Here is a 115343-nt window from a genome sequence, read left to right as displayed (position 1 = left end):
TCGCGGGTATACAAGCCCTGAATGTCAAAGTCCATACCGTTACCATTGCTTCCCACGCCTAGTTGCTTGCGTTTGATTTCTCCAGAGAAATACCGAAGACCAGAAGCTACCGTATTCTTCCATGACCCTAGCTTGTAATCTACTAAATAACGTAATTCTAGCCCATTGGTTTGGTAAAAGTCACGGTCTACTTGCCTGTTTCCCATGGGATCTACTTCTGTAATCGCCTTGGTGAAACCGATGGAATTACGCTCTGCTGTAGTCCCAAAATACTTTAAACTCAGTTTCGAATCCGCAGAAATGACATAGTCCGCGGTCAACGCGTAAATGAACCAAGGGTTGCTAAACCAATTTCTGGCGCGCTTGCTTTGCTGGGCATTTTGGGCAAATTCTGTATCGGTTAACCCCCCTGCTTGTTGACTTTGCGTATACATATAAGTTAGTTGAGCACCTACTTTAAGTTTGTTAGAAAGCGCATAAGACACTTCCCCATGAGAATGGTCCGTGTTAAAATAGGAGTTTTGTCGCCATCCATTTCCTAGACGCTTTTGATAGTAAGTCGTGTAGCTTAAGCGACCTGCGGTTCCCCCCACGTAATTAAAGGAGCTGAAGAGGCCATTGTTTCCGGTGGTGTTTTGGCTTTCCACAACCAGCTTTGTAGATAGATCAGGCTTGCGAAGCACAAAGTTCATTAACCCTCCAAACTGTGGGCCATACTGTAGTGAACTCGCCCCTCGAATAATTTCAATGCGATCGACTACCTCCATGGGCGGCGTATAATAAGCTTCTGGATAACCCATCGGGTCTGGAGTGATATCGTATCCATCCATCCGTACATTGAATTCCCAAGAACGATTAGGGGAAAGTCCGCGCGAGGCCACGCCTAATTGAATTCCGGAACCATCACTTTCCCAGACCGAAATTCCGGGTGTTCTAGAGAAGATTTGGCGGGAATTATTCATGGCTAAATTCGCTTGTAGGTTATCTAGCAAGATCATCTCATTTTTTTTACCTGCTGTAATCGTGTATTCGTTGACTTGAGGTAAAAAGGAATTGCCTTTTACTCCCGATTGAGCCGTGACAGAAACGCCTTGTAGCTCTGTTACATCGCTTAGGGTAAAGTTTACTTCCTGTTGCTTTCCTTCTTTGATGTTGACTTCTCGTTTGCTGGTTCTATAGCCCACAAAACTCACTTGAATGGTGTATTGCCCAGGTTTTAAGCCTTTGAGGATATAAGTACCCTTCGCATTCGTTTGTACCCCACGAACAGTTCCGGCAAGGGTAATTGATGCACCTGGAAGAGGCTCGTTTAATTCAGTCGTAATTAGGCCTGAGATTGAGCCTAATTGCGCAAGTGATGAGAAATTAACTAGTAATACGAAGGCGAATAGTACTTTTTTCATTTAAACTTTATTTAGACTAATTTTAAATAGAGTACAAATGTAGGAAGCGATCGCGACTCACGCAACACTATTTAGAATTATTTTAAATAAGATTTTTAAGGGGCTGATTCGATTGTATTATCTTGAAAGAGGTAATTTTGGGATTCTTATAAAAAAGCCGGATGAAACGAATACTATTTCTATTGTTTGCCTACATGCCGTTTGTTAACGCTCAACAGGTGTTATTAAAAGAGCTATCTGAAAACACCTTTGTTCATACCTCCTATTTGCAAACGGACGATTATGGACATGTTCCTTGCAATGGTTTAGTGGTTCGAAATGGTCAGCAGGCACTTATTTTTGATACGCCTACGGATGATCAAAGTGCAAAAGAATTGATTCGTTTGGTTCAAGATTCTTTACACTGTAAAATCATGACCGTAGTTCCCACTCACTTTCACAGTGATTGTTTAGGCGGTCTAAGGGCTTTTCATGAGGCAGGGATACCTTCCATTGCGAACGAATTAACCCTGGGTTTAGCGAAAAATAGTGGTGTAGAAATACCTAAAAACGGCTTTCGCGATTCTTTAACACAAGAAATAGGACGCGAAAAAGTAGTAATTAAATTTCTAGGCCAAGGCCATACGCGGGATAATGTGGTGGGCTATTTTCCAAGTGAAGATGTACTGTTTGGGGGCTGTTTAATAAAAGAATTAGACGCGTCTAAAGGTTATCTAGGAGATGCAAATGTGGACGAATGGTCCGCCACCGTGAAAAAAGTTAAAAAGGAATTTCCGCGTGTGAAACGAGTGGTTCCCGGTCATGGGGAAGCGGGAGACTCCAGTTTGCTTGATTACACTCAGAAATTATTCACGAAACAAAACTAAGTTTATCTGGTTTATAGCTTGATAAATAGCTACTTAGATGAACATGAATCGCGAAGAGTTCTTACACAAATTATCGGGAGGTTTAGCCGCAACTTGTGTTGCTTGTATGGCCGCCGCCTGTTCTAAAGAGGAGTCGGTGACTCCCGCAACGGGTTCTAATCCCACGGGAAATACAGCGGGAACCACGGTTAATTTAGATTCAGAGTTAAAAAATATCAATGATTTTGTTGCCAAAAGCTCTACCATCGTCATCCGCACCGCGTCCGGAAACGCTATAACTAGTTTTTTAGCATTCTCTTCAGTATGTCCTCATGCTGGGGCAACGGTGGAATATAATAATTCTACCTCCTCCTTTTTCTGCGCCGCTCACGGTTCTTCCTTCAGTGGAAATGGGGCATTAGTGCAAGGTCCGGCTACGAAAGGATTGACGAAATTAACCATTGAAATTACTGGATCTACTTTGACTGTCAAGGCGTAATTATTTTTATCTTTGGTCTAGATAAAAAAGAATAGCCTTATGAAAAAGTCCCTATTTAAATCGTTTGTTGCTCTAGCTCTTTTAGCATCCATGAGTTCTTGTGCTACTGTACTTGGAGGAAGAGTGACAGAATACCAACGAACTAAACCTGCTCCCGGGAAACCTGCCAGAGAAATTAGAGGTGCGGCCTTGATTGCGGATGTTATCTTGTTTTGGCCAGGTGCGATTATTGACTTTGCTACCGGAGCGATTTACAGACCTCGATAATTTCGTAGACAAAATGGGTGGATTGTATCGACAAAAATGGATGGAGGTTAATGATTCTGTGCGGAACTTTGGCACATGAAAAAATACCTACCTATTTTATGCGCAGTGCTACTTTTTACCTCTTGTAAAAAAGACGAATTAGAGCCTACAGATGATAATGAATTAGTTACTCGCGTTCAGCTAACCTTTACGGATGTCACTTCAAAAGCATCCCTCACCTATACTTTTCAGGACAAAGATGGCGATCCCAATACAGCGCCAGAAAAGTTCGATAAAATCGTGTTGAAAAAAGGGGCGACTTATACGTTGTCAGTGGGGGTTTATGACGATACGAAGTCCCCTGCGGAGGATATTTCAGAGGAGATCGAAGAGGAATCAGATGTGCATCTTTTTGTATTTAAAACAACGCCAGCCTCTTTGTTTACAACGACCATTTTGGACAAGGATAACAATGGGCTTCCGGTGGGATTATCCTCTTCTGTTGTAACTTCTGCGAGTGCCGGAACGGGTAAATTAAATCTATTATTAAAGCACCAGCCAGAATTAAACGGGGTAAAGGTGAAGACGGGTCAAGAAGCGGGGGGAAGTACCGATATCGATCTGTTATTTGATGTGGAAATTAACTAAGTAAAGCCCTCTATTGAGGGCTTTTTTTATAGGTAGCCTACAAGGTGTTCGTAGATTAAAAAATTATTTCATTAATTTGGACCAAATTCAAATAACGAATGAAAAAAGCACTTCTACTCAGCTGCGGCCTTTTAGCCGCTACTTTTTTAAGCCTTGGGCAAACTACTAAATCACCAGCAGCCGTACAGCCCAAGCCGGCTGATTCCTCTGCTTCGAAAAAGCCTGTTTCTAAGGCGAAATCCTACGATCAGGTTATTACCAAGGAGGCGAAATCCAAAAAAGGTTTATTCACGACCCACCAAATAGGCGATAAATTCTATTTCGAAATCCCCAAGAAACACTTAGGCAAAGACATGTTATTAGTCAGCCAAATCGCCAAAATCCCCAACGGTTTAGGCGGAGGCTACGTGAATGCGGGTACGTCTTCTCACGAGCAATTGATTGTTTGGGAAAAATTCCAAGAAAAGATCTTAATTAAAATCAAATCTTACGCAGCTGTAGCGGCAGATTCTTTACCTATCAGCTTATCGGTAAAGGCCAATAATTACGAGCCCACTTTGTATATGTTCGATATTGAAACATATAGCAAAGACTCTTCTAATGTCGTGATCGATGTAACGAAGTTTTATAGCAGTGACATTCCAGCCATGAGCGGCTTAGATGCATCTTTGCGGGAGACGCATAAAGTCAGAAATTTAGATGCTTCTCGGAGTTTCATTCGTTCCATCAAATCATTTCCGTTGAACATCGAGGTGTTGCAAGATTTTACCTACAATGCCACTAAGCCATCGGCCACAGCCTATACGGAAACGATCAGCATGCAGATGAATCAATCCATGATTTTATTGCCAGAGAAACCGATGAAACCGCGTTTATTCGATCAGCGTGTGGGTTATTTCACGCAAAGACAGTATGATTACTCGAGTGAAGAATTGAAATCCGATCAGAAAACGTATATCCAGCGCTGGCGCTTAGAGCCAAAAGACATGGCCGCATACAAGCGTGGGGAGTTAGTAGAACCGATCAAACCAATCGTCTATTATTTAGATCCTGCTACGCCGGTGAAATTGCGGAAGCACATGAAGAAGGGCGTAGAGAATTGGCAGAAGGCTTTTGAAGCGGCAGGTTTTAAAAATGCGATTATTTGCAAGGAAGCACCTACTAAGGAAGAAGATCCTGATTTTTCACCAGAAGACATTCGCTATTCAGTGATTCGCTATGTGGCGAGCACGACGCGTAATGCGATGGGTCCTAGCGTGAGCGATCCGCGTTCGGGGGAGATTATTGAGAGTGACATTATTTGGTACCATAACCATTTACGTTCGTACCGGAATCGTTTTCTGTTAGAAACGGGGGCCTCAAATCCGAACGCTCGTACGCTCGATACCCGCGAGGAGGATATTGGCGAGATGATGGAAATGGTGATTTCGCACGAGGTGGGTCATGCTTTAGGTTTTCCGCACAATATGGGAGCTAGCAGCTCGTATGAGGTGGAGAATTACCGCAAGGCAGACTTCACGAATAAGGAGGGAATCTCTGCCAGCATCATGGACTATGCGCGTTTTAATTACATCGCGCAGCCGGGTGACCAGGGGGTTCGCTACATTCGTCAAATGGGGCCTTATGACAGCTATGCTGTGAATTGGGGCTATCGTTTGATCCCAGACGCAGCTCGTCCTGAAGACGAAGTGCCTACGTTAGACAAGTGGATTGAGGCCAAAGCAGGGGATGCAAGATTCCGTTTTGGCAATCAGGGAACGACTTTTGATCCAAGTTCTCAAACGGAAGATATCGGAAATGATCCCATTCGTGCGAGTACCTATGGGGTGAAGAACTTGAAATATGTGGCACAGCATTTAGCGGAATGGACCAGCAAAAAGACGAATGATTACGAGGACTTAATTGAATTAAATGATGAGCTTTTGGGTTCTTGGTCACGTTATGTGGGCCACGTGACTACGATGGTGGGTGGAGTATATGAGCAATATGCCAAACCAAATCAACATATTTCTACCTATAATCCGGTACCGAAAGCGAGCCAACAAGCTGCAGTCAACTGGATCATTTCAAATGTATTTACAAACGTAGATTGGTTAATCAACAAAGAGGTGGTGACGCATCATATGGCGGGTTATACGGATCGTATTCGTAGCCTTCAAGTTAGTCCGTTGAACCGTATGTTAAGTGTAGAAACTTTTGCGCGCTTGGATAACAGTGGCTTGACTAACCCGAATCATTACAAGACCATTGATCTTTTTCAAGATGTACGCGGAGGCATTTGGAGCGAATTAGCTTCAGGAAAATACATCGATCGTTACCGTCGTAATTTGCAGAAGGCTTATATCGAACGCTTGAAAGCTTTGATGACGGATCAGGCGCCTGTTGTTTTAATGTCGCGTGAAAGCTATCCCGTAGCCCAATCCGATGTGCGCTCGATTGTGCGTGGCGAGTTGAAGGCGCTTCAAGCTAGTTTAGCGGCTTCGAAGGCAAAGTTTGCTGATAAAGAAGTGCGCTACCATTTGGATGATTGTTTGGAGCGAGTAAGTTTGATTTTGAAACCTGCTAAATAGTGCTTTCTGCGTAGCTTTTAAAGTTATCCAAAATCATCTGCCAGCCGGCTTGTTGCATGTCCTCCGGGTTTTGATTTTCCGGCTCAAATTGTTCAGTTACTTTCGTGCCCATTTCGGTGGATGCGAAAGTAACTTTCATTTTACGGCCATCTCCAATCAGAATATCGAGTGATTTTTGCTCCTCTATTTCCTTAAAAGTTCCCCAAAAATCAAAGCTCATCGACCCATCTCTGGCTGCCATTTCATAATGAAATTCACCGCCCACTTGTAGGTCTGTTTTCGCTGAGGGGCAATGCCAATCTGGAGAGGCAAAGTTCCAGTGTTGAACGTGTTCTGGAGAAGTCCACTTTTCCCAAACGCTGGCGATGGGTGCGTTTATCGTTGATTCAATCGTAATGAAAGCCATAAGTGATTCGTTGATTTTTTTGCAAATCTATCAAAAGCTTAGACCTTTTTCGCATTATTATGTAAAATATAGGGCTTTAACTATATTTGCACAAACAAAATACAAGCACTATGATTATTGAACCTAGAATGAGAGGGTTTATCTGTTTGACATCACACCCGAAAGGTTGTGAAAAAAACGTCTTAAATCAAATTGACTATGTGAAGTCAAAGGGAGCCATCGATGGCCCTAAAAAAGTGCTTGTCATCGGAGCCTCGACGGGTTTTGGTTTAGCCTCTCGCATCACGAGTGCATTCGGATCGGATGCCGCGACGATTGGCGTTTTCTTTGAAAAAGCACCTGCAGAAGGCAAAACAGCCTCTCCAGGATATTATAATAGCCTTGCTTTTGAAGCAGCGGCAGGAAAAGCGGGCCTTTATGCGAAAAGCATTAATGGCGACGCGTTCTCTAACGAAGTAAAAGAGCAGACGATCGATTTAATCAAGGCAGATTTAGGCCAAATTGATTTAGTAATCTACAGTTTAGCTTCTCCGGTACGTCAACACCCGGTTACAGGCGTTTTGCACCGTTCGGTTTTGAAGCCTATCGGTGATACATTTACAGACAAAACGGTTGATTTCCACACGGGGATTGTTTCAGATGTGACGATTACTCCTTGCAGCGATGAAGATATCGCGAACACGGTGGAAGTGATGGGTGGCGAAGATTGGCAGATGTGGATGGATGCTTTGCTGAACGCGGACGTTTTAGCAGATGGCGCGATGACCGTTGCGTATTCCTACATTGGACCTAAAGTAACGGAGCCTGTTTACCGCAAAGGAACGATCGGAATGGCGAAAGACCATTTAGAGGCGACGGCGTTTAAGATTACAGATGATTTGGCCAAAATAGGAGGCAAAGCTTTCGTTTCAGTGAACAAAGCACTCGTAACTCAGGCAAGTTCAGCGATCCCTGTGATTCCTTTATACATCTCGTTGTTGTACAAAATAATGAAGGCAGAAGGCACGCACGAAGGTTGCATCGAGCAAATCCAACGCCTATTCAGTGCGCGTCTGTATACGAATGGAACGATTCCAGTAGATGAGAAAGGTCGTATCCGCATCGACGATTGGGAAATGAACCCAGAAGTTCAAAAAGAAGTGGCTGAATTATGGAAAGGTGCTACGACAGAAAACTTGACTGCCATTGGCGATTTAGCTGGGTATAAATCAGACTTCTTAAACCTATTTGGTTTCGGTTTTGATGGCGTAGATTACGTTGCGGAGGCGAACGAAATGGTGGAGATTCCGGGATTGATTACGGTAGTGAAATAAAAGGGCTCTTAAAAAAGCATAGATAATTGGGTCAAAGTCATGAAAAGCTTTGGCCCAATTTTATATAAAAGTATATGAACATTTTCGAACGTATGCGTGCCGGCGGAATTATTCCGCACACGGATCCAGCGTGGACGGAGGTTTGGGAGATTGTGAATCAAACGATTGCACTTTCTGCTAAGCTGAATGCTTCAGGAAAGGTGGAGGAGATTCGCGCCATTTTATCTGAAATTTTAGGTCAAAGCATCGATCCATCGACGACTGTATTAGCGCCCTTTTCAACTAATTTTGGAAAACATACGACGATAGGTAAGAACGTCTTCATTAACCACGGCTGTTCGTTTTTAGACTTAGGTGGCATCACGATTGAAGACGATGTGTTAGTCGGGCCGCAAGTGAAATTAGTGACCGAAAATCATCCGGTGGATCCGGGCAATCGCAAGAGCCTAGATTTGAAATCGATTCATATTGGAAAAAATGTGTGGCTGGGAGCAGGCGCCATTATTTTACCTGGCGTTACGGTAGGCGAAAACTCGATTGTAGCTGCGGGTGCTGTGGTGACGAAAGATGTGCCTGCTAATACGATTGTGGGTGGGGTGCCGGCGAAGCACATCAAAAATATCTAATTAAAATAGCTGAATATACTTTTCAAAAATAAATAGTCTATTTCTGTTTTTTCCGGTCATTTCTTTCAAAATACCAGCTTCTACAAAAGTGTTAACTAAGTCGTTTGCCGCCTTGAAGGAGGACTTGGTAAGGTCTTTTACTTGATTAACGTGAACGATCGGTTTTTCAAATAAGTATTGGAGGAGCAGGTTCGCTTTTTGGCTTCTTTTCCCAAAAGTGGTAGTCATTTCTTCTTCTAGTCGGCTTTTTAGTGACAAAACACGATTCAAGGTTTCAATCGCATTTTCAGACGTATCCAATATTCCCACGAGGAAATATTTTAGCCATTGTGTCATATCACTTTTGGTTCTTACGCGTGTTAAATTATCATAATACAGACTTTTATCATTTTCAAAAAAGGCTGAAATATAAAGTAGCGGCTTTTCGAGGATTTTTTGCTCTACTAAAAACAACGGAATAAGTAAACGTCCTATGCGTCCATTTCCGTCTAAAAAAGGGTGAATCGTTTCAAACTGATAATGCGCTATCGCAATTTTAATTAAGGCAGGAATCAGAATAGCTTGGTTGTGTAAAAACGACTCAAGATCACTCATTAATTCGGATATTAATTCTTGATTGGGAGGAATAAAGATCGCATCTAGTAGAGAATTTCCCCCTATCCAATTTTGGCTTTTTCTAAATTCTCCAGGTTGTTTGTGTTCTCCACGCACGCTATTCAGCAAAATACCATGCGTTTTTCGAATCAAACGTGCGGAAATGGGTAAGGTCTCTAAATCCACAATGGCATTGTTAAGTGCCTTTACATAATTGGTTACTTCTTGCCAATCATTTCTGCGCTCAGGGGAGATATCTTCTTCCTCTAAAAGAGCTTCATCTATTTGTGTTTTTGTTCCTTCAATTCTGCTGGAAATAACAGCTTCTTTTGTGATATGGAGCTGAAGAAATAAGTCGATATTCGGCACAAGCTTAGAGAACGAATTTAACTCCCCCAGTTTAGCGGCTGCTTTTTCTAATAGGGCATTGATTTGAGCATTATCCCAAATCCACTGCTCATTGATTTTACTGGGTACAAAATACGTGTAGCCCGTTGGGTGTTTTATGAGTTTCCCGGAAGTATATTGAGCTAAATCGATCATTATTAACTTTTATGCAAAGTAAAATAAAAAATCCGTTATTTTACTTTAGTGCCCACAAAGTAAAACAAGAATTAATTCAACAACCTAAACTCATTAGGCGTCTGTCCCACACGTTGCTTGAATAAGCGCGTGAAATGTTGTGGGTATTTGAAGCCCATTTCAAATGCAATTTCATTGATCGTTTTATCCGATTCGAATACGCGGTTTTTCGCCACGTCGATGGTCTTGTTTTGGATGTAATCCTTCGCGGTTAAACCGGTTTCTTTTTTGATTAAATCCCCAAAATAATTGGCCGATAAATGCAGCTCATTCGCGAAATAACTAACGGATGGAATGCCGTAAACTTGCGCCTGATCGGATTCAAAATAGTTGTTCAATAAGGTTTCAAAGCGTTCTAAAATGCCTTTGTTCACATGTTCCCGTGTGATGAATTGGCGGTCGTAGAACCTTTGGCAATAACCCAAAAACAATTCGATGTTTGAGACAATCAACTTCTTCGAATGCTTGTCGATGGGTTGCTTGAGCTCGAATTCGATTTTGGCAAAACAGTCCAATATCATTTGGCGCTCATCATCGGATAAGTGTAATGCTTCGTGAGATTCGTAATGGAAGAATTTATACTGGGACATATTTCGACCCAAACTTGTGCCTATCAACAAGTCAGGATGGAAGATTAATCCATGTCCCATCGGTTGGTAGGGAATCTTTGTATTTTGAATTTCCGCCACTTGACCCGGAGCGAAAAAGATTAAAGTTCCAGCTTGGTAATCATAAGTATGCCGACCGTACCGAATGTCGCCACATTGGACATCCTTTAAAATAACGCTATATAGTCCATATTGAAATCGTATGGTATCCGCATCGCCCCATTCCCGTATGTTCGCTAGGGAGTAATCAATAACAGACGCCAATGGGTGTAATGTCTTATGATTATTATCTGTATTGTACTTTGCGATATTGTTGATAGGGTAATTCAGTTCCATGGGCCACGAATTTTAAAAACGAATTTACCAATTATCGAATAGATGCAAACTTCGAACATTCCTAATCCGTAAAAATGGTAGAAAATCCCGGAATTTATCTACTTACTTTCAATGCATTAAGTTTGAAATTTGTTTCGTAAAAAAATAACCTATGAAATCAATCGTATTATTCTTGAGCTTTATGCTCTTGACACTCAACAGCGCTTCCGCGCAAACCAATTCAGACGAAACGATTAAGCAATTATCGAAAGACAAGTGGCAATGGATGGCTAACAAAGATGCCGATAAATTAGCCGCTTTGTTTGATGAAAAGTGCGAGTTTGTTCACATGGGAGGAACCTGGGGGAAAGCGCGTGAAGTGGAGATCATTAAAGCCGGTTTTATTTGGTATAAACAAGCAGAGGTCTATTCTACGTATGTGAAATTCTACGGGAATACCGCCATTTTATTAAGCGATATCGATTTAGTCGCGCAGGTAGGTGGCAACTTGGTTACGAATCCATTTATGGTAACGGAAGTATATGTATTGGAAAATAATGCATGGAAAATGGCCCAATTAACATTTTCTCATTTATCTCGACCAGTTAAATTAAAACAATAAAACACATGAAAAAGCTAGTATTTTTATTGAGCATCTTGCTCATTTCTATTTCATCTTCCTTTGCACAGACCGCTGCAGAAAAAGAATTGATCCAATTGTCGATGGACAAGTGGCAATGGATGTCGGATAAAGACGTGGACAAACTAGACAAATTATTCGATGCTAAAGCCAAATTCGTTCACATGAGCGGAACGTGGAAGAAAGATGAAGAATTGGACATCATTAAAACGGGGCGCATTTGGTATAAAAAAGCGACAGTGAAAGATACCGCGGTGGAGATCGTAGGGAATACAGCGATCGTTTGGAATCGCATTACATTAGATGCTATCGTGCGGGAACAAGTGGCGGTTACGGAGTTTACGGTGACGGAAGTCTACCAAAAACAAGGGAACGATTGGAAGATGCTCGCATTGACATTTAGTAGCGTGCGTGATACGCATCAGATAAAACATTAAATTTTAATATATTTGCTTCGATTCTCCTAAATCACTTCGACTATGATCAAGAAATATTCCGTTAAGATTAACAAGAAAGTCCACCAAGTAGAGGCGGACGAAAATATGCCCCTTTTGTGGGTGCTCCGTGACATCCTAGGAATGGAGGGCACGAAATACGGTTGCGGTGTCGGCTCTTGCGGCGCTTGCACGGTGCATTTAAATGGGGAGGCGGTTCGGTCGTGCCAGTTGCCTATTTCGGCTTTGGCAGGAACAGAAATCACCACCATCGAAGGCTTATCAGCGAAGGGTGATCATCCGGTACAGAAAGCGTGGGTGGATGTGGACGTCGCGCAATGCGGTTATTGTCAGTCTGGCCAAATCATGAGCGCCGCGGCTCTCTTGAAAAACAACCCGAATCCCACCGAAGAAGATATTGAAAACTTCATGACCGGCAACATTTGCCGTTGTGGAACCTATACGCGTATCAAAAAAGCCATTCAACTAGCCGCTTCGAAATAAGATGAAAAAGACAGACTCAAATTACAGCAGACGCTCGTTCTTGAAAGTATCATCGCTTTCCGGCGGAGGCATGATGTTAGGTATTTCTTGGTTCGCAAGCGCGAAGCCGGAAGACAGTCTAGCAGAATTAAATATCGAACCGGTCTGGCAAGAGGTGACCAGTTTCATCAAAATTGCGTCAGATAATTCGATTAAAATATTCTCTCCTAATCCAGAGTTTGGCCAAAACGTAATGACCTCTTTACCGATGTTAATCGCAGAGGAATTAGACGTCGATTGGAAGCAAGTGGAAGTGGAACAAGGGAATTACGACCCTAAAGCTTTCCCGCGTCAGTTTACCGGAGGTAGCCAAGGTATTCGCATGGCTTGGAAGCAATTGCGGACGGTAGGTTCAGCAGCGCGTCAGATGATTTTGACGGCGGCCAGCCAGGCTTGGAATTTACCTGTTTCGGAATTGACCACGGCGAATGGAATGATTACGCATGCGTTCAGTGGCAAGTCAGAAACCTACGGAACTTTTGCCGCTGCGGCTGCAAAATTACCGGTGCCGAAGGACATCGTCTTGAAAGGAAATCAATCTTTTCGCTTAATTGGAACACCTCAAAAAAATGTGGTTGCACCCAAGATTGCACAAGGAAAACCCTTGTTCGGGATGGATTACCGCGAGGCGGGGATGTTAATTGCGATGACTGAACGTCCACCGGCTTTTGGTATGCGATTGAAATCGTTCGATGCAACCGCAGCGAAGAAGATGCCGGGAATCGTGGATATTTTCCCGATCCAAGTGTTTAAAGACGACCATAAATTTGCAGGTTTTGATACGCGTTCGTTCAACGAAGTAATTGCCGTCGTGGGCAAGTCTACTTGGGATGTGATGAACGCACGCAAGAAAATCAAAGCCGTTTGGGAAGTAGCGCCAGAAAGAAAAGAGATGGGCGTGAATAACCGTGAAACAACGGTTCCTTCAGGCTTAGAAAGTACGACGAAACATTATGCCCAAATGCTTGAAATGAGCAAAAAGCCAGGTGTCATCGAGCGAAAAGATGGTGATCCAGAAAAGGCGTTTGCGGAGGCGAAACACGTGATTGAGCGAACCTATACCGCACCGTTTTTGGCACATAATATCATGGAACCGACGAACACGTTTGCACATTATGTGGGCGATAAAGTTCGGTTTGTTGCACCTATCCAAATCCCCGATTGGATTATGCCCTCTATCGTGGCTCGTTTAGGCATTCCTAAGGAAAATATATCGATTGAATTAGTGCGTATGGGCGGCGGTTTTGGTCGTCGTGCGTATGGCCATTACATGATCGAGGCGGCCTTGATTTCTAAGCAAGCGAACGCACCCGTTAAATTAATTTACTCGCGGGAGGATGATGTGAGTGCGGGTATTTATCGTCCGTCTTACCAGTTGACCTACCGCGCAGCTTTCGATGAAAATAAGAAGCTGATTGCTTTTCATGCCAAAGGTGGGGGCGTTCCTGAATCCCCTTTACATGCCAATCGTTTTCCGGCAGGAGCGATTGACAATTACCTAGCGGAGAGTTTTGTGATTCCATCGAACATTACGATTGGCGCTTTCCGTGCCCCTCGTTCGAATTTTAACGCCGCGGCGGAACAGTCGTTCTTGGATGAGATTTCAGAGTACATGGGTAAGGATCCGATTGCGTTCCGTTTGGAATTATTGCAGCGGGCCAAAGATAACCCAGTAGGAAAAACCAACGATTACGACGCGAGCCGCTACATGGGTGTGTTGGAATTAGTGCGCGAAAAATCGGGCTGGGGAAAACCGGAAAACGCAGGTAAAAAGCGTGGGGTTTCGGCGTATTTCTGCCATAATTCCTATGCGGCACAGGTCATCGATTTACAGGTGAAAGGCGACCAAGTGACGGTTGACCAAGTAACAACAGCTTTGGATTGCGGCGTGGTTGTGAATCCGGAAGGAGCGAAAAACATGGCAGAAGGTGCGGCGATCGACGGGATTGGAAATGCTTTGTTTGGCCAGTTAACTTTAACGGATGGTCGCACTGATCAACGCAATTTCGATACGTATCGCATGATTCGTCACAATGAGGCGCCGAAGAAAATTGATGTGCATTTTGTGAAGAATGAGATTGACCCGACGGGATTAGGCGAGCCGCCGTTCCCACCGATTTTTGGTGCGATGGCGAATGCACTTTATAAGGCGACGGGGAAACGTTTTTACCAACAACCTTTTCAGTCACAGTTAAAGGGGTAATTGCCTAGAATTTGGTTTAATTAACTAAATTCGAGTTCCCCTTTATAATATGATTTACGGATGGCCATAGCAATTTTTGAGAATAAAGAATTACAACTGACCTGGATCGATGTGACCGGTCCTACTGCGACAGAACTATCCGACCTCAGTCAGGAATATGGTTTAAATGCGTATGCCTTATCCGCCTGTCTGCAACCAGACCATCTTCCTAAACACGAGGATATAGAAGGAACGCACTTTATCATTACGCGGGTGCTCATTCCAATTAGTGCTGGACAATCAGTTTCTATTCAGTCTATCTCCACGAAAATTGCCTTTTTTTACCGACCGGGATTGTTGATTTCGATACATCGCATTCCGCATGATTTTATTGAAGATGTACGGACGCGGTTTTTTGATACGGGGCAATTGCCAGTGGTGGAGTCTATTGTGGCCAAAATGCTTTGGCATATTTTGCATTCCTATGAAACACCGGCGGTGCGCTTATCGAACGAGCTAGATGATTTTGAAAGCAAGGTGTTTTCGCAGAATTTGACACCTCAAATGCTATCGGAATTATACCAAATCAAACGCAAATCGCTGATGAGTAAAAAGCTATTACTGTTTAGTCAAGAGGCGGTGAGTTCCATTAAGTTGTCAGATTCTGAGTCAGATGTCTTGCAAGACACACGCGATTTGCATTTAAAGTTGATGAACATCTACGACCAGATTCATGAAGATGTGTCCAATTTGGTGAATTTTTATTTGTCGATTTCTGCGCAGAAGACCAATGAAGTGATTAAGGTCTTGACGATTTTCTCCGTGTTTTTTATGCCATTAACCTTTATTGCGGGGATTTATGGGATGAATTTTGATTACATGCCAGAGCTAAGAGAACGCTGGGGTTATCCGGCATTACTCGGGTTTATGATGCTGCTCAGCGGTTTGATTTATGTGTGGTTTAGGCGGAAGAAGTGGTTATAAGTTCTGTTTATGATTTTTATAAAATAGTTTAAATTTTATTATTCATTACTCTTGCCTAGATTTGTTCGCAAACGACTCTGACTCAATTCATTTGTGTTAGTTTAATTAATGAAAAAATAATTTATAAAAGCCAGGCATCCTTTGTTTGGCTTTTTTATTGAAAGTATTTCTGCTTGATCTGGTCTTTTTTTTCGCCTAAGTAAGTTAAGAACGCTTTGGAAACGGGGGACAAACTTTTGTCCTTGTGCCAAATTAATTTCCATTTCGTGGAGATGGGCAAACCTTCTCGCTCGATAATTTTTAAAGTCCCTGCTTTGACTTCATTTTTAATGCCTATAATGGGCATGATGGAATAGCCTAAACCGGCAATGACAGCCTGTTTAACGGCCTCATTTGACATTAATTCAATTTTTTTCAAGCCATCTACCCCCTGTTTTTTAAAATAACTTTCCATTATTTTTCGCGTGCCTGACCCATATTCACGGAAGATGAGGGGTAGTTCATTTTTAAACTCATGGTAGTTAAAAGTAGGTTTCATCTCAGCCGTTTCCTTGTTTCCAATAAGGTATAAATCGTTTGTAAGTATATCGATGGAATCAAAGGTGGGGTTATCTAAGGCGTCTGAAACGAGGCTAAAATCCACTTCGTTTTCGAGTTGACTTTCGAGTACTTTTTCTCGGTTAGTTACGTCAATACTTATTTCCACGCCGGGATTCGTACACAGGAAATCGCTCAGAAAATAGGGTAAAACATATTTGCCAGTGGATACAATGGAAATTTTTAGACGACCCACCAGCTGGTCTTTGAACGCCATCGTTTTGTAATTAATGGCATAGACTTGGTCTAAGATGCTTTTAGCAGATTCCGCAATTTCTTTTCCAAAATCCGTGATGTAAATTTTCTTCCCGATGATCTCGATCAGAGGAATGTCGAACTGCGCTTGTAGGTTTTTGATCTGAATGGAAACAGCGGGCTGTGTAAGGTTTAGTTCTTCAGCAGCCTTTGTGATACTGTTGGTTTGTACCACCTTCAAGAAAATCTGCAGTTGATTTAGGGTATAGTTCATAACGCGTCATTATGTATTGCATTATAAACTTAAATAAAAATTATCAATATTTAGTGATTTACTTTGTGGTAGAATCAAGCAGCATGCCCTCCGCCTTTTACACAAGGCAATTAAATATGATCAACTTTGAACTACTTTCTTTTAATCTGACAAACCCCACCTTACTGTTTTTCATTCTGGGGGTTTTTGCAAAATATGTCAAGAGTGATTTAGAGGTTCCGGCGGCATCCAAAAACTTCATTTCTCTGTATCTGTTATTCTCTATCGGATTTAATGGCGGAAGCGAATTAGCAGTGACTGGAATTACGAATGAAGTAATTGTTAGTCTCTTGTTTGGCATGTTATTAGCGTTGATTATACCCATTTACTCCTACTTCATTTTACGGGTAAAATTAAATTCCTCTGACGCTGGTGCTATCGCAGCATCCTATGGCTCTGTCAGCGCGGTTACCTTTGTTTCTGCGGTCGCTTTTTTAGAGATGAATAACCTAAAGGTAGGAGGAGAAATGGTCGCCGTCATGGCATCCATGGAGTTTCCGGCCATTATTATGGGAGTTATTCTACTGAATTTATTTCCGGACAAAAAAGAGAATGCCCCCGTGCAGTGGAAGGAGGCTATGAAACATTCCCTGACGAATGGAAGTGTGCTCATGATTTTTGGAAGTTTACTCATTGGATTCGTCTCTGATTCGTCTCAATCCATCGGAATTAAGCATTTTACTTCAGATATATTCAAAGGTTTTTTAGCCATCTTTTTGTTAGATATGGGGATGGTGGCTGCTAGCAGGTTTAAGGCGTTTAAAAAACAGGGTTCTTTTTTATTGCTTTTTGCCTTACTAGTGCCACTTTTTAATGGGGTCTCCGTCTCCATTTTATCACAATTTATCACCGATAATGTGGGGAATAGACTGATATTCTCCATTTTGGCAGCCAGCGCTTCCTACATTGCAGTCCCTGCAGCGATGCGCTTGGTGGCACCTAAAGCAGACCCGGGGATCTATATTCCGATGGCTTTGGGCGTCACATTCCCACTCAATGTCACGATTGGTTTGCCTTTATATATGCAAATTATCCATGGCTAGCGAACACTATTTCAGCGGACGTCAGGTTGTCATTGCGACAAAACACCAAAAGGAACAAGTAATAGGCCCGGCATTACAAGAGGCATTTGGGATGGAATATGTCGTTACAGAGAAAGTAGATACGGATTTATTGGGCACATTCACAGGAGAAGTGGAGCGTGTATTAACACCAGTCGAGGCGGCTAGGCAAAAATGCATTTTAGCTTTAGCGGAATGTGATGCCGATTTTGCCATTGGTTCTGAAGGATCTTTTGGCCCACATCCTACGCTGTATTTTCTACCTGCGGATGAAGAAATTCTGCTACTGTTGGACCGAAAAAGGGAGCTGGAGATTGTGGTAAAGCACACCAGCCTGCAAACAAATTATGCCTCATTTGAGCAGGGTTCAGAGCAGAATTTATCCGATTTTTTACAACAGGTTAAATTTCCCAGTCACGGCTTACATGTGAAATCCCCAGCGGGTTACGTGGCGAAAGGAATTAGATCTGAAGATCGATTAAATCAAGCGATTCAGGAGGCTGTTAATCGCTTTGGAACCTATACCCTAGAAACCGATATGCGGGCGATGAATAATCCGACTCGAATGGTTGTTATTCAGAAGCTAGCGGGAAAATTAGTGGAGAAGATGAAGAGCTGTTGTCCTGCCTGCCAAAGACCTGGATTTAGTCCCACCGATGTCATTCGTGGCCTGGTTTGTTTTTGTTGCTCCTTACCTACGAAATCAGTTAAATCGCTTATTTATAGTTGTGAAGGATGCCAATACACGACTTGCGTTGATTTCCCTGATTCCAAAACGACGGAGGACCCTATGTTTTGTGATTTTTGTAACCCCTAGTATACTATGATTACGTCAGATTTATCTTTTGTTAAAGACCAGTTAGAAAAAGGTGAAGTGGTCGGAATTCCTACGGAAACCGTCTATGGTTTAGCGGCTAACATTTACGATGAGCAAGCGATTGCGAAGATTTTTAGTACCAAAGGAAGGCCTAACACGAACCCTTTGATTGTCCACGTCAAATCGATGGATCAAGCGCGCACTTTGGTCTCGTATTTTCCTCTCAAAGCAACCCTATTGGCGGAGCGTTTTTGGCCAGGTCCTTTAACGTTGATTTTGCTTAAAAGCGATTTGATTTCTGACGCGATAACTGCTCAGCAATCGACGGTAGCGATACGAATGCCTAACCACTCCGCGACTTTACATTTACTGGAATCGTTGGACTTCCCTTTAGCTGCTCCCAGCGCAAATCCCTACAATCGAATTAGTCCTACCTGCGCTACGCATGTGGAGGATTATTTCCCCCAAATTTCCATCTTAGAAGGCGGTAATTGCGAGGCAGGAGTAGAGTCGACCATTCTCTCTTTTGATGGAGATGAGGTCGTTTTACTGCGGCATGGCGCTATTTCCATAGAGCAAATTGAGGAGGTAGTCGGACGTATTTTGGACAGAACATCCTCTGAGTCCTTGCACCTCGCACCCGGCAGAAGCAAGAAGCATTATTCGCCCTTATGTGAATTAATTATCAGCTATGAACCGTTGTTTATGTTGAGCGCCGTTCAGCAGAAGAAAGTGGCTATTTTATGGTTTAAAGAAGTGAAAATTGATAGTCCCAAAGTCGCCATCAACCATATCCTCTCTCCTAGTGGAAATTTTAAAGAGGCGGCCGCAAACATGTATGACGCTTTGCATCAATTAGAAAAATCAGGGGTTGAATTAATCATCGTTGAGCGCCTGCCTAATTATAACTTGGGACGTACCATTAATGACCGATTTGAAAGAGCCGCCGCGAAATGAAAAAACAAGTACTTGTAAACGCTAAAATCGTCAATGAAGGCACCTCCTTTTTTTCGGACGTGTTGATTCATCACGGTCGAATTGAAAAAATAGCCCCCCATATTTCTGATCCTAATGCGGATGTTTTCGACATCAATGGGAATTATTTGATCCCCGGAATGATTGATGATCAGGTGCATTTTAGAGATCCGGGATTAACGTATAAAGGCAATTTAACGTCAGAATCTAGAGCGGCAGTTGCAGGTGGCGTGACCTCCTTTATGGATATGCCTAACACCGTTCCTAATACGTTGAACCGCGATTTATTAGAGCAAAAATACCAAGCAGCGGCGCAACAATCGCTCGCGAATTATTCCTTTTTTATGGGGGTAACCGCTGGCAATTTAGAGGAGGCCTTGCGGGTAGATAACGAGAGCGTCTGTGGAATTACGGATGATGGGTTGTATTTTAATGAGCAACAAATTCTAGCGAATAATCCGGAATATTTGGAAAAATTATTCTCGCGTGCAGAGACCTTGGTTGCCTTACATAGCGAGGACGAATCCATTATTGATCAAAATTACGAACGGTATTTTACGGAAACGAAAGGCCAAATTTCCTTTGCTTTACATGCTAAAATTCGAAGTACAGAGGCCTGCTTGAAAGCTACCAAACGGGTTTTGGACATACAATCTAACTACCACAACAGGCTCCATTTTTTCCATATTTCCACTGGCGAAGAAGCGATGCTTTTCCCCGCCTCTACTGATTATAGAAACAAACGAGTAACAGCAGAAGCCTGTATTCATCACTTATGGTTTACGGAAAAAGACTATGAAAAAAGAGGGGGCGATATTAAATGGAATCCCTCCATCAAGACGGAATTTGATCGGGTAACGTTAATACAGGCATTGAAAGAAGGACGGATCGATATTATCGCCTCAGACCACGCGCCTCACAGTAAGGAAGAAAAACAAGGGACCTACGAACAAGTAAAATCGGGGGCACCTATCGTACAGCATACCTTGCCGCTTCTGTTTGAATTAGCTTCGCGCGGGGAAATTTCCGTCGAACAAATTGTCGAAAAAACGAGTCATCGAGTGGCTGATATTTACCGTTTGAAGGATAGAGGGTATCTACGCGAAGGCTACTATGCAGATCTAGTGGAAATGCAGCCCAATTCCCCGTGGCATGTTACCACAACATCTCTTTTCTATAGGTGTGGATGGGCACCGGTAGTGGGGGAGCGACTTTCTGCTAAAGTAAAACGTACGTTTGTAAATGGAAATCTCGTATTTCAGGAGGATGCGTTTATGTCGGATGCCAAAGGTTCCCGCTTATTCTTCGAAAAGATCAGGTAGCATTTTTTTGACCACTTAATAGTTTAAATAATTTCACGTGTTCATAATAATTCTCCCTACCTATTTTATGTTTTACCAAGATATTGGCGCTAACCAAATCATCCAAATAGCGAATCGCGGTATTTCTGCTAACCCTTAAATCTTTCTGTAGGTATTCTATTTTGGTATAAGGGTATTTGAAAAGACTATTTAGTAGGTCTGGGCTATATAGTTTAGGTGCCAATGCTCTAATCTGGCTTTTTTGTTCTTGCATCAATAATCGGAGCGCTTGAATTAATATAATCCCTTCTTTAGCCGTTTTTTCTACTCCATCTAGGATAAATAACATCCACGCCTCCCACGACTCTTTTACACGGATTTCTTGAAGTAATCGATAATAGTCGTTTTTATGGGTGATGATGTAGCTGCTTAGATAAAGAATAGGCAAAGTTAAGAGTCCTTTTTGGACCAAATACAATACATTAATAATTCGTCCAGTTCTGCCGTTACCATCATAAAAGGGGTGAATACTTTCGAATTGATAATGAATGATAGCCATCTTTATTAATGGGTCAAGGTCCATCATCGAATCATCATTGATAAAGGATTCCAGGTTTTGCATCAAGTTAAGGATGGTATCGTAGTCTTGTGGGGGTGTATAAATAACTTCTCCTGTTTGATCATTTAATAATTTTGTGCCGGGAAGCCTTCTAAAACCGGCCTTGTTTTGTTCAACGCCCTCTTGAATTTGCAGGATTGTATTATTCGTAAGTAATCCATTTGTTTTAACAAGGTCAAAGCCCTCAATTAATGCTTTTGCATACTGGTGAACTTCTTTAGCTGCAGGGCTAGCAAACTGCTGGTTTTGAAAACTACTTCGATAGATTTCATCAAATGTGCTAATGATGTTTTCTATCGCGGAACTTTCCCTCGCCTCTCTAAGGGCTAACGTTTCCAAAAGAATACGTTCATTTGGAAGGCTACTGATGACCCCTTTAAATTCTGCCAAAGCCTGGTGTGCTAACGCCGATTTACGCAAAACTGCTTTGGTTTCAATATCCTGATGCAAAGGCAGTAAAGGGATTTTTGTCGTTTCCATTTCGAAATATAACCCAAAAATTTAATTATTTGGGTTGTTTCGATTAACTATAACCCAAATAATCAACATTTTGGTATATATCTGCTGCGCTCAATCGCCGTTTATATAATAGACGGGTCTAAAGATGTTTAAATTGTCGTACTTGCTTCCATGACAACATCGCGCAAAACATCCCTGACCGCCGGTATTCTTTACCTGCTCACCTTTATTTCCATCCCCACTTTATTGCTTTACCACGAAATTCACCAGCCGAATTTTGGTATCAGCTCAGCGCCATCAACTGATGTGGTGCTCGGAGGGATGTTAGAACTGGTGATGGCTTTGGCCTGCATAGGTACTGCGCTGGCATTTTATCCAGTTTTGAAGAAGCAAAATGAAATGCTTGCCTTGGGTTTTGTGGCGGCGCGGATTTTAGAAGCGACCCTGATTTTTGCGGGTGTGGCGAGCTTGTTAACGGTGTTGAATTTGCGCTCTCTGGGAACAGAAGCACAGGTGGTTTCTCGTGGATTAGTGATGTTGTATGATCGATTGTTTTTGATTAGCCAAAGCTTCATCCCCGCCGTCAATGCTCTTCTGCTCGGATCACTCTTGTACCAAACACGTTTAGTCCCTCGCATTTTACCCATCATCGGAATCATCGGAGCCTTTACTTTGGTAGCTGGCGATGTAGCCGTTTTGTATGGCGTGTATGATCAGCGCGCACCTATCGCCGGCTTATCAGCGGTCCCGATTGCGCTGTGGGAATTTTCCTTGGGGATTTATTTGACGTTTAAAGGATTTAAAGAAAATGCCGTAATTTTAGGATAATGAAAATCCCTATTTACCAAGTCGATGCCTTTACGAACGAACGCTTTAAAGGCAATCCAGCTGCCGTTTGTCCCTTAGACAATTGGCTTCCAGCTGCCGTGATGCAAAACATCGCAGCGGAGAATAATTTAGCAGAAACGGCCTTCGTTGTAGCCGCCGGCGAAAACTTCGAAATCCGTTGGTTTACGCCCACGGTTGAAGTGGATTTATGCGGACATGCGACCTTAGCGAGTGCGTATGTATTATTTAACGAATTGGGTTTTGCTGGAGACCAAATCAACTTCATTTCTCAGCGAAGTGGTCCTTTATCCGTGACAAAAAATGGCTCCATTTTAGCCTTGAATTTTCCGGTGGATACACTATCGGAATTACCCTTAAAACCAGCGTTTGCCATTGGATTATCACAGGCGCCTCGCGCCGTTTTTAAAGGCAAAACGGATTATTTATTTGTCTACGATTCGGAAGCGGAAATCTTGGCTTTGCAACCAGATTTCGTAGCCTTAAAAGCGCACCCTGTTCGCGGGATTATCGTAACGGCTCCCGGTGAAACGACGGATTTTGTGTCGCGCTTTTTTGGGCCAGCTTGTGGCGTGAATGAAGATCCGGTGACGGGTTCAGCGCACACGACTTTGACACCTTATTGGGCTTCGATTTTAGGTAAGACGGAATTAACGGCTCGTCAATTATCACAAAGAACAGGTGACTTAACCTGTAACTTAATGGGCGATCGCGTGGAGATAGCTGGCGAAGCTGTCTTATATTTAAAAGGAGAGATAGAGGTGTAATATGTTAATTATAAGCATATTGGATTTTAATACAGAAATTAAATTGTAATTTTGTATTTCAATAATTCTCCAATTATGGAAAACTTTTCTAATACTGAAAAACGAGTTGTTTTTTTTCAAAAGCAATTGGAGAAAGCGATGCCTGCGGTTAGACAACAAATTAAGGTCTATGAGTCTCATGTTAAATCAGGTAATACGAATAAATCACCTAAAGTAGCACCTCAATTCAATAATGCATAAACCGCGATTGCTGGTGATTGCGGGATGCAATGGCTCTGGTAAATCATCGTTTTCAAAGTACTTAGTTCCCTCGCCAAATACGATTCCTTTTGATTATGATTCTCATTTCTTAAGCCATTATAGGGCCTTAATGGATATTGATATTAAGGAACAAATGGCACATAATTTAGCGTCATCGGATTTAAACGTTGAGATTGAAGAAGCATGGAAAAGTAGGAAAGATTTCGCTTATGAAACAAATTTTGATAGTGAACCCATATACTGGCCTGATAAATTTAAAGCCAAAGGGTATGACCTTTTTCTGATATTTCTTTGTTTGGATTCCCTCGAGTTAGCGAATAATCGAGTTTCAATAAGGGTAGAAAATGGGGGACATTTCCTTCCTACATTTGAGGTGGAGCGAAGGTATTTTGCAGGATTTAAAAACTTGAATAAGTATTATGCTCGGTTTGATTTTATAGATATATTTGAAGGTTCTGCTCATGCAAAAATCCCTGAGCACTTGGCAACTGTTGAAAAAGGAAAAGTGGTCTTTTCAACTTTGGAATGTTATATGTACTTAAAAAACCTAATTCCTGTGTTAATTTCTCGCTAAGTAGCTCATTTAATTACCTTTTTGCTCGGAGGAAATAACCCATAAAGATGAAAAACAGTCAATAAACGAATTAACAACCCTTATAAATGATAATGAACATGAAAAAATTAATCACCTTTTTTGCCATTTTAGCGATGGCCACCAGCTTAACAGCTCAAACACCTAAAGCGAATTTGATTAAAGAATGGGAGCGCGCGCGTGCTTACACGAAAGAGTATTTAGAGGCGATGCCAGAAACGGGTTATGCGTTAAAACCTACGAAAGAAATGCGTTCATTTGCGGGTCAAATGCTTCACTTAAGCGACGCGATTTACATGATTGTGGGAACAGCCACGGATGTAGCGCCTACGGTAAAGGATTTGGAAAAATCAAATGACGTAGCGAAAGTAAGTGTGACGGACAAAGTGTTAGCAGCGTATGATTTTGCCATTAATGCCATCAAAAATGTACCGGATGCAAAATTAGCAGAATCGGTTAAATTATTTGGTCGATTTGAATTGACAAAAGGTCAAGCAATGGATAAAGCGTTTGAACATCAAACGCACCACCGTGGTCAAGCGACGGTCTACATCCGTTTAGCGGGTGCTACACCTCCGCAAGAGAAATTGTTCTAGTCTAAACAATTTGCAGTGAAAAGGGTTTGTCATTCATAGGCAAGCCCTTTTTTTATGCAAGGCGTTAAAAAACAACATTTACCCTCCAAAACCTGTCCCGTCTGTAATCGCCCTTTCGCCTGGCGTAAGAAGTGGGAGAAGAATTGGGACCAAATCATCTATTGTGGTGAAAAGTGCAGACGTAGCAAATAAGTTTTCGGACGAAGATATTGACCGCATTATCCAAATGGCCTGGGAAGATCGCACGCCTTTTGAGGCGATCGAATTTCAGTTTGGCCTAAAGGAAAAAGAGGTCATCGAATTCATGCGACTGAATAGTAAGGAGTCGAGTTTCCGCATGTGGCGAAAACGAATGACGGGCCGCGGTACGAAACACCTACAAAAGCGTGTTGCGGTAGATCCGCGTTTTAAATGCACGTTGCAACGTAGCATCAGTATGAATAAAATCAGCAAGCGCTAATGAAGTTTTCGACAAAACGCGAAGAGGTATTAGCGCAAATCGATCAATTTGATCCAGAAAAGTATGCACGAAGCCGGAACTTCATTACTGGCGGAGTCTCTTATTTATCCCCCTATTTATCCCGCGGTTTTATCACGGTTCCCCAAGTCGTCAAACGATTAAAGAATCGTGGAATTGGGTTAGAACAGGCTGAAAAATTTATCCAAGAATTAGCGTGGCGCGAGTTTTATACCCGTACCTGGTTTCAAAAAGGCGATGCTATTTTTGAAGATATCCGCCATCCGCAGGAGGGCATTGAGCGCTTTGGCATCCCGAAAGCAGTACTAGAATCTACCACAAGAATTAAAGCTTTAGATGGGGCATTAAAGAACTTCCCAGAAACTGGATATCTTCACAATCACTTGCGCATGTACCTTGCTGGAACGATTTGTAACGTGGCCAAATACCACTGGTTAGAACCTGCCCAATGGCTCTATTATCATTTGCTCGATGGTGATTTAGCAAGTAATGCGCTGAGTTGGCAGTGGTGCGCCGGGACGTTCAGTAGCAAGTTGTATTACGCGAATCAAGAGAATATCAATCGCTATACCGGCAGTCAACAGAGAGGCACTTTCCTTGATTTTGATTACGAGGATTTGCCTTCGCAACCGGCTCCCGATCATCTGTGTAGATCGGTCGAAGCTGCACTTCCGTTCACCCCGCCTACAACGCAGCCACTGGTGATTCAGTCCGACATTCCCACGTATGTTTATACCCATTATACGCTAGATCCTACCTTCCACGAAGGGAAAGAGGGCAACCGGATTTTGGTCTTAGAGCCGAGCCATTTTGCGAAGCATCCGATGGCGCCGAAAACGATCGAGTTTATCCTTTCGCTCGCCGAAAATATACCTGGAATTCAAGTCTATTATGGGGAATATGCGGATTTAAACGTGAAAGGCATTTTCCGTGATCATCCTATCAATGCCCATTTTCAGGGTATTCGCGAAGTGCATCCCTCTCTAGCTCCAGGCCTGCAAGGGGAGTTCAACAGTTTTTTCTCGTTTTGGAATAAACTAAGCCGACAACTGAGCTAAAAAAGTTTCTGCGCGCGCAAGGTGGGCTTCTCTTTTTTCCAAAGTCATCTTATCCCAAGTACTGATCAGCATCGCCCAGCGCGGATTTTTGCGGAACGTTTCGCGTTGTTTATCTAGGAATCGCCAAAACAACCCATCCCAAATCTCTTGCCATTCGCCCTTCGGATAATCACTCATTTTCAGGATGTAATTAGAGCCACAGATATAGGGTTTCGTGGTCATTAATCCTCCATCACTGAATTGAGACATACCATAGATATTAGGGACCATTACCCAATCATAGGCGTCGATGTACAGTTCCATGAACCACCGATAAACCGCATCCGGTTTGATTTCGCACAATAACATAAAATTCCCCAGTACCATCAGGCGTTCGATGTGGTGATTATAGCCCGTTTTTAACAGTTTGCGAATCGTTTGGTCGATCGGTTCCACACCCGTTGTTCCCGTGTAAAAGGCCGCGGGCATCTCTTTGGTAAATCCCCAATAATTCGTCGTACGCTGTTGAACCCCAATTTTTCGATACAATAACTGCACAAATTCCCGCCAACCTACGACCTGGCGAATGAATCCCTCCACGCTATTTAAGGGTGCAGCGGAGGCTGCAACTCGTTCAATCACCTGTGCCGGATTCAATAATCCTACATTAATCAACGGACTCAATATACTGTGAAACAAGGTCTTTTCTTGCGCCTTAATGGCGTCTTCGTAATCCCCAAAAAGCGGAATCCGTTCCCGAATAAATTGATCTAAAGCAGCCTGAGCCTCGTCATGTGTCACGGGGTAGTAGGCTCCCGAAAAGGGTCGCTCTAAAGAACCTGGATTATCCGAGAAATTTGCAGTAACATAGTCTATCGCCTCCAGTATATACTCATTCGGAGCGGTTTCCGGAAACGGTGCCGGGATGAAGGTATTTTTCGGTATTTTCTTTCGGTTGTCCGCATCGAAAGTCCATTGGCCGCCCATCGGTTTTCCGTCTTCTTCGAGTAGAAGTCCGCGGTCTTTTCGTTGCTGTGTGTAGAAAGCAGTTTGGAAATAAGGCTTACGCGTACCCAGCAGTGAGGTGTCTGTGTTGAGGAAATTTGGGCTCGCTAAAAATTGAATTTCCCCAACACGGCGAAGTCTGCGCTCGAGTAGATAATCATTGGGATCAAATAGCGCAATGGGCCCAGATATCGATGAAACCAGCGCGACTTCCGAAGCGCGCGGATCATGCGCTTCGATGTATTCCACCGTTTTTCTAGCAGCGCGAAGCCGGTCCGCAAAGGCGCGCATACTCGCCCGGTGGAACAGTATTTTCTGTTTGTGGAAGGCGTATTGTTTGAAGAATAATTCAGATTCTACGACATAGAAAATAGCCGCTTCTTGAGCGAGTGTCTCTTCAAACAATTGATGCGGGAAAATTAGAAATGCGCTCATTTATTAACGTGTTTTTGGAGGATTCGTGCCCCCTCTTGCCGGGCCTTTTTCGTTTTCCGCATCGCCCAAACTTGGTCCGACGCTGACTTCCTCGTCGCACTCAAATCCACCACCGGAACGGGATAATCTACCCCGATTTTGACCCCGTACAAAGTTTGTTCCATCTCACTTAATTTCCAAGGCTCATGAACTAAGGTAGACGGAATGGACGCTAATTCTGGCACCCATTTTTTGATGAAAATTCCGTCTGGATCATGGGCATAAGAATTCTTAATCGGGTTATAAATGCGGATCGTATTAATACCTGTCACACCCGCTTGCATTTGGATTTGCGGGTAATGAATGCCTGGTTCATAGTCGAGAAATTGCCGCGCTAGAAAATGCGCTAAATCACGCCAATCTTGCCAGAGATTAAACACAAAAAACGATACCACCATGGCGCGCATCCGAAAATTCAAATAGCCCGTTGCCACCACACAGCGCATGCAGGCATCGACAAGTGGAACGCCTGTTTTCCCCTCTTGCCACGCTTTAATTAAGTGCTCATCACGGTCTTTCTCTAGGCCTTGGTAGGCTTTGTTTACCGGCTCAAATTCCATCCGCGATTCATCCTCAAACTTCTGCATAAAATGCCCTTGCCAGTGCAGGCGAGAAGTAAAATTAGAAAGTGCCCGTTTGTTTGCAGCGGTCTTATAATGCTGCATCGTGAACGTGTGGGCCATCCGCATGCTGATATTTCCGTAGGCTAAATAAGGAGAAATACGGCTGCAACCGCGTCTACTCGCCTCTGGTTTACTGATAGAAAAACTATAGTCTTTATGCCGTGATTCGATGAAACTTTTCAGGTATTTCCAACCCCAGTATTCCCCACCTTCTTGGAAGACAGGATTCCGTGTTTTAAACGCAAGTGGCAGTTCTGGACCTTTAAAAGCATCATAAAATTCAGGCGATAAACGCAGTAAATTCCAATTGTCCTCCCGAACTAAATAGGGTTCGTGCCGCATGGTTTCTTCCCAGCGTTGTTGCCACGTTTTCCGCGATTTCAAGCGGCGAATTATACCACCCGTGGGCGTCTCGTTCCAAATAATTCCAGTACTCGAGCAAAAAGCCGTCACCGCTTTGTCCCGTTGAAAACTCAAATCATTTCCAATCTCCTGATGGGAGAAAATCTGGCGAATGTCATATTGCTCCGATAGCGCCTGAAACACCGGCAGTACTTCGGAATGAAAGAGGTAAAGAACGCCGTTTCTGTCTTCTAAACGGCCCTGCATCTCTGTTAAAGATTCATGGACAAATCGCCAATGGCGGACATCACTGTCTGTAAAAGCGATGAGGGATGGTTCGAAGAAATAAACCAATAACACCGGTAGATCGGATGCCAAAGCCCGGTACAACGGCTCGTGATCCGTAAAGCGGAGATCACGTTTGAACCAGACGATGTTGATGGGTTTTTTGGACATAAAATACTAACTGAAAAACCCATAGGATGTTTTCAGAAAGAAAAAGCGTACCTTTGCCCCGTTAAAAATCTTAATGTATCAAAATGAAACAATTAATAACACTTTGCTTTATTATCTTCGCGACCAGCACCCTGAATGCCCAAACAGGAAGCATCGAAGTGAGCACAGGAGGCTTTTCTTTCATCCCAGCCTTTACCTCGAGAGAGCCCAATATCATCATCAATGCAGGAACCAATCCGAAGAAACGTTTGACAGGGTCCTTGATGTACATGATGCGCATGCAGAGCATGACGCCTACTACGGTGGCCTTATTTACACGTTATCGATTTATTGATAAAAAATTTAAAGCCATTGTGGGTATCCACATTCCCGCCTTCCAAATGACGGAGGAATATAAAGTGACGAGTTTCTTCGGACGCGAGTTGACGATGTCTTATCCTATCAACGAAAAATTGACCCTTGGGTCCTTCATATTAAATGGAAATGCGCGTAATTCAGACTTTAAAGTGACGTTAATCTCAGGAAATACGAATTACCGCCACAAGAACTGGGGTTTTTTAACGCAGGGATATTACTTAACTGTGGGGGATTTAACCGGAGTTGCTGAGACGATTTCGTATGACATTAATTCCCATTTTCAGGCCAAAGCCTTTGGCAATTACACGATCACAGACGGCCAGGTAATCGGAACCGTTGGATTGAAATACAACTTATAAGTTCTTTGCCTTAAAGGTCCAAGTAAAATGAAATTCGGCCACCACCTGGCCGGCTTCATTTTTCCCAACGGAAGTAGAGAGGAGCTTCGAGCCCTCTTTATTTTCGAGTGCATCCTTGACGGCTTGTTCGAAAGCGGCGCCATCTTCGCAGGTAAAAATAATGACCCCCGTCGCCTTCTTCACAAATACGGCCTCTACCTTTTCCACTAACATGCTCACCGCTGGCTGTCGCTTGTAGACTTGTCCAAAAGCCAACATCCCACAACTCATTTCCGCCGCCATCGATTCCACAGCAAAATAGATCGATCGAAAGGGATTTTGACTAAACCAGGAATATTTTACGCGCACGCCACACGATTCTTCATCGAAATGGGCAATGGATAAACCTGCCCAAAAGGCCGCTGATAGCTTTTGTAAAATAAAAAACTTGAATAATACCGGATTCGTAATGATCCGTTTGAAAGCGGAGAAATGGGGGTTCATAGCTAGCAATGTTCTGAACCAAAGATATAAAAAAAGGGGCATTTCTGCCCCCTTCTTCTAATAACTCAATCCATGCCCAAACGCAAACAAGCCATATCCAGGACCTTCCATATACCCCGGAACGTCTGATTTATTCGCCTCTACTGCCGCCTGATTCACAGGAGTCGTAAATGGCATTTTACCAGTCGGCTTATAAGCTCCCGTCACAATATCAAGTAGCGCTTCTTGCGTTGTCCCGAAAGTCGCGATGATAGAGGTTGCCTTTCCCTTATCAATCTCTTCAATCACCCAAGGGTTTGTGTAATTGATGGCTATGATCGTCGGTTTGGCATTCAATACCTCATTCACGTGATTCACGTCGATGCGATTCTTGGATAGATTCAAGTCGATTTTCGAACCCTGCGAGCTGAATAATCCTCCTGAAGTAGGAACTAACCACAATAAAACCACATCCGCCTCTTCTTTCGTGGACACGAATTCTAAACCAGGATAAGTGGGTTTCGAAACCTTGATCGCTTCACCAGGATTACGACCTGATTGGAAATACGTCTCAAAGTACACTTTGGTCTTCTTCGCTAAAGGCAAACGCTTGTCGTCGTTGCGTAATAAGACAATCGATTTGCGCAAAGCTAAATCGGCTGCTGCCACCGCCTCCTTATTCCCCACCGTCTTCACCGCGTCCTCCACATTCACATACGGATTCTCAAAAAGACCTAAGTCGAATTTCTCTTGTAATAATTTCGACACCGATTGGTTAATGCGCTCCTCTGAAACTAAGCCACTCTTCACCACTTCGATCAAAGTCGTAGGATCCGCCGCACCAGAGAAGATATCTACTCCAGCGTTCAACGCCTTTTTATAACGCTCCGGAATCGACATGTTTTCTACGCCCCAAGGCATCATTTCGATTGGGCCTGTGTCCGAGTTGATGATCCCGTGGAAGCCTAATTTGTCTTGCAATAAATCACCGATCATGGCCTTATTATAAGAGAAACCCACCTCCTCAAATCCCTTTCCTTTAGGAGCAGAATAATAGGGCATAATAGCGGAAGTCCCGGCCGCAATAGCCGCCTTAAATGGCTTCATGTGGTAATCGAACATTCCCCCAGGATAATGGGCAAACTTACCCCAATCAAAGTGAGAATCTTGTCCGTCCACTTGCGGGCCACCGCCTGGGAAGTGTTTCGTGGTCATCGCGACAGAGGTGTTGGAAAGTTTATTTCCTTGGAAACCTAAGACGATCTCAGTAATCATCTTCGACGCTAGATCTGCATCTTCCCCAAATGTTCCTTCCACCCGACCCCAACGCGGTTCAGTCGCTAAATCCGCCATATACATATAGCCTTTGCGAAGACCCACAGAGCGCCATTCGGCTGAAGCAGTTTCCGCAAACTTACGCGTCAAATCAAAGTCGCGCATCGCTGCTAGACCTAGTTCGCCTGGCCATTTAGAGAATGCCGTAACGCCCACACTTAAACCAACAGACGCATCCGTCGTCACGTGATTCCGAGGATTTGAAGCGACGATTGCTGGAATACCTAGACGCGTTGATTCGCAAAGGGCTTGTAAGTTATTCGACCATTTGGCCATAATCTCTGGCGACGCATTCGCGCGCAAAATGAAATGGCGCAGGTGGTATTGCGTCACGCCTTTTGTGGTACCCGCCGCAGACATATTGGGAGCGCCTAAAGGCTTGCGGGTGAACATATTTGTCGTTTGGACTAAATCCTCTTCGTTAAATCCTTCCGTGATCGGCGTTTTAGGACCACCTCCCTGCACGCCATTCGCAAACACTTGATCTCCGCCCATACGCGTCGTACTGATGAGCATGAAACCGAGTTTTTCTTCGACGGTCATTTGGGATACTAAGTCTTTTGCCCGCTCTGAAGCCGGCAAGCGCCAGTCTTCGTATTTATCCAGTTTATTATTTTGGTTTAAATCTTTAAAGGACAATTTCCCTATGCGTAGGGTCGGTTTTTTCATAGCGACAATGACAGGTTGCGTTTGGGCTAGTAAAGAACTAGAAGCAAAAAGCAAGGCAATAAGCACACGAGATTTCATAGGATTTTTCTTTCTTTGTATAGGAAAGCAAAACTGTAGCCATTTCTAATCACATGAAAGATCCGAATGTAGACGAATTCATACAAAGTGCCGACAAGTGGTCAGCGGAAATGGCCTTTTTGCGCCGCATTTTACTCGATTGTTTGATGGTAGAAACCTATAAGTGGCGGACACCCGTCTACATGGTGGGCACGAAAAATATCATTGCGATCTCTAGTCTGAAAGACCATTGTGCTTTGAATTTTTTCAACGGTGCGTTATTGCAGGATGAGGAAAACATGTTGATTAAACCCGGCGAACATACGCAATTAGGTCGCTGGATGAAGTTCAATTCAGTGGAACAGATTTTGGCCAAAGAAGAGCTCATCAAAGCCTACATCCTAGAAGCCATCGAGGTAGAGAAAATGGGTTTGAAAATGGAGAAGTCCACCGAAATCCCTCATCCGGAAGAATTAACGGCAATTTTTGATAAAAAACCTGCCTTAAAAACGGCCTTCGATAAACTTACCCCGGGCCGCCAGCGCGCCTATCTTCGATTTTTCACGGATGGAAAACAATCCGAAACGCGCACCTCGCGCATCGAAAAAAACGAGAAATACATCCTGAAAGGAATTGGAATAACAGACTGCATTTGTGGCCTAACGAAACGAAAGCCGAGTTGCGATGGCTCACATAGAGCCATCGAAAATTTTAAAAGATGACGTTTACAAGTCATATGCATGACGTTTTTTGCACCAGATTTTAATCTCAAATTTGCCCTATGAATTTTGGAGAACAATTAAAGGAAATCCGTACCACGAAAGGACTCACTCAAATCGAATTATCGGAAAAGAGTGGCGTCGCTTTGCGTACCGTTCAACGCATGGAACGCAACGAGGGCAAACCTAGTTTGTATTCGATGAATGCGATCGGCGAGGTCTTGAGGACGAATTTGACCTTGTTGTATGCTCCGGATTTGGAAACTGAAACACGAAATATTATGGAAAGTACAGACCAACAATTGTGGGCGATTGCGAGAAGCCGTGCCAAATTCAAAAGGAGCCTTGGTTCTTATTCTATCGTCATCCCTTTTCTGTGGGTTATTTGGTTTTTAACCTCACAAGATAAAGATATTAATCGCATACCATGGCCTATCTGGCCTATGTTAGGCTGGGGTATAGGTCTAGCCATTCAATACCTGAAAGCGTATGTAATTGAAGTCGGATCTTTAGAACAACGGGAATACGATAAGTTGAAGAAAGGCGAATAAAGTGTATCGATTTTAGAGAATTTGGAGCTAATTTAGTAGCAGACGAATTCTCTATATCTATGAAAACAATCGAACTGTCGATTAATCAGCAAGTTCACCGCATCGAGGTGGATCCAGAAATGCCCTTATTGTGGGCCATCCGCGATATCGTGGGATTGAAAGGTACGAAATTTGGCTGTGGTCAGGGCCTGTGTGGTGCTTGCACGGTACAGTTAGATGGACAAGCGATTCGTTCTTGCCAAACCCCGGTAGGTAGCATCACTGCGAAACAGAAAATCACGACGATTGAAGGCGCCTCAACGCGTTTAGAAAAGATCATCCAAGCGGCTTGGATAGAGCATCAAGTGCCGCAATGTGGCTATTGCCAGTCGGGCCAAATCATGTCAGCCACCGCTTTGTTGAAATCAAATCCAAAGCCATCAGAATCCGATATTGAGAATTATATGTCCGGAAATATTTGCCGTTGCGGTACGTATTCTCGCATTAAGTCAGCTATTCAAACCGCTGCCAAAAATGCTGCCAAAAACACGTCTAAATCCACTAAATCCTAAGCCTTATGTCACTCGAATCTAGAAGAAGTTTCATCAAAAAAGCAGGGGCAACGGGACTAACATTTTGGTTAGGATTGTCCTACGTTAAAGGAGAAAGCACAGCGGTCATTTCTACGGCAAAATCCCTAACACCCTTCATTAAAATTGACGCCGCCGGCATCACGATCTTCAACCCTAACCCCGAAATGGGACAGGGTTCTTATCAGGCGGTTGCCTCGATGATTGCGGAAGAGTTGGAAGTGTCTTTGGACCAAATCACGATCAAAAATACCAGCGGAGAGAAAGAATTCGGGGCAGGCCAATGGGCCGGCGGAAGTTCGACCGTACGCGAAGGCTATTTGACCTACCGCAAGATAGGTGCATCCGCTAAAGAAATGCTTGTAAAAGCGGCAAGCCAGACCTGGGGAGTTAGCCCAGAATCTTGCACAGCAAAAGAAGGGAAAGTCTTACACGCTGCGACCAATCGCACGTTAAAATACGAGGAACTAGCGGAGGCCGCGTCTCTTTTAGAGATCCCTAAAGAGCCTAAATTAAAGGATCCGAAAGATTTCAAAATGCTCGGCAAATCTGTCAAGCGCCCAGATATCCCTTTAAAAGTGACTGGGAAAGCAGAATTCGGAATCGACGCCGATGTCCCAGGCATGCTCTATTCCAGTGTGGAAAGATGCCCTGTGATAGGTGGAACGCTGAAAACGTTCGACGCCACTGCGGCGATGAAAGTCCCTGGTGTGGTGAAAGTAGTTTCGGCTGAACGCGTGATTGGGAAATATAGCTCCACTGGAGTTGCTGTTATTGCGAAGACCTATTGGGCTGCGATTCAAGGGAGAAAAGCTTTGAAAATAGACTGGGATACGAAAGGTTTTGAGACATTCAATTCCAGCGATTACGAGCATAAATTACGCTCTCTATCGAAAGAAGAAGGCATTTTAGATAAGCAAAAAGGCTCGGTTGATCTTCCGGTAGCCCAGGTGGTCGAATCCTTTTATGAGACGCCTATGGTGGCGCACCACCCGTTGGAACCGATGAACTGCACGGTGCACGTGAACGGAAAGAAAGTGGAGATTTGGACTTCGACTCAGGTGCCTGTTTCAGTGACAGGCCCGGGAATGATGGGAAGTATGCCTGCTCTAGTAGGCATTAATCCAGAAGATATTACACTGCACGCAGGATTTATAGGCGGAGGCTTTGGTAGAAGACTGTACTTCGATTATATCGTGGAGGCGATTAATGTGGCGAAGCAAGTGGATAGCCCTGTTAAGGTGGTTTGGTCGCGCGAAGACACGACGACGCAGGGACCTTTCCGTCCGATGACTTTCTCAAAAATGATCGGCGGTCTGTCTGAAAAGAATCAAGTAGTTTCTTTCCAACACAAGGTTATCAGCCCCGGTTTTATGGACAGCGCGATGCCTAATTGGGACAAAACGAAGCTGGATAGTATGATGACCGAGGGCATTAGTGCCCAGGAATACGACATCCCGAACATGAAGAATAGCTTCGTGTTTGCGGATTACCACGTCCCTATGGCGGCTTGGCGTTCTGTAACGAGTTCAACGTTAGCTTTTGCACATGAATGTTTCATCGATGAGCTAGCACATAAGGCTGAAAAAGATCCACTAGACTTCCGCATCGATTTACAATCGACCAATACCGATACCAAGCGCGTGTTGAAAAAATTACGCGAAATCACGAATTGGGACAAACCGCTTCCGGCTGGTAAAGCTCGCGGTGTGGCTCAATGGGACTTTTTTGCAGGACTTTCCGCTCAAGCGGTGGAAGTGAGTTTAGCCAAAAACGGAGCAGTATCGGTAGATAAGGTGTATGTGGTGATTGATTTAGGAACAGTCGTAAACCCAGATAACGTGAAAGCACAAGTGGAAGGTGCCGTTTTAATGGCCCTAAGTGCGGCAATTCATCCAGCCATTACCTTGAAAAACGGGGTAGTGGAGCAAAAGAATTTCGATACCACGCCGGTGACGCGCATGAGCGAATCCCCAGAAGTGATCGTTGAAATCATCACGGAGGGGGCTAAAATCAAAGGGGTAGGCGAACCTGGTTTGCCGCCGTTTGCCCCGGCTTTAGGGAACGCGATCTTTGCTTTGACGAAGAAACGTTTGCGCAAGTTGCCGCTAGAAATAGAGTTTGTTTAATATAAAATAATATGAGTCAATTATCCACTAAAATGCGCACCTACCACCGTTATTTAGGCTTCTTCTTAGCCGGCATTATGGCGGTTTATTCCATCAGCGGAATCATCTTGATCTTTAGAGAAACCAGCTTTTTAAAGAGTGAGGTGCACAAAGTTCAAACCTTGAAACCCGGGCTAAAAAACGAGGAATTAGGCAAAGAATTACACTTACGCGGCTTTAAGCCGGACACGACGATAGGCGACGTGGTTTCCTTTAAACAAGGTACGTATAACCTGAAATCGGGCGTGGCTGATTATACGGTTTCTGAGCAACCGGCCATCGTGAATAAGATGACGAAATTGCATAAAGCCACCACGAATGATCCTTTGTTCTACCTAAACATCTTCTTCGGACTATCCCTGCTTTTCTTCGTGATTTCATCCTTCTGGATGTTCTTGCCTAAGACGAGCATCTTTAAAAAAGCGATGTTATTTACACTGGCTGGGGCAATTTTAACGATTGTGTTGTTGCTACTTTAATACAGAAGGGGGATAATCGCTTTTACCCTTTTTTGGTAGTCCAGGTATTTATCGCCAAAAACTTCCACCAGCTTTCTCTCCTCTAAGCGGTATCCTATTAGGATATAGCTGTAAGAAATCAGTAGGACGAGTAACATTTTTTGGGTGGGAACGAGTAGAAATAGGCCCAGGATTAAGACTATAGTGGCAAAATACAGCGGATGTCTCACGTATTGATACATCCCAGTAAACACTAATTCCGGTTTCGTCTCTTTCTTAAGGCCTAAAAATTCAGCCCCGTCAAAAGCTTTAAACGCTAGATACAAGAGCACGAGCCCTGTGATTAGTAGAAAAATTCCCAGCGGAACTAGCCAAGCAGACGCAAATAATAGAGGATCTGGGAGGAAGATGCTCCCGTATAAAAGGGGGATTAAACCCGCGATGGCGATTAAATTATAGCTAATTCTGTAATAGGCGAATAGGCCAGGAATGCGTTTTTCAACGCTTGATTTTACCTCGTTAGAAGCCAGGAAACTATGGATAAAAAAATACACTATCCAGCCAAAACCTAAGAGGATGATTTCCATGTTGATTTTTGATGAGGAACAAATCTACCGTAAATTAGTCAAAAATATACCCTATGCCCCTATTAAAAGCGACCCCCATTCTAGCCTATTTAGATCGCGAAGCAACGGTCGCTTTCTATGAGAGTTTGGGCTTTACAAGTAATGCCAAATGGGATGGCTACTTGATGTTTTCGCGCGACGAAATCAACATTCATTTGTGGTGTTGCGATGACGAGAGCATCCCGAAAAACACGGGATGTTACGTGTATGTAGATGAGATTGAAGTTTTATACAAAGAATGCGAGGTGCTCGGAATTGTGCATCCGAATGGAAAGCTTCAAACGATGGCTTGGGGCATGCGCCAATTCAGCATCTTAGATAACAGCGGAAACATCATTCATTTCGGTCAGGACATCAAAAGCTAATCTTTTTTCTATCTTGTAGGCTAAACCTATGAAACATGAAAAAAATCGCGATCCTCTTGCTGGGATTCAGCCTGTCTCTTTCTGCGCAGATCCCTGCCGGAAAGAAAGTGATTTCTTCTCTCTATGTGTATGATTTGGCCTCTGGCAAATCGGAATTAATCCTCACCGAAAAGCGGCATTTCGAAGCCCCTAATTGGTCGCGCGATGGCCAGTATTTGTTGATTAATGCGTACGGAAAGCTAGAGAAAATCAGCCCGAAAGGCATAAAATTAGGCGAGTTAAACACCGGATCGGTGGACAAAGCGAATAACGATCATGGTTATTCGTTCGATGGGAAATCCCTGTATATTTCGAGTGCTAAAGCCGAGATCAAAGAGCATACCTCCTTCATCTACAAAGTTTCTTCCGAAGGTGGAAATCCGGTTCAGCTTACTCCATTAACCCCCTCTTACTGGCATGGCATTTCTCCAGATGGCAAGATAATGGTCTATTGTGCGGCGAGAAATGGCAATTATGACGTTTATGCGATGTCTTCGGATGGCGGCGAAGAGATTCGGTTGACCTCTACAGAAGGCTTAGATGATGGACCGGAATATTCACCGGATGGCAAGCACATTTATATCAATTCGTATCGGTCTGGGATGATGCAGATTTGGCGAATGAAAGCGGACGGATCAGAGCCGGAACAGATGACGTTTGATGCGCACTCGAACTGGTTTGCGCACATCTCGCCTAACAATAAAGTAGCGACGATTATTACCTATATGGAGGACCAAAAGCAGGCCCACCCCTTTGGACATCAGGTAAAACTACGCTTGTTGGATTTAAAAACGAAAGCGGTGAAAGATTTAACAGACGCATTTTATGGCGGACAAGGGACCATCAATGTGCCTTCTTGGAGCCCAGATGGCAAGAAATTTGCCTATGTGCGCTATGCGTTAGAAGATTTATAAATTCGTATATTTAGCAAAAACCTAGTTACTATGAACAAAGATAGCCAAGCTTCCAGACGGAAGTTTTTACAACAAATCGGCGCCACGAGCCTTGTGGCAGCCTCTTCTCCTTTTGCTTCTCTAGGCGCACAACAAAAAGCGGAAGAACGTATTCTGACCTATGAAAAACGCATCTCGGTGGGCGAAAAGATTCGCTTGGGAGTGATTGGTTTTGGGGTTCAGGGTCACTTTGACTTAGCCTCAGCGCTGAAAGTGCCAGGGGTGGAATTAGCCGGAATCTGTGATCTATACACGGGTCGCATCGAAAACGCGAAGGAATTATACGGGAAGGATTTATACACAACCCGTAATTACAAAGAATTATTAGACCGTTCGGACATCGACGCGGTGATCATCGCGACACACGATGTGTGGCACGCGCGGATTACGATCGATGCTTTGGCCAAAGGCAAACACGTCTACATCGAAAAACCGATGGTGTATAAAATAGACGAGGGCCCTAAAGTGATTGCCGCCCAAAAGAAATACGGCAAAGTCCTACAAGTAGGGTCTCAGCGCGTGAGCAGCATCGGCTTAGCAAAAGCGAAAGAGATGTTAGCGGCTGGCGAGATCGGAAAATTAAATATGGTGAACGCGGTCTACGATCGCCAAAGCTCCATCGGCGCTTGGCAATATACCATTCCGAAGGACGCAGACGCTTCGACTTGCGATTGGAATCGCTTCATCGAGGCAACGGCAAAGATGGAATTCGACGCGAAGAAATTCTTCTGGTGGCGTGCCTTTAAAGAAGTAGGAACCGGCGTGGCGGGTGATTTATTCATCCACTTATTGTCAGGAACCCACTTTATGACGAACTCGAATGGCCCAGAAACGATCTTCTCTACCGGGCAATTTAGCCATTGGAATGACGGTCGTAACTTACCAGATGTGATGTCGGGTGTGATGCAATATGGCAACACGGCGGAGCATCCAGCCTTCCAATTAACCTTGCAAGTCAACTTTGTCAGTGGCACGGGCGGACAAGAGGTGATTCGTTTGATCGGTTCAGAGGGAGTGATGGATGTGAAAGGAAACACGATTTCTGTGAAGCATAGCATTATGCCAGAAGCTCCGGGTTTTGGCGGGTACGATTCCGTATTTACGCTTCCTAAAAGTATGCAGGAAGAAATGACCCGTGATTACAACGCGAAATGGACAGACGCACAACGCAAACGCCCTACGAAAGAGGACGTGATTTTCAGAGCACCTGCAGGATATGATGAGCACGTGGATCACTTCACCCACTTCTTTGATGCGATTCGCAACGGGACGTCGGTAGTGGAAGATGCGGCCTTTGGATTTAGAGCGGCAGCGCCAGCTTTAGCTTGTAACGAAAGTTATTTCCAAAAGAAAATCATTCAGTGGGATCCAGTGAATATGAAATTGAAGTAAACAAAAAAGCCGGCTCTGATGAGGGCCGGCTTTTTTCATTCCTTAAACTCAACTTATTTAAACGTCACGTCAAAACGATCAAGGTTCATCACCTTTGTCCATGCTTTCACGAAGTCGTTTACAAATTTGTTTTGCACATCCTTGGTTGCATATACCTCAGCTAAGGCACGAAGCTCTGAATTCGATCCAAAAATCAAGTCCGCACGAGTCGCCGTCGCTTTCACCGCACCTGTCTTCTCGTCTGTTCCTACGAACTCTTCTTTCGTTGCGTTCGCTGGCTTCCACGTCGTTCCCATCTCTAATAAGTTCACGAAGAAATCATTCGTTAGCGCATCTTTCTTCGTAGTGAAGATACCGTGCTTCGAACCATTGTAATTCGCGTTCAACGCGCGCATACCACCTGTTAACACCGTCATTTCTGGGGCTGTCAAAGTCAATAATTGGGCCTTGTCCACGAATAATTCTTCCGTCGATAACGTGTATTGCGTTTTCAAGTAGTTGCGGAAACCATCTGCCATTGGCTCTAATAATCCGATGGAAGCGATGTCCGTTTGTGCTTGTGTGGCATCCATACGACCTGGGATAAATGGCACAGTGGTCTTCACACCCGCATTTGCAGCTGCTTTTTCTACCGCAGCAGAACCTCCTAAGACGATTAAGTCCGCGATCGATACTTTTTTCTTACCTGCTTTCGCGTTGAATTCTTGTTGAATTTTCTCTAACACAGCTAAGACTTTCTCTAATTGCTTTGGATTATTTACCTCCCAGTTGCGTTGTGGTAATAAGCGAATACGCGCTCCATTAGCCCCACCACGGCGATCTGAGTGACGGTAGGTAGAAGCCGAAGCCCAGGCCGTCGAAACTAATTCGCTGATCGATAAACCCGAGTTCAACAGCTTCACTTTCAAGGCTGCAATATCTGCGGCGTTAATCACTTCATGATTCAATGCAGGGATTGGATCTTGCCAAATCAATTCCTCCTTCGGAATTTCTGGTCCTAAATACGTCGAACTAGGTCCCATGTCGCGGTGCGTTAATTTGAACCAAGCTTTGGCAAAAGCCTTCGCATATACTTCTGGATTCTCTAAGAAATTACGAGAGATTTTCTCGTAGGCCGGATCTACGCGCAAGGCGATATCCGTCGTTAACATCGTAGGCTTGTGGAAGGTATTTTTGTCAAATGCATCCGGGATAATGTTTGCGCTATTTTTCGCAATCCATTGGTTCGCACCTGCCGGGCTTTTCTCTAATGACCACTCATTGTTAAACAATAAATGCAAGTACCCAATACCCCATTGTGTAGGCGTCGAAGTCCACGTCACCTCTAAACCAGACGTGATCGCATCTTTTCCTTTACCAGATTTATAGGTGCTCTTCCAGCCTAAGCCTTGCTCCTCGATGCCAGCTGCTTCAGGATTTTCTCCAACGTTTGTAGCCGGACCTGCACCGTGTGTTTTACCGAATGTGTGACCACCCGCGATCAACGCAACGGTCTCCTCATCATTCATCCCCATACGACCGAAAGTCTCGCGAATATCTTTCGCAGAGGCTGCCGGATCTGGCACGCCATTAGGACCTTCTGGGTTTACATAAATTAAGCCCATTTGAACCGCCGCTAATGGATTCTCTAACTTGCGACCTTCTGAATAGCGGTTTTTATCATCTAACCATTTCTTCTCAGATCCCCAATATACGTTCGCTTCTGGCTCCCAAACGTCTGTACGCCCACCGGCAAAACCAAACGTTTTAAAGCCCATTTGCTCTAGCGATACGTTTCCTGTCAAGACCATTAAGTCTGCCCAAGAGATTTTATCGCCATATTTTTGCTTGATCGGCCATAACAAACGACGTGCCTTATCTAGGTTCGTATTATCTGGCCAAGAGTTCAATGGCGAGAAACGTTGTTGACCCGCGCGAGAACCGCCACGGCCATCGCCTGTTCGGTAGGTACCAGCACTATGCCAAGCCATACGGATAAATAGTGGACCATAATTACCGAAATCGGCCGGCCACCAATCTTGTGATTTAGTCAAGACAGCCGCGATGTCTTTTTTCAAGGCAAAGTAGTCTAGGCTCTTAAATGCTTTGATGTAATTGAAGTCTGGGCCCATTGGGTTTGACTTCTCGGAATTTTGGCGAAGCATGCCCACATTCAATTGGTTAGGCCACCAGTCTTTGTTTGTTGTTCCAGACGCTTTCATTCCCGTGTGAGGATTGATTCCAGCATGTGGATTAACACCGGCTGCTGCATGTGGATTCGCACCGCTACCGTGTGGATTAGCGGCTGCTCCACCGTGTGGATTAGCATACTCTTGCGCGAAAGTGGCTGAACTTGCAACCAAACCGCAAAGGATAAGTAGTTTTTTCATGATTCTTGATTTTTAGTGGAGTGAAATTACGGGCAAAAAATGAATAGAGAAAACTGAAATTTTCTATATTTGGCATAGATAAAATCTATAGTCATGAATATACAGCAATTAGAATACATACTGGCCGTTGATCAATTTAAAAGCTTCTCGAAAGCAGCTGATTATTGTCATGTTACGCAGGCGACTTTGAGTGCGATGGTGAAAAAGCTAGAGGAGCAGCTGGATATCGTCATTTTCGACCGCAAGGCAAATCCCATCGCGACCACGGAAAATGGCCGGGAGATTTTAGTACAAGCTAGACAGGTAGTCGCCCACGCGAACGCGCTCTTATCTTCCTCTAAGGCGATCAATCAAAAGGTGGAAGGCCGGGTAAAAATGGGGGTGATTCCCACGATTGCGAGTTCCATGTTGCCCCTTATCTTGAAGTATTTGGTGGAAAAATACCCTATGCTGCAGTTAGAAGTGTACGAGGTGACGACGAATCAACTGATCAAGGATTTACGAGATGGTAAATTAGATGTAGGTATTTTAAGTACGCCCATCGCCTCTACTGAGGTGGAAACGGAGCTTTTGTATGTGGAAGATTTGTGTGTTTATGGTCATTTGCCTGCAGGGAAACATTCCATTGATAAAGCGGAATTAGCGAGGCAACGCATGTTTCTCTTACAAGAGGGTCACTGCCTGCGCGATCAAATTATTCAGCTGTGTGATTTGAAGAAGAATAAGTCCTTGCCGTCTAATTTATCGGTGGAATCGAACACATTTGATACCTTGTTAAATCTCGTGGATGAATTCAGCGGCTTAACGGTGTTACCTGCCTTGTATGTAGGCCAAATGAGTGAAGTTAGAAAATCCCATTTGATTGAATTAAAAGAGGGTTCTTTAACACGCGAAGTGAGTTTGGCGTATTACCGGCCCTATGCGAAATGGAATATATTGAATCGCTTAAAGGCTGAAATTGCGGAAATTGTGCAAGGCCATTTAGGGTAATCGCTTGTTTTTATGGATTTCCATTTTAACTTTGTATCGCAAAGTACTTTTTATTATGGAAAAACACGAAGAACAATTAGCCGCGATTCAAGAAATGCGGAATTTAATGGACCGAGCCTCGCGCTTTCGTTCCATTAGCGGACTCTCTGCTGCTGTGGCAGGTTTGCTCGCTCTACTCTGTGTGGCGGTGGTGAGTCTATTCACTGACATCCTTTTTGTAGATGCGGAGGCCTTTGACCAAATGGCCCGCGGTGCGTTTGCTACACCCGTTTTTACTTGTTTCCTGTTATTATTGGTGGTTTCTGTTGGTTTTGGGATAACGCTGGCAGCGAGAAATGCCCGTTCGAAAGGGCAATCAGCCTGGGATTCAGCCGCGAAAAGACTTGCCTATCATGTGTCCATTCCCCTCGTAGTTGGGGGTATTTTTTCTTTTCTGATGGGCCATCTTGGCTTGTGGGGATTAGTGCCCGCAATAACCTTACTTTTTTACGGATTAGCCCTATTTAATGGGAGTCATTATACGCTAGATGCTGTCCGCATTTTAGGGCTATGTGAAATGATGCTAGGTCTCTTAGCTGCCTTTTGGGTAGCGTATGGCCTCGTGATCTGGGTCGTTGGATTTGGTCTGTTGCATGTGGTTTTTGGCCTGTACCTTTATCTAAAATACGAACGTGTCTAGTTATTTAGCTGATTTCAATAAGGTCTTTGAGAGTCGCGTGCGGCTGGGCATGATGTCGTTGCTCGTCGTTCAGGAACAGGTGGATTTTGGCCAAATAAAAGAAAATCTTCAACTCAGCGATGGTAACTTGGCCAGTCATATGGCGGCTCTAGAAAAAATGGGCTATGTGGAAGTTCGGAAACAATTTATCGGTAAGAAACCTAACACCACCTATGCGATCACAGCCCTAGGTCGTCAAGCTTTTGTTGAGCATTTAGCATCGCTTGAAAAATTAATTCAACAAATACATCCTTGATATGGAAAATCAAATCATACAACAGATTGCAAATCCGGCTGCTTTAGAGCAATTATACCGGTCTAATCCGACAGCTTTTTCCCGTGCCTTTCAAGTCGTTTACCCGGAAATTTCTACTTCATTGGCGGCGCAGGTTTGGCACGAGCGATTAGCTAAATCGTCTACCTCTTGGGGGTCGAAGGGAGATTGGATTTTACTCGCCTCTCTCGCGTCTATCGTTGCTTTTTTAATGCAGATGCCAGATCTGTTTTCGATATCACACGATCTTTATTTCCCCCGAAACATGTCATTTATTGTGATGCCAGGTATCGGAGCTTATTTTGCGTACAAGCAAGGTTTAACAGTAAGACAAGTAACAGCGCCACTTTTAGCGCTGTTAGTATCTATCGTTTTTATTAATGTTTTACCAGAAGGAAGTACTACTTTAATTTTGACTTGTCTGCATATTCCGCTTTTGATTTGGCTTGCGGTAGGCTATCTTTTTGCCGGAAACGACCCAGCAAAGCGGATGGAATTTTTGCGTTACCATGGCGATTTAGTGGTGATGACGGCAGTAATCGGATTAGCAGGGGGCTTGTTTACAGGCTTGACACTGAATCTGTTCCAACTAATAGGAATTACCATAGAGGATTTCTATTTCCAGTATGTAGCACTCTCTATTATGCCTTCAGTACCGCTTTTCGCCACTTTTTTAGTCCGTCAAAATGGGAGTCTCGTGAGCAAAATCTCCCCTGTGATCGCGCGTATTTTTACGCCTCTAGTGACGATTACCCTAGCCTTGTTTTTAGGGGCGATTATTTATACCGGGAAAGATCCGTATAACGATAGAGAATTTTTGGTTGTATTTAATGGGATATTGATAGGGGTGATGGCTTTGATTTTGTTCTCTTTAGGCGAAGCTACGAAGGCGAATGCTTCTCGCGTGCATCAGTATTTCTTGTTCGCCTTAGCGGTGTTAGCGATCATCGATAATGGGATTGCTTTGTCGGCCATCGGTTATCGACTTTTTGAGTTTGGGATAACGCCTAATCGCCTAGCGGTGCTGGGAAGTAATGCCATTGTGATGCTGCATTTGATGCTGGCTACGAAGAAGCTTTGGGAGTTTTTGAAGGGCCAAAAAACGATCGAAGAAGTCGAGCTCGGTCTCACCGCCTACTTGCCCATTTATGCCATTTGGGCGGCGATAGTCAGCTTCTTATTTCCGCTGATTTTCCAGTTTAGTTAATAAAAAAGGCCCGATATTTTCGGGCCTTTTTATTGTTATTTTTATTGCATCTGCATAGCATCCATTCCGCCACCAGAATTGTTCTTTTTCATTTGGCTCATGTCGAATTTACCGAAACGAAGCGAGAACGTCAGACGAATCATTTGCGGATTGGATAGGCGGTAAGATGTCTGTGAGAATCCCTCCCCGAATGAAACACGGGTGTTTCCACGGGAACGGGTTAGGTCATTAAACGCTAAGGTCAAAGAAGCCATATCATTTTTCAAGAACGTCTTTTTGATCGCTAAATCGATGCCAAAGAAGGGCTCAATATATCCCTGCGATGAACTTTGCGTCTGCATGCCTGGAGGGCCTTGCATTCCTTGGTTCTGTGTGACTGGCACATTCGTCTTGCCTTGGTAATCACCAGACAGCTGGATGCTCCATTTTTTGGGCAAAATAAACGTGTTATTTAACTTCCCAAATACCGTCCATAAGGCCTCATTTACCTGCGTCGCATCGATATTCGAGATATTGATTTTCGAATTATACATATTCACGTTCGCCGTTAAATCCCACCACGTCTGCAACTTGTTCGTATACGTGAATTCTAAACCATAGTTAATGCTCGAATTCGCGTTCACAAACGTGTTAATCAAATCCAGTTTACCACTGATCGGATTCGTCTCTTGTTTCAAATAACGCGTGATTAAATTGTCTGTGTATTTGTAATACCCAGACACTAAGAAAGTCGCAGACCCTTGAGACTTGCTATAGGAAAGCTCCCCAGATGTGGTGAATTCCGGTACTAAATCCGCGTTTCCGCGCTGGATGTTCAAGCTATCGCTGTAGTCTACGAATGGAATAATTTGGAAGAAATTAGGACGATTTACGCGGCGCGTGACGCTTAATTGCATTTGATCCGTCTTTGATAAATCTTTTTTCAAGAAGATAGATGGGAACAAGCTAAGCGGGTATTTATTGTTAAATGCCTGGTTTGTATTCAACAATTTTCCTTCGTATTCTGAGCTTTCGCCACGTAATCCGATTTTGTAAGAGAGCGTTTTGCTCGCCTTGCCTGAGATAGAAAAATAGGCCGCATACACCTTATTCGTACTCTCGTAGTTCGTCGAGGCAGAGGTGATCGTTCTATAAACGTCTGAGCCCACCGGTTTCAATGTGTTCGTATTCTCATTCGCTAACTCATTGATTTGCGCTCTTACACCCGTTTCGATGGTGCCCTCGTTTTTAATGGGTGTCACGTAATCTAACTGAACGGTCATGAAGGCATTTTTTCCAGAGCCGATGTTTTTCTGAATTTGTGTCCCAGTGATGGTATTGTTGTTTAGGTAATCCGTAGTGAAAGTACCTTCTCCTTTGTTTGTTCCGCCAAAGTAGTTCAAATCTCCCGTTAACTCTCTCCCTGCTTTCGGGTAAGTATGTTTGAATCCGGCTTGGAATCCAGACGGCTTAAATTCGCGGGAGCTCTCAGAAACGCGGTGACTTAAGGTAGTCAGACCATTCACGGTACTTGAAATATAGGTGTCCTCCGTAGGCTTAAATTGACCGCCCCCACCAAAGAAAGCACCTAAAGACAAGGTCGTCCGATTGCTCGCTGCATAATCTGCTGAAACACGCGGGAAAAACATCACCCCTTGTGTCTTATTATCTGATTCTTGACTGACAGAAGACAAAATGCCACCTAAATCACTCGTACGCTCACTATTTCCAATGGAATTATTGCGTACACGCATGTTCATCAGAGTGGCTGTCAAGTTCCATTTGTTCTGTTGGTAGGTGAAATTCCCCATGATATTCGAACCGCCAAAACGATCCGCCCCCACGTTCACCATTCCATTATAGCCATTCTTTTTGTTTTTCTTTAACACGATGTTAATGATACCCGCCATACTTCCGGATGCATCGTATTTCGCGGATGGATTCGTGATTACCTCTACTTTTTCAATAATGTCGGCTGGAATTTGATCCATCGAAAGGCTGGTAGGACGACCATCAATAAACAAGGTCGGATTCGCATTACGCACTTTCACATTACCGTCGATGTCGACTTGCACGGAAGGGATATTACGCATGACATCAATCGCCGTTCCACCCGTTGTCACTAAGTTTTGTGCCACATTAAAGGATTTTTTATCGATGTCCATTTCGACCAAAGACTTCGTCCCCGTCACCACGACATTCTCTAATTCTTTCGAATCCTGTGCTAGTTTAATATTCCCTAAATCTTTCTCAAAGGCTGCCATCATTTTCGCCATATCGGGCTGAACTCCTGGTTCCATTTTAGGCATTTCAAAAGCAACCGCTGCTTCGTAGTTTTTGTAACCTACAAAGGAGATTTTGATTTTTAAACGTGCGTTTACGGGAATTTCTTTGAAGTTAAAGTCACCGTTTAGTTCGGCTGTTTGAGCTTTCACTAAGATGTCTTTGCTTTGTTTTGTCGCCGGATCAACAGTCGTCTTCAGTAAAACAACAGAGGCGAATTCTACCGGTTTCCCCATTTCGTCTACGACTTTTCCGAAGACGTGACCTTGGTTTAAATTAGCCCCCGGGCCGCGGGCACCAGCTCCTGCAGGAGGACCTCCTGGAACTTGGGCAAAGGTGGAAATGGATAATAGCGCGATGAGCGCAGTAGCAAGTATTTTTTTCATTAGGTGGATTGATTTCAATTAAATTGTACCACAAAGGTACATTCAATTCTATGAATAGGCCATTTTTTCTGCCTGACGGTCGATTGTAGAGATGAATGATGGATATTGTGCGAGAAAAGGTTTTTCTTTACAGGATGAAAAAGCTCCTTTTACTCTTTTTTTTGTCTTCCTTCGTAGCAGCCGCACAAACCAAACCTGCTGGTAAACTAGACGCGTCTAAACCTGTTTTGGTCCTAGAAACCTCGTGTGGCTCTTGCAATTTTGAGATGCCTGGTAAGGAATGTTTTCTCGCTGTAAAATTCGAAGGGAAGGCCTACGCTGTGCAGGGAACTTCTATCGATGATCACGGAGATGCGCACGATGAGAAAGGGTTTTGTATGGCGGTGCGCAAGGCTAAGGTGCAAGGTAGTGTGAAAGGAAATAAATTTGTTGTGAGCTATTTTGAACTTTTAAAGGCAGAATAAACTACCTTTACCCTATGAAAAAAGCGTGGATTTTACAGCTTATCGTGATTTGCAGTTTTGTACTGCTAGGCGAACGCGTATCTTTAAATCCAGACTTTAAGGCTTCTACTAAATCTTTTGTGCATGCAACGTCTGATGATTCTGATGCAATCATTGCAATTGAATTAGAAGACGAAGTAGAAGATGCTTTAACGGTGTTTTTCTTGTCCAAATCTTTCGATTGGAAATCAAAACTCGTCCTCTTTATCCCGTTTTTTGCACTTATTTTACAAGCGCAGCAAGTACGGACAAAAATCCCCCCATATTTACGTTTCCATAATTTAAGACTGTAGTACAAATAGACCTTTTCCTTTATTCAATTCGTCTAATTTATACCAGTCTATCTTATGAAAAAATTCCTTTTGTTGATCCTTGCGATCAGCCCTATTTTGCCTGCGATGGCGCAAGCAGATAATGAAGCGTTAAGATTTAAATTGAACGAAAGTGGGACCCATTATTTTCAGGCCACTTTATTGAACCAGGCTTGGTTGCGTTCTACAGAAAATAATCCGGGGACAACCGTGGAAGGAAATCTGGAATCGCAGTCGACAGATATCGGTTTACGTAGAACGCGGATGCAGTTGTTTGGTCAGATTACGGACCGAACGTTTATTTATTTTCAGTTTGGCCAAAATAATTTCAACGCCCAATACAACTCCACTTCGAACCGCAAAATCGCGCCTTTCTTCCACGATGCCCTAGGTGAATACCGGCTTTCCGATAAAAATCAATTGAAAGTGGGTGGAGGCTTGAGCATTATTTCAGGCTTATCTCGTTTTTCACAACCCAGCATCGGGACGATAACGACGATGGATGTGCCCGTATTTGCACAAACCACCGTGGATCAAATCGATCAGTTTTCGCGCAAATTAAGTGTCTATGCTAGGGGCCAAATCGGGCACTGGGACTACCGTTACATTCTTAGTGATCCTTTCCCTATCACGTCGAACGGCCAAACGCCACCGGCGCTCGCACCGGTTTCGAACTTTGCGTTGAAGGGTCACAACTTACAACACCAAGCGTACTTGATCTATCAGTTTTTTGACCAAGAAGCTCACACGACTCCTTACATGACAGGGTCGTATTTAGGAACTAAAAAGATTGTCAATATCGCTGGAGGATTCATTTACCAAAAGGATGCCATGTGGAATAAAGCCGCCGCCTCGCCAGATACAACTTATCAAAATATGGCCCATTGGGCGATTGAAAGCTTTGTGGACATTCCGTTAAACAAGGAAAAACACAGCGCGCTGAATGCCTACATCGGTTATTTCAATACGAATTACGGCACGAATTATTTGCGCTATAATGGAGTGATGAATCCGGCGAATGGAACCACTGCGACGGCGGCTAACTCGATCAGCGGACATGGTCCGGTGTATGGCAATAGTTACCCGATGTTTGGAACGGGTTCGGTGGTCTATACGCAAATTGGGTATTTATTGCCATCGAAAAATGCGAGTATGTCGAATCGCTGGATGCCCTATGCGTCTGCGACTTTGGCATACTACGATAGACTGAATGGCTTCTCGAATAACACCTTTAACGCGGGGATCAATTACTATATTCAAGGCAATAAATCGAAGTTAAGTCTAGACCTTCAAAACCGCCCGAGCTTCCAAGTAAACCAAGGCGAGCTAGTGAAAGGCCAACGCTTGAATTCGGTGACGCTGCAATTTCAATTGTTTATTTAATGAAGAAGGTCCTTATTTTTTTACTGATTTCCTTTGCAGGTTTCAGTCAACAGAACTTCTTTAATGTGCCGAGTTCGGATATTACGAAGGCAAAACATGTGTTTTTCCAGCAACAATTGAATTTCATTAACGCCGGATTTCAGTCGTCCACGACTTTCTGTTATGGCTTGGGAAAGAACTATGAAATTGGGTTGAATGTGATCGGTGTGACAGTTGATTACGCAGCCTCATTAGCCGATAACCCGGGAACGTTTATTGTACTGAACGGGCAAAAGAAATGGGATGTTTCGCCTGTATTTTCTACCGCACTTGGCGGCCAAATAGGGCTAAGCTCATTGGCTGATGGGGGTGCATATGCCTATTCGAACGGGGTGTATAAACTAGAGCATACTAAATTAGTAGGCGGGATTTATTATTCCTCTGATGCCTATTTCGGCCCAGAAAGTCGGGGGTTCAATGCCTCAGGAACGCTGGATAAATTTGGTTTTCAAGCGGGAATAGAGCGGAATCTTTGGAAAGAAAAACTCTTATTTCAAGCTGATTTTATTAGTGGAAGGCACTCATTGGGCGAAGTCGTTTTAGGCGGGGCCTATTTTATTTCTAAAAATGTGGTGCTTTCTGCCGGCTATCAAATACCCACAATGGGCAGCAAATCGCAAGATGCGGTGGTGTTTGAAATCACGTATATCCCGCTTTAATGTCGCACAAGAATCGCCATTGGTCTCATGGAAGATGGGCTAATGGCGATTTTGATTGAACTTTAACCTTATGAAGAAATCACTACTTTTTTTACTGCTTTTCGGATTTCACGCTTTCTCGCAAAGCTCCATTCAATTGCGCATCGTCGATAAAAAGGCGCCGGTTGAATTCGTGAATGTGCTCTTGTACAGCGCATCGGATTCTGTTAAGATTCTGAAATACGCGACCACCGATAGTGCTGGGGTATTTAAATTATCCGGTTTAGCAGCAGGGAAATATGTCTTGAAAACCCAGATGATGGGCTTTGTGTCGACCAAAATTCCAGTGTCATTGTTGGAATCACAGGCTTTGCATTTGGACGATATTTCGCTGCAAACAGATAGCAAGATGTTAGCTGCTGTCGAAGTACTTTCACAGAAAGAATTAGTCCAAAAAACAACCCAAGGATTCATCGTCAAGGCGAAAGATAATTTGACCCAAGCGGGTGGTTCTGCGACGGATTTATTAAAGAGTATTCCGACCGTAGTGGTAGATGCAGAAGGTTCGATTACGGTGCGCGGAAAAGGGCCGCTTATTTTGATTAATGGCAGAACCTCTGGGATTTCCTCTACGGATTTGATTCCGGCAAGTAGCGTGGAAAGTGTGGAGATTATCAATAATCCATCGGCACAATACGATGCGGATTCAGAGGGCGGAATTATTAACATTACCTTGAAAAAGGCGGCGAAGAGTGGTACGAATGTGTCGGCTTCTGTGGGTGGCGGTTTTGGCGCGAAAGGCCGCGGGAGTGCTGCATTTAGCCTCAATCGATCAGTCGGAAAGTGGAATGTAGGACTATCCTATGACATGCGTTTTTCTGAAAGGACTCGTAAGGCGAACACGACGCGGACGAGTTTTGATCAGTCTTTGAATTATTTATTGCTTCAAAACCGGAATGATAACCGCACGGAAAGTACGCAGAATATAAAGTTCAATGTAGACTATGCGGCATCGTCGCACGACCAATTCAATTTTGAGATTTTATCGAATATCGAAGGACAGGATAACGATGAAGTTTTGGGATCCCAATTCTCCACCCAATTAGGCGCATTTAACTCGCGGAATATCCGGGAATCCATCGAATTAGAGAAAGGATTGGCCGTGGAATTTGCGGGGACTTACAAGCATTTGTTTGCCGATAAAAAGGAGAAATTAATCATTAACGCGAGTACCTCTATTGGTCGTGATAATCAAGATACGGACATCAATACAAAGTCATTGACGGAAAGTGGAACGAGCTACGGCTCCACATTTTTACAGCGCACCTACAGCTATGCAAAGCCGCAAATGACTAATGTTAAAGTGGATTATGCTAAACCAATTTCTTCTTCTACCACTCTTGAAACAGGGTATAAAGGAATTTACAGAGCGAACAATATCGACTTCCAAAACCAAACGTTTATCGGTTCTAGCTATGTAAAAAATCCTGCTGTGAGTAATATTTTTGACTTCAAAGAGCAAATTTATGCGGCCTATGTGCAGATCAAATCGGAGCCGTCAGCTTCATTTAAATACGATATAGGTTTGCGCGCGGAGAAAGTGATGAACGAAGGTACCTCGATTTCGAATTCGTCTATTTCGTTTCAACGCGTCTATTTCAACCTATTCCCCACAGCGAATTTTGCGTATTTTGTGAATAAAGTCGATTTCTTGAAATTCAGTTATAGCCGCCGCATTAACCGCCCCGGTTTAGGGGAGTTAAATCCCATGATTGACATCACCGATTCCTTGAACCAACACGGCGGAAATCCATATTTGAAACCGGAATTAGTGAATGCGTTCGAGGTAGGATACAACAAAGAGGGAGAGGGCTGGAGTTTATCTAGCAGCGCCTTTTATCGTTTATCGAATAATATCATTCGCACCTATATTGATTTGAAGCCGAATGGAGTAGCCATAACGACTCCGCAAAACTTTGGCAATGCGACGACTTACGGTGTAGAAGAAATTTTGGACTGGTTTCCGACCAAATTTTGGAGTGTGAATACGAGCCTCTCGCTTTTTGACCAAAAGATTGATGGCAATGTCGTGAGCACGGATGTGGCAAATGAAGTGGTGAGTTGGTATGGTAAAATGATTCACAACTTTACGCTTTCGAAGCAATCTAAATTGCAAATCATTGGTGCTTATAACGCGCCCACGGCAATGGCTCAAGGGACGAGAATGGCCGTTTATAATGTGGATTTAGGCTTCCAGACTAAGATTCTAAAAGGCAAGGGTGGCTTAGGAATTGTAATTAGCGACGTCTTTAATATGCAAAGCAGCGGATGGGACCTTTGGTCGGCTAATTTTGCATTGAACAGAAAGATGAAAGTAGATACACGCGCGGTATTTGTCACGTTCGCTTATTCTTTTGCGAACATATTCAAGGAATCTTTATTGGATAATTTATTCTCGAATAACTAGATAAATCTACGCCCGATTCCGAATAAAATGCTGTTTGCTATCACCGCACAGCCCACGATGATAATCGCCATCGTGAATGGTGTGCCATCAAAAAGCAAACCCACTAAAGTAGCACAAACTGCGCCCCAAGCCATTTGAATAGAGCCTAGCATCGCTGAAGCTGTTCCGGCACCCCGATGGAAAGGCTTTAGCGCAAGGGTCGCTACGTTAGGAAAATTGAACCCTTGGCAACCCATAATCAGGAACAAAAGGCCAATATTTAATTCCATTGAAAGTAGATTTAGTTTCGCTAATACCGATAATAATATCCCTAAAACCAATTGCGTAGGGAGCGTCACTTTTAAAATTTGTAAGCTCGAATACTTTTTCAAAACGACGCGATTCAACTGACTCGCGGAGATAATTCCGGAGGCAACAATCGCAAAAATGAAGCCAAATTTAGACTCATCCACGCCATAATAGGTTAAAAATGTCAAAGGCGCTCCTCCTACGTAGGTAAAAATACTACCTGCACCAATGGCACCTGTAAAAGCGAAAACCAAGTATTCTTTCTCCTTAAATAAAGCCTTGTAAGCTTTCAGTATAGTGGAGATGCGGAATGGTCCACCGTGCTCGCGATTGGTCTTTTCCGGTAACCAGGATTTGATCAAGAAAATGATTACTAAAAGGATGAAGGCCAAAACCAAAAAGATCGCTTCCCAGTTCGCAATCGTTAACAATAAACTACCTAAAGAAGGCGCTAAAATGGGGGAAACCCCTAAAATCAAGATCATCAATGACATGACCTTAGGCCGATCTTTTTCTTCAAACGTTTCCCGAATAACGGCATTGGGAGCTACCATTCCCACACTTCCACCCAGCGCTTGGAACAAACGAAATACGACTAACATTTCCACAGATGTCGCAAAGGCGCAAGCGATCGAACTCAGTACATAGACAGATAATCCAATATAGAGGACGTTTTTACGACCAAAATGGTCTAATAAGGGGCCGCTAATGAGCTGACCCATACAGATACCAAAAAAGAAACTGGATAGCGTGTAGCCCATTTCTTCTTGAGAACAATGCAGGGCTGAGGCGATGTTTTTAAAGGCCGGCAAATACATGTCGATGGACAGGGGTCCAATGGCTGACAAGATTCCGAGTATTAAGATGATTTTCGTGCGGTTAGCAGAAGTAGGCATTAGAGAGGGGGTATTTTGAAGACGCAAAGGTACGCCTAATTATCCTAAATTAATACCCCCGCACTCGCCTGCAACGCATAGATCGTTTTAAACAAGTAGGCTTTTAGCTCCGTTAATTTCTCTGCCGCTTCCATCGCTTTTGTTTCCCTACTGTTAATTAAGAACAAAGAAGATTCCCCTTGCGCGAAACGGGACTCCTCTGCTTTTACAAGGGCTTGGTAGTTTTTTAACGCTTTTTCCTGTGTCTGAATCTGCTTTTTTAAGCTCTCCACCTGATTAACATAGGCGTTCACTTTTACTTGAATCTGTTGCTTTTTCTGTGCGAGATTCAGTGACTCTTCTTCTATTTTTAATTTCGCTAAGGCATAATCCGCTCTCCCCTTCGATAGGCGTAAGGGCATTTCAAATTTAATCCCATACTGGTAATTATTCTCGAATAAAGGACGAGCCTCTAGGCTAAGGCTAAGGCCTTTAGACAAGGCATTATAGCTTACGTCGAGTTTTGGTAAGAGGCTTTGGAACTTCAATTTCTTCTCCACTTGCAATCCCTGTATTTTAAACTGATAGGCGCTTAAATCTGGATGGTTTGCATAGGCCTTTTCGAGCAAGGAGGAGAGATTCAAATCAAAGTCTGCGATCCAAGCAAATTCATTTGTGACTTCCGCCGGCTGCACTTCCGCAGGCAATTCCTGGGGGCTGTTATTTTCCTGCCACAAATAAACCGAAAGCGATAAGCGAGCGTTCTCTCTTTCGACCCATTTTGCCTGGTAGAGATTGTCGAAATATTGCAACTGTGTCGTTGCCTCGAGCGTATCTATAGCGGGTCTTTCACCTAATTCCACACTGCGCTTAACGAATGAAACGCGCGCCTCTGCGATCTGTAGGTTTTGATCTACAATCTTTAAAACGCGCACACTTTTTACCCAGTTCCAATACGACGCCATCGCATCGGAAAATAGGTCATTCAAGATGCTTCTTTGCTGTTGCAACGCCATCTGATTCATCAGCTTCGCCTGTTGTAAACTCGCTCTTCGCTGATCCATGAACAGGTTTTTCGCGAGTGGAACGCTGATGCCCAGGTAGCTGGTTTCACCCAACGTTTGGCTGGGGTTTAGACGAGAACCACCCAAGTTTTCTATACCGGAACTTAGTTCGATCCCGTACCAGGTGGGAATGCTTAATTCTGGTGCGTGGTATTCGTAATAGTTTTTTCCGTCGAACGTTTTTTGCGTGCTGTAGTGACTTAAGATGGGATCGAAACCCCCTCTGGCTTGCAGAATTTGAGCCTCTGATTTTTGTACACCGATACTCGCCTGCTTCGCTAGCGGGTGGTAGGTTTGCACGATTTTCAGAAACGCCTCGGGGTATAAAACAGGCGTTTGGGCAAAGCTGGTAAAGCTGAGAAACCAGAAAACGAGTAGACTATTTTTCATCCTTTGTTACCGTATAAAAATCGGCTGGGAAGCCATTGATATTTCGCCATAATTCGTACCAAAGTGGTACGTCATTTAACAAGGTAATACCTTGTGCTCCAGCACCCATCTTAATTTGTTTAGGCCACTTTTTATCTTTCGGATTTTCCACCACGATCACCCGGAACATCCCTTTTTCATCGATGTTATTTTCGATAGCCCGAATCTTTCCAGGGAAAGTTCCAAAACTTTGGTCTGGCCATCCTCCCGCAAAAATGATCGCAGGGAAACCATCAAAAATAAATCGCACATCCTGACCAGGAGACACTAAAGGCAAATCCACCGGTCGAACATACATCTCCACCGCGTAATGGGTATTTTGTGGAACGATCGTCAATAACTCTTCGCCATCCTTCAAAATTTCCCCGATACCTGCCTTTTTTGCATTGATCACCTGCCCACTTTGTGGCGCTAAAATGTAATACATCCCGTCTCGAATGGTATAACTAGCGACTTGGTTCTCTAGTTTAGCGACGTCCCCTTTACCCGTCTCGATCATGCCTAAGCTTTGGAATTTTTCTCCCTCCGCCTTGTTCATTTTCTCGCTGTATTCTTGGTCCACTCCGCGTAATTCAATTCTTGTATTTTGAATCTCTTGTAGCGTTTGGTTTATCTTATTTTCAGCGGTTGTTTTTTTCGCTAAGGAATTCTGCATGGACGCATTTCGCTGCTGGAATTGTGTCTGAGAAATCAATCCCTCTTTGTACATTTTTTGGTTACGTTCGAACTGGTCTTTCACTAAGTTATACTCATTCGACGCAGCCTCAAACTCCGCTTTTTCTCCCGTCAACTTCTGCTGCAAAGCCGTGATCTTATTCGTTAATTGATCCTGCTTTAAAGCTTTGGAGGAACGCAAATTAGCGATTTGATCCTCCGTTGACTTTACCTTTTGTTCGTAATAAGAGACTGTCCCTTTTTTTGCATCCAGTTGCTCTTGCGTTCTCGAAATCAATTTAGGATCGAGGTATTCGGCTTTAATCTCAGAGATTTTTGCTAACGTATCTCCCTGCTCCACGAAGTCCCCTTCTTTTACCCACCAGCGGCTGATTTTACCTGCGATAGGGCTATAAATCTTTTGTGGTTTTTGTTCTTGGTACAGACTGGTAATCTGTCCTTTTGAACGAATGTTTTGGGTCCATGGCAGGAAAAGTACCCCCAGTAAAATAAGGCCTAAACCGATTAACCAAGGCTTCGTTGCGGGCCCTTTATCCCGTAGATAAATCTGATTAAATGACTTAAACTTTTCCATTGTTGATCTCTATTTTTTTGCCAAAAGTTCCATTTTCATTTGTTGAAACCAGAACTGTCGCCTTTAATTGTACTAAATAGGCTTGAATTCGTTTAGCCAATTCCGACTCTAATCCACTCCACGGATTCTCTAAAAGTACTAACCTTTTGTCTCCACATAAGGCGCGCAACAACAAGATTTTCTTGACAATACTTTGCGGCGTCTTTTTCCCTAGTGGTTCTATATCAGTGTCAAAACCTTTTGTGAAATGATTCAAGAAATCAGCGAAGCCTAATTCGTTTGCTGTGGCTAAAATCATAGAGGGGCTTATGTCCTTATTTCCTAGACTAATGTTTTCCCAAACAGTCCCCTTAAAAATCTCTTGGTTCTGAAGCAAAATACCGGTGTGCTTGCGTAAACTAGCTAAGCTGTAATTTTTGATGGGTACTTTATTAATTAACAAGGTGCCCTTAAAGTCAATATAATTTCCGGTGAGCACCCGCATTAAAATCGATTTACCTGCACCGGCAGGTCCGGCAATTTGAATTTTTTCCCCTGGATTAATGTGTAAATTAACCGAATGTAGGACGGGTTTCCCTGGTTCGAATTCAAAGCTGAAATTCTTCATTTCGATTTCTAAACCTTCTTGTGTATCGACGGTTAATTCTCCACTCGTTTCTAGTGGACTATCCGTTACACTGGCTAATTTCTCTAATCCAGTGAAGACATCATAAGCGCTATCTAAGCTGGTGATCAATTTTTCCACAGCTCCTATCACTAGCATGATCACGATTTCTGCAGCCACAAATTCTCCTACATTTAACTGTTGGTTAATTAACAAATACGAACCTAGCGTTAACATCAAGGTAGTTAGGGCTATTTTGAAAAAGATGAGTGACTTGTATTGAAATAATAGCACGTGAAAATGGGTGGTTCTTGCCGCTAAATAGCCCATCACATTTTCATCTGTTCGGATCAAATTCAGGTCAGAACCTTGGCTAAATTTGAAGGTCTTAATGGTCCGTGCGATCTCTCCAAAAAACCCAGCCACCTCATATTTATAGGTCGACTCCTCGATACTTGTTTCAATTCCTTTCTTCGACGTGTAAAATAAAATCAAACCTAAAAGGAGCAATAAGATCAATCCTAAAATGATAAATAAGGGGTGGTATAAGGAAAGTAAAATAATGCCAAAAACAATTTGCACTGTCGCCACTGGAATATCTAGGAGTAATTTAGCGAAGCCTTTTTGGATATTCAATGTGTCAAAAAAACGATTCACTTTCTCTGGGATATGGTATTTATCCATCTGCTTAAGATCCAGACTTGGAAGCTTTTGGGCAAAATCGTAGGCATAATGGGCGAAGATTTTCTGCTGAATAGACTCGATGATTTTCATCTGGTTGATTTGGAATAAGCCCATTAGAAATACGCCTAATACCACGAGAAAGATGAGTACGTAAATCGACGTCACCATGGTGGCTCCCATCACTAATCCGATGATGGTCTGTACCCCTAGTGGTAAAGAAAGATTCACGATACCACCTAAAATAGAAAACAAATAGATCGATGTAATCTCCTTTTTGTGATCCTGTATCAAGGCCTGCACTCGCTTCAATGGACTTATCTGTTGCATAACAATTGGATTTCTATTGCAAAACTATAAATACTTTTTTAAATAATAGTAATGCTATTATTAATAATTGTTAAAATATCTTTTGTGTTAGTGTTTCTATTATTAACTTTGTGCTATTCAAAAGGTTTAACAATGGATTATTCATTAAGTTTTAAGGTAAACGAAAAGATCTATTTACGGGATCCAGAAAGCACTGAATTAGGCAAGCAGATTGTTAAAAATGCTATTGACCTCATTCATACCTTAGGTTTTGAACATTTCACCTTTAAGAAATTAGCGAAGGAGATGAATACAACCGAAGCGTCCATCTACCGTTATTTCGAGAATAAACACCGGATGTTGTTGTACATTTTGAATTGGTATTGGTCTTTTATGGAATACTTGGTGGTGTTTCAATTACAACCTTTGGCAAATTCGAAAGAAAAATTAGAACGCCTAGTCGAGTTATTAACGCATCCCTTACCGGAGAGTGAAGGCCAGTCAGATTATAATAAGAATTATTTACACCAAATCGTCATCACCGAAAGCAGCAAAGTTTACCTTGTTAAAGAGGTGAAGGAGATCAATGAAGACGCCGTTTTTAAGCCCTACAAGGACCTTTGTGGCCGTATTTCCGCTTTGATTCAATCGCATAATCCTACGTACGCATTTCCGCATTCCCTCAGTAGCACCTTGATTGAAACAGCGCATTCACAGCTCTTTTTCAGTCAACACCTGCCTAAATTGACAGACGCCGGGAAGAAGCACAAGACGGAATTTGTCGCGCGCTATTTAACAGATTTGTTATTCAAATCACTTAGCTAACTACCCACTGTCTACTGCCCACTGGCTACTGAATACTGTTTCGCTCTCCCATCCTGAATCACCCCTTTCCAGTTCATCCCAAAACCGAAGTCATAGCGATGTCCTTCCGAGTCCAAGTGGCATTCCATATCAAATGGCACGTCTTCTTTTTGCTTTTCCACGATGCTCATATTCGCTGGCATTTGCATCGGCAATAAGGCTTGTGGCTCCGCTTTTCCTGCTATAATTTCTAAGATCGCTTGGTCTTGCACGCCAAAACTCGCTAGGATCGCATCTGCTTTTCCTTCAAATTCTGCGAACACCATCGGGTTCGATACGTTGACGGAAACGATGACTGGTTTGCCATTCATTTTCGCTTTAGTCTCTTCGATTAATTGGATGTCCGTCACGTTGCGCGACTTCACCGTTTTGCCTTTATAGCTTCTGTTTGTGAAGTTTTCCAAAGGATCTCCACCCGCAATACTTACCTCACGTGCATCGTTTGCTGTGTAATCGTTGTATTGAAGTGAGATAGGCAAGTAACCGTTACCGCCTTTGGCCACATCTTCTTTATCGTAACCGATACCACTTTTCGGATTTTCGATACACACTAAAGCGATGTCCGCTTTCGACGCGTCGTCTGTCACGTTAAAGTATTTCTGTACCAATTCGATGTTGATAGGGAAGTCATTCGAAGCTGGAATCGGGAAGCCCAAAAAGTGACGGGACGCTGCCACGAAACGTTTTGGAATGTAGAGCGTTTTTTTCTCTTTAATAGGCAACAAATTCGCCTTGTTTTTCAAGAGCACAATCGATTGCAATTGCGCTTGGAAACCCGCTTGCATAAACTCCGGTTTACCCACCGTCGCTTTTGTTTCTGCTGGATTCACGTACGGATTTTCGAATAAACCCACTTGGAAAATATTGCGTAATAAACGCACCGCAGATTGTTCCATACGCGCACGCATCTTCGCCTCGCCATGCTCTTTCACGCCCATCGCATACGCATCGATGATCGGTTTCATATCGTTATTTCCCCCAAACTGATCGGCTCCCGCCATCAATACTTTATAATGACGTTCCGCCATATTCAAGTTCTCTACGCCCCATACTTTGCCGTCGATGAATACGTCCATCGCCTGGTGATCGCCAGTCACTAACCAGTCTGTGCAAACGACGCCATCGTAGCCGTATTTGTTACGTAAAAGGTCCGTTACTAAGTATTTGTTGTAATTGTTTGCGACGTTTTCGTTTGTCTGGTTCCACGAGATCGTATAGTAGGGCATTACGGCCGCTGCTTTCTTCGTGTTACCTGTTAGTTTAAACGCGCCTTCCGTAAATGGAATCAAGTGTTCGTTAAAGTTATTTCCTGGGTAAACCGCAAATTTCCCGTTCGCATAGTGCGCGTCGCGACCCGCTTCGCCTGCGCCACCACCTGGCCAGTGTTTGACCATCGCGTTCACGCTTAATCCACCCCAGTTGTCTCCTTGGAATCCGTTGCAATACGCTTCCCCCATTGCCGCAGAAAGCGTTGGACTTTCCCCAAAAGTTCCGTCAAAACGACCCCATCTCGGTTCAGTCGCGATGTCTACTTGGGGCGATAAAGCAGTTGCAATTCCTAAAGCGCGGTATTCTGCCGCAGCGATGCGTCCGAATTGTTGAATCAAGGCAGGCTTGAACGTCGCCGCCATTCCTAAAGACGAGGGCCACATCGAAATCAAGCCACCGGCTGCTGCATTAAATTCCGCACGAGCGGAGGTTCCGTGACGCGGATCCGTGCTGTTATTAGCCGGAATACCTTTGCCTACTGATTCACAAAAGGCTTGCATTTTATTGTTCCATTTCGCCGCATCCTCTGGGCTCGAAACCGTCGTCAATAAGACGTGACGTAAATTGTCTGCTTGTAAAAATTTCTTCTGTTGATCTGTTAAATCCGAGGCATCCATGGTTTTTGGGTCAAATGGCTTGCCGCCATACGTCCCTGCGAAATAACCATCGGGTCTTGCTGGAACCGCTTGGTGTCCGGAGTATAACATCAAACCAGCGATTTCTTCTACGCTTAACTGCTTCGCTAGATCTTTGGCCCGCTCGTCTACCGGTTTTCTCCAATCCTCGTACACATCCAATTTTCCGTTTTTATTCAGGTCTTTGAATGATAGGCCATCCTTTTGAATGATTTTGGCCTGATCATAGCCTAGAGTAGGGCCATTTTTCTGCTGAATAAAATGCTGTTGACTGAAAGCTACAGTCGAAATCGCGAGTAATCCGAGGATCTTTTTCATTGAGTGTTAGGGTAATTTTGCCAAAGATAGTTATTGTAGCAGAATGATACAATTAATTATCCGTCCTAAATGGCGAAGCCGGCAAGCCCTCTACATTGATTAAATTAGCTCCCTCCGGATTATCTGCCCAGGCATAGCGAACGTACATTGGCTCTGTTATTTCATCGCTCCAAACCACGACCGTATTCCGTTCGATAATCGCCTTTGCCCACACGAATTTCTTGTCTTTCCCGGCGATCGCAAATTGCATCAATTCGTCTTCATCCGTTTTATTTATTGAGAGTCCGCTGCCCGTTTCACGGAAGCGAATGCGGATGCGGTTTCCCTCGATTTGGTTGGACTCATAAATAGGTCCAGACGAAACGATGTCCTCTCCGTAGGCTAATTTGCGGGCGGCTAAAGCGAGTCGTTCGCCGATCGGTTTTTTCGTCAATGGATGAATGTCATTCCACTCGCCTAAATCTAGCGTTACCGCCATGCCACTTCGCGGAATGGATAAACTCTTGAGTTGTCCATCGCGCAGAACGGCCATATTACTTTCTGCCGGCAGCATAGTCCGGTCTTGGAAACCGGGTAATTGCACGTATAAAAAGGGAATATTGGGTTGCTTGAATTGTGTTCTCCAGTCTTTGGCTAAAGCGGGCAACAGCTGTTCATAAATCTCTGGTTTCCACACATTGGTTTCGCCTTGGTACCACACAAATCCCTTTAAGGAATACGAGGTAAAAGGGGCAATCATGGCATTGTACAAGGCGGTAGGGGTGAAATTAGATGGAGCCGGCTTCTCCACTACTGGAGGGAAAACTTCGCCTACCTTGTAATTCCAATCCCCTTGCAAATCGACTGTTTGATCGCCCACAATCAGTTCGTATGGCTTATCTGGCACAAAACCACCTTTCCCGGCCGTGTTGGTGACGCGAATGACAATCAGGTTTTTGCCTGCTTTTAACAGGCCATTTTTGACGTTATATCTGCGTGGCGGATATTGGTAGGTGATATTTCCCACTTGTTCCCCGTTCACAAATACCTGGTCAGCATCGACGATGCGGCCCATAAAAAGTTTGGCAGGCAAACCCGCTAATGACAAAGGAATCTCGATTTCTCTTCTGAACCAAACCACGCCGTTCAGATCTCTTAAACCCTGATCTTCCCAAAAACCAGGGATCGAAAAGCGTTTCCAACCTTTGGGAACATACGCAGGATTCGCCCATTTTTCGGTAAGGCCGCGGTCTGTGGACTTTTTTGCAATGACTGACGGGGGCGAAAGGCGTGATGTGTCTTTCACATAGGCCGGAAACTCTTTTAACCCCGCCTCGCTAATCCAGGATTCGATGGGAGTTCCACCCACACTGGAATTAATAATCCCGATGGGCACCTGGTATTGGGCATACAAATCACGGGCAAAGAAATACGAAACGGCACCCATTTGTAGTACGTTTTCTGGGGTAACCGGAAGCCAGGAACTCGCTGGCAAATCGCTGCGAACTTCTAACTTGGAGATGGCAGTAGGAATGAAGAAGTTTCGAATCTGTGGGTTGTTCGCGGAGGCAATATCAGCCGGATATTTCTCCTTCACGCGCTCCATGTTGATGACCATATTGGATTGTCCAGCGCATAGCCACACATCCCCGAAAAGGACATCTTTCACGGACTTTTCGTTGATCGTAATCTCATACGGACCCCCAGCAGGCGTTGCTGGTAAGGTGCAAGCCCAGTTTCCTTTGGAATCTCCAATAGCCCGGATCTTTTTTCCTTTAAAGGTTACATTTACTTTCTCGCCCGGATTCGCCCAGCCCCAAATTTTCACCGGCATATCGCGTTGCAGCACCATTCCGTTGCTGACTAAAGACGGGAGTTTAACCTCTGAAAACGCCGCAAAGCTGAGGAGGAGGAAGAAGATTTTTTTCATAGAAGTTTAGATCGTAGCACTAAGATAAGGAATTCTGCAATTTAGGATGGCCTGACCTGATAATTCCCGCTAACCTATTGTAATTCAGCGAAATTCTGTATTCCTTGTGTACAAATCTAAACCTATGAAAAAATTAGCCCTTTTATCTTTGGCGGGGATGCTGACGCTTGCTGTTTTGGCCTCCTTTCACTCCACCTCTTCTCGTACCAGTTCAGTAGATACGTTGAAAATTCCGGATGGGGTAGATCCGAATGATGAGAACTGGAAAGGGATTGATTTAGCGCCCAAAGCTCCGGTGCAACCTTTGACCATCGACGAACAACTGAAAAAATTCCTACTTCCTGCTGGCTATCAAATGCAACCCGTTTTAGCGGAGCCACAAATTCAGCAACCTGCGGAAATTGTGTTTGACGGGAACGGGCGGATGTACGTTTTGGAGTTAAGATCGTATATGCTTGATGCGGATTCCAAAAACGAATTAGAACCCACCAGCCGAATTTCTCGCTGGGAAGACAAGAATAATGACGGGATTTATGAGACGGGAACAGCCTTCGTGGATGGATTAATCTTCCCGCGTTTCGTCTTACCCTATGGCAAAAACAGCATCTTGACGATGGAGTCTGATCAGGATAATATCTACAAATACACGGACACAAACGGCGACGGCAAGGCCGATAAAAAAGAGTTTTTCACGAATAAATACGGCCGCTCTGGTAACGTCGAACACCAGCAAGCTTTCTTATTTTATGGGATGGACAATTGGCTTTATTCCACTTATAATGCTTTCCGTATCCGAGAAACGCCTAGCGGCATCATCCGTGAAAAAACGGGTGCAAACCGTGCCCAGTGGGGAATCACTCAAGACGATGACGGGAAATTATACTTCCAAGGGGGCGCTTCTGGTGTGCCGTCCCACTTTCAATTCCCCATTCAATATGGGAACTTCGAAGTACCGAATGAACTTGCCCCTGGTTTCGTAGTCCCTTACGGCGCTGCGGTGAAAGTGTCTGATATGCAAGGCGGAATGGACGAAATTCGTCAGCCAGATGGATCGCTAAATCGCGTAACCGGATCTGCCGGAAATGATATTTTCCGTGGCGATCGATTACCTGCTTCTTTGCGCGGTCAGCTTTTTTATGGTGAACCGGTAGCTCGCATCGTCCGCCAAATTAACCCTGTGAAAAAAGAGGGTTTGACAACATTACACAATGTGTTTCAGGATCAAAAATCCGAATTCATTCGTTCCACCGATCCTTTGTTCCGTCCCATCGATATGGCCACTGCTCCGGATGGTACGATGTACATCGTAGATATGTACCACGGGATTATTCAGGAGGGGCAATGGACGCCCAAAGGCTCTTATTTGAGGATGAAAATCGAGCAATACAAATTAGATAAAGTGGTGGGCTTGGGACGTATTTGGCGCGTGAGTCATGAGGGCTTCAAGCGCGACACGAAACAACCGCGGATGTACGATGATAAATCAGCTACTTTGGTGACCTATTTAAATCACCCGAATGGCTGGTGGCAAGATATGGCGCAACAAGTTTTGGTGCAGCGCCAAGATAAATCAGTGGTGCCAGCTTTGATGGCGATGGCCTTAAAGGGGACGAATGTAAATGGCCGTATTCACGCCATCTGGACTTTAGAAGGCTTAGGCGCTTTGAAAGTTTCAACGGTCGCTCATTTAGCAAGTGATGCAAATCCGCGCATTCGAATCCAAGCTTTGAAAGCATCTGAAACCTTGTACAAAGCGGGCGAAAAAGGGCTAGTGGATTTATACACTAAAGCCTTGAAAGACACGGATAATGAGGTGGTGATGCAGGCGATATTTACGCAGAAATTTCTGATGATTCCTAATCACGAATCTTCCATCAAATCGACCTTAGTTTCGAATAAATCATCTGGTGTAAAATTGATAGGCGAGCAAATTATCTCACCTCCTAAATCACGTAATTTTAATGCACCGGAACTCAGCAAAGAGCAAAAAGGAATTCTAGAGCGTGGCGAATTGGTTTTTGCGGAACTTTGTTCGCAATGCCATGGAAATGATGGGATGGGTAAGTCGATGGGTAATGGGAAATTGTTAGCGCCAGCTTTAGCAGGATCTTTCCGCATTCAACAGCATCCAGAATATGCTGTTCGCGTTTTATTGCACGGCTTAGAGGGTTCAATCGAAGGAAAAACCTATGCGGGCGGTTTGATGCAATCCATGAAAGAGCAGTCTGATGAATGGATTGCGGATGTGGTTTCGTATATCCGCAATGGCTTGTCGAACGATGCGTCGTTTGTCAGTCCTGCGCAGGTGGCGGCTATTCGGGCGAACACAAACAAGCAGGCAGGGATGTATAAGTTTGAGTCACTACTGAAGCAAGTGCCGGTTGAATTTATTCCGGACCAAAGCTGGAAATTCTATGCCTCCCACACCGCATCGACTCGCGTAGGAGGAAATGCATCGCCTAAAAGTGCCTTCAATTACGAGGGTTGGTCGACAGGAAAAACGCAGGAAAAAGACATGGTTTTCCAAGTGGAATTTCCCGCGGAATTCACCTTCTCAGAATTCCACTTTACGTCCAATTCTGGATTTAAGAAAGGCCAAAGACCGAAGGCCGGAGAAACTCCCGAATTCACGCATACCTATCCGCGGAATATAACCGTGGAGGCCTCGACGAATGGCTCAGATTGGAAGGTGGTGCAAGCGAACGTGAAAGGAACGCAGGGCGACAACATCATCACTTTGCCAGCTACGCGTGCGAAGTTTATGCGCTTGAAAGTAGCGGAGGGAGTTACGGCAGCAGTGGATGACGTCACTCCATGGTCGATGCGTTCGATGAAGATTTTTGGTTTGCGTTAGCGAAAAAGAAAGGTTGTTAACGGAGTTCTTTCTGTGTAAATTTGAAAGTAACCAAACGCTAATCAAATGAAAATTCCAGGAAAAGTTTTCGTCATTACGGGTGCCGGAAGTGGCATGGGCCGCGAGATGGCTCTGCAGATTATTGCCCGCGGAGGCAAGGTGGCAGGACTAGATATTCACTTAGCGGCTTTGGAAGAAACGGCACAGTTATCCGGCGCTCGAGCGGAGAATTTTTTGTCTATCGAAGCCGATATTTCAGATCTTACACAGGTCAATGCGGTGCCAGAAAAAGTGCTGCAGCATTTTGGGCAGGTGGACGGACTGATTAATAATGCGGGAATTATTCAGCCCTTTGTGAAAGTGAATGAGCTGACCCTGGATCTCGTGAAGAGGGTGATGGACGTGAACTTTTTCGGACTCGTTTATTTGACTAAGGCCTTTCTTTCTCATTTTCTTGAACGTCCTGAAGCGCATATTGTGAACATTTCCAGCATGGGAGGTTTTTTACCTGTACCTGGTCAAAGCATTTATGGCGCCTCAAAAGCCGCAGTCAAACTTTTCACGGAAGGCCTCTATGCCGAGTTAAAAGATACGAAAGTCAAGGTTTCAACGGTCTTTCCTGGCGCTATCGCCACCAATATTACGGCTAATTCTGGTGTTGATATGCGCGCAATGGAGGGAAAATCGAGTGGAATGACGTCCCTACCCGCAAAAGAAGCGGCGGCCATCATTTTAGCCGGAATGGAAGCGGATCGTTTCCATATTTTGGTGGGATCTGATTCTACATTCCTGTACTACCTGAGTCGTTTAGCCCCAGAATATGCGACGAATTTTATTGCCAAAAAAATGAAGGCCCTCCTCGGTTAATTCTCTTCCACGACGTATTCGTATACCCCTGCGCCTAGCTCGAAGTTCATTCGATCCGCGCTGGTTTTTGTCTGAAAGCTACCTTTCACGATTTTGCCCTGAGGCAGTTTCACCTGTGCGGACGTATTCGCCGGAATCGTGAAACGGTAGGTCGTTTTATTTCCCTGTTTCGACCACTCGCTTTTGATATTACCGTACATGGTTTCGACATTGCCTTTAGCATACGTAATCTTGCCTGTAGGATCTGGCGTAGGCTGCAAAATGAAATGCTTGTAACCTGGAGATGTTTCGTTGCGCTGAATTCCAAGCGAATGCGTGTACATCCAAGCTGCCACCGCCCCGAACGAATAGTGGTTAAAGGAGTTCATACTATTGTTCCCCCCGAAGCCGTTTTCGATGGTATACGAGTTCAGTCTTTCCCAAATACTCGTCGCCCCATTCGCCACCGAATACAACCAAGAGGGGTAGGTTTTCGTAGTCAATAGGCCGTAGGCGATGTCGTGTTTGCCATTCGCGGAAAGTGCTTCTGAGATAGAGGCCGTTCCGATGAATCCGGTCATCAAGGAGAAGGGCGAACGAACTTCGCCTTGGTCGTCTTTGTTCGATCTAGTGACGGTTGTAACTAAATGTTCGATCGCTCGTGGTGTATTCTGAGCATTGAATACGTTTAATGCCAAAGGAATCGCATAAGACGCCTGCGTATCCATCAGCTGGCCTTTGTCAGTGGACTCTGTGCTGACACGGTCGTTTGGAGCGCCCATAAAGCCGGTTTTTACGCCTGATTTGATGGTTTTATGTGTCGCTTTATCAACGTAAATCGCGTTGAAATCGACTTTTTTGGCTTCGCTTTGGGCCAAATACTGATCTGCCTCTGCCGTTAAACCTAATACGCGGGCAGCTTTCGAAACAATCGCTAAATCTGCCGCTTGGTAGGCCATCCAGAATAGCGTATTGTCGTTTTTATTGCCCTCCGGACTGAGCCAATCACCTAAGGGACCCTCGTTCAAAATGCCATCTTTGACTTTCGAATCAAGGAAAGTCATGTAGCGTTTCATTGCCGGATAATGCTCCGCCAGCATTGCCTTATCACCATATTGCAAATAGGTTTCCCAGGGAATCACGATACCCGCGCTACCCCACAAGGTCCCGCCAAAACCCCCACCCATCGGCGCCACATCCGTGAATCGGCCATCGGCACGCTGCACATCGCGCATGCCCAGCAAGTGACGGCGCATGAAGTTATTTACGGGTGCCATCATCGTAGCTGTTTTGGAGAAGACATTGATGTCCCCGCTCCAGCCCATCCGCTCGTTTCTCGCCGGGGTGTCCGTCGGAATTGATAAGAAATTCGAGCGCATTGACCAGGTGATGTTAGACCATAGTTTGTTAACCATCGGGTCAGAGGTCTCATAGGAAGAGCTGATGTTTTTCACGGAGGAAAGCACGATTCCGGCTACCTGAGGTAGTTCAGGAGCTGTTTCTACTCCCGTAATCTCTACATAGCGGTAGCCGTGGAACGTAAAACGCGGTTGAATATATTCGTCTCCGCCTTGTAGAATGTGGATATCTTGCGCTAGGGCTGCCCGGATATTTTCGAGCATGATCATCCCTTTTTGGCCTGCGTATTCAGCTAAATCGGGGTATAAAACTTCGGCAAAACGCATGGTGATGACTTGTCCAGGCTTTCCGTTTTTGATGAAGATCTTAGGGAAGCCGACCATGTTTTGGCCCATATCATACACATAAACCCCTTTTCTAGGTTCTGCAATGGACTTCGCCTGCAGTACTTGTTGCACCGTAACGCGGTCATCTAAATGATTTACTAACTTCATTCCTTGGTAATCAAGGGCGAAACTGGTTCCCTCTAAGTTGATTTTTGCGGCAGGGGCCCAGTTTTTATCATTGAAATGAGTAGATGACCAGCCTGCGATCGCTGCGTTTTTCTGAGCATCATATACTTCACCTTGGAAGAAACTTCCTACGCGGATGGGTCCATCGCTGAATGATTTCCAGGTCGAAGGATTCGTCCGAATGACCTGCTGCGTCCCGTCCGTATAGCGAATTTCGAGTGTGGCTACAAGGGATTGGCGATCACCAAAATAATTCCAATTATCACCACTATAGGTTATATTTCCGCTCCACCAGCCCTCACTTAACCAGGCTCCCCAGGCATTTTGGCCCTTATTTAGCAGCGCCGTCACGTCGAAAACCTGGTAGGTATGCGTCTTATTGTATTGCGTTAAACCGGGATTAAAGAACTCGTCACCCACGCGTTTGCCGTTTAAGTATAGTTCATAAATGCCGCGTGCTGTAGCATAAATGCGGGCACTTTTGATTGTTTTTCCCTCAGCTGAAGCAAATTCCGTGCGCAACATCGGTGCGGCATTGCGACTTGGATTAGCCACACTGAATTTCCCGGAAACGCTAAATGCCTTACCATCAAAAGGGAGCTCTTTCCATAATTCTGGATTTTGAGAAGCCTCAAATAGCGGATTCGAAGGGAGTCTAAAATTTCGAATTATGACATCCGAGAAACGGGCAGAATGTCCAGTTCCAGTGGCAAATCCAATCTCCGAAAGCATGGGATAACTGATAAAATTATTGCCTAAACCGATGGGGTTAAGGTTCACGCCGGAGGGCGCAAAAATATTCGCATTTTTGTCCGTCGGATTAATCTTGTGTTCCTTGTCTACTTGATCGATGTAAAAATCAAACACCCCAAAATTGCATTCCGCAAACACCGTATGTTTTTGAGATTGATTCGCTTCATTGATGATGGCCAAAGGAATGGTAAAGCTTTTGAACGGTTGATCTTCCTGGTCTTTTTTATCGTAACCTACCCGGTAAATGTGGAAAGAAGCTTGGCCAGAATCGGTTTTTGTTAGCCCGGAAATATCTAATTCCAGCTTAATATAGGATTGATTAGGACCGCTAGCCACGTCTTGAATATTCAGATTGCGGTTTTGTAATCGCGGGTCATTTGCCCCAAAAACAAAGCTCGCCTTCGTTCCTTGATCGATTTGGACCCCATATTGAAACTTATAGACGGATAAATAGTGCGAATAGAATGTCAGGTCATTGGATCCGATCCATTCCGCTCCTTTCCAGGCATCAAAACCCGGATTCATCAGGCCTGTTTCGAAGTGGGAGTTCTGTGTCGATTTCTTTTTGGCGGAATCCCAAACCTCCAGCGTCCAGCGATACGCCGTTTTCGCTTCTAGGGCTTCTCCAGCATATGGAATGCCTAAGGAGATGTCCGTGCTTTGCTTTTTAGAATCCCAAACTGCGCGTCCACTTTCGTCTTGCACCACAATTCGATAGGCTGATTGTTTTGCATTGCGAGCAGTAGAATTCATCTGCCAAGAAAAGCGGGGATGAGCTTCATCAAGTCCGAGTGGAGCCTTTTGGTATTCTACTTGTAAGTTTTGAAGGGAAAACTGCGCTTGAGCCACAAAAGAAAGCACAAATAGCAAACAGGCAAGGATCGACTTTTTCATATTCAATAGGTTTCATTCGAATGTACGAAAAGAAATGGAAGCCGGTGTCCTAGGGGTGAGTAGGACGGCGGAATATTTTTATTACCTTGCCGTAAAATAAAACCCCTATGAACAAATTAACACTTAGTTTCACCCTGTTAGTAGTGTTCGCGCTTAGCGCGTTTGCACAACCGAAAACAGAACTTATTCAAGCCCGTATCATCAACGGAAACTGCAAGGTCAATTATTCTAAAGTGACCTCAGACGACGGTAAAGAGCACTTTGAGGTGACTCTGGCCTTTATGAGCACTCGAGATCTTTGGTTTACCTTAACCCTGGATACACCGGAAAAATTCCGTCGTTTTAACAATGATTTATTGAATAGAACACGGGAGACAACGAATGAAGACAAGTCAGCGTATTTGAGCGAGACGCGTAAAGATTATTATATCTCGAAAGACTTGAAAACGGATAACATTTCTATTATGCTGTTAGCGAATCAGGAACGTTGGATTCTTTTTAAAGAAGCAGCGAAGGAATTATCGCTGTATGTAAACACCATCCCGTACGGCGAAATGAAGTAAAAAAATGTTGCAGCGTCCGTAGGACGCTGCAACAAATCAATTATTTTGAAATTTCAACAAAAGCACTTCTGTCATAGTGTAACCATTCTTCGACTTGCTTGCCATCTTTGATCGCATCTACTGCGAAAATGACCATTTTCGTTTGCTTTTCACCTCTTGTGAAGATAAAGGCACTCTTACTCATGACATAGTTTGTATAGCCTTTTTTCTTAGAAGGCTTATCGAATTGATTTTCCCAAACTGGTCCCATCTCGACTTTTAACTTAATGCCTTTTTCTGCCATCGTTTTAAACATGGTCATATTTTCATTAAGACCCATGGAATCTAAATTGTCGTGAAATACGACATCTGGCGCATATGTTGCACGGTAAGCCGCAGAATCACCTGATTCAATCGCACGAATTGCCTTCATCACTAAACCTACGTTAGCGGAAGTATCGATAACAACTCCAGCTAAAACTGCGGAAGGATCAGTTGAAGTGCTTGCAGATGCTGCTGCACCGTCCTCTTTTTTAGAACAAGCGAAAATGCTTCCCGCTAGTACAAATAATAGAATGATTTTTTTCATTTCTTTGGTTTTTAATGGGTGAATAATTTTGCCAAAGAAAGGGGATATTTTATCATACAAAGTCAGTACGTGGGGGCACTTTTGTTCCGTTTACGGATTTGGGAACAAATTTAGCTACGCATCCACCGAATCATAGACCAGTACTTTTTTCCACAAGTGTGCATAATTCTTCACGAAATCGACGTGAATGGGGTGATCCTGGTAGACTTTTTGTCCCGCTTCGTCATCGAAAAACATCAATTCTGAAACATCCCAGCTCGTATCTACTACCTCGCGTTTTTCGGTAGAGGCTAAGGTTCCAATATGGATTTCCTTGATGGAAGGAATGCCTTTCAGCGCTTTTAAGCCTTTGATTAATTGTTGTTTATCCTCTTTCGAATTCGGATTATTCAGCCAGAAAAACACGTGGTGTAATAAGGGCTTTTTCGCAGCAGTTTTCGCTGTTGTTCCTGTGCTCGCTAATAAGCCAGCTGAGGCAATAAAGTGACGTCTTTTCATAGTTCTACGTTTTAGCGTTCAGGCTTTGGATGTCAAAACCTGCTACTTGTTTATACTGATTCATAATTTGTGCTAGTTCTTCGTGCGGAATTTCGTCTTCACTAAAACCCGCAGGGAAACGCTCTTCCATGAGATCCATAATGAAATCGGGTCCTTTTTGGCGGTTTTGTAAGACTACTTTTGCCGTGGCAGGTACGCGCTCTTGGTCGTAATGAACGAGCGCTTGAATGACATCTTTTTCCGCTAATAGAGCTAAGGCCAAAGCGTCCGCATCCAATATCGCTTGCGAAGCTCCGTTCGATCCGATGGGGTACATCGGATGCGCCGCATCCCCTAAAAGAGTGACACGGGAGAATGACCATTTGTCCAAAGGATTGCGGTCTGACATCGGGAATTCGAAGATGCCGCCAGCTGTTTTTTCGATCATTTCCGGCACATCGATCCAGTCAAATTTCCAGTCTTTGTAAAGTTCCAGTAACGGACCTTTTTCCACTTTGCGATTCCAATCACGCACCGTAATTTTTGCCCCTTCTGGCTCGCGAACGTTTGCCACCCAGTTGATGACTTGGTTCCCATCTGCGTCCGGTTCGCCTATGGGATAGATGACCATTTTCTGCTTGTTTGACCCGATCATGGCCATCGAAGAACCTGTTTGATAGGGTTTGATTTTGGCCGTTCCTCGGTATAAGATATTGCCAGAAAACACGACTCCACCTTCGTTGGGATAGAGTTTTTGACGCAAAACGGAATTGATTCCGTCGGCACCTATCAAGATATCTCCCTCTTCTTCCGCTACGATCTGCCCCGTTTCCTTGTTGATAAATGTGGCCGTGATTTTGTCCCCCTTTTCTTCAAAAGAATGTAAATGGCAATTCGTTTTTAAGTTCTCCGCACCGATGGTTTTCAGGGTTTCTTCCCAAAGCATCACCTGGAATTTCCCGCGGTGAATCGAAAACTGTGGCCAGCGATATCCAGCGAATTTCCCCCGCGGTTCTGACCAGAAAAACTGCCCAAAACGGTTTGCATAGATTAACTCCTTTGTCTCCACCGCAATGGCTGAGACTTTCGGTAATAATCCAATATTCGTCAATACGCGCACGGCATGAGGTAGAATATTAATTCCCACCCCGAGCGGTTTTACTTCTTCCACGGATTCGAAAACCTTTACTTCAAATCCGGCCTGATGTAAGCGCAAAGCAGTCACCAAACCTCCAATTCCACCACCAGCGATGATTATTTTCATAGGGACAAGTTTTGCAATAAATCTACTAAATGAGCCACGCTGGCTAGCGGTTGGCCGTTATAGATGGAGGCTCTGAACCCTCCTTTGGTCGGAAAACCTTTAATCCCTACGATGTCATTTTGCTCTAAAAACAAGTTAATCTTCTGATCCATCTCTGGCGATTGACTCGTAAAGCAGGCGTTCATCAAGGAGCGATCTTCCGTAGCCACAATGCCTTTCAGCAGAGGATTTCGGTCGATTTCGTTGTAAATCAAAGCGGATTTTTGTTCACTCAAACGTTGCATTTCCGCTAGTCCACCTTGTTTATCAATATACCGAAGCATCAATAGCGCCACATAAACCGGATAAGTCGGGATGGTATGGTAAAGTGAATTTTCGGCGATATGCGTATGATAATCAAATATCTTAGGAACCTTACGGCTATTTTTCTCCGGCAAAACCGCCTTATTCACCAGCACGCAGGTAATCCCAGCGATCCCAAAATTCTTCTGTGCGGACGCGAAAATCACCCCAAATTTCTCCATCGGTAAGGGTCTCGACAAGAAATCAGATGTCATATCTGCGACTAAAGGAACATCAACTTCAGGAAACTCATGGTATTGCGTTCCGTCGATCGTCTCATTCGAAACGACGTGTAAATAACGTGCACCTTGAACGTCTGTGATTTTAGGGATTCGGTCGTAGTTCGTGTCTTTGGAAGAAGCTAAAAAGAAGGCATTCGCCTCATTTGCCGCCGCTTCGATTGCACGTCCCGCCCAAAATCCCGTGTCCACAAATGCAATCTTATCCTGGGGTTCTGTCAGATTCATCGGTGCCACGGTCAGCTGACTAGATGCCCCTCCGGGTAACCAAAGCACAGCCCAATCATCCGAAAGGCCATATAATTTTTTCACGAGCGCATTCGCTTCGTCTAATAAATCCGTGAAAATGGGAGAACGGTGGCTGATTTCAGCGATAGAAACGCCCATTCCGTTGTAGTCAACTAAACCCGCCGCTGCCTCTTGAATAACCTCAATGGGAAGAGTCGCCGGTCCAGGAAAGAAATTGTGTTTGCGCATTAGGAAATGGTTTGGGAACTAATTTTTAGCGTAATAATTCCGGCAAGTAAGGAAGGCAAGGCGAAGAATAGGAAGCTTTCAGCCATACCTAAACCTAGGCCCACTAAAATGCCCCCTGAGATCGGACCTAAAATACCACCTAAACGCCCCATGCCGATTGCCCAGCCAATACCCGTCGAACGAATCGCGGTCGGATACATTCTCGCCGCTACGGCATATAATCCTACGAAGCTACCTTGCACCCCGAAGCCTAGGAAAAACAACACCACTAGGATCAAATTAGATCCAGAAAATTGTCCAAAAATTCCTAATAGAACTGCCGTAATTAATAACAACACTCCGATCGATTTTTTCAAGCCAAAACGGGTCGAAAAATAACCTTGCACTGGAATGCCCACGATGGCTCCCAGATTAAAGATCGTTCCGGAATAAATCGCTAATTCCATCGATAGGCCAGCATTAGAGGCTAATTTTGGAATCCAATTCATCAAGAAATACAGGGTAGTGAAAGATAAAAATAAAGCACTCCATAACTGCCAAGTGCTCCACTTAAAATCAGACGTAAACAAGGCGCTGATCTTGGCGTCTTCTGGCTTGGCTTTGGCCTTAAATTCATCTGATTCTTTCAGGAAGAAAAACAGGATGGGGATCACCAGAAAAGTCGCTAAACCCGCTAATTCAAATAGGTGCTCCCAGCCGCTTTCTGCGATAATTTTCGCGGAAGAAATGCCGGTTAACACGGCCCCCACCGGATAGCCCGCCACCACCGTGCTCACCCAAAAATCGCGCGTAGATGCAGGCGCATATTCCGCCGTAATCGCCGCCGTACTCGCCATCATCGTCCCGATGCCGAGTCCACTGATAAATCGATAGATCATCAAAATGTTCACATCCGTCGCGTAGGAGGTCAAATATATGCAGGTTCCCATAATCACCGCCGCCAGAATCATTAACGGTTTCCGCCCAAAACGATCCGCCAACGGAGCTAAAAATATCGCACCCACCGTCATCCCGACCAGGCCAGAACTAAACACAATTCCTAAATTCGCTGGGGAAATACTCCAGGCCTTCGCGATCGCCGGAGCCGTATAAGAAATGATCAACACATCCATGCCATCGAGCATGTTGCACAGAAAACAGATCAAAATAATCAGTACTTGTATCGCTCTCATCGGCATTACATTACTTTCCAAACACGAATCAACACGTAATCAGGCAAGCGTTCACCCGTACAAACAAAAAGGCTGTTGTTTACCCAATCGTATTTGCCTTTAGGCGCATCGAATTTAGGCATCGCCCGGAAATAGTATTCATTCGCATCTACCTTTTCCCCTTTGGCTAATCGTGCCGCGATTTCGGGAGTTGCTGCGCGTATGCCTGTATTTTTGACATAAATCAAGGTGCCATCATCCGTTCTAAATTGGTAATGTGCCTCTAATTCGGTTACTCCATCCGCTCGCAATATTTGCCAATCTGCTCCACCATTCAAGATTTCTCCCTTGATTTTAGGACCTTCCACCGTTCCACCGATAATGGGAATAATGCGGCGCGTTCCGTGAGGGGTTTCGCCCACGATTAAAGCAGGATCCAGTTTTACTTTTAGTTCACAGAAGAAATCGAGCGCTGGCGCTTTTTGGGCCTGGGACATAGTAATGCTCATAAAGAATAGGAATAGAATTTTTTTCATAGGTTTAGTTTTAATCAGGGCAATCCTTGCTGAAAGGTAATTTCAGTCGTTAATCCCATTGCACTGAAACGAAAAGCCATCGTACGTGCCTGAGACGAATTCGTAATTTTATCACAATGAGGGCCTTTTTCCAAAAAATACACGTAATATTCCTGATTTCGGTCCGCTAATTGTTGAATATCGGGTTTCCCCAGGATGTCTTCCAAATCATTAGAGCTAACCCCCTTCCACGTCATTTTATGCGTTTTCAGCCAGTCGATCTGCTTTTCTCTCGTCCCGCCACAACTCCCGCGGTCCTTTTTAAAGCTTTCTACATCAAGGCCGGTCAAATCAGGTTGATTCGTACACGAAACGGATATCAAAAATAAGAGGGCAAAGGCTGTCAGTATTCTCATACCTTAAATTTAAGGAATTGTGGCTAAATTGCGGCATAAATCCATCGCTGTGCATATTTTAATCTCTCCTGATAAGTTTAAAGGCTCTCTTTCCGCCTCGCAAGTGTGCGTAGCGCTTGAAAAAGGGATTAAGAAACGTCGTCCCAAAACCGTTTTCACCACCCTCCCCCTCGCCGATGGCGGGGAAGGTACCTTGGAAGTAATTCAACAATTGCATGGCGGAACGTGGATTACAGCAGACACGTTCGATCCGCTAATGCGCCCCATTCAGGCAGATTATTTATGGTTAGCGGATCAAAAAACCGCATACATCGAAATGGCCCGCGCCTCTGGGCTCGCCTTATTGTCTGTAAAAGAGCGTAACCCATTTAAAACCTCGACTTTCGGAACTGGAGTTCTCATCGCGGATGCGTTACAACGCGGCGCCACCCAAATCATTCTCACCATCGGTGGTTCAGCCACAAATGATGCGGGAATTGGAATGGCTGCTGCTATGGGTTGGACCTTTTTGGATGAAGAAGGGGCTACTCTGAATCCAGTAGGCAAAAACATGATTCGCATTGCTTCCATATCAGCTGCTGGACCAGTCTCTTGTTCTTTCACGGTCGTTACAGACGTAACCAATCCCCTGGCTGGGAGCGATGGAGCAGCCCACGTTTTCGCCGCTCAAAAAGGTGCGACCGCCACGGCAATTAAACAATTAGACAAAGGTCTAAATAATATAGCGTCCTTCTTCGGATCCATCGCATCAGAACCCGGAGCGGGTGCCGCCGGTGGGCTTGGAGCAGGCGCCCGTTATTTCCTAAACGCTAAAATTGTCTCGGGATCTAGCTGGGTAATGGACAAGATTCATTTTAACCGGGCCCTTTTAAAAGCGGATTTCATTATCACTGGCGAAGGCAAGATCGATTCCTCTACCTGGGGAGGCAAAGTAGTGTCCGAAGTCGTGAAACGTTGCGATAAAGTCTTTAAGCAAACTATTTTGGTCTCAGGTGCCTTTGAAAGTTCTGCTAATTTCCCCCTGTTTTTGGATGAAAATGACGTGTTTACGATTGCGTCCCGTTCTACAGATGCAACTGATTCAATCGAACGTGCCGCTGAGATTTTAGAGCAGATCGGGGAAGAGATTGCGTTAAAGTATTTGAATTAGGGATTTAATTACCTTATTAAGAGTGATTTTTTCTTAAGACAGAATAATATAATATTGGCCCTAGTAATGGCATATAAAATATCATAAAGGAAAGATTCAATTTTGCCTTTTTTGAAATCGTTTTTGATTTATATATATCTAGGATTGCAACAATACTTGTTAAAATTGTTGATATTAATAAGAGGCCTATAATTGTATTTTTCATAATTGAATAGCTAGTAAGCGGAACTTAAATAAACGCATGTTGCACTTTTTGATACCCAACATGAAGCCCATCCTAATATAGGAATATCGCAAACAAATGTTGAAAATCCATCTGCTGATATTGCATCCGTTGCACATTTGTAACATTCTGAAAAGGATATATTTTGATCACTGTTACTATCGCAAAGTGAATAAATTCCTCCAGTAGAACCAAGTAATTGCGAGGAATTTTCTACTTGTTTAGAGGACTGTTTCAAATTAGGATTATCGTATTTTTCTTCAAGATTTTTCGAAAGTCCTTTTGAATCCCATTTTTTAATTAGGTTATTGACTACGTAAACAGACGAGTGATTGAATAAATCATAGTTGATGTCAACCATTTCTATGTTACCTGTTTTTGTTTTAAAATCATACTTTCGATAATCTACTAGGTTTATAGCATAGTCATCATTGTGGGGAAGTCTATTATTGGGGATTTTGATTGACTCTATTGTAGCTACAACAACTCCATTTTTTATAATTGGTGTTATGATTAGCGTTGCTGTATCGCCAGATGAAATCATTAATGTAATGACTTTAGATTCACTAAAGTTTATAATTCCAAAGCTTGAGATATATTCTTGATTTCTATGAACCGTAGAAGAAAGCATTAATTTTTTAGCTTCAAAGGAAAGGTCGTTTTGAGGTAAGGCAATTTCCATTTTTGTACATCCTAAAATGACAACTAATGTAAAAATGAAAAAGTAAAAAGCGCGGGTCATTTGTGTTAATTTCATTTTGTGGAATATTAGGTGGTTTGATATTTTGTTCCCTACTCTTATCTGGTTTTTAGGGGTTCACCATTTACTCGGTGCGAAAAAATCGCAAAAATTAAGTGTACTATGAAGTATGAAGGGGGAACAGATGTACCTAATCGATCGCTTAGGCCGAGGTAAATGTAGGATTGTTTTTGGAGAAACAATATAAAATAGAAAATGAGGACATAAATTATCAAGAAACTGATAATTTAATGAAGCTAAAATGCGTTTACTAAACGTTTCGCCGCTTCCACCAGCACTTCATCCTCTTTCGCAAAACAGAAGCGCAAGATTTTATCCCCAGGATCGGTTTCGTAGAAAACGGAAACGGGAATGGAGGCCACTTTGATTTCACGCGTAAGGCGATCGGCTAAATCCACATCCTTCTCGTTAGATATAGCTGAATAATCGAGGCATTGGAAGAAACTTCCGGCGCTAGGGAGTATTTTCCAACGACTTCCCACGAATTGGGAGGCGAAAAGGTCGCGCTTTTTTTGGTAAAAATCAGACAAACCGAGGTAATGAGCGGGCTCTTTCAAGTAATCTGCCAAAGCATATTGCAAAGGTGTCGCACTCGAAAAGGTGACCCATTGGTGGAGTTTTCTAAACTCAGCAGTCAAGAACGCCGGAGCGATACAATAGCCTATTTTCCAGCCCGTGATGTGGTAAGTTTTGCCAAAAGATCCACACACAAAACTGCGTTTACGCAATTCTGGATGTAATAAAACACTGGCGTGTTGTGCGCCATCGAAAACGATATGTTCATATACTTCGTCAGAAACGATCAATATATTCGTTCCTTTAACCACCTGTGCAAAGGCATCTAAATCCGCCATTGACCATACCGCTCCGGTCGGATTGTGCGGGCTATTCACCATAATCGCTCTCGTTCGGGGCGTAATTTTCGCAGTAACGGAAGACCAATCAATCGCAAAATTGTTCGAAGCCTTAAGTGGAATATGGATAGGAATTCCCCCTGCTAATCGAATGATGGGATCATAAGCATCGTAACTTGGGTCGAATAGTATGACCTCATCTCCGGGCGAAACGCAACAATGAATGGCAGCAAAAATGGCTTCCGTCGCGCCAGAAACAATTGTCATTTCTGAATCTGCATCGACAGGTATGTTATAAAAAGACGACGTTTTTGCCGCTAGCGATTGACGTAAAGCGGGAACACCGGCCATGGGGGCATATTGGTTATGGCCTTTGGCATACTGCTGTAATAATTCCTGCAAAGCGGGGGCACAATCGAAACCCGGAAAACCTTGGGAAAGGTTTAATGCCCCGTGCTCGATGGCGAGGGCAGACATTTTGGTAAAAATAGTGGTCTGAACTTGTGGCTGCTTCGATGGAAATGTAATCATAGCCTAATTTAACAAGGCTTTTCCATCGTACCAAACTTGTGCCACTTCCAGCGCCGGATTCAGCTCCACAAAGCAAGCACGTTTCCCTACTTCAATACTGCCTAAATCAGGTAAATTCGCCACTTCTGCCGGGTAAACTGTCGCCATCCGTATCGCCTCTTCTAACGGGATCGAAGCCTGTTCAACACAGTTTTGAATCGCCTCCATCATCGTCAAGGAAGAACCTGATAAAATACCCGCTTCGTTCGTGAAGCGACCGTCTTTGGCTAAAAAGGAATAGGGTCCAGACACATCATTCGTCACCGCATCCGTAATCAAAAACAGGCGACCTTTTTTCAAGCGATAGGCCAGTTCTAGTGATTTGAAATCGCAATGCAAACCGTCCGCAATAATGCTCGTCCACGCCTGAGATTGGAAGCTAGCTCCCACTAGACCTAAAGCCCGTGACTGCCACTGCGACATCGCATTAAACAGGTGTGTGATGCGAGATACACCCTTATCTATGGCGTTCATCGCTTGCTCAAAAGTGGCGTCGCTATGTCCCAGAGAGCACATGATGTGGCTTTTTACTACTAATGAAAGCTCCTCAGCGCTGAACATTTCAGGCGCAATTGTCAAGTAGGTGGGAATACCTTTCGTTCGCTCGATAAGCTCTTCTAGGAAAGCCAAAGATGGCTTTTGGACGAAGGCCTCCTGGTGCGCCCCGCGTCTAACCGGATTAAAAAAGGGCCCTTCTAAATGCAATCCCACTAGCCCAGGCCCGGTGTAAGTTGAATAAGCTTCGATAGCCTTCCACATGGAAGAAGCTGGCGAACAGTTCAGCGTAATTTGAAAGGCAACCGTACCTGTTTTATAGTGCTCGTCGAAGGTCGCTTGGATGGCCTCCGTTGTCTGGTGATTGGAAAAGAGAATCCCACCACCACCGTAAATTTGGAGGTCAATAAATCCGGGAACAAGGATGTTTTCAGACGCCGCGCCTACTCCGTCCGAAATAGCCGAAATGAGACCATTTTCTACAATGATTTCTTTGTTCTCTAGCCATTCGTGGCCCGTGAAAATGCGACTTGCAAACATCCTTAATATCCTGTGGCTTGTCCGTCTTTTCTCGATTCTGTCGCTCCATAATATACTTTGCGAACCGGATCGTATTTAATGCATTGGTAGCCTCCATAAATACCGCTCATATAGCCCACCTGATGCCCTTTTTGCAATAAATCGCGAATGACTTCATACGGATAACCGTGCTCCAGGGTAATCATACCGCCAGTCGTTTCCATTGTCTCGCCCGTAGGTTCAGAGGAACCTTCGTGGTTCATGCGGGGATAATCGCCTGCTTCTTGTACGTTTAGGCCAAAGTCCACCACGTTCATCACAATCTGCACATGACCCATCGGTTGGAACGCGCCACCCATCACGCCAAAGCTCATCACCGGCTGACCATCCTTCGTCATAAAGGCTGGAATGATCGTTTGGAATGGTCTTTTTCCTGGCGCATAGCTATTGTTTTCACCTTCTTTTAGGTTGAATAATTCTCCCCTATCTTGGAACATAAAGCCTAAACCATCCGGCATCATGCCTGACCCAAAACCTCGGTAATTACTCTGGATTAATGACACCATATTGCCGTCCTTATCAGCCACGGTCAAGTAGATCGTGTCCCCCTCTTTCAAGGCAGGATTTCCCGCCTCGTAATGGCGACCCGCGCGATTCGGGTTGATCAACGCCCGGCGCTTCGCGCCGTACTCTTCTGAGATGAGTTCCGCTACCGGAATTTTGGCAAACTCAGGGTCTGCATAGTATTTTGCGCGGTCTTCGAACGCTAGTTTTTTGGCCTCCGTAAACAAATGCACGTGCTCCGCAGAACCCAGTTTAATTTTGGAAAAATCATAGCCCTCTAAAATGGTTAACATCTGTAAAGCCGCGATCCCCTGGCTATTCGGCGGCAATTCCCACACATCATACCCACGGTAATTCACGGAAACCGGCTCCACCCAAGTAGACGTGTGCGACGCTAAATCCTCATAGCTCAAAAACCCACCATTCTTCTTCATAAACGCGTCCATTGTCCGCGCCATATCGCCCTTATAAAAGGCATCACGTCCCTCTTTTCCTAGTTTCTCTAAGGTATTCGCTAAGTTCGGGTTCTTGAAAATATCACCCTCCACCGGCGTTTTTCCAGTTGGATAGTAGTGGTTTGCCACATTCGGAAACTTACCATAATTCGCCGGAACCCGACCTAATGCGGAAGCAAATTCACCGTGCACAGGGAAGCCATTGCGCGCATAGGAAACGGCCTTTTCTAACACCTTGTTCATCGGCATCGACCCGAATTTCTTGTGCAATTCAAACCAGCCATCCACACAACCCGGCACGCTCACCGGCAATGGACCCAGCGACGGAATGTGTGTCAATCCGCGCTTTTTGAACTCCGCTAAAGTCAAAGATTTGGGTGATCTCCCCGACGCATTCAAGCCATATAATTTCTTCGTTTTCGCATCCCAAACAATCGCAAACAGATCCCCGCCTATCCCATTCACATGTGGCTCCACGACACCTTCCATCGCATTCGCCGCAATAGCTGCGTCGATCGCATTTCCACCGGCTTTCAGCACATCAAGTGCAGCCTGAGTAGACAATGGATGTGAGGTAGCAGCCATCCCATTTTGGGCAATGGCCTGTGAGCGAGTCGCCCAAACTTTACCATACGGACGATCTTGCGCCTGAGCAAACAGGGGCAAACAAAGGAGTAGGAGTAATTTCTTCATGTTGTTGATTTTGAAACAGTAAATTAGGGAATGGTGGGGAAAAAAACAAAAAACCCCTAGACTTATCGTCCAGGGGTTTTTGCAATTCTTGAACCTCAATAAATTAAACGGTTTTCGTGAACCACTTTTGCTTGATACGCTCTGAGATGTAGTACATACACGGAACGATGATTAAGGTTAAAATGGTGGAGAACGTTAATCCGAAGATGATCGTCCAGGCTAAGATTCCCCAGAAAACGGCGGATTCAGAACCGATGAAGATGTGTGGATTTAATTCTGTGAACATGCCCACGAAGTCGATGCTTAAGCCTAATGCCAAAGGAATTAAGCCTAATACCGCCGCCGAAGCCGTCAACAACACTGGAGTTAAACGAATCCCACCACCCTCGATGATCGCCTCTTTCAAATCGTAACCACGCTTAAAGCGAAGCTCCTCGATGAATTCGATTAATAGGATACCATTCTTTACTACGATACCAGCCAGGGCGATGATACCCACGCCGGACATAATCACGGAGAAGGTCATTCCGAAAGCCATGAATCCTAATAAAACGCCGATTAACGATAATAAGATGGTTGCGAAGATGATCATTGGTTTTACCGCAGAGTTAAACTGCGTTGCCAGGATCAGGTAGATTAAGATTAACGCGACTAAGAAGGCTACGCCTAGGAAGGCGCCGGATTCTTTTTGGTCCTCTTGCTCACCACCCATGCGAAGTGTATAGCCCTGCGGCACTTCGATTCCTTCGAAAAGCGTGGTTAATTCGCCCACGATCTCATTCGCGTTATAGCCTTGAACGACGTCTGAACCTAGGGTTACGACACGCTCTTGGTTTTTGCGGTTGATTTGGCTGAAAGAAGTGGCATAGCGAATATCAGCGATAGAATTCAATGGAACCTGGCGCAAGGCGCCGCCCATGTTCATATCGCGGTAGGTGATATTCATTTGCAATAATTTCTCGATTTGGTTGCGAGAATCTCCTTTTAAGCGCAATTGAATAGGATATTCATCCTTTGTATCGCGGAATTTCGAGATTTCTGCGCCAAATAATCCCGTACGCACCGCCATCGCCACTTGAGCTGATGATATGCCCTCGCGAGACGCTTTCTCGCGGTCTACGTCGATGATGATTTCCGGCTTGTTTGTCACTAAATCGGATTTCAACTCTTGGATACCTTGGATGCCAGCGCTCGAGATCGCTGCACGTACTTTTTTCTCTAAAGATTGTAAAACCGCGAAGTCTTCTCCAGCGATTTCGATTGAAATAGGCTTACCCGTAGGCGGTCCATTGTTCTCGCGTTCGATGGCAATTTCGACTCCGGCTAGGGGATTTTTGGCAAAATCCGCTTGAATTTTACTCAAAACCTCACCCGTTTTAATGCCCTCGCGCAATTGCAATTTCTCGAATGCAATCGTCACCTTACTCTTGTGTGGCGTTGCCCCACGGTCTGGTTGCATCGGATCTCCCGCGTTTTTACCCACGTTCGAAATGACCGAATTGACAATTTTATTGTAACCCTCTTTGTTTAAGAAAGCAGAAACACGCTTCTCGATCACTTTCGTCACGGAATCCGTAACGACCGCATCGGTACCGATTGGGTTTTTGGAATAAATATAAATGTAATCCGGATCGCCTGAAGGGAAGAAAACCACCTTCGGCTTCACCACGCCTAAAAGCATGATTGTCACGACCAATAAAACGAAGGAAGAAATCGTGGCATAAATAGGGCGCTTACCCATCAATACCCATGAAATTAACTTGCGGTAATTCGTTTTGAAATTAGGCAAAGTAACCTCCTGGAACGGCACAATCCACTTCGGAGTAATAACAAAGTGATTGAATATGTACAGAATGATGCAAAGCATGAAGAAGTTTCCAAAGCCAAAGTGACCCAAGCCAAAGCCCATCACATAACCGAAAACCGCCAAGCTCAACAAGATGAATACCGTGCGACGGATATCCGAGAACTGCGGATTTTTCACGTCGTTCACCTCTTCATCGTGACGCTTCATAAACGTAATCGCGAACACCGGGTTCATTACGTAAGCCACAAATAGGGACGCGAAAAGCGTAATGATCAACGTAATAGGTAAGTATTTCATGAACTCACCCACGATACCTGGCCAGAATAACAAAGGCAAGAATGGCGAAATCGTCGTCAATGTACCTGATAATACCGGCACGAATACCTCTGAAGCGGCTAATTTCACCGACTCGGTAATCGTCAATTTCTTGAAGTTATTGAATAAACGGTGGGCATTCTCGATGACCACAATCGCGTCATCCACCACAATACCGAGGCCTAAAAGGAAACCAAATAAGACGATGGTATTTAAGCTAAAGTCTAAAGAAGGCATGAACAAGAAGGTCATCAAAGCCGATAAAGGCACCGATAGGCCCACGAATACCGCATCTCTAACACCCATGAAGAACATCAATACGATAACGACAAAGATGAAACCTAGGATTACGGTATTAATCAAATCCGCTAAATCACCACGCGTACGCTCGGATTGATCCGCCGTCGTTGTGACCGTTAGGCCCGCTGGGAAACGGTTTTCTTTGTATTCTTCGATCGTCTTCTCGATGCGATCTGCCGCCTCGATTAAGTTCGCACCCCCACGCTTGATGACGTTTAGAGTGATGACGGACTTGTTATTCAAACGCGCAAAATCTTGCTTCTCTTCGTAGCTATCCTTCACCTCTGCCACATCCTTTAAACGAACGCGTGCACCCGTAGAAGAACCGATCATTAGATTAGCTAACTGATCTACTGCTTTGAATTCACCTGTCACTCGAAGGGAACGACGAACGCCATCCACGGCCAAATCACCGCCTGAGATGTTCACGTTTTCGCCTTGAACGGCAGATTGGATATCGTAGAAAGTCAAACCATAACTTTGCATCTTGTACAAGTCTAGGTTGATTTGGATCTCTCTTTTCAAGGCACCGATGATGTCTACGCGGTTAATTTCCGGCATCCCCTCGATCTCGTCTTGTAAATCCTCCGCATACTTTTTCAACTTATCTAAGGGATAGTCCCCCGCGATGTTGATGTTCATAATCGGGAATTCGGAGAAGTTTACCTCAGCGACAGAAGGCTCACGCGTTAAGTCTTTAGGCAAATCTGCGATCGCTTTATCCACCGCATCTTGCGTGCGTTGCTTCGCAATGGGGACGGTGACGTCCGTATTGAATTCCACGATGATGACCGAAATATCTTGCAAAGCATTTGACTTCACACGCTTGACGCCCGTGATCGATTTGATTTGCTTTTCGATCGGTTTATTGATCGTGTTTTCGATGTCCGAGGGAGTGGTTCCGGCGTAGACTGTTTGGATGACCATTTGAGGCACCACGATGTCTGGGAATTGCTCCTTAGGTAAGCTCGAATAGATTCCCATCCCCGCCACAAATATGATGAACGTGAAGATGTAAACCGTCGTGCGGTTTTGGGCTAACCAGCCCACCATGTTATAGATCAAGCCTTTGCCTTCTGGCAATTGCTCGTTTTTGCTATTTTTTTCCATTTTCTACTTAGAAAGAGATGGCTGTACCATCTACTAAATCTTGAAATCCTTGTGTAATGATCGCGTCACCCGCTTTTAAACCTTCAGAAATCTCTGCTTGGCCGTTATAGGTTAAACCGATCGTGACTTGACGTGCACGCGCTACTTTCTTGCCATTTTCCTCTACCGCTACGTACACTAAATTACCTTTCTCCGTCTTTTGGATGATGTTTTCGCTGATCACGATCGCATTTTTCTTCGATGTATCGTTGATGTTGATCACCGCTAATAAGTTTGGCTTTAATTCGCCACCTGCATTCGGGATGCGGGCTTCGATGTCAAACGTACGGGTTAAGGGGTTTACGATTTTAGATACTAAGGAGATACGCGCTTTTAATTCCTTGTTTAAATCAGGGAATTTGATGCTGATCTCGTCGCCTTGTTTCACCGTTCCTACATACGAATCCGCAATTTTAGCCGCGATCTTTAGGTTACCTAAGTTCACGATTTGAACGATAGGGACACCAGGAGCGCCCATTTCACCTGCTTTTTGGCGAACTAATTCGATGGTTCCAGCGATCGGAGCCGTTACACGAGATAAGCCTAATTGCGCTTTCAAGGTGACGATTCTTTTCTCTAAAGACTCCATGTTAGACTTCGCGCTCAAGTATTGTACTTCTGTCCCGATTTGTTGATCCCAAAGCGCTTTTTGCTTCGTATAGATCGTCTTCGCTAACGACAATTGTTGACGAACCTCTTCTAAGGACTCTTTTAAGATGTTGTTGTCCAAAGTCGCAATCAATTGGCCCTTAGACACCGATTGTCCCGCTACGACTGGCAAGGATAAAATCACGCCACCCGTTTGTGGGCTTACTAAAACCGTGTTTTCAGCGACTACATTTCCTTGTGCTTCTACGAAGTGTTGGAACGTTTGTGCTACTAATGGGCTCACCGTTACGGCGATTACTTTCGCTGCGGCTTGCTCGGTAGGCTTACCTACTTCTTTTTCTAATTGCGCGATTTTTGCCTGGATTTCTTTTTCCTGAGACTTCAAATCCGCTAATTCTTGCTTTTTGTCTTTTGATCCGCATGCCGCGAAGAAAAGAATTCCACTTAGGAGGATGGCTATTTTTTTCATGTTTCTGTTAGTCTATGTATAGTGTACCGTTTGCTTTTTCTAATTCTACTTTCGCCACTAGGGCATTGTAAAGGGCCGTAAAGTAGTTTGCTTGTGATTCTTTAATGGATGATTCTGCGTTCAAAACCTCTAAGTTTGAACCTACCCCTTGTTGGTATTTCACCCGGGTAACGCGCGAAATCTCGTTCGCTAAGTCCAGGTTCGCTTTTTGCTCTTTCATGGATTCCAAAGCGTTTTTCATCGTAATGCTCGCCTGTGAACGCTGCAAGTCGATAGACGACTTTAACAAGCTGTAAGACTGACGCACCTTTTGTAAGTTATTCGCTGATTGAACCGCTTTGTATTTCTTAGAGAATCCGTCAAAAATCGGGATCTGCAAAGCCACCGTAACAGCTGCGTTATCGAACCATTGTTTAGTGATCAAATCGCTGAATGCATTGGCCCCTGCGTTATAACCGTAGTTCGCGTTCAACACTAAACGAGGTAAATAACCTGCTTTGATGCTCTTCAGATCTAGTTCGGCTAAGTTCTCTTGTGTTTGCAAGATGGAATACTCGATGCGGTTCGCATAATTGAAATCCCCCGCCGCATTCGTGTTGAAGGTCGCTAATTCCACCTTCTCTAAGCTCTCGCTTAGGCGAATCGGTTCTTCCATGGGGAAACCCATTTGGAATTTGAGTAAGGAATAGCTCAATGCCTGAAGGCGCTCAATATTCTCTAATTCCGTGCGCAGGTTATTGGCTTGCACATCTAAACGCTGCACGTCGATCTTTTCTACGAAACCTTGCTTGTTTAACTCGCGCGTCTCCTTCAGTAAGGTATCTAAGCGAGCTACATTTAAGGCTAAAAGTCCTTGGCGTTTTTCGTTCACCAAAATCCCATAATAAGCCTTCGTCACATTCTCTGCTACTTGCTGCTTCGATTGGGTAACCGATTTAACGGCTAAGTCTTTGTAAACGCTAGAAGCCTTCAAACCTAGTAAATAAGTTCCGTCAAAAACCAGTTGGCTCAAACCCACACTAGCAAATCCGGAATTATCCACACCGAATTTCGCGGCAATTAATTCACCATCCGCTGCAGCCGGGTTAAATATTTTAGCAGGAATGAACGCACGTTGTAAGACGATATTGTTCGTTAATGCAAGAGAACCATTGACTTGAGGTAAGCCCATGGCTTTGATCTCACTGATTTTTGCACTTGCGTTCTGCAAGTCGATTTGGCTATTTTTCACCTGGACCTGGTGGGCGATGGCATAGTCTACGGCCTGCTTTAGGCTATAAGTCTGTGCATTCGCTGCAAGGGAGGTCAACAAAAATAGACCGGCATAGATTTTTCTTAGGCGGATCATCATTTTAAATTGTTTTGGTAAGATGTGTAAAGTGTTAAACCTTTTTCGGTCAAAATGCCTCGCATGAAAATATCCATCAGCGTGAGCTGGGTTTCATACAAGGATAATTTATTGTTGGGGTAAAAATCAGGGTTGAAGGCTAAATCTACTTCGGCCATCCGCAAACGCGCTAGCAATTCGAAATCGATATCATTTCTGAAATACCCGAATTGTGCCCCCTTTTTAAAGTCAGCGATTAAATTTCCGTGAATATAATTTTCACCGTGGTTCTTGAATAATTGAAAGGCGGTAGGGAAGTATTTCTGGATTTCAAACAGTAAACGAGGGTTCATCTGCACTAGCATATCCTTCACCATCTCGAAAGATTTGAACATCTTTTCGATGACATTCGAATACAACTTATCCAGCTCCTCCCATTTCTTCATATCCTGCTCTACGAACGCTTGCACGACTTCAAAGACCATGGAGTCCTTATCCGGGAAATGTTGATAAATCGTTTTTTTAGAAATCCCTAATTCGCTGGCAATCGCATCCATCGTTACGGTCTTAACACCGTAGCGGAAGAATAATTCAGTTCCTTTTTCTAGAATGCGCGATTTCATTTGCTAACCCCATAAGTTATCGGGATGGCAAAACTATGGAAACTTTTAGAGACTACAAAGTTTTCTTGTATTATTTTAAGATTACCGGCTGGTTAAATTTGATTAACGGCCAAAATCATCCTGCAAACGGACGATATCCGATTCATCTGATGGATGCGCTACATCGGTATGTTGCCAAATCTCCGTCACCACTCCCCAGTTGTCTAAACCGACTAATCGATGGCGCATACCAGTGGGTAAGGTGATCAATTCACCCTCCTGATAAACCCCCGGAACCGATTGCTCATCCGTCTCCGAGATCACCACCCCTACCGGACCCGCATTCACTGTCCAAACCTCCGCTCTGCGGAAGTGGTATTGCCACGACAAACGCTTCTCTGGTGCCACCACTAAAAACTTAGGACTTAGCTTCTGCGTGATTTGGATCGCATCTAGTGAAAGTTGTGGGAAGAATTGAGCCGCAAATTTCGCTGCCTGGCTTTCATCTAACACAAAGAAACCTCCCCAAGGGCGGCTGTGGTCTTTGTCGATAATGGTATAACCGTGGGAAAGGATGTAGGCCTCGACTTGTGCGAAGACTTCGGAGGCAGGAGTAGTTGCGCTAAAATTCATAGTACAAAAATAAAAAAAAGACGGGAGAGCATCCCGTCTTTTCATTTCTATTTATCGAATGGTCACTTACAGTGTCCAGCCTTTGCGGTATTCGCGTTTTACAAATTGGTTCGCTGCCTCGAAGTTCGTGATGCGCATGTTTTTCGCATCCCATTCTAGCTTTTGGCGACCAATGTATTTCGCATTACGGCCTTCTCCATCACGTAATAAATACGAACGAATAGCCAGATTACCCATTAACACGGATTCCGTAAATGGAGCCGCATAATCAAATGGAGAACTGACTTCCATATTGCCAAAACCCGCTTTACAAGCCTCCACCCACTGGGTATTGTGACCGCCATCGCCGCCTTTTACCCGTGCTATGCTTGCTTTAGGAAGTTCTGATTCATCTACCCGTACACCATTACGGTAAACTTTTGGATTCATACCATACGTTCCGCAGGTCATGATTCCTTTCGAACCGATCAGGATAACGCCATTCGTTCCATCCGCATCTCCGATCACATCGGTCGAAGGAATTCCGTCTGGATGTGGTGCGCGAAGGCCACCGTCAAACCAGGTTAACTTCACAGGAGAATTATTTTTCTTCGAAGGACCATAGTGTAAGGTTACCATCGAGCTAGGAGGACATCCTTGTGGAATGTGCTCCGGTGTCCAATCCTGTAAGAAAACAGAACCTACGGAACATTCTACGTCGATCGCATCGCGGATGCCTAGCACTTTGAAGGGAGGGTCTAATAAGTGACATCCCATATCTCCTAGGGCACCTGTACCATAATCCCACCAGCCTCTCCATTTGAAGGGAAGAAAAGCAGGGTTATATTCTCTGTATTTCGAAGGTCCTAACCAAAGATCCCAATCTACCTCAGCCGGTGCTGGGGAACCAGCCGCTGGGTAAGCAATTCCTTGTGGCCACACTGGACGGTTTGTCCACACTAACACTTCTTTTACTTTTCCGATCGCCCCGCCATCGAACCATTCCATCATTTTACGAACACCGTCGCCAGATGAACCTTGGTTACCCATTTGGGTGACTACTTGCATCTCACGTGCTTTCTCCCCTAGGATACGAGCCTCGTAGATGTCGTGTGTCAAAGGTTTTTGTACATATACGTGTTTCTTACGACGCATGGCCTCCATCGCAATGGTAGCGTGGGTGTGGTCAGGAGTAGAAACGATGACTGCATCTACATTGCTGCCTTCTTTATCTAAAGCAGCACGGAAATCACGGTAATAGTTTGCTTTGGGTAGGTCGCCTTTGATTCGAGCGATTTGGCGATCATCGACATCGACGATAGCGACGATGTTTTCTGCCCCTTTATTGTAGGAACTCATGATATCGCTGTAGCCTTTTCCGCCACCACCGACACCCATGATGTTTAATTTGTCTGAAGGAGCAATGTAGCCCTTGCCTAGCACGTGGCGAGGTACAATGTAGAAACTGGCTGCGGCTAATCCTGCCTTACGCAGGAAGTCCCGTCTTGATTCGTTACTCATGGTTGATAGGTTTAAATGATTGGATGTAAGTTTGGAAAAAAATAGGAGAAAACAAAAAAAAGGGGTCAGCTTTCGCTAACCCCTCTCAGTATAGAACAGTTGAATGTTACTATTCAGCCTTTTTAGATTTTTTCTCTAATTTTTTAATCGCTTGTTCTCTTTCAGCACCTTCCATTTGCTCTTTTAAAGCAGATAAAGCACCGATATCTCCCATAGTCGATTTCTCAGCTGTTACACTAGCAGGCTTGTCAGCAGATTTCGCTGCTTTCTTTTTCTCTGGCTTCGCAGCAGCAGCATCAGCCGCTACTTCTTCCGCCGTTGCCGCCGTGAAAGTACGTGTGTGTGATAAGATGATCTTACGCTCTTCTTTGTGGAATTCTGTTACCACGAAGTCTAACGCTTCACCTACCTCAGCCACTGTTTCGTCTGCCTTCGTTAACTGCTTCAAAGGAGCTAATCCTTCGATACCGTATGGCAATTCTAATACACCGAACTTCTCGTTCTTCGAGATGATCGTTGATTTGTGAGTTGAGCCTAAAGTGAACACACTTTCAAATGTATCCCAAGGGTTTTCCTCTAATTGTTTGTGGCCTAAAGCTAAACGACGGTTGTCCGCGTCTAATTCGATCACTACAACATCTAAAGAATCACCTACTTTAACGAATTCAGATGGGTGTTTGATTTTCTTTGTCCAAGACAAGTCAGAAACGTGAACTAAACCGTCGATTCCTTCTTCTAATTCTAAGAATAAACCGAAGTTAGTTAAGTTACGAACGGTTCCTTTGTGCTTCGTACCGATTGCGTATTTCGCTAATAAATCAGTCTTAGTCCAAGGATCTTCTGTTAATTGCTTGATACCTAGAGACATCTTGCGCTCAGAACGATCTAATGTTAACACTACTGCTTCCATTTCGTCGCCTACTTTCAAGAAATCTTGTGGGTTACGTAAGTGTTGAGACCATGACATCTCAGACACGTGGATTAAACCTTCAACGCCTGGCAATACTTCTAAGAAAGCACCGTAATCAGCTACGTTAACGATTTTACCTTTTACTTTCGAACCTACTTCAGTTCCAGCAGCTAAAGCTTCCCAAGGGTGCGCTTGTAATTGCTTCATACCTAAAGAGATACGTTTTTTGTTTTCGTCGAAGTCTAATACCACCACTTGGATTTTTTGATCCAATTTCAATACCTCTTGTGGGTGGTTGATACGACCCCATGAGATATCTGTGATGTGAAGTAAACCATCTACACCACCTAAATCGATGAACACACCGAAATTAGTCATGTTTTTGATCACACCTTCTAGTACTTGACCTTTATCTAAGTTCGTTAAGATCGTTTGACGTTGAGCCTCTAGATCTTTCTCGATTAATACTTTGTGAGATACAACTACGTTGTCATTTGTGTGGTTGATCTTAACCACCTTAACCTCCATGTTTTTACCTACGAAAATATCGAAGTCACGGATAGGCTTCACATCAATTTGAGAACCAGGTAAGAATGCCTCGATTCCAAAGATATCTACGATTAAACCACCTTTTGTACGGCGCTTAACGAAACCATTGATGATCGTATCTTCTTCTAATGCTTTCTCGATGTTCGTCCATGCACCCATCACCTTAGCTAACTTACGTGACAAGGTTAATTGTCCGTTTGCGTCTTCTTGGTTCTCGATGTATACTTCAACCTCGTCACCAGCTTTCAAATCCGGCATATCGCGGAATTCTGAAGCAGATACTAAACCATCAGATTTGAATCCAATGTTAATGATTACTTCACGGTCAGTCTTGCTTACAACAATACCTTTCACTACTTCCTTCTCAGTGACCGAGTTCAAGGTTGCTTCGATAGCAGCCTCCATTTTTTCTTTTTGTTCTGTAGTATAGTTACCACCGAACCCTTTTCCTTCAACTAAATCCCAGTCGAAATCTTTTGGTTGTTTTGACATATTTGGTGCCCGTTTGGCTGTTTGCCTACATCAACAAGCTGGGCTAACCTGCTGAAATTAAGTTTGAAACAATTTTTAAATTGGGGTGCAAAGCTACGAAGAATTAGTTTATTTTCCATCTTTTGTGCTAAATTGTTGTCACAAACCTCGTTAACCTATGAAATATTGCTTTTTAGCCCTTTTTTTCTTGTCCCAAAACCTATTTGCTATGTCTAATCCCGGAAAACCTTTCGGTCAAACGCCTGCGGGCGAGTCTGTTACCTTGTATACCTTGAAGAATGCTCACGGCATGGAAGTTCACATCATGAACTACGGCGGCATCATCCAAAAAATCCTAACGCCGGATCGCAACGGAAAAGTGGAAGATGTGGTGCTCGGATTCGAGACTTTACAAGAATACATCAAAGACACCCCTTACTTCGGAGCCATCGTAGGCCGGTTCGGAAACCGCATCGCGAACGGGAAATTTACGCTGGACGGGAAAGTATACACCCTCGCTGCCCAAAACAACGGCCAACACCTTCACGGTGGCCTCATCGGTTTTGATAAGAAAGTATGGAAAGTAGAAGCGGCCTCCGCACAGAGCCTAAGCTTATCCTATGTTTCGAAAGATATGGAAGAGGGATTCCCCGGGAACCTAAGCGTTAAGATGACTTATAGCTTATCCGAAGACAACGAAATTAGCATCGCCTATGAGGCGACGACAGATAAAGCGACGGTATTGAACTTGAGCAATCACTCCTATTTCAACTTGAGCGGAAACACGAAACGCGATATTTTGAACCAAGAAGTGCAGATTGATGCGTCGCGATTAGTCGCGGTGAATAAGGTGTTAATTCCGACGGGCGAATTGACTCCGGTAAATGGTACGCCGTTTGATTTTACGAAGCCACATGTCGTAGGTGATCGCATAAACGACACTTCGTCAGAGCAGATTGTGTTAGGCGGAGGCTATGACCATTGCTGGGCTTTGGATAAGCCAGCCGGATCTTATGCGAAAATGGCGACAGTCTACGAACCGGTTTCGGGTCGTAAAATGACGGTGTCTACGGATCAACCTGGGGTACAGTTTTATACGGGAAATTTCCTAGATGGACATTTGACGGGGAAATATGGTGTGCAAATCACCAAGCGTTACGGACTTTGTTTAGAGACCGAGCATTTCCCAGATTCGCCTAATCACCCTAATTTCCCGAGCACGGTTTTGCGCCCAGGCGAGGTGTATAAAACGAAAACAGCGTATCAGTTTAGCGTGAACTAAAGCGTTTTCGCTTCGTTCCAGTAGATATCCATTTCTGCCAAAGTCATCTCGGAAAGCGCCTGGCCATTCTCTGCCGCGCGTTTTTCGAGGTGCTGGAAGCGCTTGATGAACTTCTTGTTCGTTCGCTCCACGGCTGTTTCGGGATTAATATCGATGAATCGGGCAAAGTTCACGAGACTGAAGATCAAGTCCCCCAGTTCGCCCTCTGCCTCCGCTTTTCCAGCAGCATCGAGTTCTTTACCCACAAAAGTTTCTTTGAATTCGCCCAGTTCTTCCTCTACTTTCTCCCAAACCTGCTCTTTTTCTTCCCAGTCAAAACCCGCACCGCGCGCCTTTTCCTGTATCCGCATCGCTTTCACGAGTGCTGGGAGAGAACCTGGAACGCCGCCCAGAACGGACGTGTTCCCCTCTTTTAATTTCAAGGCTTCCCAATTCTGCTTTACCTGCTCCTCCGTCTCAGCGACCACATCGCCATAGATATGCGGATGGCGACTGATCAGTTTTTCACACACCCCGTGCAACACGTCGCTCACATCGAAAGCCCCTTTCTCCGATCCGATTTTGCTGTAGAAAACAAGGTGTAAGAAAATATCGCCTAGCTCTTTGCGGATTTCGGTCAAATCATTTTCCATAATCGCATCGGAAAGCTCGTAGGTCTCCTCGATGGTTAAATGGCGCAATGATTCAAGCGTCTGCTTCTTGTCCCAAGGGCATTTCTCCCGCAGGTCGTCCATGATGACCAATAAACGATCGAATGCCTCCGCGGCTTTGGGGTATTTCATACTAAGGATTAAGTGCGTAAACGCGAATGTAGTCGATTTGGAATTTGTTTGGGAAGATCGTGTCATCCACGCCTTTTTGCCCGCCCCAGTTTCCACCGATCGCTAGGTTCATTAAGATATGTTGCTTCTTGTCAAAAGGCCATTGTTCCCAGCCGCCCTTTGGATTTTTGAATTCGAAGTATTGCTTGTCATCGATAAAGGCACGCACGTAGTCAGGCGTCCAATCCACGCGGAACGTATGGAATTCGGTATCCCAATTCGCTAGGGTTGTCGTTGCTGTTTTTTGCGTTCCGATGACGTGGTTATAGGCTTTCGTATGCACACTGGCATGCATCACTCCTGGGTCGTAACCCACATGTTCTAAGATATCGATCTCGCCATTGTCTGGCCAGTATTGGGTACCATAATCAGATTGACTCGCTAGCATCCAGATCGCAGGCCAGTTTCCGCGGCCAGCTGGAATCTTTGCTTTGGCCTCAATACGACCATATAAAAAGTCATTTTTGCCTTTTGTTACTAAACGAGCGGAGGTGTAATTACTCGTTCCAAGCTTCTCTTTAATGGCCTCGATGGTCAAAATACCGTTCTCGATATGCGCATTTTTGATGTTCGCGTTGGTGTAGTTTTGGAGTTCATTATTTCCCCAACCGCTATTTCCTACATCATATCCCCATTTCGCCGGATCTGGCAAGCCGTCTTTTTCGAATTCATCTGCCCAAAAAGGCGTCGCCGCAAACGTATATTCTTTGGGTGGCGGAACTACAAAGTCGGTCATGTCGATGGCAGGCTTAACAGGTTCCTCTGATTTACAAGAGAAAGTACTTAAGCTAAAGGCGATGAGGGCAAGTCTTAACATAGAGAGGTTTGATTTTTGCCAAAAATAGTATTTCCTCCCGATTTATCCTCTCCATTATTCGTATATTTCGGGATGGATTTCAAACTCACTTCTTCTTACAAGCCCACCGGGGATCAGCCGGAGGCGATTCGGCAATTAGTCGAGGGGGTGAACAAGGAAGAAGCCGCGCAAACGCTGCTAGGCGTAACCGGCTCTGGAAAGACCTTTACGATCGCGAATGTGATCCAGCAGGTGAACCGGCCGACCCTGATTTTGAGCCATAACAAAACCCTCGCCGCCCAATTATACGGGGAATTCAAGTCCTTTTTCCCAGAGAACGCGGTCGAGTATTTCATCTCTTATTACGATTATTACCAGCCCGAGGCCTTTATTGCCTCCACGGGTACTTACATAGAAAAAGATCTCTCGATCAACCAGGAGATTGAAAAGTTGCGTTTGGCGACGACCTCATCGTTGATGTCTGGCCGCCGCGACATTATTGTGATCGCCTCCGTTTCCTGTATTTACGGTATGGGAAATCCGGATGAATACCGGAATTCCATCATGCGCGTCGCCGTGGGAGACATCATCTCGCGTAACCAGTTTTTGTTCCGTTTGGTGGAGATTCTCTACGCGCGGACCGAAGGCGAATTCTTGCGCGGAACGTTCCGCGTGAAAGGCGATACGGTGGATATTTTCTTGGCTTACGCGGACTTCGGGTATCGCTTCGTGTTTTTTGGCGATGAGATCGAGGAGATCCACCGCATCGATCCCTGGACGGGCAAGAAGATCTCTTCGGAGACGATGGTGGCCGTTTTCCCCGCGAACTTGTTTGTGACGGGTCGCGAAACATTGAACAACGCGATCTCCCATATTCAGGAAGATTTAGTGAACCAAATCTCCTATTTCGGCCGCGAGGGTCGCCTGACGGAAGCGGAACGTATTAAGCAGCGGACAGAGTTTGACTTAGAAATGATGCGCGAGCTAGGGTATTGCTCGGGGATTGAGAATTATTCTCGGTATTTTGACCAAAGAAAATCCGGCCAGCGCCCCTTCTGCCTATTAGACTTCTTCCCAGACGACTTCCTCATGGTGGTGGACGAAAGCCACGCCACCATGCCCCAAATCCGTGCGATGTACGGCGGCGACCGCTCCCGCAAAGAATCCCTGGTGGAATACGGTTTCCGTTTGCCCTCGGCGATGGACAACCGCCCTTTGAAATTCGATGAATTTGAAGACTTAATCGGTCAAACCATCTTCGTCTCCGCCACCCCATCCGACTACGAATTACGCCGCTCGGAAGGCGTCGTGGTCGAGCAGATTATTCGCCCTACCGGACTTTTGGACCCCTTAATCGAGGTGCGTCCTACGAAAAACCAAATCGATAATTTACTCGAAGAGGTCTACGACCGCATCAAGAAAAACGAACGTGTTTTAATTACGACACTCACAAAGCGAATGGCCGAAGAGCTATCGAAATACCTCGACCGCGTAGGCATCAAGTGCCAATATATTCACTCCGAGGTGAAAACCCTGGAGCGCGTTGAGATTCTGCGCAATTTACGTCTGGGCGTCATCGACGTCTTAGTGGGGGTGAACTTGCTCAGGGAAGGTTTGGACTTACCGGAAGTTTCGTTGGTCGCGATTATGGATGCGGATAAGGAAGGTTTCTTGCGTGATATTCGATCGCTCATTCAGACGATCGGTCGTGCCGCACGTAACGAAAACGGTAAGGTGTTGATGTACGGTGATAAGATCACGGGTTCGATGGAGCTCGCGATTTCGGAAACCAATCGCCGTCGCGCCATCCAAATGGCCTATAACCAGAAGCACGGCATTACGCCGAAAACGATTTGGCGTTCGCACGACGAGATCATGGAGCAAACCTCCATCGCGGATCGCATGGCGAAACCCACGAAGAATTACACGATTCATCCGGATCAAGCACCAGTCGCGGCGGATCCTTTATTAGCCTATATGAAGCCGGCGGAGCTCAAAAAGCAATCTGAAACCATTCGCAAAGAGATGGAGAAAGCGGCGCGCGACCTCGACTTCCCATTAGCCGCGCGTTTACGCGACGAATTAGTGGTGATCGAATCGATGCTGACTTAATTTCAGCGCACACACATTCCGTACTTGTTGTAGATAGTTTTGGACAAGAATCCATTCGTATTCTGCCGTCATCGAATCGGTTAGGGTGAAGCGGAGGCTGTCGCCGGGGCCTTTTTGGGCTAAACGGGGCAAATCCGCCGAAATCACATGCGCTAAACGCGGGTACCCCCCCGTCGTCTGATGTCCTGCCATTAACACCACGAGTTGACCTGAAGGCAATAACTGAATGGTGCCGGCTGTTACGGCGGAGGACAATAAATTTTGCGAAGCCAGTGTCTTCAGGGGGTCCTGTATTAATTGGTAACCCATCCGGTTCGAAGTAGGCGAAATGGCAAAGGATTTACTCAAAACCAGCTGTTGCGAACAAGCCTTAATCTGTTCCCATTCCCGTCCACACAAAATTCGGATCGGTTCATCCGTGAACACATTCTCCGGGTTCATCGACCAAGGCAAAATCTTCACGCGGGAAACCTGCTCGTCATGTAAGGTTCGGGTGGCGACGTAGACTCTTTGGCCTGAAACTGGCTTTTTACAACTAAAAATGGCTCCAGGCGGAACTTTAATCGGTTGGTTCAGGGGAACCTCCACATTATCCACGCAGGCTCTAAAGTCCGCACCACAAATCGCCAGCAAAGTGCTCGTCTCGAATTGGTAAACCCCAGCCGGGAAGTGCATCTCCAGCACCTTATCATATACATCGTTTCCCACTAACGCGTTTGCAATCTGCAAGGAAAAGGTGTCCATCGCTCCACCGGGAGGGATTCCCTCGTGCTGTAAACCGAAGCTTGGAAGGCCCTGCCACGTATCCAATAAACCTTTTTTGATCAGTTTCATACGGTGACGGGGATAAAACGAACGCGGTCACCCGCTCTGAAATGAGGCATATCCGTCGTACGACCGATGATTTGCCAGCCGCCGGGAGAAGCACTGGGGTAGATGCCGGTTTGGTTGCCGGCTAGGCCGATGTCTCCCTTCTGTATGGGAGCCGGCGTCAATTTTCTAGCCACGGTAATTCGCTCGTCCGTGGTGCCCATATAGGCGAAGCCCGGTAGAAAGCCTAGGAAGTAAATGGTGTATTCTTTTTCACTGTGAATGCGGATGATTTCTTGTTCACTAAGTCCGCAGTCGGAGGCCACGGAAGCTAAATCTGGGCCCTCATAAACACAGGGGATTTCGTGGAGGCGTCCCTCTGGAATGAAGACAGAAAAAGCTTCAGCTAGTTTTTCTTGTATGAGGGTTTTCATTCCCGCCAAACCTTCAAAGCGGCTCGCCACCACTCTTAAGTCAAACACGATCGTGAGGCTCGTATAAGCCGGAATCAAATCCAAGGTTCCGGGTAAGGGAAAGGATTGAAACTGATAAAACCGCTTCATGACCTCTTGGTGTACGCTTTCGCTGATTTCGTTGCCGAATTCAATCGTCAGTGCGCTGTCGCCAAGTTCGTAGATTTGCGGGGTCATGGGGTATATTTCTAAGGTAATTTAGTATTTTTAGGCAAATATCCCGCTATGAAAAAGATCCTATTTTTGTGCCTTATGATGTTAGCGTTCACAGCGCGTTCTCAGGAGGATTACACTGGTTTTTATGCCAAAAGAGAAGCCAGCCTCAAGTCCGAATCCGGCTGGTTAAACCTAGCGGGTTTGTTTTGGCTGAAAGAGGGCGCGAACACTATTGGCGGAGCGGAATCGAATGATTTTGTCTTCCCGCACGCGGAGGCTTCCTTAGGAAAGGTCATACTACAAAACAATCAAGTATTGTATAATAATCAGGTCATCTTCACCACAGAGGGTAAAGCCACAGTAGTTAGCCATCAATCCCTGCGTTGGTTTATCATCAAACGCGGAGATAAATACGCGATTCGTCTGCGCGATTTAGAGGGTGAATACTTGAAGGCTTTTCACGGAATTGATCATTTCCCGGCAGATGCTAAATGGAAAATCAACGCCAAATTCATTCCTACCGTCGGTAAAAAAGTCACCATCATCGACATCACGGGGCGTTCCTACCAAGAGGATTCTCCGGGTTTATTGGAGTTCCAGGTGGATGGGAAGACCTATCGCCTAGAGGCGGGGCCGGGGGAGACGAAGGAGGATTTCTTTGTCGTTTTTGGCGATGCTACCAATAAAACGTCGACCTATGGCGGAGGCCGTTTCCTGGATACGAAAGGGTTTAATCCGGATGGAACGGTGACTTTGGATTTCAATCAGGCCTACAATCCGCCATGTGCTTTTACGCCTTTCGCGACGTGTCCGTTGCCTACGAAAGAGAACAAATTGATAATAGCCATTCCAGCAGGGGAGAAATACGCAGGGCATCACTAAAATCCGGCCTAAATTACGTATTTTTGAAGCCCTAATTGATTAGCCCAAAACAGATGGATTACCTAGCTGGCCTGAACGAGCCTCAACGAAAAGCAGTCGAACATATTGATGGTCCTTTGATGATCATCGCCGGTGCCGGATCTGGAAAGACCCGCGTGCTGACCTACCGTACGGCGCATTTGATTGAGAAAGGCGTGGATCCATTTGCGATCTTGCTGTTGACCTTTACGAACAAGGCGGCGGGCGAGATGCGTCACCGGATTGAAACGGTGATCGGGAATGCGGCGAAGAACATTTGGATGGGGACGTTTCACTCGATTTTTGCCAAAATTCTTCGTTTCGAAGGCACCCGTCTCGGCTACACCTCGAACTTTTCTATTTACGATACAGACGATTCTAAATCCCTGATCCGCGCGCTGATTAAGGAGAAGAATTTAGACGATAAAGTGTACAAAGTGAATTTGGTCTTGAACCGAATCTCTAATGCGAAAAACCGCTTGATCGGTCCGGCACAATACACCGGTTCTTCCATTTTAGCTGAAGAAGATCGCCTCGCGCGCATCCCGGCGATGGGCGAATTATACCAATTGTACTGTGCGCGTTGCTTCGCAGCAAACGCAATGGATTTTGATGATTTATTGTTCCAAACCAACATCCTCTTCCGCGACCATTTGGACGTATTGAATAAATACCAACACAAGTTCAAGCACGTGATGGTGGATGAGTTTCAGGATACGAACGTTTCCCAATATTTAATCACGAAGAAATTGTCCGCCGTGAACCGCAACATTTGCGTGGTAGGGGATGATGCTCAGTCCATTTATGCCTTCCGCGGCGCGGATATCCAGAATATCTTGAACTTCGAGCGCGATTATTCGGATTTAGTGACCATTAAATTAGAGGAGAATTACCGTTCCACGAAGGCCATCGTGGCCGTTGCGAATTCGATCATCTCCCGTAATAAAAACCAATTAAAGAAAGATGTCTTCACTTCGAACGAGGATGGCGATGACATCGAAATCATCCGCGCTTCCAGCGATAACGAGGAAGGCCGCATGATTGCTTCGGCGATTTTCGAAGCTGCCCAAAAAGAAAATTTGACTTGGTCTGATTTTGCCATTTTATACCGCACGAACGCCCAATCCCGTTCTTTTGAGGAGGCCTTACGTCGATTGAACATCAAATACCGCATCATCGGTGGTGTCTCTTTCTACCAACGCAAGGAGATCAAAGACGTGCTCGGGTATTTGCGTTTTACAGTGAACCAGAACGATGAGGAGGCCTTTAAGCGCATCATCAACTTGCCTAAACGCGGTATTGGAGACACGACCATCGCGAAAATTGTGGTGACGGCGGCGGAAAATAATGTACCTATTTGGGACGTGGTTTCGAATATCTCCCAATTCCAGGCGGCTCGCGGGAGTGCCGGAATCGAGGCTTTCTCTGATTTGATCAAGTCCTTCAAATTGATGGTGGAGGTCGAACAAAAAGATGCGTACGAAGTGGCGAATCACGTGGCGAAAGCTTCGGGTTTGTTGCGCGAATTATACGAAGACAAGACGGTAGAAGGTCTTGCGCGCTACCAAAACTTACAAGAATTACTGAATGCCATCAAGTCCTTTGTGGATAATCCAGAAAACGAGGACAAATCACTAGCGACTTTCTTGCAATCGGTTTCCTTACTAACGAATGCAGATGCGGACGAAGATCCGGCGGATCGCGATAAGGTGACGTTGATGACGATTCACTCGGCGAAGGGTCTAGAATTCAACCGAGTCTTTTTAGTGGGATTAGAGGAAGATTTATTTCCTTCCCAAATGATGTTGCAGTCCCAGCAGGACCTGGAAGAGGAACGCCGCTTGTTCTACGTGGCCGTGACTCGGGCAGAGAAGAAATTGCAAATCTCGTATGCGGAATCCCGTTACCAGTTTGGTCGATTGAAGGCTTGTGAGCCGAGTCGCTTCTTGAATGAATTAGATCCGAACTTTGTGAAGATGGCAAAACCCGCTGGCGCGCGCAAAGAAGTATCTAGTTTCCGCCCGGTTCAAAAGACCGGCTTTACCGCGAAACCGGCTCCATCAGCAGCCCAATTGATTCAAAAGCCTACGACGAATACGAATTACCAGCACGTAGTTTCGGCGAACTTCCAGGCCACAGATGCCTTAGCGTTAGCAGCCGGCCAAAAAGTCGAACACGCTAAATTCGGTTTCGGCCTCATCAAACGCATTGAAGTCAATGGCGCGGAACGCAAAGCGGTGATTGATTTTGAAAACGGAGTAGGCGAGAAGACGCTCTTATTGAGCTTCGCGAAATTAATGATCGTAACTTAATTCTGGGAATCGTCTTGGTCTGCTGAAACACGTTGTGTTACGCGCACCTTCTTAATGCGGCGGGTATCGACTGATTGAACCTTGAAGGTAAAGTCTTCGAATTCGATTTCTTCTCCTGCACTCGGAATACGACCAAAAAGTTCGATAATCAATCCTGCCAGCGTTTCACTTTCGCCTTTGGCCTTCTCGAAATAGGAAGCCTCGATCTCAAAAACGCGGCAGAAATCATTTAAAGAGGTCTTTGCCTCGAACACATAAATGTTATCGCCTATTTTCTTGTAATCCGCTTCTACCTCATCGAACTCGTCATTGATTTCACCTACGATCTCCTCGATGATGTCCTCCATTGTTACGAGCCCTTCAGTCTCGCCGTATTCGTTCACGATGACCGCCATGTGTACGCGTTTTTCTTGGAAATCGTAGAGTAAATCATCGATTTTCTTGTTTTCCGGTACAAAAAACGGACTATGCAAAAGCGGTAACCAGTCGAATTTCTCGTCCTGATCGATGTGCTTCAGCAAATCTTTGATGTATAAAATTCCTTCGATCTTGTCGATCGTTTCGTTGTAAACGGGCACCCGCGAATAGCCATTCTTATTGATGAGGTCCATTAACTCGTGGAAATTCATACTCGTATCGAAGGCCACAATGTCGCGTCTTGCCTGCATGACCGATTTCACGGAGATATTCCCAAAATTCAGAATTCCACGTAAAATATCTTTCTCCCGATCACTCGTGTTTTCATCCGTCGTAATCTCTAGTGCCTGGTTCAATTCTTGGGAAGTCAGTGTATAGGATTTCTTCTTCACGCGTTTCTCGATTAAGCCCGAAATGCCCAGAAGCGCTTTGGAAAGGGGAGCAAACACAAAATTCAAGAAGCTGATGAGAGGAGCAGAGTAGCGGGCGAAGTTCAGGTTATTTTGCTGGGCCCATACTTTGGGAATCAATTCTCCAAAAAACGTGATAATAAACGTCACCCCAAACAATAAAAACAAGGTCACGAGCAAGGTCTCCATGGACTGCTGACCTAGGACCATCGAGGTTAAATAATTTGCTAGGGTAATGAAAATAATATTGATAAAGTTGATGGCAATCAACAAAGTAGCTAGTAATTGCTGGGGTTTATCGAGCAATTGACTCACCTTTTTCTCACTGCCTAATTCACTCTCGCGCAGGCTAATACGCTGGTCTGCGTTCAATGAAAAGAACGCTACTTCTGATCCAGCTAAAACAGCGGATAGGAACAATAGAGCCACTAAAATGAAGGAAATAAGCGCAATCGAACTCACACTAATGGAAGGCTCCAAGGCGAGTAAAAACAGATTGGGTAAGGGGTCTGGGTCCATAATTTGGGTGAACTGATCGACACAAATTTACAAAAAAGGGAATACGAAACGCGATATCCCCTTTTTTGTAACAAAAATTTAAAACGGTAGATCGTCCCCTTCTTCCATCATGGGTGGAAATGGATCGGTCTTCGAAGCACCGGCTAAAACGGCTTCAGGCTTTGGTCTTTCTGCCGCCGGAGCAGACGCTGGCGACCCTTCGTTACGCCCTCCGATTAAATTGATCGACGTCGCCCGCACTTTGTAACCGCGAACGGTCGCGCCATTTTTATCTTGCCATTCTTCGGAACGAATTTTTCCTTCGATATAGACTTGATTTCCTTTCTTCAAATATTGTTCTGCGATGTTCGCTAAGTTATCCCAAAGCTCTACGCGGTGCCATTCGGTTTGGTCTACTCGCTGTCCGTCCTTTCCCGTATACGACTCAGAGGTCGCAATGTTAATATTTGCCACTTTTACACCGCTAGGTAGGGCGCGCACCTCTGGGTCAGCACCTAAATTTCCTAGTAAAATAACTTTGTTTACTCCAGCCATAATGATTTGTCGTTTAAAGGGTTAGCTCAGCAAGGCTCCTTGCATTGCCTAAAGGTACGTGGGCGAAATGTCTTGTAAAATAGGACAATCTAAATTATCAGTTATTAGGTTCAAAAGCAAAACTGGTTTTCCTTTGCTCTCGAAGTCTGAGGGGCTCATCCAGCCATATCCCTCAGGAATCGCGATGGCAAAATTATCAGGAACTTGAACATACCAAGCGTCGCAATGGATTTTGCGGTGACTCAAAAGATGAACGGGTGGGGATTTCAAGGCTTGGCGCTGAAAAGGCAACCAATCGCATGAATCTTCGATGAGATAAAACTCCCACAATCCCTTCCAAATACCCTTTTCCGTACGTTCTCGCACTAGAAGCTGGCCATTTTGCTCGATGACGAGGTAATTCATTTCTATCTCTTTGACCTTCGTCTTTTTCGACTTTAGAGGTAATTCGGCTACGCGACCTAAACTTAAAGCCGCACACGAGACACGCAAAGGACAATCCGAACAATCCGGTGCTGGCGTGCATTGCAAAGCGCCAAACTCCATGATCGCCTGATTAAAGGTCGCCGGATCCTGCATTGGGATCAAAGACTGCGCTAAAGAGGTGAAAACACCACGCGCCGCAGAAGACGCAATATCCGTTTCAATGGCAAAGACACGAGATAAAACCCGGTATACATTGCCGTCTACTACGGCTTTGGCCTCATCAAAAGCAAAAGAGGCAATCGCTGCTGCGGTATACGGACCCACGCCGGGTAAGCGAATAATCTCGTCATAGCTTTGCGGAAACATGCCTGCGAAGTCGCGCATGACCATTTGGGCTGCTTTTTGGAGATTCCGAGCCCGGGAATAGTAGCCTAAGCCTTGCCATAAACGTAAAAGAGAGGCCTCGGGAGCCTCGGCTAAATCGCGTACCGTAGGAAATGCGGTGATTAATCGCTCAAAATAGGGCAGACCCTGCGCCACTCGTGTCTGCTGCAAGATGATTTCTGATAGCCAAATCGCATACGGATCCTTCGTTTGTCGCCACGGCAGCTCGCGCTGGTGTTCCGCGTACCAGGCCATAATAGTGGCCGAAAAAGGATGTAAAGGGCTTTTTTGCATGGATAAAATCAAATTTACGAAAAAAATCACCCCGATTTCGAAAGAATTTTTAGAGAATTGAGAGAAAAACGTTACTTTTGTGTCCCTTTTACGGAGGGGAAATTGTAATTACCTAAGAATCATCATTTAATAAATTTATAAAACGTGACTAAGGCAGATGTAATTGCTGAGATTGCCAGCAAAACAGGGATTGATAAGAAAGATGTATCGGAAACGTTAGAGTCATTTTTCGAAGTAGTTAAAAACAACCTAGCAAACCAAGAGAATATTTATGTTCGTGGTTTTGGTAGCTTCATCAACAAAAAACGCGCGCAGAAGATCGCTCGCAACATTTCTAAGAATACGGCGATCACAATCGACGCACATTATGTGCCTAGCTTTAAGCCAGCGAAAGTATTTGTAGAGCAAGTAAAAACGAGTACTGACCCCACTAAATAGGCTTTCGAGCTAAAAAAGGGTCTAGAATAATGAAAAAAAACCTTTTGATCATTCTTCTGGTAGGCCTAGGGATAACCGCCCTATTGTACTCTTTACCGAAAGGTAATGTGGCGGGAAAGACACAAAATACTCCTTCGGGGGGCGCTAACCGAGACGCGGGAAGCGAAAAGACGGAAAAAGTCGCAGAGAAAGAAGAGCACGCTGCTCCTTTGACTCCAGCGCAGCTAAAAGAGATTTCTGCATTGAAATCCGCCTTTGCTGCTGCGAAGACAGATGCCTCACAGGTGAAAGCCTTAGAGAATCTGATGCGCGCTTTTATGAATGCGAGTCATTATGATTCTGCTGCGGTTTTTGCAGCGAATTATGCGGATCAGCATCCCAGTTTGACGAACGTTTTACGTGCTGGACAGCTGTATTTTGAAGCACAAACGTATGCTTTGAATGCACAGAAAGGCGGTAAAATGGGAGAAAAAGCAAGAATGTACTTCTCGAAGGCTTTGGCCATCGACCCGAACAACTTGCTGGTAAAATCGAACATGGCGATGACTTACGTAGATACACCTACTCCGATGAAGGGCATTACGCTACTTCGCGAAGTGATTGAACAAGAGCCCACGTTTGTGCCAGCGCTGTTTAATTTAGGGATATTATCGATTAAATCGAATCAGTTTGGCAAAGGCCAAGAACGATTCACCCAGATATTGAAGCTGGAGCCGAATAACCACAAAGCCGCGTTAAATCTCGGTTTTTGTTTAGCCCAGTTAGATAAAAAAGAAGAGGCTCAGAAGGTTCTGAAGCGTGTTTTAGAGCAATCTAAAGACGCAGAAGAGCAGAAGGCCGCGAAAGAGTTGCTTGCAGAAATGCAGGAGCATTGAGGTTGAAAGTCAATCTCGTATAGTATTTAACACATTAATTCTTAACATTATGCCTTGCGGTAAAAAAAGAAAACGTCACAAGATCTCTACTCACAAAAGAAAGAAGCGTCTTCGCAAGAATCGTCACAAGAAGAAATAGTCTTCATAAATCCATTTTCCTTCATGGAATTTGCATTTAGGTAACCCAGGAACAGGCATTTTTCGAAATGGCCTGTTTTTGGTGTTTAATTTCCTGTATATTTAGACTATATAGGCCAAAAGGCCTTGTACCCTTCTTCTCGACATAAATTGTGAGCAATGAATTAATCATTAATTCGACTCCCAAGGGGGATCGGATCGCCCTTTTGCATGACAAAAGGATAGTAGAGTACCATATAGAACAGTCGGAACCTCAATTTTCTGTAGGAGATATTTATCTTGGCACAGTAAAGAAATTGGTTTCAGGACTGAACGCCGCTTTTATTGACATCGGTTATGAAAAGGATGCATTCTTGCATTACCATGACCTAGGTCCTAATTTGCCTACCCTGCAGAAGTTTACGCGGGAGGTGATGACGAAGAAAAACAAAGTTGTCCGTTTAGAGAACTTCAAACTTGAGCCCGAAATTGATAAATTAGGGAAGATCGAGAAAGCCGTTCAAAAAGGACATTTAGCTTTAGTTCAAGTCGTTAAGGAGCCTATTTCCACTAAAGGCCCTCGTTTATCTTGCGATATTTCCATCGCAGGTCGTTTCCTTGTTTTAGTTCCTTTTGCGAACGGTGTGAACATCTCGAAGAAGATCACGTCGAAAGCAGAACGCAATCGCTTGCAAAAGCTGATGACCTCGATTAAGCCGAAGAATTACGGTGTAATCGTGCGTACGGTGGCGGAAGGCAAAGCGGTGGAAGAAATGGAGCGCGACCTAAAAGATTCCATTGCGAAATGGGAGGAAGGTTTAGTGAAATTAGTGGATGCCAAAGCTGGAGACCGTATTATTGGAGAAATGAGCCGCGCAACTTCGATGTTACGTGACTTGTTGAACAATGATTTTGATAACGTCATCGTTGATACACCAGAATTGTACAATGAGGCAAAAGGCTATGTACACAATGTGGCTCCTGAAAAGGAGAAGATTGTTAAGTTACACCAAAGCAAAACCAAGTTATTTGAGCAATTAGGCATTGAGAAGCAATTGAAAATGCTTTTTGGCCGTTCGGTTTCTTTGCCTGGTGGAGGTTATTTAATCGTGGAACACACGGAAGCATTGCACGTGATTGACGTGAATTCGGGAAATAAGTCGAATTCAGAAGAAGATCAAGAAGCGACAGCATTAAGTGTGAACCGAGAAGCTGCGAAAGAAGTAGCTCGCCAATTGCGTTTACGCGATATGGGAGGTATTATCGTGATCGACTTCATTGATATGAAGAAGGCGGATAACCGTAAGTTAATTCAGGACATCATGCGCGATGAAATGCGCGGAGATCGTTCGAAGTACACCATTTTGCCGCTAACGAAGTTTGGCTTGATGCAAATCACCCGCCAGCGTGTTCGTCCTGAGATGAACGTAGCGACGCACGAAACGTGCCCTAGCTGCGGAGGAACAGGAAGTATCACGGCGAGTATCGCGGTATCTGACATTGTTGAACAGCATTTGGAACATTTAGTGACGAAGCAAAACGAGAAGAAATTGACCATTTTGGCACACCCCTTCTTGAGCGCCTATTTCACGAAAGGTTTCCCTTCTATTCGCATGAAGTGGTTCTTGAAGTACAAGACCTGGATTACGATTATGGAAGATTCCTCATTTGGCATTACAGAATTTAAATTCTTAAACCAAAATGGAGATCAAATTGAGATATCATCTTAGTATTCTAGCCTTCTTTTTCGGCCTTCTTCTACCCGCTTTCAACTCGAATGCACAATGGTGGAAGAAGGCGGATGAGGCTGAAAAGGAGCGTTCTAAAGGAATGCTGTTGCTCACCACCGAAGTTCAGACGGAGGCCACCGTGGCCATTAACCAGATGTATAACTTCCATTTCCCGGAAGCTGAACGTGAATTCAATTATTTAAAGATCAAATACCCCCAGCACCCGCTGCCAGATTTTCTATTGGGCCTGATGCAATGGTGGAAAATTGTGCCTAACACGAAGAATGAAGTCTATGACGATCGCTTGATTGAATATATGGACCAAAGTATCGAAAAGGCCGAAAAGATCTACGACGAAACCGAAAACCCAGAAGCCGCCTTCTTTATGGCCGCCGCTTACGGCTTCAAAGGCCGCCTGCACGCAGAACGCAAGCACTGGACGCGCGCGACTTTGGCCGCCAAAAACGCTCTCAAATACCTCGAATATTCCCGCAACTTTGCTGATTTCAGCCCGGAATTGATGTTCGGCGATGGCTTGTATAACTACTATTACTTCTTCATTAAGCAGAACTTTCCCCTTTTGCGCCCCGTCTTGTGGCTTTTCCCTAAGGCAGATAAATCGCAAGGAATTGCTCAATTAGAGAAGGTTTCTTACCAAGCATTCTACACCCGGACCGAAGCCCGCTACTTCCTCTTGCAGATTTACGGCATCGAGAATATGAATGAGAAGGCTTACGGAATGGCCAAATACACCTCCGAAACCTTCCCTGACAATCCCTATTTCCATCGTGCCTATGCCCGTTCGGCCTACATGAATGGAAATATACAGGAAGCTTCGGCCCTATGTAAAGAAATCTTACGCCGCATCGAACAACACCAAATAGGCTACGAAGGCACCTCAGGTCGCTACGCCAGCTATATTTTGGGCTATTACGCCCTCTATGTCTACCGTGATCATTCGGAAGCGATGCGCTATTTCAAGCAGTGCATGGCCTACACTAAGGAGACGGATGCCACCGATTCAGGTTATTACTGGGCCTCCGTTTTAGGTTTAGCCCGCATTTCCTACCAACAACAACACTACGACGAAGCCGTCGACTTCTGCAAGGAAGTACTAGAGCGTGCCGAAAAGAAGTCCCCCCAACACACGGAGGCAAAGAAATTGCTTTCAGAATCCAAGAAAGCCAGACGCAAAAAACGATAACATGAAAGCAGCCATCATCAAACAGTATTTCCCCTCCATCACCGAACAGCAATTAGCCCAATTCGAGCAATTGTTCCCTTTGTACGCGGAGTGGAATGAGAAGATCAACGTCATCTCCCGCAAAGACATTGATAATTTGATGCTGCACCACGTATTACACTCCCTAGCCATCGCCAAATTCGTCGATTTCAAACCCGGCACCGAAATCTTAGACGTAGGCACCGGCGGCGGCTTCCCCGGCATCCCTTTGGCCATCCTATTCCCGGAAGTAAACTTCCACCTTGTGGATAGCATCGGGAAGAAGATCAAAGTCGTTCAAGGCGTCGCAGAAGCCCTAGGATTGAAAAATGTTCAAGCCACCCACGGTCGTGCCGAAGATGTGGACGGCGAGTTCGAATTCGTCGTATCTCGCGCGGTGACGCGTCTGCTGCCTTTCTTCGGTTGGGTGAAGAATAAGATTAGCCTAAACAGCTACCATGATGTGAAGAATGGTCTGCTTTGCCTTAAAGGCGGAGACTTGCAGGAGGAATTGCAAGAATTCGGTAGAAAGCACAAGGTTTATCATCTTTCCAAAAGCTTTAAAGAGGATTTCTTCGAGACGAAGAAGTTGGTGCATGTTGCTCTTTAGTCGCCCTGCGGGCTTAGTCATCGCTACGCGATTTAGTCGGCGCGTTGCGCCCTAGTCGCCCTGCGGGCTTGGTCATCGCTACGCGATTTAGTCGACTCCGTCTTAGTCAATGCTTTGAACTTTGGTCTTTGCTCTTTGAACTTTGATATTTGAATCTTGACAGAATGTGTCAATACCTGAAAACGCCTCTGAGTGCCTCGACGTTATTTTACTAAAAGTGTATTTACGGATCAGGAGGGCCTATCTATACGCTATAATCTCTACTCTCTTATCTAAGTCGCTCTACGACTGCTGCGCAGCAGCTTTAAACAAATCCTTCAACGGTTTAATTTGGCGACGCGAGATGGTCACCTGATGTTGGTTGACTAATCGAATGCTTTTGTGGATATTGAAATCGATCGCCTGAATGGCATTCATGTTTACGATAGCTGATTTAGATGGGCGAATGAATCCGCGATCTAATAGGCTGGGCTCGAAGTATTTTAATGTTCGGCAGGAGATGATCTTTCGTCCGTCCGATAAATAGAATTTGGAATAATTTCCTTCGCCTTCGATGCGTAAAATAGTATCAATACAAACTTTTTGATCGCCGATCAGAAGTTCATAGCATTGCTCTCTCTTAATATTAACGGTCATAATTTGGAACAGTTGATGAGACAAAACTACGTCCTTGGATCCCCTTTTGTAATAATAATTAGGTTATTTGCGTTATTGACTATTATTGGGCTTATTTCGTTTATTTACCGGTTGATAAACGATAGCTTACATATATTATTTATATGAAATACATATAAAAAGCAGCATGAAAGGTGTTGCAAACAAGTCTTTCACGTAGTATACGGGACAAGGGTAACGAGAATTTTGCTTATTTTTGGAAATATATAAACACTATGAAAACAAGACGATTTGGCCGGACGAACTGGCATGTGAGTGAAGTGGGATATGGCATGTGGGGCTTGGCCGGTTGGACCGGATCAGATATTGAGGAAGTCAATAAATCTTTAGACCGTTCGGTTGAGCTGGGTTGTAATTTTTTTGACACGGCTTGGGGCTATGCGGAGGGTAAGAGTGAGGAGATTTTGGGAGGTCTATTGAGACGCCATAAAGAAACTACTTTATATGCTGCGACGAAGATTCCGCCCAAAAACTTTACCTGGCCATCCAAGTCTCATTTTAAAATCGAAGACTGTTTTCCGGCTGATCACATCGTAGAATACACGGAGAAAAGTTTGCGCAATCTGAAAGTGGAGCAAATAGATTTGCAGCAGTTCCATGTGTGGGAAGATGCGTGGGCAGATCGCGATGAGTGGAAAATGGCGGTGGAGAAATTAACGAAGGAGGGAAAGGTGGCTCACTGGGGAGTTTCGGTGAACCGTTGGGAGCCAAACAACTGCTTGCAGACCCTGGAAACCGGATTGATCTCTTCGGTGCAGGTGATTTACAATATTTTTGACCAAAATCCAGAAGACCAATTATTCCCGCTATGCAAGAAATTAGATGTGGGTGTCATCGCGCGTGTTCCTTTTGATGAGGGAAGTTTGACAGGTTTGATGACGTATGAAACGACTTTCCCGGCGAATGATTGGCGTTCGACTTATTTCGTTCCAGAGAATTTGATTTCGAGTGTGGATCACGCGAATGCGTTGAAACCATTGGTTCCAGAAGGAATGGATTTGCCTGAAATGGCCTTGCGTTTCATCCTGTCGAACCCGGATGTGGGCACGATCATTCCAGGTATGCGGAAGATTAAGCACGTAGAAAGTAATACTACGACCTCAGATGGCCGCGGATTAGCACCAGCATTAGTAGAGGAGTTGCGTGCGCACCGTTGGGAGCGTCAGCCTACTTCTTGGTCGCAGTAAAGAGTTCTTTTAACGCGGCCTCTTCCCGGAATCCCGATGTTTTGGTGATCAACTCCCCTTTAGAGAAGACCATGAAACTCGGGATTTCGTCTATTCCGTAGGCCTGCATGATGGCCTGGTTGCCGTCCGCTTCGACCTTTAAAACCGTCACGCGACCTTTGAATTCTTCGGCTAATTTATCGACGATGGGCATCATTTTAAGGCATGGCGCACACCATTTGGCATAAAAATCCACTACGACCACATCAGATGAGGCGATTTCTTTTTTGAAGTCTCCCAAATTCCAAGCCGCGTCATGCTTCACATCGGGGACTCCCTCCAAAGGCTTCAGACGAGTCGTCCATTTCAAATAGCCCCCTTTCATTTCCGTTACTTGAAAACCAGCCGCGCGCATTTGCTCTGCAGCTTGTGCCGAACGTCCGCCCGAAAGACAATAGATTAAGACCGGTTTATCTTTTGAAAGCTGCGCGACCTTGGCGCTGAAGTCGGGGGAGCGAAAATCGATGTTCATCGCCTTTGGCAAATGACCTCCACCAAATTCCCCCGAAGTACGGACATCCAATAAATAAGCGTTCGGCGTCTCTTTGATCTTCTTTTCGAAGGTATCCACGTCTACATTTTGGCCAAACGCGTTGAGCTTCAGTAGTGAAACAAAAATCAATGACAGATAGGCGATGCGAATTTTCATGACTTTAATACGGATTTTAGGCAAAATTTACGTTATTTTGCAAGGCAATTTAGCCAATAATAAGTAATTCTTTAATCAAAATAAATATTATACGATGAGTGCAATACAGTATGTACACGCAAGACAAATTTTAGATTCACGTGGAAATCCAACGATTGAGGTGGATATCAAGACGGAAGACGGTGCTTTTGGACGTGCAGCAGTTCCATCTGGAGCTTCTACAGGTATCCACGAGGCAGTTGAACTTCGTGATGAAGACAAATCAGTTTACGTAGGAAAAGGTGTTTTAAAAGCAGTTGAGAACGTGAATACAGCGATTGCTGAAGAACTTTGGGGTTTAGAAGTGTCTGAGCAAAACATGATCGATAACATCATGATTGAATTAGACGGAACTCCTAACAAGAGCAAATTAGGCGCTAACGCGATCCTAGGTGTTTCTATGGCGGTTGCGAAAGCAGCAGCACAAGAGGCAGGTTTATCTTTATACCGTTACATCGGTGGCGTTAACGCAAACACGTTACCAGTTCCAATGATGAACATCTTAAACGGTGGTTCTCACGCGGATAACTCGATTGACTTCCAAGAATTCATGGTAATGCCAGCGAAAGCGGAGTCATTCTCTCACGCTT

Annotated in this window: 105 protein-coding genes (2 of these 105 only partly in view); 58 read left to right on the top strand and 47 right to left on the bottom strand. The window is 44.6% G+C overall.

Translation table 11 applies throughout. From position 1 onward, the window contains the following. Positions 1 to 1403, bottom strand: the 5' portion of a protein-coding gene (locus G9X63_RS04915; protein ID WP_252624695.1) for a TonB-dependent receptor. The gene continues 1021 nt to the left of window position 1, outside the view; the window shows 1403 of its 2424 coding nt (coding positions 1-1403); its start codon is at positions 1401 to 1403; its stop codon lies beyond the left edge, outside the window. Between the two features lie 161 nt (positions 1404 to 1564). On the opposite strand from G9X63_RS04915, the gene bla reads away from it, so the two are divergent. From bla to G9X63_RS04890, 5 genes are all read left to right on the top strand, one after another. After that, entirely contained in the window at positions 1565 to 2269 is a 705-nt protein-coding gene (gene bla, locus G9X63_RS04910; RefSeq protein WP_252624694.1) for a subclass B1 metallo-beta-lactamase, read from the top strand. 37 nt (positions 2270 to 2306) lie between these two features. Continuing rightward, positions 2307 to 2747: a QcrA and Rieske domain-containing protein gene (locus G9X63_RS04905; RefSeq protein ID WP_252624692.1), complete on the top strand. Its 441-nt coding sequence runs from the start codon at positions 2307 to 2309 to the stop codon at positions 2745 to 2747. A 39-nt stretch (positions 2748 to 2786) separates the two neighbouring features. Further along, complete coding sequence (locus tag G9X63_RS04900) at positions 2787 to 3014, top strand: hypothetical protein (RefSeq protein ID WP_130895670.1); 228 nt, start codon at positions 2787 to 2789, stop codon at positions 3012 to 3014. Between the two features lie 75 nt (positions 3015 to 3089). Then, positions 3090 to 3641, top strand: a complete 552-nt coding sequence (locus G9X63_RS04895; RefSeq protein WP_130895671.1) for a hypothetical protein — start codon at positions 3090 to 3092, stop codon at positions 3639 to 3641. 98 nt (positions 3642 to 3739) lie between these two features. Next, complete coding sequence (locus G9X63_RS04890) at positions 3740 to 6211, top strand: zinc-dependent metalloprotease (RefSeq protein ID WP_252624691.1); 2472 nt, start codon at positions 3740 to 3742, stop codon at positions 6209 to 6211. On the opposite strand, the gene G9X63_RS04885 is transcribed toward G9X63_RS04890, so the two are convergent. After that, on the bottom strand, positions 6204 to 6617 hold the full coding sequence (locus tag G9X63_RS04885) for an SRPBCC domain-containing protein (RefSeq protein ID WP_130895673.1): 414 nt from the start codon (positions 6615 to 6617) through the stop codon (positions 6204 to 6206). The genes G9X63_RS04890 and G9X63_RS04885 overlap by 8 nt on opposite strands. A gap of 110 nt (positions 6618 to 6727) precedes the next feature. On the opposite strand from G9X63_RS04885, the gene fabV reads away from it, so the two are divergent. Continuing rightward, the gene (gene fabV / locus G9X63_RS04880) at positions 6728 to 7930 is read left to right on the top strand and encodes an enoyl-ACP reductase FabV (RefSeq protein ID WP_252624689.1); all 1203 of its coding nucleotides are present in this window, start codon (positions 6728 to 6730) and stop codon (positions 7928 to 7930) included. 74 nt (positions 7931 to 8004) lie between these two features. Continuing rightward, the gene (locus G9X63_RS04875; protein WP_252624687.1) at positions 8005 to 8556 is read left to right on the top strand and encodes a sugar O-acetyltransferase; all 552 of its coding nucleotides are present in this window, start codon (positions 8005 to 8007) and stop codon (positions 8554 to 8556) included. On the opposite strand, the gene G9X63_RS04870 is transcribed toward G9X63_RS04875, so the two are convergent. Both G9X63_RS04870 and G9X63_RS04865 read right to left on the bottom strand, forming a co-directional pair. Continuing rightward, positions 8557 to 9693, bottom strand: a complete 1137-nt coding sequence (locus G9X63_RS04870) for a Fic family protein (protein WP_252624685.1) — start codon at positions 9691 to 9693, stop codon at positions 8557 to 8559. A 71-nt stretch (positions 9694 to 9764) separates the two neighbouring features. Beyond that, complete coding sequence (locus G9X63_RS04865; RefSeq protein ID WP_252624683.1) at positions 9765 to 10676, bottom strand: helix-turn-helix domain-containing protein; 912 nt, start codon at positions 10674 to 10676, stop codon at positions 9765 to 9767. A gap of 151 nt (positions 10677 to 10827) precedes the next feature. On the opposite strand from G9X63_RS04865, the gene G9X63_RS04860 reads away from it, so the two are divergent. From G9X63_RS04860 to G9X63_RS04840, 5 genes are read left to right on the top strand one after another with little or no spacing between them, the layout of a single operon-like run. Next, a complete protein-coding gene (locus tag G9X63_RS04860) occupies positions 10828 to 11277 on the top strand; it encodes a nuclear transport factor 2 family protein (protein ID WP_252624681.1) in 450 nt (149 codons plus the stop codon). Positions 11278 to 11282: 5 nt separating this feature from the next. Continuing rightward, on the top strand, positions 11283 to 11732 hold the full coding sequence (locus G9X63_RS04855; RefSeq protein WP_252624679.1) for a nuclear transport factor 2 family protein: 450 nt from the start codon (positions 11283 to 11285) through the stop codon (positions 11730 to 11732). 45 nt (positions 11733 to 11777) lie between these two features. After that, positions 11778 to 12233 (top strand): (2Fe-2S)-binding protein, encoded by a 456-nt coding sequence (locus tag G9X63_RS04850; protein ID WP_276528112.1) that lies wholly within the window; start codon positions 11778 to 11780, stop codon positions 12231 to 12233. Between the two features lies 1 nt (position 12234). Beyond that, entirely contained in the window at positions 12235 to 14475 is a 2241-nt protein-coding gene (locus G9X63_RS04845; protein WP_252624678.1) for a xanthine dehydrogenase family protein molybdopterin-binding subunit, read from the top strand. A gap of 60 nt (positions 14476 to 14535) precedes the next feature. Next, a complete protein-coding gene (locus G9X63_RS04840; RefSeq protein WP_252624676.1) occupies positions 14536 to 15438 on the top strand; it encodes a magnesium transporter CorA family protein in 903 nt (300 codons plus the stop codon). 154 nt (positions 15439 to 15592) lie between these two features. Here the strand turns inward: G9X63_RS04840 and G9X63_RS04835 are convergent, their stop codons facing one another. After that, complete coding sequence (locus tag G9X63_RS04835; RefSeq protein ID WP_252624673.1) at positions 15593 to 16504, bottom strand: LysR family transcriptional regulator; 912 nt, start codon at positions 16502 to 16504, stop codon at positions 15593 to 15595. 116 nt (positions 16505 to 16620) lie between these two features. Between G9X63_RS04835 and G9X63_RS04830 the strand changes: the two genes are divergently transcribed. Genes G9X63_RS04830 through G9X63_RS04815 form a run of 4 tightly spaced genes read left to right on the top strand, consistent with a single transcriptional unit; the run spans position 16621 to position 20718 of the window. Then, the gene (locus G9X63_RS04830; RefSeq protein WP_338079079.1) at positions 16621 to 17586 is read left to right on the top strand and encodes a sodium-dependent bicarbonate transport family permease; all 966 of its coding nucleotides are present in this window, start codon (positions 16621 to 16623) and stop codon (positions 17584 to 17586) included. Continuing rightward, entirely contained in the window at positions 17579 to 18421 is an 843-nt protein-coding gene (locus G9X63_RS04825) for a DUF6671 family protein (protein ID WP_252624672.1), read from the top strand. Before G9X63_RS04830 ends, G9X63_RS04825 begins: the two co-directional genes overlap by 8 nt. 6 nt (positions 18422 to 18427) lie before the next feature. Continuing rightward, complete coding sequence (locus G9X63_RS04820; RefSeq protein WP_252624671.1) at positions 18428 to 19378, top strand: L-threonylcarbamoyladenylate synthase; 951 nt, start codon at positions 18428 to 18430, stop codon at positions 19376 to 19378. Then, positions 19375 to 20718, top strand: a complete 1344-nt coding sequence (locus tag G9X63_RS04815) for a dihydroorotase (protein ID WP_252624669.1) — start codon at positions 19375 to 19377, stop codon at positions 20716 to 20718. The genes G9X63_RS04820 and G9X63_RS04815 overlap by 4 nt, the downstream gene beginning before the upstream one ends. On the opposite strand, the gene G9X63_RS04810 is transcribed toward G9X63_RS04815, so the two are convergent. Next, a complete protein-coding gene (locus tag G9X63_RS04810) occupies positions 20711 to 21796 on the bottom strand; it encodes a Fic family protein (RefSeq protein ID WP_252624667.1) in 1086 nt (361 codons plus the stop codon). The two genes, G9X63_RS04815 and G9X63_RS04810, sit on opposite strands and share 8 nt — an antisense overlap. A 150-nt stretch (positions 21797 to 21946) precedes the next feature. Here G9X63_RS04810 and G9X63_RS04805 point away from each other — a divergent pair, with 150 nt between their 5' ends. From G9X63_RS04805 to G9X63_RS04770, 8 genes are all read left to right on the top strand, one after another. After that, complete coding sequence (locus G9X63_RS04805; RefSeq protein WP_252624666.1) at positions 21947 to 22603, top strand: DUF4386 domain-containing protein; 657 nt, start codon at positions 21947 to 21949, stop codon at positions 22601 to 22603. Next, the gene (locus tag G9X63_RS04800) at positions 22603 to 23388 is read left to right on the top strand and encodes a PhzF family phenazine biosynthesis protein (protein ID WP_252624664.1); all 786 of its coding nucleotides are present in this window, start codon (positions 22603 to 22605) and stop codon (positions 23386 to 23388) included. Before G9X63_RS04805 ends, G9X63_RS04800 begins: the two co-directional genes overlap by 1 nt. Before the next feature lie 75 nt (positions 23389 to 23463). Further along, on the top strand, positions 23464 to 23628 hold the full coding sequence (locus G9X63_RS04795; protein WP_161566397.1) for a hypothetical protein: 165 nt from the start codon (positions 23464 to 23466) through the stop codon (positions 23626 to 23628). Continuing rightward, positions 23621 to 24223, top strand: a complete 603-nt coding sequence (locus G9X63_RS04790; protein ID WP_252624662.1) for an ATPase — start codon at positions 23621 to 23623, stop codon at positions 24221 to 24223. Before G9X63_RS04795 ends, G9X63_RS04790 begins: the two co-directional genes overlap by 8 nt. 98 nt (positions 24224 to 24321) lie before the next feature. Continuing rightward, positions 24322 to 24837 carry a DinB family protein gene (locus G9X63_RS04785; RefSeq protein WP_236633844.1) on the top strand — a complete coding sequence of 172 codons (516 nt, stop codon included), beginning with the start codon at positions 24322 to 24324 and terminating at the stop codon, positions 24835 to 24837. Positions 24838 to 24891: 54 nt separating this feature from the next. Then, positions 24892 to 25029: a DUF2256 domain-containing protein gene (locus tag G9X63_RS04780; RefSeq protein ID WP_252624661.1), complete on the top strand. Its 138-nt coding sequence runs from the start codon at positions 24892 to 24894 to the stop codon at positions 25027 to 25029. Then, entirely contained in the window at positions 25004 to 25297 is a 294-nt protein-coding gene (locus G9X63_RS04775) for a TIGR03643 family protein (protein WP_269001234.1), read from the top strand. Before G9X63_RS04780 ends, G9X63_RS04775 begins: the two co-directional genes overlap by 26 nt. Next, positions 25297 to 26373 (top strand): FAD-binding domain-containing protein, encoded by a 1077-nt coding sequence (locus G9X63_RS04770; RefSeq protein ID WP_252624660.1) that lies wholly within the window; start codon positions 25297 to 25299, stop codon positions 26371 to 26373. The genes G9X63_RS04775 and G9X63_RS04770 overlap by 1 nt, the downstream gene beginning before the upstream one ends. Here the strand turns inward: G9X63_RS04770 and G9X63_RS04765 are convergent. Both G9X63_RS04765 and G9X63_RS04760 read right to left on the bottom strand, forming a co-directional pair. Further along, a complete protein-coding gene (locus tag G9X63_RS04765; RefSeq protein ID WP_252624659.1) occupies positions 26353 to 27792 on the bottom strand; it encodes a cryptochrome/photolyase family protein in 1440 nt (479 codons plus the stop codon). The genes G9X63_RS04770 and G9X63_RS04765 overlap by 21 nt on opposite strands. Then, positions 27789 to 29252 (bottom strand): cryptochrome/deoxyribodipyrimidine photo-lyase family protein, encoded by a 1464-nt coding sequence (locus G9X63_RS04760; RefSeq protein WP_252624658.1) that lies wholly within the window; start codon positions 29250 to 29252, stop codon positions 27789 to 27791. Before G9X63_RS04760 ends, G9X63_RS04765 begins: the two co-directional genes overlap by 4 nt. 83 nt (positions 29253 to 29335) lie before the next feature. On the opposite strand from G9X63_RS04760, the gene G9X63_RS04755 reads away from it, so the two are divergent. Beyond that, positions 29336 to 29968: a hypothetical protein gene (locus G9X63_RS04755; protein ID WP_130895697.1), complete on the top strand. Its 633-nt coding sequence runs from the start codon at positions 29336 to 29338 to the stop codon at positions 29966 to 29968. On the opposite strand, the gene G9X63_RS04750 is transcribed toward G9X63_RS04755, so the two are convergent. Next, positions 29963 to 30451 carry a DUF4442 domain-containing protein gene (locus tag G9X63_RS04750; protein WP_252624657.1) on the bottom strand — a complete coding sequence of 163 codons (489 nt, stop codon included), beginning with the start codon at positions 30449 to 30451 and terminating at the stop codon, positions 29963 to 29965. The two genes, G9X63_RS04755 and G9X63_RS04750, sit on opposite strands and share 6 nt — an antisense overlap. A 57-nt stretch (positions 30452 to 30508) precedes the next feature. Next, complete coding sequence (locus tag G9X63_RS04745; protein WP_252624655.1) at positions 30509 to 32512, bottom strand: glycoside hydrolase family 3 protein; 2004 nt, start codon at positions 32510 to 32512, stop codon at positions 30509 to 30511. A 53-nt stretch (positions 32513 to 32565) separates the two neighbouring features. On the opposite strand from G9X63_RS04745, the gene G9X63_RS04740 reads away from it, so the two are divergent. Genes G9X63_RS04740 through G9X63_RS04720 form a run of 5 tightly spaced genes read left to right on the top strand, consistent with a single transcriptional unit; the run spans position 32566 to position 36977 of the window. After that, entirely contained in the window at positions 32566 to 33213 is a 648-nt protein-coding gene (locus G9X63_RS04740; RefSeq protein ID WP_252624653.1) for a DUF1801 domain-containing protein, read from the top strand. A 59-nt stretch (positions 33214 to 33272) separates the two neighbouring features. Then, positions 33273 to 33761: a helix-turn-helix domain-containing protein gene (locus tag G9X63_RS04735; protein ID WP_252624651.1), complete on the top strand. Its 489-nt coding sequence runs from the start codon at positions 33273 to 33275 to the stop codon at positions 33759 to 33761. A gap of 59 nt (positions 33762 to 33820) precedes the next feature. Further along, positions 33821 to 34312: a (2Fe-2S)-binding protein gene (locus G9X63_RS04730; protein WP_252624649.1), complete on the top strand. Its 492-nt coding sequence runs from the start codon at positions 33821 to 33823 to the stop codon at positions 34310 to 34312. A 5-nt stretch (positions 34313 to 34317) separates the two neighbouring features. Further along, positions 34318 to 36459: a xanthine dehydrogenase family protein molybdopterin-binding subunit gene (locus G9X63_RS04725; protein WP_252624648.1), complete on the top strand. Its 2142-nt coding sequence runs from the start codon at positions 34318 to 34320 to the stop codon at positions 36457 to 36459. An 11-nt stretch (positions 36460 to 36470) separates the two neighbouring features. Beyond that, positions 36471 to 36977 carry a PepSY domain-containing protein gene (locus G9X63_RS04720; protein ID WP_252624647.1) on the top strand — a complete coding sequence of 169 codons (507 nt, stop codon included), beginning with the start codon at positions 36471 to 36473 and terminating at the stop codon, positions 36975 to 36977. Here the strand turns inward: G9X63_RS04720 and G9X63_RS04715 are convergent. Beyond that, positions 36974 to 37543 (bottom strand): methyltransferase family protein, encoded by a 570-nt coding sequence (locus G9X63_RS04715; RefSeq protein ID WP_252624645.1) that lies wholly within the window; start codon positions 37541 to 37543, stop codon positions 36974 to 36976. The genes G9X63_RS04720 and G9X63_RS04715 overlap by 4 nt on opposite strands. 53 nt (positions 37544 to 37596) lie before the next feature. Between G9X63_RS04715 and G9X63_RS04710 the strand changes: the two genes are divergently transcribed. From G9X63_RS04710 to G9X63_RS04700, 3 genes are read left to right on the top strand one after another with little or no spacing between them, the layout of a single operon-like run. Continuing rightward, positions 37597 to 37947, top strand: a complete 351-nt coding sequence (locus G9X63_RS04710; protein ID WP_252624644.1) for a VOC family protein — start codon at positions 37597 to 37599, stop codon at positions 37945 to 37947. Positions 37948 to 37982: 35 nt separating this feature from the next. Beyond that, a complete protein-coding gene (locus G9X63_RS04705; protein ID WP_252624643.1) occupies positions 37983 to 38900 on the top strand; it encodes a TolB family protein in 918 nt (305 codons plus the stop codon). 30 nt (positions 38901 to 38930) lie between these two features. Further along, a complete protein-coding gene (locus G9X63_RS04700) occupies positions 38931 to 40331 on the top strand; it encodes a Gfo/Idh/MocA family protein (RefSeq protein ID WP_252624642.1) in 1401 nt (466 codons plus the stop codon). A gap of 53 nt (positions 40332 to 40384) precedes the next feature. Here G9X63_RS04700 and katG read toward each other — a convergent pair whose 3' ends face one another. Continuing rightward, positions 40385 to 42532, bottom strand: a complete 2148-nt coding sequence (gene katG / locus G9X63_RS04695) for a catalase/peroxidase HPI (RefSeq protein ID WP_252624860.1) — start codon at positions 42530 to 42532, stop codon at positions 40385 to 40387. Positions 42533 to 42793: 261 nt separating this feature from the next. On the opposite strand from katG, the gene G9X63_RS04690 reads away from it, so the two are divergent. From G9X63_RS04690 to G9X63_RS04675, 4 genes are read left to right on the top strand one after another with little or no spacing between them, the layout of a single operon-like run. Next, positions 42794 to 43690 (top strand): hydrogen peroxide-inducible genes activator, encoded by an 897-nt coding sequence (locus G9X63_RS04690; protein WP_252624641.1) that lies wholly within the window; start codon positions 42794 to 42796, stop codon positions 43688 to 43690. 55 nt (positions 43691 to 43745) lie between these two features. Beyond that, positions 43746 to 44369: a hypothetical protein gene (locus G9X63_RS04685; RefSeq protein ID WP_252624640.1), complete on the top strand. Its 624-nt coding sequence runs from the start codon at positions 43746 to 43748 to the stop codon at positions 44367 to 44369. Beyond that, positions 44362 to 44664: a winged helix-turn-helix domain-containing protein gene (locus tag G9X63_RS04680; RefSeq protein WP_130922341.1), complete on the top strand. Its 303-nt coding sequence runs from the start codon at positions 44362 to 44364 to the stop codon at positions 44662 to 44664. The genes G9X63_RS04685 and G9X63_RS04680 overlap by 8 nt, the downstream gene beginning before the upstream one ends. A gap of 1 nt (position 44665) precedes the next feature. Beyond that, complete coding sequence (locus tag G9X63_RS04675) at positions 44666 to 45889, top strand: hypothetical protein (protein WP_252624639.1); 1224 nt, start codon at positions 44666 to 44668, stop codon at positions 45887 to 45889. A 41-nt stretch (positions 45890 to 45930) separates the two neighbouring features. On the opposite strand, the gene G9X63_RS04670 is transcribed toward G9X63_RS04675, so the two are convergent. Further along, a complete protein-coding gene (locus G9X63_RS04670) occupies positions 45931 to 48537 on the bottom strand; it encodes a TonB-dependent receptor (protein ID WP_252624637.1) in 2607 nt (868 codons plus the stop codon). Between the two features lie 134 nt (positions 48538 to 48671). Between G9X63_RS04670 and G9X63_RS04665 the strand changes: the two genes are divergently transcribed. From G9X63_RS04665 to G9X63_RS04645, 5 genes are all read left to right on the top strand, one after another. Further along, positions 48672 to 49001 carry a DUF6370 family protein gene (locus G9X63_RS04665; protein ID WP_252624635.1) on the top strand — a complete coding sequence of 110 codons (330 nt, stop codon included), beginning with the start codon at positions 48672 to 48674 and terminating at the stop codon, positions 48999 to 49001. A gap of 14 nt (positions 49002 to 49015) precedes the next feature. Further along, a complete protein-coding gene (locus G9X63_RS04660) occupies positions 49016 to 49333 on the top strand; it encodes a hypothetical protein (protein WP_130922337.1) in 318 nt (105 codons plus the stop codon). A 54-nt stretch (positions 49334 to 49387) separates the two neighbouring features. After that, on the top strand, positions 49388 to 50734 hold the full coding sequence (locus G9X63_RS04655; RefSeq protein ID WP_130922336.1) for a hypothetical protein: 1347 nt from the start codon (positions 49388 to 49390) through the stop codon (positions 50732 to 50734). Beyond that, positions 50734 to 51432, top strand: coding sequence for a hypothetical protein (locus tag G9X63_RS04650; protein WP_252624633.1), 699 nt, complete (start codon positions 50734 to 50736; stop codon positions 51430 to 51432). Before G9X63_RS04655 ends, G9X63_RS04650 begins: the two co-directional genes overlap by 1 nt. A gap of 70 nt (positions 51433 to 51502) precedes the next feature. Then, positions 51503 to 53878 (top strand): TonB-dependent receptor domain-containing protein, encoded by a 2376-nt coding sequence (locus G9X63_RS04645; protein ID WP_252624632.1) that lies wholly within the window; start codon positions 51503 to 51505, stop codon positions 53876 to 53878. Here G9X63_RS04645 and G9X63_RS04640 read toward each other — a convergent pair. The 4 genes from G9X63_RS04640 to G9X63_RS04625 are packed head-to-tail and all read right to left on the bottom strand — an operon-like array spanning position 53875 to position 59398. Continuing rightward, positions 53875 to 55062, bottom strand: a complete 1188-nt coding sequence (locus tag G9X63_RS04640) for a multidrug effflux MFS transporter (RefSeq protein WP_252624630.1) — start codon at positions 55060 to 55062, stop codon at positions 53875 to 53877. The genes G9X63_RS04645 and G9X63_RS04640 overlap by 4 nt on opposite strands. 44 nt (positions 55063 to 55106) lie before the next feature. Then, positions 55107 to 56495 (bottom strand): TolC family protein, encoded by a 1389-nt coding sequence (locus G9X63_RS04635; RefSeq protein ID WP_252624622.1) that lies wholly within the window; start codon positions 56493 to 56495, stop codon positions 55107 to 55109. After that, positions 56485 to 57783, bottom strand: a complete 1299-nt coding sequence (locus G9X63_RS04630) for an HlyD family secretion protein (RefSeq protein WP_252624620.1) — start codon at positions 57781 to 57783, stop codon at positions 56485 to 56487. Before G9X63_RS04630 ends, G9X63_RS04635 begins: the two co-directional genes overlap by 11 nt. Then, positions 57770 to 59398, bottom strand: coding sequence for a peptidase domain-containing ABC transporter (locus G9X63_RS04625; protein ID WP_252624618.1), 1629 nt, complete (start codon positions 59396 to 59398; stop codon positions 57770 to 57772). Before G9X63_RS04625 ends, G9X63_RS04630 begins: the two co-directional genes overlap by 14 nt. A 132-nt stretch (positions 59399 to 59530) precedes the next feature. Here G9X63_RS04625 and G9X63_RS04620 point away from each other — a divergent pair, with 132 nt between their 5' ends. Then, entirely contained in the window at positions 59531 to 60202 is a 672-nt protein-coding gene (locus G9X63_RS04620) for a TetR/AcrR family transcriptional regulator (RefSeq protein WP_252624616.1), read from the top strand. A gap of 11 nt (positions 60203 to 60213) precedes the next feature. On the opposite strand, the gene G9X63_RS04615 is transcribed toward G9X63_RS04620, so the two are convergent. Further along, positions 60214 to 62463 carry a glycoside hydrolase family 3 protein gene (locus tag G9X63_RS04615; protein ID WP_252624615.1) on the bottom strand — a complete coding sequence of 750 codons (2250 nt, stop codon included), beginning with the start codon at positions 62461 to 62463 and terminating at the stop codon, positions 60214 to 60216. 52 nt (positions 62464 to 62515) lie between these two features. Then, positions 62516 to 64372: a sialate O-acetylesterase gene (locus G9X63_RS04610; protein ID WP_252624614.1), complete on the bottom strand. Its 1857-nt coding sequence runs from the start codon at positions 64370 to 64372 to the stop codon at positions 62516 to 62518. A 124-nt stretch (positions 64373 to 64496) separates the two neighbouring features. Between G9X63_RS04610 and G9X63_RS04605 the strand changes: the two genes are divergently transcribed. Continuing rightward, positions 64497 to 67226 carry a DUF7133 domain-containing protein gene (locus G9X63_RS04605; protein ID WP_252624613.1) on the top strand — a complete coding sequence of 910 codons (2730 nt, stop codon included), beginning with the start codon at positions 64497 to 64499 and terminating at the stop codon, positions 67224 to 67226. 66 nt (positions 67227 to 67292) lie between these two features. After that, positions 67293 to 68093, top strand: a complete 801-nt coding sequence (locus G9X63_RS04600; RefSeq protein WP_252624612.1) for an SDR family NAD(P)-dependent oxidoreductase — start codon at positions 67293 to 67295, stop codon at positions 68091 to 68093. Here the strand turns inward: G9X63_RS04600 and G9X63_RS04595 are convergent. Then, positions 68090 to 71590 (bottom strand): alpha-L-rhamnosidase, encoded by a 3501-nt coding sequence (locus G9X63_RS04595; RefSeq protein ID WP_252624611.1) that lies wholly within the window; start codon positions 71588 to 71590, stop codon positions 68090 to 68092. The genes G9X63_RS04600 and G9X63_RS04595 overlap by 4 nt on opposite strands. Positions 71591 to 71697: 107 nt before the next feature. On the opposite strand from G9X63_RS04595, the gene G9X63_RS04590 reads away from it, so the two are divergent. Next, on the top strand, positions 71698 to 72153 hold the full coding sequence (locus G9X63_RS04590) for a hypothetical protein (RefSeq protein WP_130922323.1): 456 nt from the start codon (positions 71698 to 71700) through the stop codon (positions 72151 to 72153). Positions 72154 to 72193: 40 nt separating this feature from the next. Here G9X63_RS04590 and G9X63_RS04585 read toward each other — a convergent pair whose 3' ends face one another. The 7 genes from G9X63_RS04585 to G9X63_RS04555 all read right to left on the bottom strand — a co-directional run bounded on the left by G9X63_RS04585 (position 72194) and on the right by G9X63_RS04555 (position 77602). Continuing rightward, on the bottom strand, positions 72194 to 72721 hold the full coding sequence (locus G9X63_RS04585; protein WP_252624610.1) for a nuclear transport factor 2 family protein: 528 nt from the start codon (positions 72719 to 72721) through the stop codon (positions 72194 to 72196). Between the two features lie 114 nt (positions 72722 to 72835). Continuing rightward, positions 72836 to 73219, bottom strand: coding sequence for a Dabb family protein (locus G9X63_RS04580; RefSeq protein WP_130895729.1), 384 nt, complete (start codon positions 73217 to 73219; stop codon positions 72836 to 72838). Between the two features lie 4 nt (positions 73220 to 73223). Continuing rightward, complete coding sequence (locus G9X63_RS04575; RefSeq protein ID WP_252624608.1) at positions 73224 to 74462, bottom strand: flavin-dependent oxidoreductase; 1239 nt, start codon at positions 74460 to 74462, stop codon at positions 73224 to 73226. Then, positions 74459 to 75520 carry a 3-phosphoserine/phosphohydroxythreonine transaminase gene (gene serC, locus G9X63_RS04570; RefSeq protein WP_252624606.1) on the bottom strand — a complete coding sequence of 354 codons (1062 nt, stop codon included), beginning with the start codon at positions 75518 to 75520 and terminating at the stop codon, positions 74459 to 74461. The genes G9X63_RS04575 and serC overlap by 4 nt, the downstream gene beginning before the upstream one ends. Beyond that, on the bottom strand, positions 75520 to 76692 hold the full coding sequence (locus G9X63_RS04565; protein ID WP_252624605.1) for an MFS transporter: 1173 nt from the start codon (positions 76690 to 76692) through the stop codon (positions 75520 to 75522). The genes serC and G9X63_RS04565 overlap by 1 nt, the downstream gene beginning before the upstream one ends. 5 nt (positions 76693 to 76697) lie before the next feature. Next, the gene (locus tag G9X63_RS04560) at positions 76698 to 77207 is read right to left on the bottom strand and encodes a DUF3237 domain-containing protein (protein ID WP_223129860.1); all 510 of its coding nucleotides are present in this window, start codon (positions 77205 to 77207) and stop codon (positions 76698 to 76700) included. A gap of 14 nt (positions 77208 to 77221) precedes the next feature. Next, on the bottom strand, positions 77222 to 77602 hold the full coding sequence (locus G9X63_RS04555) for a hypothetical protein (protein WP_252624604.1): 381 nt from the start codon (positions 77600 to 77602) through the stop codon (positions 77222 to 77224). Positions 77603 to 77621: 19 nt separating this feature from the next. On the opposite strand from G9X63_RS04555, the gene G9X63_RS04550 reads away from it, so the two are divergent. Next, a complete protein-coding gene (locus G9X63_RS04550) occupies positions 77622 to 78752 on the top strand; it encodes a glycerate kinase (RefSeq protein WP_252624603.1) in 1131 nt (376 codons plus the stop codon). A gap of 215 nt (positions 78753 to 78967) precedes the next feature. On the opposite strand, the gene G9X63_RS04545 is transcribed toward G9X63_RS04550, so the two are convergent. The 11 genes from G9X63_RS04545 to rpsA form a co-directional block, all read right to left on the bottom strand. Next, positions 78968 to 79732 (bottom strand): hypothetical protein, encoded by a 765-nt coding sequence (locus G9X63_RS04545; protein WP_252624602.1) that lies wholly within the window; start codon positions 79730 to 79732, stop codon positions 78968 to 78970. Positions 79733 to 79971: 239 nt separating this feature from the next. Next, positions 79972 to 81120 (bottom strand): methionine aminotransferase, encoded by a 1149-nt coding sequence (locus tag G9X63_RS04540; RefSeq protein WP_130895735.1) that lies wholly within the window; start codon positions 81118 to 81120, stop codon positions 79972 to 79974. 3 nt (positions 81121 to 81123) lie between these two features. Next, the gene (gene nagA / locus G9X63_RS04535) at positions 81124 to 82194 is read right to left on the bottom strand and encodes an N-acetylglucosamine-6-phosphate deacetylase (RefSeq protein ID WP_130895736.1); all 1071 of its coding nucleotides are present in this window, start codon (positions 82192 to 82194) and stop codon (positions 81124 to 81126) included. A gap of 2 nt (positions 82195 to 82196) precedes the next feature. Next, positions 82197 to 83885: a gamma-glutamyltransferase gene (gene ggt / locus G9X63_RS04530; protein ID WP_130895737.1), complete on the bottom strand. Its 1689-nt coding sequence runs from the start codon at positions 83883 to 83885 to the stop codon at positions 82197 to 82199. A gap of 103 nt (positions 83886 to 83988) precedes the next feature. After that, entirely contained in the window at positions 83989 to 87360 is a 3372-nt protein-coding gene (locus G9X63_RS04525) for an efflux RND transporter permease subunit (protein WP_252624859.1), read from the bottom strand. A gap of 64 nt (positions 87361 to 87424) precedes the next feature. Next, positions 87425 to 88534, bottom strand: coding sequence for an efflux RND transporter periplasmic adaptor subunit (locus G9X63_RS04520; RefSeq protein ID WP_130922311.1), 1110 nt, complete (start codon positions 88532 to 88534; stop codon positions 87425 to 87427). Between the two features lie 7 nt (positions 88535 to 88541). Beyond that, positions 88542 to 89885 carry a TolC family protein gene (locus G9X63_RS04515; RefSeq protein ID WP_236633176.1) on the bottom strand — a complete coding sequence of 448 codons (1344 nt, stop codon included), beginning with the start codon at positions 89883 to 89885 and terminating at the stop codon, positions 88542 to 88544. Next, on the bottom strand, positions 89882 to 90484 hold the full coding sequence (locus G9X63_RS04510) for a TetR/AcrR family transcriptional regulator (RefSeq protein WP_252624601.1): 603 nt from the start codon (positions 90482 to 90484) through the stop codon (positions 89882 to 89884). Before G9X63_RS04510 ends, G9X63_RS04515 begins: the two co-directional genes overlap by 4 nt. A gap of 102 nt (positions 90485 to 90586) precedes the next feature. After that, positions 90587 to 91096 carry a cupin domain-containing protein gene (locus tag G9X63_RS04505; protein WP_252624600.1) on the bottom strand — a complete coding sequence of 170 codons (510 nt, stop codon included), beginning with the start codon at positions 91094 to 91096 and terminating at the stop codon, positions 90587 to 90589. A 66-nt stretch (positions 91097 to 91162) separates the two neighbouring features. Next, entirely contained in the window at positions 91163 to 92596 is a 1434-nt protein-coding gene (locus G9X63_RS04500) for a Gfo/Idh/MocA family protein (protein WP_130895744.1), read from the bottom strand. Between the two features lie 109 nt (positions 92597 to 92705). Next, on the bottom strand, positions 92706 to 94547 hold the full coding sequence (rpsA, locus tag G9X63_RS04495; RefSeq protein WP_130922308.1) for a 30S ribosomal protein S1: 1842 nt from the start codon (positions 94545 to 94547) through the stop codon (positions 92706 to 92708). 208 nt (positions 94548 to 94755) lie between these two features. Here rpsA and G9X63_RS04490 point away from each other — a divergent pair, with 208 nt between their 5' ends. After that, positions 94756 to 95808 (top strand): aldose epimerase family protein, encoded by a 1053-nt coding sequence (locus tag G9X63_RS04490; RefSeq protein WP_252624599.1) that lies wholly within the window; start codon positions 94756 to 94758, stop codon positions 95806 to 95808. Here G9X63_RS04490 and mazG read toward each other — a convergent pair. Both mazG and G9X63_RS04480 read right to left on the bottom strand, forming a co-directional pair. Further along, positions 95805 to 96590 carry a nucleoside triphosphate pyrophosphohydrolase gene (gene mazG / locus G9X63_RS04485; RefSeq protein WP_130922306.1) on the bottom strand — a complete coding sequence of 262 codons (786 nt, stop codon included), beginning with the start codon at positions 96588 to 96590 and terminating at the stop codon, positions 95805 to 95807. The genes G9X63_RS04490 and mazG overlap by 4 nt on opposite strands. A gap of 1 nt (position 96591) precedes the next feature. Then, positions 96592 to 97446: a glycoside hydrolase family 16 protein gene (locus tag G9X63_RS04480; protein ID WP_252624597.1), complete on the bottom strand. Its 855-nt coding sequence runs from the start codon at positions 97444 to 97446 to the stop codon at positions 96592 to 96594. Positions 97447 to 97518: 72 nt separating this feature from the next. Between G9X63_RS04480 and uvrB the strand changes: the two genes are divergently transcribed. Beyond that, positions 97519 to 99537: an excinuclease ABC subunit UvrB gene (gene uvrB, locus G9X63_RS04475; RefSeq protein ID WP_252624595.1), complete on the top strand. Its 2019-nt coding sequence runs from the start codon at positions 97519 to 97521 to the stop codon at positions 99535 to 99537. Here the strand turns inward: uvrB and G9X63_RS04470 are convergent. Then, positions 99508 to 100371 carry a 5-oxoprolinase subunit C family protein gene (locus tag G9X63_RS04470; protein WP_252624593.1) on the bottom strand — a complete coding sequence of 288 codons (864 nt, stop codon included), beginning with the start codon at positions 100369 to 100371 and terminating at the stop codon, positions 99508 to 99510. The two genes, uvrB and G9X63_RS04470, sit on opposite strands and share 30 nt — an antisense overlap. Beyond that, positions 100368 to 100997 carry a 5-oxoprolinase subunit PxpB gene (gene pxpB / locus G9X63_RS04465; RefSeq protein WP_252624591.1) on the bottom strand — a complete coding sequence of 210 codons (630 nt, stop codon included), beginning with the start codon at positions 100995 to 100997 and terminating at the stop codon, positions 100368 to 100370. Before pxpB ends, G9X63_RS04470 begins: the two co-directional genes overlap by 4 nt. A gap of 48 nt (positions 100998 to 101045) precedes the next feature. On the opposite strand from pxpB, the gene G9X63_RS04460 reads away from it, so the two are divergent. Together G9X63_RS04460 and G9X63_RS04455 are read left to right on the top strand one after the other, a co-directional pair. Continuing rightward, positions 101046 to 101858, top strand: a complete 813-nt coding sequence (locus G9X63_RS04460; RefSeq protein ID WP_252624588.1) for a DUF1684 domain-containing protein — start codon at positions 101046 to 101048, stop codon at positions 101856 to 101858. Between the two features lie 53 nt (positions 101859 to 101911). Then, on the top strand, positions 101912 to 104188 hold the full coding sequence (locus G9X63_RS04455) for an ATP-dependent helicase (protein ID WP_252624587.1): 2277 nt from the start codon (positions 101912 to 101914) through the stop codon (positions 104186 to 104188). Here G9X63_RS04455 and gldE read toward each other — a convergent pair. From gldE to mutY, 3 genes are all read right to left on the bottom strand, one after another. Next, positions 104185 to 105534: a gliding motility-associated protein GldE gene (gldE, locus tag G9X63_RS04450; protein WP_130922300.1), complete on the bottom strand. Its 1350-nt coding sequence runs from the start codon at positions 105532 to 105534 to the stop codon at positions 104185 to 104187. The two genes, G9X63_RS04455 and gldE, sit on opposite strands and share 4 nt — an antisense overlap. A 78-nt stretch (positions 105535 to 105612) precedes the next feature. Further along, positions 105613 to 106068, bottom strand: a complete 456-nt coding sequence (locus G9X63_RS04445) for a single-stranded DNA-binding protein (protein WP_130895755.1) — start codon at positions 106066 to 106068, stop codon at positions 105613 to 105615. Between the two features lie 48 nt (positions 106069 to 106116). Then, positions 106117 to 107172: an A/G-specific adenine glycosylase gene (gene mutY, locus G9X63_RS04440; RefSeq protein WP_252624586.1), complete on the bottom strand. Its 1056-nt coding sequence runs from the start codon at positions 107170 to 107172 to the stop codon at positions 106117 to 106119. 144 nt (positions 107173 to 107316) lie between these two features. On the opposite strand from mutY, the gene G9X63_RS04435 reads away from it, so the two are divergent. The 5 genes from G9X63_RS04435 (at position 107317) to rsmG (ending at position 112164) form a co-directional block, all read left to right on the top strand. Then, positions 107317 to 107610 (top strand): HU family DNA-binding protein, encoded by a 294-nt coding sequence (locus G9X63_RS04435; RefSeq protein WP_130895757.1) that lies wholly within the window; start codon positions 107317 to 107319, stop codon positions 107608 to 107610. Positions 107611 to 107639: 29 nt separating this feature from the next. Continuing rightward, entirely contained in the window at positions 107640 to 108485 is an 846-nt protein-coding gene (locus G9X63_RS04430; protein WP_252624584.1) for a tetratricopeptide repeat protein, read from the top strand. Between the two features lie 290 nt (positions 108486 to 108775). Next, complete coding sequence (locus G9X63_RS04425) at positions 108776 to 110332, top strand: Rne/Rng family ribonuclease (protein ID WP_130895759.1); 1557 nt, start codon at positions 108776 to 108778, stop codon at positions 110330 to 110332. After that, the gene (locus G9X63_RS04420) at positions 110316 to 111536 is read left to right on the top strand and encodes a tetratricopeptide repeat protein (protein WP_252624582.1); all 1221 of its coding nucleotides are present in this window, start codon (positions 110316 to 110318) and stop codon (positions 111534 to 111536) included. Before G9X63_RS04425 ends, G9X63_RS04420 begins: the two co-directional genes overlap by 17 nt. Before the next feature lies 1 nt (position 111537). Then, positions 111538 to 112164: a 16S rRNA (guanine(527)-N(7))-methyltransferase RsmG gene (gene rsmG / locus G9X63_RS04415; RefSeq protein ID WP_130922296.1), complete on the top strand. Its 627-nt coding sequence runs from the start codon at positions 111538 to 111540 to the stop codon at positions 112162 to 112164. Positions 112165 to 112446: 282 nt separating this feature from the next. On the opposite strand, the gene G9X63_RS04410 is transcribed toward rsmG, so the two are convergent. Continuing rightward, complete coding sequence (locus G9X63_RS04410; RefSeq protein ID WP_130922295.1) at positions 112447 to 112800, bottom strand: LytR/AlgR family response regulator transcription factor; 354 nt, start codon at positions 112798 to 112800, stop codon at positions 112447 to 112449. A gap of 254 nt (positions 112801 to 113054) precedes the next feature. On the opposite strand from G9X63_RS04410, the gene G9X63_RS04405 reads away from it, so the two are divergent. Continuing rightward, complete coding sequence (locus tag G9X63_RS04405; protein ID WP_252624580.1) at positions 113055 to 114026, top strand: aldo/keto reductase; 972 nt, start codon at positions 113055 to 113057, stop codon at positions 114024 to 114026. On the opposite strand, the gene G9X63_RS04400 is transcribed toward G9X63_RS04405, so the two are convergent. Beyond that, the gene (locus tag G9X63_RS04400; RefSeq protein ID WP_252624578.1) at positions 114007 to 114714 is read right to left on the bottom strand and encodes a thioredoxin domain-containing protein; all 708 of its coding nucleotides are present in this window, start codon (positions 114712 to 114714) and stop codon (positions 114007 to 114009) included. The two genes, G9X63_RS04405 and G9X63_RS04400, sit on opposite strands and share 20 nt — an antisense overlap. Before the next feature lie 94 nt (positions 114715 to 114808). Between G9X63_RS04400 and eno the strand changes: the two genes are divergently transcribed. Continuing rightward, on the top strand, positions 114809 to 115343 hold the start of the coding sequence (eno, locus tag G9X63_RS04395; protein ID WP_130922293.1) for a phosphopyruvate hydratase. 743 nt of this gene lie beyond the right edge of the window; 535 of the gene's 1278 nt are visible here — the first part of the coding sequence; it begins with the start codon at positions 114809 to 114811; its stop codon lies off the right edge, out of view.

Source organism: Aquirufa antheringensis (assembly GCF_023921165.1).
GTDB classification, from domain to species: Bacteria; Bacteroidota; Bacteroidia; order Cytophagales; family Spirosomataceae; genus Aquirufa; species Aquirufa antheringensis.
This window is presented reverse-complemented; position numbering and strand designations above follow the sequence as displayed.

Coding starts and splice junctions, on each gene's coding strand:
- G9X63_RS04740 (WP_252624653.1), top strand. CDS start 32,566: ATGAAAGATCCGAATGTAGACGAATTCATACAAAGTGCCGACAAGTGG.
- G9X63_RS04600 (WP_252624612.1), top strand. CDS start 67,293: ATGAAAATTCCAGGAAAAGTTTTCGTCATTACGGGTGCCGGAAGTGGC.
- G9X63_RS04890 (WP_252624691.1), top strand. CDS start 3,740: ATGAAAAAAGCACTTCTACTCAGCTGCGGCCTTTTAGCCGCTACTTTT.
- G9X63_RS04785 (WP_236633844.1), top strand. CDS start 24,322: ATGAAAAAATTAATCACCTTTTTTGCCATTTTAGCGATGGCCACCAGC.
- rsmG (WP_130922296.1), top strand. CDS start 111,538: ATGAAAGCAGCCATCATCAAACAGTATTTCCCCTCCATCACCGAACAG.
- G9X63_RS04500 (WP_130895744.1), bottom strand. CDS start 92,596: ATGAGTAACGAATCAAGACGGGACTTCCTGCGTAAGGCAGGATTAGCC.
- G9X63_RS04645 (WP_252624632.1), top strand. CDS start 51,503: ATGAAGAAATCACTACTTTTTTTACTGCTTTTCGGATTTCACGCTTTC.
- G9X63_RS04825 (WP_252624672.1), top strand. CDS start 17,579: ATGGCTAGCGAACACTATTTCAGCGGACGTCAGGTTGTCATTGCGACA.
- G9X63_RS04685 (WP_252624640.1), top strand. CDS start 43,746: ATGGAAAAACACGAAGAACAATTAGCCGCGATTCAAGAAATGCGGAAT.
- G9X63_RS04860 (WP_252624681.1), top strand. CDS start 10,828: ATGAAATCAATCGTATTATTCTTGAGCTTTATGCTCTTGACACTCAAC.
- G9X63_RS04585 (WP_252624610.1), bottom strand. CDS start 72,721: ATGAAAAAAATCATTCTATTATTTGTACTAGCGGGAAGCATTTTCGCT.
- ggt (WP_130895737.1), bottom strand. CDS start 83,885: ATGAAGAAATTACTCCTACTCCTTTGTTTGCCCCTGTTTGCTCAGGCG.
- G9X63_RS04895 (WP_130895671.1), top strand. CDS start 3,090: ATGAAAAAATACCTACCTATTTTATGCGCAGTGCTACTTTTTACCTCT.
- G9X63_RS04630 (WP_252624620.1), bottom strand. CDS start 57,783: ATGGAAAAGTTTAAGTCATTTAATCAGATTTATCTACGGGATAAAGGG.
- G9X63_RS04675 (WP_252624639.1), top strand. CDS start 44,666: ATGGAAAATCAAATCATACAACAGATTGCAAATCCGGCTGCTTTAGAG.
- G9X63_RS04580 (WP_130895729.1), bottom strand. CDS start 73,219: ATGAAAAGACGTCACTTTATTGCCTCAGCTGGCTTATTAGCGAGCACA.
- G9X63_RS04505 (WP_252624600.1), bottom strand. CDS start 91,096: ATGAATTTTAGCGCAACTACTCCTGCCTCCGAAGTCTTCGCACAAGTC.
- G9X63_RS04595 (WP_252624611.1), bottom strand. CDS start 71,590: ATGAAAAAGTCGATCCTTGCCTGTTTGCTATTTGTGCTTTCTTTTGTG.
- G9X63_RS04770 (WP_252624660.1), top strand. CDS start 25,297: ATGAAGTTTTCGACAAAACGCGAAGAGGTATTAGCGCAAATCGATCAA.
- mutY (WP_252624586.1), bottom strand. CDS start 107,172: ATGCAAAAAAGCCCTTTACATCCTTTTTCGGCCACTATTATGGCCTGG.
- G9X63_RS04400 (WP_252624578.1), bottom strand. CDS start 114,714: ATGAAAATTCGCATCGCCTATCTGTCATTGATTTTTGTTTCACTACTG.
- G9X63_RS04715 (WP_252624645.1), bottom strand. CDS start 37,543: ATGGAAATCATCCTCTTAGGTTTTGGCTGGATAGTGTATTTTTTTATC.
- G9X63_RS04575 (WP_252624608.1), bottom strand. CDS start 74,462: ATGAAAATAATCATCGCTGGTGGTGGAATTGGAGGTTTGGTGACTGCT.
- G9X63_RS04515 (WP_236633176.1), bottom strand. CDS start 89,885: ATGATGATCCGCCTAAGAAAAATCTATGCCGGTCTATTTTTGTTGACC.
- fabV (WP_252624689.1), top strand. CDS start 6,728: ATGATTATTGAACCTAGAATGAGAGGGTTTATCTGTTTGACATCACAC.
- G9X63_RS04480 (WP_252624597.1), bottom strand. CDS start 97,446: ATGTTAAGACTTGCCCTCATCGCCTTTAGCTTAAGTACTTTCTCTTGT.
- G9X63_RS04460 (WP_252624588.1), top strand. CDS start 101,046: ATGAAAAAGATCCTATTTTTGTGCCTTATGATGTTAGCGTTCACAGCG.
- G9X63_RS04815 (WP_252624669.1), top strand. CDS start 19,375: ATGAAAAAACAAGTACTTGTAAACGCTAAAATCGTCAATGAAGGCACC.
- G9X63_RS04560 (WP_223129860.1), bottom strand. CDS start 77,207: ATGAAAAAAATTCTATTCCTATTCTTTATGAGCATTACTATGTCCCAG.
- G9X63_RS04545 (WP_252624602.1), bottom strand. CDS start 79,732: ATGAAATTAACACAAATGACCCGCGCTTTTTACTTTTTCATTTTTACA.
- G9X63_RS04905 (WP_252624692.1), top strand. CDS start 2,307: ATGAACATGAATCGCGAAGAGTTCTTACACAAATTATCGGGAGGTTTA.
- G9X63_RS04620 (WP_252624616.1), top strand. CDS start 59,531: ATGGATTATTCATTAAGTTTTAAGGTAAACGAAAAGATCTATTTACGG.
- rpsA (WP_130922308.1), bottom strand. CDS start 94,547: ATGTCAAAACAACCAAAAGATTTCGACTGGGATTTAGTTGAAGGAAAA.
- G9X63_RS04510 (WP_252624601.1), bottom strand. CDS start 90,484: ATGAAATCGCGCATTCTAGAAAAAGGAACTGAATTATTCTTCCGCTAC.
- G9X63_RS04705 (WP_252624643.1), top strand. CDS start 37,983: ATGAAAAAAATCGCGATCCTCTTGCTGGGATTCAGCCTGTCTCTTTCT.
- G9X63_RS04445 (WP_130895755.1), bottom strand. CDS start 106,068: ATGGCTGGAGTAAACAAAGTTATTTTACTAGGAAATTTAGGTGCTGAC.
- G9X63_RS04665 (WP_252624635.1), top strand. CDS start 48,672: ATGAAAAAGCTCCTTTTACTCTTTTTTTTGTCTTCCTTCGTAGCAGCC.
- G9X63_RS04405 (WP_252624580.1), top strand. CDS start 113,055: ATGAAAACAAGACGATTTGGCCGGACGAACTGGCATGTGAGTGAAGTG.
- bla (WP_252624694.1), top strand. CDS start 1,565: ATGAAACGAATACTATTTCTATTGTTTGCCTACATGCCGTTTGTTAAC.
- nagA (WP_130895736.1), bottom strand. CDS start 82,194: ATGTTTGCAAGTCGCATTTTCACGGGCCACGAATGGCTAGAGAACAAA.
- G9X63_RS04625 (WP_252624618.1), bottom strand. CDS start 59,398: ATGCAACAGATAAGTCCATTGAAGCGAGTGCAGGCCTTGATACAGGAT.
- G9X63_RS04765 (WP_252624659.1), bottom strand. CDS start 27,792: ATGAGCGCATTTCTAATTTTCCCGCATCAATTGTTTGAAGAGACACTC.
- G9X63_RS04840 (WP_252624676.1), top strand. CDS start 14,536: ATGGCCATAGCAATTTTTGAGAATAAAGAATTACAACTGACCTGGATC.
- G9X63_RS04605 (WP_252624613.1), top strand. CDS start 64,497: ATGAAAAAATTAGCCCTTTTATCTTTGGCGGGGATGCTGACGCTTGCT.
- G9X63_RS04810 (WP_252624667.1), bottom strand. CDS start 21,796: ATGGAAACGACAAAAATCCCTTTACTGCCTTTGCATCAGGATATTGAA.
- G9X63_RS04795 (WP_161566397.1), top strand. CDS start 23,464: ATGGAAAACTTTTCTAATACTGAAAAACGAGTTGTTTTTTTTCAAAAG.
- G9X63_RS04760 (WP_252624658.1), bottom strand. CDS start 29,252: ATGTCCAAAAAACCCATCAACATCGTCTGGTTCAAACGTGATCTCCGC.
- G9X63_RS04865 (WP_252624683.1), bottom strand. CDS start 10,676: ATGGAACTGAATTACCCTATCAACAATATCGCAAAGTACAATACAGAT.
- G9X63_RS04615 (WP_252624615.1), bottom strand. CDS start 62,463: ATGAAAAAGATCCTCGGATTACTCGCGATTTCGACTGTAGCTTTCAGT.
- G9X63_RS04610 (WP_252624614.1), bottom strand. CDS start 64,372: ATGAAAAAAATCTTCTTCCTCCTCCTCAGCTTTGCGGCGTTTTCAGAG.
- uvrB (WP_252624595.1), top strand. CDS start 97,519: ATGGATTTCAAACTCACTTCTTCTTACAAGCCCACCGGGGATCAGCCG.
- G9X63_RS04555 (WP_252624604.1), bottom strand. CDS start 77,602: ATGAGAATACTGACAGCCTTTGCCCTCTTATTTTTGATATCCGTTTCG.
- katG (WP_252624860.1), bottom strand. CDS start 42,532: ATGAAAGCGTCTGGAACAACAAACAAAGACTGGTGGCCTAACCAATTG.
- G9X63_RS04670 (WP_252624637.1), bottom strand. CDS start 48,537: ATGAAAAAAATACTTGCTACTGCGCTCATCGCGCTATTATCCATTTCC.
- G9X63_RS04490 (WP_252624599.1), top strand. CDS start 94,756: ATGTCTAATCCCGGAAAACCTTTCGGTCAAACGCCTGCGGGCGAGTCT.
- G9X63_RS04710 (WP_252624644.1), top strand. CDS start 37,597: ATGCCCCTATTAAAAGCGACCCCCATTCTAGCCTATTTAGATCGCGAA.
- G9X63_RS04790 (WP_252624662.1), top strand. CDS start 23,621: ATGCATAAACCGCGATTGCTGGTGATTGCGGGATGCAATGGCTCTGGT.
- G9X63_RS04725 (WP_252624648.1), top strand. CDS start 34,318: ATGTCACTCGAATCTAGAAGAAGTTTCATCAAAAAAGCAGGGGCAACG.
- serC (WP_252624606.1), bottom strand. CDS start 75,520: ATGCGCAAACACAATTTCTTTCCTGGACCGGCGACTCTTCCCATTGAG.
- G9X63_RS04410 (WP_130922295.1), bottom strand. CDS start 112,800: ATGACCGTTAATATTAAGAGAGAGCAATGCTATGAACTTCTGATCGGC.
- G9X63_RS04755 (WP_130895697.1), top strand. CDS start 29,336: ATGAAACAATTAATAACACTTTGCTTTATTATCTTCGCGACCAGCACC.
- G9X63_RS04655 (WP_130922336.1), top strand. CDS start 49,388: ATGAAAAAATTCCTTTTGTTGATCCTTGCGATCAGCCCTATTTTGCCT.
- G9X63_RS04730 (WP_252624649.1), top strand. CDS start 33,821: ATGAAAACAATCGAACTGTCGATTAATCAGCAAGTTCACCGCATCGAG.
- G9X63_RS04900 (WP_130895670.1), top strand. CDS start 2,787: ATGAAAAAGTCCCTATTTAAATCGTTTGTTGCTCTAGCTCTTTTAGCA.
- G9X63_RS04870 (WP_252624685.1), bottom strand. CDS start 9,693: ATGATCGATTTAGCTCAATATACTTCCGGGAAACTCATAAAACACCCA.
- G9X63_RS04845 (WP_252624678.1), top strand. CDS start 12,235: ATGAAAAAGACAGACTCAAATTACAGCAGACGCTCGTTCTTGAAAGTA.
- G9X63_RS04745 (WP_252624655.1), bottom strand. CDS start 32,512: ATGAAATCTCGTGTGCTTATTGCCTTGCTTTTTGCTTCTAGTTCTTTA.
- G9X63_RS04455 (WP_252624587.1), top strand. CDS start 101,912: ATGGATTACCTAGCTGGCCTGAACGAGCCTCAACGAAAAGCAGTCGAA.
- G9X63_RS04565 (WP_252624605.1), bottom strand. CDS start 76,692: ATGAGAGCGATACAAGTACTGATTATTTTGATCTGTTTTCTGTGCAAC.
- pxpB (WP_252624591.1), bottom strand. CDS start 100,997: ATGACCCCGCAAATCTACGAACTTGGCGACAGCGCACTGACGATTGAA.
- G9X63_RS04805 (WP_252624666.1), top strand. CDS start 21,947: ATGACAACATCGCGCAAAACATCCCTGACCGCCGGTATTCTTTACCTG.
- G9X63_RS04855 (WP_252624679.1), top strand. CDS start 11,283: ATGAAAAAGCTAGTATTTTTATTGAGCATCTTGCTCATTTCTATTTCA.
- mazG (WP_130922306.1), bottom strand. CDS start 96,590: ATGAAATACCCCAAAGCCGCGGAGGCATTCGATCGTTTATTGGTCATC.
- G9X63_RS04660 (WP_130922337.1), top strand. CDS start 49,016: ATGAAAAAAGCGTGGATTTTACAGCTTATCGTGATTTGCAGTTTTGTA.
- G9X63_RS04830 (WP_338079079.1), top strand. CDS start 16,621: ATGATCAACTTTGAACTACTTTCTTTTAATCTGACAAACCCCACCTTA.
- G9X63_RS04885 (WP_130895673.1), bottom strand. CDS start 6,617: ATGGCTTTCATTACGATTGAATCAACGATAAACGCACCCATCGCCAGC.
- G9X63_RS04640 (WP_252624630.1), bottom strand. CDS start 55,062: ATGCCTACTTCTGCTAACCGCACGAAAATCATCTTAATACTCGGAATC.
- gldE (WP_130922300.1), bottom strand. CDS start 105,534: ATGGACCCAGACCCCTTACCCAATCTGTTTTTACTCGCCTTGGAGCCT.
- G9X63_RS04720 (WP_252624647.1), top strand. CDS start 36,471: ATGAGTCAATTATCCACTAAAATGCGCACCTACCACCGTTATTTAGGC.
- G9X63_RS04590 (WP_130922323.1), top strand. CDS start 71,698: ATGAACAAATTAACACTTAGTTTCACCCTGTTAGTAGTGTTCGCGCTT.
- G9X63_RS04875 (WP_252624687.1), top strand. CDS start 8,005: ATGAACATTTTCGAACGTATGCGTGCCGGCGGAATTATTCCGCACACG.
- G9X63_RS04525 (WP_252624859.1), bottom strand. CDS start 87,360: ATGGTGGGCTGGTTAGCCCAAAACCGCACGACGGTTTACATCTTCACG.
- G9X63_RS04800 (WP_252624664.1), top strand. CDS start 22,603: ATGAAAATCCCTATTTACCAAGTCGATGCCTTTACGAACGAACGCTTT.
- G9X63_RS04780 (WP_252624661.1), top strand. CDS start 24,892: ATGCAAGGCGTTAAAAAACAACATTTACCCTCCAAAACCTGTCCCGTC.
- G9X63_RS04690 (WP_252624641.1), top strand. CDS start 42,794: ATGAATATACAGCAATTAGAATACATACTGGCCGTTGATCAATTTAAA.
- G9X63_RS04540 (WP_130895735.1), bottom strand. CDS start 81,120: ATGATTACATTTCCATCGAAGCAGCCACAAGTTCAGACCACTATTTTT.
- G9X63_RS04650 (WP_252624633.1), top strand. CDS start 50,734: ATGAAGAAGGTCCTTATTTTTTTACTGATTTCCTTTGCAGGTTTCAGT.
- G9X63_RS04735 (WP_252624651.1), top strand. CDS start 33,273: ATGAATTTTGGAGAACAATTAAAGGAAATCCGTACCACGAAAGGACTC.
- G9X63_RS04700 (WP_252624642.1), top strand. CDS start 38,931: ATGAACAAAGATAGCCAAGCTTCCAGACGGAAGTTTTTACAACAAATC.
- G9X63_RS04430 (WP_252624584.1), top strand. CDS start 107,640: ATGAAAAAAAACCTTTTGATCATTCTTCTGGTAGGCCTAGGGATAACC.
- G9X63_RS04635 (WP_252624622.1), bottom strand. CDS start 56,495: ATGAAAAATAGTCTACTCGTTTTCTGGTTTCTCAGCTTTACCAGCTTT.
- G9X63_RS04835 (WP_252624673.1), bottom strand. CDS start 16,504: ATGAACTATACCCTAAATCAACTGCAGATTTTCTTGAAGGTGGTACAA.
- G9X63_RS04470 (WP_252624593.1), bottom strand. CDS start 100,371: ATGAAACTGATCAAAAAAGGTTTATTGGATACGTGGCAGGGCCTTCCA.
- G9X63_RS04520 (WP_130922311.1), bottom strand. CDS start 88,534: ATGAAAAAAATAGCCATCCTCCTAAGTGGAATTCTTTTCTTCGCGGCA.
- G9X63_RS04820 (WP_252624671.1), top strand. CDS start 18,428: ATGATTACGTCAGATTTATCTTTTGTTAAAGACCAGTTAGAAAAAGGT.
- G9X63_RS04750 (WP_252624657.1), bottom strand. CDS start 30,451: ATGAACCCCCATTTCTCCGCTTTCAAACGGATCATTACGAATCCGGTA.